Annotated in this window: 80 protein-coding genes and 1 pseudogene (1 of these 81 cut by a window edge); 46 read left to right on the forward strand and 35 right to left on the reverse strand. The window is 60.4% G+C overall.

What is annotated here, in order from left to right; genetic code table 11:
- Nucleotides 1–19, reverse strand: partial view of a threonine synthase gene (thrC, locus tag NW807_RS07170; RefSeq protein WP_414425670.1) — the start only. The gene continues 1,322 nt to the left of window position 1, outside the view; 19 of the gene's 1,341 nt are visible here — the first part of the coding sequence; its start codon is at nt 17–19; its stop codon lies beyond the left edge, outside the window.
- 299 nt (nt 20–318) lie between these two features.
- Between thrC and mnmG the strand changes: the two genes are divergently transcribed.
- Nucleotides 319–2,253 carry a tRNA uridine-5-carboxymethylaminomethyl(34) synthesis enzyme MnmG gene (gene mnmG, locus NW807_RS07175; protein WP_414409872.1) on the forward strand — a complete coding sequence of 645 codons (1,935 nt, stop codon included), beginning with the start codon at nt 319–321 and terminating at the stop codon, nt 2,251–2,253.
- On the opposite strand, the gene tsaD is transcribed toward mnmG, so the two are convergent.
- Nucleotides 2,214–3,311, reverse strand: a complete 1,098-nt coding sequence (gene tsaD / locus NW807_RS07180) for a tRNA (adenosine(37)-N6)-threonylcarbamoyltransferase complex transferase subunit TsaD (protein ID WP_099812538.1) — start codon at nt 3,309–3,311, stop codon at nt 2,214–2,216. The two genes, mnmG and tsaD, sit on opposite strands and share 40 nt — an antisense overlap.
- Nucleotides 3,312–3,477: 166 nt before the next feature.
- Between tsaD and NW807_RS07185 the strand changes: the two genes are divergently transcribed.
- The 9 genes from NW807_RS07185 to thiD all read left to right on the forward strand — a co-directional run bounded on the left by NW807_RS07185 (nt 3,478) and on the right by thiD (nt 8,105).
- Nucleotides 3,478–4,023 (forward strand): Photosystem I reaction center subunit III, encoded by a 546-nt coding sequence (locus tag NW807_RS07185; protein WP_414394691.1) that lies wholly within the window; start codon nt 3,478–3,480, stop codon nt 4,021–4,023.
- A gap of 40 nt (nt 4,024–4,063) precedes the next feature.
- Nucleotides 4,064–4,183 carry a Photosystem I reaction center subunit IX gene (locus NW807_RS07190; RefSeq protein WP_099812540.1) on the forward strand — a complete coding sequence of 40 codons (120 nt, stop codon included), beginning with the start codon at nt 4,064–4,066 and terminating at the stop codon, nt 4,181–4,183.
- A 71-nt stretch (nt 4,184–4,254) separates the two neighbouring features.
- Entirely contained in the window at nt 4,255–4,725 is a 471-nt protein-coding gene (locus tag NW807_RS07195) for a photosystem I reaction center subunit XI (protein WP_414425671.1), read from the forward strand.
- Between the two features lie 263 nt (nt 4,726–4,988).
- On the forward strand, nt 4,989–5,423 hold the full coding sequence (locus tag NW807_RS07200) for a ribonuclease III domain-containing protein (protein ID WP_414425672.1): 435 nt from the start codon (nt 4,989–4,991) through the stop codon (nt 5,421–5,423).
- 11 nt (nt 5,424–5,434) lie between these two features.
- Nucleotides 5,435–6,295 carry a 23S rRNA (guanosine(2251)-2'-O)-methyltransferase RlmB gene (gene rlmB / locus NW807_RS07205; RefSeq protein ID WP_414409867.1) on the forward strand — a complete coding sequence of 287 codons (861 nt, stop codon included), beginning with the start codon at nt 5,435–5,437 and terminating at the stop codon, nt 6,293–6,295.
- 45 nt (nt 6,296–6,340) lie between these two features.
- Complete coding sequence (locus NW807_RS07210) at nt 6,341–6,598, forward strand: DUF1816 domain-containing protein (protein ID WP_414394699.1); 258 nt, start codon at nt 6,341–6,343, stop codon at nt 6,596–6,598.
- 8 nt (nt 6,599–6,606) lie between these two features.
- Complete coding sequence (locus NW807_RS07215; RefSeq protein WP_414425673.1) at nt 6,607–6,912, forward strand: 2Fe-2S iron-sulfur cluster-binding protein; 306 nt, start codon at nt 6,607–6,609, stop codon at nt 6,910–6,912.
- A 42-nt stretch (nt 6,913–6,954) separates the two neighbouring features.
- Nucleotides 6,955–7,149, forward strand: a complete 195-nt coding sequence (locus tag NW807_RS07220; RefSeq protein ID WP_414421009.1) for a hypothetical protein — start codon at nt 6,955–6,957, stop codon at nt 7,147–7,149.
- Between the two features lie 98 nt (nt 7,150–7,247).
- The gene (gene thiD, locus NW807_RS07225) at nt 7,248–8,105 is read left to right on the forward strand and encodes a bifunctional hydroxymethylpyrimidine kinase/phosphomethylpyrimidine kinase (RefSeq protein WP_414412111.1); all 858 of its coding nucleotides are present in this window, start codon (nt 7,248–7,250) and stop codon (nt 8,103–8,105) included.
- Here the strand turns inward: thiD and leuC are convergent.
- Both leuC and ispE read right to left on the reverse strand, forming a co-directional pair.
- Nucleotides 8,102–9,505 (reverse strand): 3-isopropylmalate dehydratase large subunit, encoded by a 1,404-nt coding sequence (gene leuC, locus NW807_RS07230; protein WP_414410784.1) that lies wholly within the window; start codon nt 9,503–9,505, stop codon nt 8,102–8,104. The two genes, thiD and leuC, sit on opposite strands and share 4 nt — an antisense overlap.
- A 92-nt stretch (nt 9,506–9,597) precedes the next feature.
- Nucleotides 9,598–10,539: a 4-(cytidine 5'-diphospho)-2-C-methyl-D-erythritol kinase gene (ispE, locus tag NW807_RS07235; protein WP_414425674.1), complete on the reverse strand. Its 942-nt coding sequence runs from the start codon at nt 10,537–10,539 to the stop codon at nt 9,598–9,600.
- A 175-nt stretch (nt 10,540–10,714) separates the two neighbouring features.
- Between ispE and NW807_RS07240 the strand changes: the two genes are divergently transcribed.
- Complete coding sequence (locus tag NW807_RS07240; protein WP_414394708.1) at nt 10,715–11,638, forward strand: NAD(+) kinase; 924 nt, start codon at nt 10,715–10,717, stop codon at nt 11,636–11,638.
- A 17-nt stretch (nt 11,639–11,655) separates the two neighbouring features.
- On the opposite strand, the gene NW807_RS07245 is transcribed toward NW807_RS07240, so the two are convergent.
- The 3 genes from NW807_RS07245 to NW807_RS07255 all read right to left on the reverse strand — a co-directional run bounded on the left by NW807_RS07245 (nt 11,656) and on the right by NW807_RS07255 (nt 14,336).
- Nucleotides 11,656–12,306 carry a class I SAM-dependent methyltransferase gene (locus NW807_RS07245; RefSeq protein WP_414425675.1) on the reverse strand — a complete coding sequence of 217 codons (651 nt, stop codon included), beginning with the start codon at nt 12,304–12,306 and terminating at the stop codon, nt 11,656–11,658.
- A gap of 127 nt (nt 12,307–12,433) precedes the next feature.
- Complete coding sequence (locus tag NW807_RS07250; RefSeq protein ID WP_414425676.1) at nt 12,434–13,273, reverse strand: ABC transporter permease; 840 nt, start codon at nt 13,271–13,273, stop codon at nt 12,434–12,436.
- A gap of 46 nt (nt 13,274–13,319) precedes the next feature.
- On the reverse strand, nt 13,320–14,336 hold the full coding sequence (locus NW807_RS07255; protein ID WP_414425677.1) for an ATP-binding cassette domain-containing protein: 1,017 nt from the start codon (nt 14,334–14,336) through the stop codon (nt 13,320–13,322).
- A 423-nt stretch (nt 14,337–14,759) separates the two neighbouring features.
- Here NW807_RS07255 and NW807_RS07260 point away from each other — a divergent pair, with 423 nt between their 5' ends.
- The 5 genes from NW807_RS07260 to NW807_RS07280 all read left to right on the forward strand — a co-directional run bounded on the left by NW807_RS07260 (nt 14,760) and on the right by NW807_RS07280 (nt 25,377).
- A complete protein-coding gene (locus NW807_RS07260; RefSeq protein ID WP_414425678.1) occupies nt 14,760–15,899 on the forward strand; it encodes a hypothetical protein in 1,140 nt (379 codons plus the stop codon).
- A gap of 211 nt (nt 15,900–16,110) precedes the next feature.
- A complete protein-coding gene (locus tag NW807_RS07265) occupies nt 16,111–20,700 on the forward strand; it encodes a glutamate synthase-related protein (protein ID WP_414425679.1) in 4,590 nt (1,529 codons plus the stop codon).
- A gap of 100 nt (nt 20,701–20,800) precedes the next feature.
- Entirely contained in the window at nt 20,801–21,892 is a 1,092-nt protein-coding gene (gene acsF, locus NW807_RS07270) for a magnesium-protoporphyrin IX monomethyl ester (oxidative) cyclase (RefSeq protein WP_414405629.1), read from the forward strand.
- Nucleotides 21,893–21,939: 47 nt separating this feature from the next.
- Nucleotides 21,940–23,421 (forward strand): site-2 protease family protein, encoded by a 1,482-nt coding sequence (locus tag NW807_RS07275; protein ID WP_414425680.1) that lies wholly within the window; start codon nt 21,940–21,942, stop codon nt 23,419–23,421.
- A 21-nt stretch (nt 23,422–23,442) separates the two neighbouring features.
- Complete coding sequence (locus NW807_RS07280; protein ID WP_414425681.1) at nt 23,443–25,377, forward strand: tetratricopeptide repeat protein; 1,935 nt, start codon at nt 23,443–23,445, stop codon at nt 25,375–25,377.
- Between the two features lie 8 nt (nt 25,378–25,385).
- Here the strand turns inward: NW807_RS07280 and lgt are convergent, their stop codons facing one another.
- From lgt to NW807_RS07295, 3 genes are all read right to left on the reverse strand, one after another.
- Nucleotides 25,386–26,522: a prolipoprotein diacylglyceryl transferase gene (gene lgt / locus NW807_RS07285; protein WP_414425682.1), complete on the reverse strand. Its 1,137-nt coding sequence runs from the start codon at nt 26,520–26,522 to the stop codon at nt 25,386–25,388.
- Nucleotides 26,523–26,596: 74 nt separating this feature from the next.
- A complete protein-coding gene (locus NW807_RS07290) occupies nt 26,597–27,289 on the reverse strand; it encodes a response regulator transcription factor (RefSeq protein ID WP_414425683.1) in 693 nt (230 codons plus the stop codon).
- Nucleotides 27,290–27,482: 193 nt separating this feature from the next.
- On the reverse strand, nt 27,483–28,697 hold the full coding sequence (locus NW807_RS07295) for a glycosyltransferase family 2 protein (RefSeq protein WP_414425684.1): 1,215 nt from the start codon (nt 28,695–28,697) through the stop codon (nt 27,483–27,485).
- Nucleotides 28,698–28,803: 106 nt separating this feature from the next.
- On the opposite strand from NW807_RS07295, the gene NW807_RS07300 reads away from it, so the two are divergent.
- Nucleotides 28,804–29,163, forward strand: coding sequence for an STAS domain-containing protein (locus NW807_RS07300; RefSeq protein WP_414425685.1), 360 nt, complete (start codon nt 28,804–28,806; stop codon nt 29,161–29,163).
- 54 nt (nt 29,164–29,217) lie between these two features.
- Here the strand turns inward: NW807_RS07300 and NW807_RS07305 are convergent, their stop codons facing one another.
- From NW807_RS07305 to larC, 4 genes are all read right to left on the reverse strand, one after another.
- Nucleotides 29,218–30,009 carry a tetratricopeptide repeat protein gene (locus NW807_RS07305; protein ID WP_414425686.1) on the reverse strand — a complete coding sequence of 264 codons (792 nt, stop codon included), beginning with the start codon at nt 30,007–30,009 and terminating at the stop codon, nt 29,218–29,220.
- Nucleotides 30,010–30,121: 112 nt separating this feature from the next.
- Entirely contained in the window at nt 30,122–31,903 is a 1,782-nt protein-coding gene (locus NW807_RS07310) for an NADPH-dependent assimilatory sulfite reductase hemoprotein subunit (protein WP_414394732.1), read from the reverse strand.
- 117 nt (nt 31,904–32,020) lie between these two features.
- On the reverse strand, nt 32,021–34,015 hold the full coding sequence (locus NW807_RS07315) for an ABC transporter ATP-binding protein/permease (RefSeq protein ID WP_414425687.1): 1,995 nt from the start codon (nt 34,013–34,015) through the stop codon (nt 32,021–32,023).
- Between the two features lie 115 nt (nt 34,016–34,130).
- Nucleotides 34,131–35,324 (reverse strand): nickel pincer cofactor biosynthesis protein LarC, encoded by a 1,194-nt coding sequence (gene larC / locus NW807_RS07320; protein WP_414425688.1) that lies wholly within the window; start codon nt 35,322–35,324, stop codon nt 34,131–34,133.
- Between the two features lie 29 nt (nt 35,325–35,353).
- Here larC and NW807_RS07325 point away from each other — a divergent pair, with 29 nt between their 5' ends.
- Together NW807_RS07325 and gndA are read left to right on the forward strand one after the other, a co-directional pair.
- Nucleotides 35,354–35,890 (forward strand): pentapeptide repeat-containing protein, encoded by a 537-nt coding sequence (locus tag NW807_RS07325; RefSeq protein WP_414425689.1) that lies wholly within the window; start codon nt 35,354–35,356, stop codon nt 35,888–35,890.
- 90 nt (nt 35,891–35,980) lie between these two features.
- On the forward strand, nt 35,981–37,390 hold the full coding sequence (gene gndA / locus NW807_RS07330) for an NADP-dependent phosphogluconate dehydrogenase (protein ID WP_414425690.1): 1,410 nt from the start codon (nt 35,981–35,983) through the stop codon (nt 37,388–37,390).
- Here gndA and NW807_RS07335 read toward each other — a convergent pair.
- From NW807_RS07335 to nadC, 3 genes are all read right to left on the reverse strand, one after another.
- The gene (locus tag NW807_RS07335) at nt 37,387–38,895 is read right to left on the reverse strand and encodes an L-aspartate oxidase (RefSeq protein WP_414425691.1); all 1,509 of its coding nucleotides are present in this window, start codon (nt 38,893–38,895) and stop codon (nt 37,387–37,389) included. The genes gndA and NW807_RS07335 overlap by 4 nt on opposite strands.
- Before the next feature lie 39 nt (nt 38,896–38,934).
- Nucleotides 38,935–39,867 (reverse strand): quinolinate synthase NadA, encoded by a 933-nt coding sequence (gene nadA, locus NW807_RS07340; RefSeq protein WP_414394741.1) that lies wholly within the window; start codon nt 39,865–39,867, stop codon nt 38,935–38,937.
- A 137-nt stretch (nt 39,868–40,004) separates the two neighbouring features.
- Nucleotides 40,005–40,847, reverse strand: a complete 843-nt coding sequence (nadC, locus tag NW807_RS07345) for a carboxylating nicotinate-nucleotide diphosphorylase (protein WP_414425692.1) — start codon at nt 40,845–40,847, stop codon at nt 40,005–40,007.
- A 30-nt stretch (nt 40,848–40,877) separates the two neighbouring features.
- On the opposite strand from nadC, the gene NW807_RS07350 reads away from it, so the two are divergent.
- A complete protein-coding gene (locus NW807_RS07350; protein ID WP_414425693.1) occupies nt 40,878–41,957 on the forward strand; it encodes an ABC transporter substrate-binding protein in 1,080 nt (359 codons plus the stop codon).
- Between the two features lie 484 nt (nt 41,958–42,441).
- A pseudogene (locus tag NW807_RS07355) lies at nt 42,442–42,825 on the forward strand (SaoD/DsrE family protein); the annotation flags it as partial.
- A gap of 18 nt (nt 42,826–42,843) precedes the next feature.
- Here NW807_RS07355 and clpB read toward each other — a convergent pair.
- From clpB to phoU, 3 genes are all read right to left on the reverse strand, one after another.
- Complete coding sequence (gene clpB / locus NW807_RS07360) at nt 42,844–45,486, reverse strand: ATP-dependent chaperone ClpB (RefSeq protein ID WP_414425694.1); 2,643 nt, start codon at nt 45,484–45,486, stop codon at nt 42,844–42,846.
- Between the two features lie 94 nt (nt 45,487–45,580).
- Nucleotides 45,581–47,797 carry a ribonuclease R family protein gene (locus NW807_RS07365; protein WP_414425695.1) on the reverse strand — a complete coding sequence of 739 codons (2,217 nt, stop codon included), beginning with the start codon at nt 47,795–47,797 and terminating at the stop codon, nt 45,581–45,583.
- Between the two features lie 129 nt (nt 47,798–47,926).
- The gene (gene phoU / locus NW807_RS07370) at nt 47,927–48,568 is read right to left on the reverse strand and encodes a phosphate signaling complex protein PhoU (protein WP_414394749.1); all 642 of its coding nucleotides are present in this window, start codon (nt 48,566–48,568) and stop codon (nt 47,927–47,929) included.
- Between the two features lie 143 nt (nt 48,569–48,711).
- Here phoU and NW807_RS07375 point away from each other — a divergent pair, with 143 nt between their 5' ends.
- A complete protein-coding gene (locus NW807_RS07375) occupies nt 48,712–50,040 on the forward strand; it encodes a four-carbon acid sugar kinase family protein (RefSeq protein WP_414425696.1) in 1,329 nt (442 codons plus the stop codon).
- 16 nt (nt 50,041–50,056) lie between these two features.
- Entirely contained in the window at nt 50,057–51,592 is a 1,536-nt protein-coding gene (locus NW807_RS07380) for an FAD-binding oxidoreductase (protein ID WP_414425697.1), read from the forward strand.
- Here NW807_RS07380 and treZ read toward each other — a convergent pair.
- Entirely contained in the window at nt 51,559–53,406 is a 1,848-nt protein-coding gene (treZ, locus tag NW807_RS07385; protein ID WP_414425698.1) for a malto-oligosyltrehalose trehalohydrolase, read from the reverse strand. The genes NW807_RS07380 and treZ overlap by 34 nt on opposite strands.
- Before the next feature lie 86 nt (nt 53,407–53,492).
- Here treZ and NW807_RS07390 point away from each other — a divergent pair, with 86 nt between their 5' ends.
- The gene (locus NW807_RS07390) at nt 53,493–55,559 is read left to right on the forward strand and encodes a prolyl oligopeptidase family serine peptidase (protein ID WP_414425699.1); all 2,067 of its coding nucleotides are present in this window, start codon (nt 53,493–53,495) and stop codon (nt 55,557–55,559) included.
- Here the strand turns inward: NW807_RS07390 and eno are convergent.
- Nucleotides 55,556–56,854 (reverse strand): phosphopyruvate hydratase, encoded by a 1,299-nt coding sequence (gene eno / locus NW807_RS07395; protein ID WP_414425700.1) that lies wholly within the window; start codon nt 56,852–56,854, stop codon nt 55,556–55,558. The genes NW807_RS07390 and eno overlap by 4 nt on opposite strands.
- Before the next feature lie 182 nt (nt 56,855–57,036).
- Between eno and NW807_RS07400 the strand changes: the two genes are divergently transcribed.
- From NW807_RS07400 to NW807_RS07425, 6 genes are all read left to right on the forward strand, one after another.
- On the forward strand, nt 57,037–57,441 hold the full coding sequence (locus tag NW807_RS07400; protein ID WP_414394759.1) for a universal stress protein: 405 nt from the start codon (nt 57,037–57,039) through the stop codon (nt 57,439–57,441).
- Between the two features lie 156 nt (nt 57,442–57,597).
- Nucleotides 57,598–57,960: a ferredoxin-thioredoxin reductase catalytic domain-containing protein gene (locus NW807_RS07405; protein ID WP_414394761.1), complete on the forward strand. Its 363-nt coding sequence runs from the start codon at nt 57,598–57,600 to the stop codon at nt 57,958–57,960.
- Between the two features lie 100 nt (nt 57,961–58,060).
- Complete coding sequence (locus NW807_RS07410; protein ID WP_414361544.1) at nt 58,061–58,177, forward strand: photosystem II reaction center X protein; 117 nt, start codon at nt 58,061–58,063, stop codon at nt 58,175–58,177.
- A 61-nt stretch (nt 58,178–58,238) separates the two neighbouring features.
- Complete coding sequence (locus NW807_RS07415) at nt 58,239–59,687, forward strand: glycosyltransferase (protein WP_414425701.1); 1,449 nt, start codon at nt 58,239–58,241, stop codon at nt 59,685–59,687.
- 94 nt (nt 59,688–59,781) lie between these two features.
- Nucleotides 59,782–61,143: a proton extrusion protein PcxA gene (pxcA, locus tag NW807_RS07420; protein WP_414425702.1), complete on the forward strand. Its 1,362-nt coding sequence runs from the start codon at nt 59,782–59,784 to the stop codon at nt 61,141–61,143.
- 52 nt (nt 61,144–61,195) lie between these two features.
- Nucleotides 61,196–62,152: an NAD-dependent epimerase/dehydratase family protein gene (locus NW807_RS07425; protein WP_414394766.1), complete on the forward strand. Its 957-nt coding sequence runs from the start codon at nt 61,196–61,198 to the stop codon at nt 62,150–62,152.
- 24 nt (nt 62,153–62,176) lie between these two features.
- Here NW807_RS07425 and cobW read toward each other — a convergent pair whose 3' ends face one another.
- The 3 genes from cobW to psbD form a co-directional block, all read right to left on the reverse strand.
- Complete coding sequence (gene cobW, locus NW807_RS07430) at nt 62,177–63,211, reverse strand: cobalamin biosynthesis protein CobW (protein WP_414425703.1); 1,035 nt, start codon at nt 63,209–63,211, stop codon at nt 62,177–62,179.
- Nucleotides 63,212–63,347: 136 nt separating this feature from the next.
- Nucleotides 63,348–64,727 carry a photosystem II reaction center protein CP43 gene (gene psbC, locus NW807_RS07435; protein ID WP_414394769.1) on the reverse strand — a complete coding sequence of 460 codons (1,380 nt, stop codon included), beginning with the start codon at nt 64,725–64,727 and terminating at the stop codon, nt 63,348–63,350.
- A 135-nt stretch (nt 64,728–64,862) separates the two neighbouring features.
- Nucleotides 64,863–65,921, reverse strand: a complete 1,059-nt coding sequence (gene psbD / locus NW807_RS07440) for a photosystem II D2 protein (photosystem q(a) protein) (protein ID WP_414394770.1) — start codon at nt 65,919–65,921, stop codon at nt 64,863–64,865.
- Between the two features lie 391 nt (nt 65,922–66,312).
- Here psbD and NW807_RS07445 point away from each other — a divergent pair, with 391 nt between their 5' ends.
- The 4 genes from NW807_RS07445 (at nt 66,313) to NW807_RS07460 (ending at nt 69,007) form a co-directional block, all read left to right on the forward strand.
- Nucleotides 66,313–66,420, forward strand: coding sequence for a PetM family cytochrome b6-f complex subunit 7 (locus tag NW807_RS07445; RefSeq protein ID WP_414394772.1), 108 nt, complete (start codon nt 66,313–66,315; stop codon nt 66,418–66,420).
- An 86-nt stretch (nt 66,421–66,506) separates the two neighbouring features.
- The gene (locus tag NW807_RS07450) at nt 66,507–67,271 is read left to right on the forward strand and encodes an SDR family oxidoreductase (protein ID WP_414425704.1); all 765 of its coding nucleotides are present in this window, start codon (nt 66,507–66,509) and stop codon (nt 67,269–67,271) included.
- A 69-nt stretch (nt 67,272–67,340) separates the two neighbouring features.
- A complete protein-coding gene (locus NW807_RS07455) occupies nt 67,341–68,600 on the forward strand; it encodes a sensor histidine kinase (protein ID WP_414425705.1) in 1,260 nt (419 codons plus the stop codon).
- Between the two features lie 143 nt (nt 68,601–68,743).
- Nucleotides 68,744–69,007, forward strand: coding sequence for a helix-turn-helix domain-containing protein (locus NW807_RS07460; protein WP_414394776.1), 264 nt, complete (start codon nt 68,744–68,746; stop codon nt 69,005–69,007).
- 85 nt (nt 69,008–69,092) lie between these two features.
- Here NW807_RS07460 and recJ read toward each other — a convergent pair whose 3' ends face one another.
- Together recJ and NW807_RS07470 are read right to left on the reverse strand one after the other, a co-directional pair.
- Entirely contained in the window at nt 69,093–71,339 is a 2,247-nt protein-coding gene (gene recJ, locus NW807_RS07465) for a single-stranded-DNA-specific exonuclease RecJ (protein ID WP_414425706.1), read from the reverse strand.
- A 72-nt stretch (nt 71,340–71,411) separates the two neighbouring features.
- On the reverse strand, nt 71,412–71,576 hold the full coding sequence (locus tag NW807_RS07470) for a conjugal transfer protein TrbI (protein WP_414394779.1): 165 nt from the start codon (nt 71,574–71,576) through the stop codon (nt 71,412–71,414).
- Between the two features lie 224 nt (nt 71,577–71,800).
- On the opposite strand from NW807_RS07470, the gene NW807_RS07475 reads away from it, so the two are divergent.
- From NW807_RS07475 to NW807_RS07500, 6 genes are all read left to right on the forward strand, one after another.
- Nucleotides 71,801–72,730, forward strand: coding sequence for a metallophosphoesterase family protein (locus tag NW807_RS07475; RefSeq protein WP_414394781.1), 930 nt, complete (start codon nt 71,801–71,803; stop codon nt 72,728–72,730).
- Between the two features lie 69 nt (nt 72,731–72,799).
- Nucleotides 72,800–73,546, forward strand: coding sequence for a phosphoadenylyl-sulfate reductase (locus NW807_RS07480; protein WP_414405598.1), 747 nt, complete (start codon nt 72,800–72,802; stop codon nt 73,544–73,546).
- Nucleotides 73,547–73,549: 3 nt separating this feature from the next.
- Nucleotides 73,550–73,678, forward strand: coding sequence for a hypothetical protein (locus NW807_RS07485; protein ID WP_414410741.1), 129 nt, complete (start codon nt 73,550–73,552; stop codon nt 73,676–73,678).
- Nucleotides 73,679–74,084: 406 nt separating this feature from the next.
- Nucleotides 74,085–74,627, forward strand: a complete 543-nt coding sequence (locus tag NW807_RS07490) for a DUF3110 domain-containing protein (protein WP_414405597.1) — start codon at nt 74,085–74,087, stop codon at nt 74,625–74,627.
- 33 nt (nt 74,628–74,660) lie between these two features.
- Complete coding sequence (locus NW807_RS07495; RefSeq protein ID WP_414405596.1) at nt 74,661–75,386, forward strand: hypothetical protein; 726 nt, start codon at nt 74,661–74,663, stop codon at nt 75,384–75,386.
- 3 nt (nt 75,387–75,389) lie between these two features.
- Complete coding sequence (locus NW807_RS07500) at nt 75,390–75,773, forward strand: hypothetical protein (protein WP_414412391.1); 384 nt, start codon at nt 75,390–75,392, stop codon at nt 75,771–75,773.
- Between the two features lie 23 nt (nt 75,774–75,796).
- Here the strand turns inward: NW807_RS07500 and NW807_RS07505 are convergent, their stop codons facing one another.
- The 3 genes from NW807_RS07505 to larE all read right to left on the reverse strand — a co-directional run bounded on the left by NW807_RS07505 (nt 75,797) and on the right by larE (nt 79,054).
- A complete protein-coding gene (locus tag NW807_RS07505) occupies nt 75,797–76,078 on the reverse strand; it encodes a DUF1830 domain-containing protein (protein ID WP_414421048.1) in 282 nt (93 codons plus the stop codon).
- A 253-nt stretch (nt 76,079–76,331) separates the two neighbouring features.
- The gene (locus NW807_RS07510; RefSeq protein WP_414405594.1) at nt 76,332–78,155 is read right to left on the reverse strand and encodes a DUF3769 domain-containing protein; all 1,824 of its coding nucleotides are present in this window, start codon (nt 78,153–78,155) and stop codon (nt 76,332–76,334) included.
- A 23-nt stretch (nt 78,156–78,178) separates the two neighbouring features.
- On the reverse strand, nt 78,179–79,054 hold the full coding sequence (larE, locus tag NW807_RS07515) for an ATP-dependent sacrificial sulfur transferase LarE (protein WP_414425707.1): 876 nt from the start codon (nt 79,052–79,054) through the stop codon (nt 78,179–78,181).
- Nucleotides 79,055–79,253: 199 nt separating this feature from the next.
- Between larE and ebsA the strand changes: the two genes are divergently transcribed.
- From ebsA to NW807_RS07545, 6 genes are all read left to right on the forward strand, one after another.
- Nucleotides 79,254–79,625 (forward strand): type IV pilus biogenesis protein EbsA, encoded by a 372-nt coding sequence (gene ebsA, locus NW807_RS07520; protein WP_414425708.1) that lies wholly within the window; start codon nt 79,254–79,256, stop codon nt 79,623–79,625.
- The gene (gene cimA, locus NW807_RS07525; protein ID WP_414425709.1) at nt 79,615–81,282 is read left to right on the forward strand and encodes a citramalate synthase; all 1,668 of its coding nucleotides are present in this window, start codon (nt 79,615–79,617) and stop codon (nt 81,280–81,282) included. Before ebsA ends, cimA begins: the two co-directional genes overlap by 11 nt.
- Before the next feature lie 19 nt (nt 81,283–81,301).
- Nucleotides 81,302–81,958, forward strand: coding sequence for a dephospho-CoA kinase (coaE, locus tag NW807_RS07530; RefSeq protein WP_414425710.1), 657 nt, complete (start codon nt 81,302–81,304; stop codon nt 81,956–81,958).
- A 36-nt stretch (nt 81,959–81,994) separates the two neighbouring features.
- Nucleotides 81,995–82,492, forward strand: a complete 498-nt coding sequence (locus NW807_RS07535; protein WP_414425711.1) for a hypothetical protein — start codon at nt 81,995–81,997, stop codon at nt 82,490–82,492.
- Between the two features lie 86 nt (nt 82,493–82,578).
- Complete coding sequence (locus NW807_RS07540; RefSeq protein WP_414405588.1) at nt 82,579–84,615, forward strand: DNA polymerase III subunit gamma/tau; 2,037 nt, start codon at nt 82,579–82,581, stop codon at nt 84,613–84,615.
- 299 nt (nt 84,616–84,914) lie between these two features.
- Nucleotides 84,915–85,409 carry a hypothetical protein gene (locus NW807_RS07545; RefSeq protein ID WP_414425712.1) on the forward strand — a complete coding sequence of 165 codons (495 nt, stop codon included), beginning with the start codon at nt 84,915–84,917 and terminating at the stop codon, nt 85,407–85,409.
- Nucleotides 85,410–85,538: 129 nt separating this feature from the next.
- On the opposite strand, the gene NW807_RS07550 is transcribed toward NW807_RS07545, so the two are convergent.
- From NW807_RS07550 to NW807_RS07570, 5 genes are all read right to left on the reverse strand, one after another.
- Complete coding sequence (locus NW807_RS07550) at nt 85,539–87,152, reverse strand: cation:proton antiporter (protein WP_414425713.1); 1,614 nt, start codon at nt 87,150–87,152, stop codon at nt 85,539–85,541.
- Between the two features lie 294 nt (nt 87,153–87,446).
- A complete protein-coding gene (gmk, locus tag NW807_RS07555; RefSeq protein WP_414394806.1) occupies nt 87,447–88,100 on the reverse strand; it encodes a guanylate kinase in 654 nt (217 codons plus the stop codon).
- An 84-nt stretch (nt 88,101–88,184) separates the two neighbouring features.
- Nucleotides 88,185–88,454 carry an extracellular matrix/biofilm regulator RemA gene (gene remA, locus NW807_RS07560; protein ID WP_414425714.1) on the reverse strand — a complete coding sequence of 90 codons (270 nt, stop codon included), beginning with the start codon at nt 88,452–88,454 and terminating at the stop codon, nt 88,185–88,187.
- 324 nt (nt 88,455–88,778) lie between these two features.
- A complete protein-coding gene (locus NW807_RS07565) occupies nt 88,779–89,246 on the reverse strand; it encodes a hypothetical protein (protein WP_414425715.1) in 468 nt (155 codons plus the stop codon).
- Between the two features lie 59 nt (nt 89,247–89,305).
- Entirely contained in the window at nt 89,306–90,517 is a 1,212-nt protein-coding gene (locus tag NW807_RS07570) for an acetate kinase (protein WP_414425716.1), read from the reverse strand.
- Nucleotides 90,518–90,586 lie beyond the last annotated feature (69 nt).

A 90,586-nucleotide genomic window follows, 5' to 3' on the forward strand; every position in this document is an offset into this window, starting at 1 on the left:
GGGAAAGGGTTGGCGTCATAGGAAGCCTTCAGCGGGAGAAAGGGATGGATCTGGCTTACCCAGCCCGAGGTCAATCCTATCACCCGCGATCTAGCCCGTCAACCAAACCCGACTAAAATAGTCTGGATTTGGCTCTGGCCAAGAGGCAGGAAGGTTCCTACCCTGGAGTGTCAAGTGACGAGCAAGGGACTGGCTGGCGCTGCTGGGGTCAAGGGCCCCCACAATCTCAGGCGTTGCCCCTCTCGCTAAACTGGAAAAACAAGCTGAAACAATCTGATGCCCTTTGGGATCCCGGTACTCACCAGCAGAAGCCAGCGTATGCTCAAAGTCGGACGGGACAACGTGGACTTTCTTGACCACTACGACGTGATCGTCGTGGGTGGGGGGCACGCCGGCTGTGAAGCGGCCCTAGCGTCAGCGCGACTGGGCTGTAGGACCTTGATGCTGACGTTGAACTTGGACAAGATTGCCTGGCAGCCTTGTAACCCCGCCGTGGGTGGCCCGGCCAAGTCGCAACTGGTGCATGAGATTGACGCCCTCGGCGGTGAGATGGGCAAAGTTACCGACCGCACCTATTTGCAAAAGCGGGTGCTCAATCGCTCGCGGGGCCCAGCAGTATGGGCCTTGCGGGCGCAAACCGACAAGCGGGAGTACGCGCGGGTGATGCGCTCGGTGGTAGAAAACCAGCCCAACCTGACTCTTCGAGAGGGCACCGTCACCGACCTGGTGCTGGGGCTCAACGAGGAAGTGGTGGGCGTGGTTACCCATTTCGGCAGCGTCTTCGGCTGTCGGGCGGTGATCCTGACCACGGGCACCTTTCTGGGAGGGCGCATCTGGATTGGCCGCCACTGGCAACCTGCTGGACGTGCGGGGGAATTTGCCGTCGAAGGCCTGACTGACACCCTGCGCCAACTGGGCTTTGAGACAGGCCGGCTGAAGACGGGCACCCCTGCCCGCGTGGATCGCCGCAGCGTTGATTTCTCCGTGATGGAGCGGCAGCCAGGGGATCCAGACCTACGCTGGTTTAGCTTTGACCCAGAAGTGTGGGTGCCGCGGGAGCAGATGGACTGCTACCTCACCTACACCACGCCGGAGACGCACCGCATCATCCGGGAGAACCTCCACGAGACTCCTGTCTACGGCGGATGGGTGGAGGCCAAAGGGCCGCGCTACTGCCCCAGCATTGAAGACAAGATCGTGCGCTTTGCCGACAAGGAGAGACACCCCGTCTTTATCGAACCCGAGGGGCGGGATCTGCCGGAGCTCTACATCCAAGGGTTCTCGACGGGGATGCCCGAGAAGATCCAGATCCAAATGTTGCGCTCCTTGCCCGGCCTAGAGCGGTGCGTGATGCTGCGGCCTGCCTACGCGGTGGAATACGACTATCTGCCGGCCACCCAGCTCTATCCCACCCTGATGACCAAGAAGGTGCAGGGGCTCTTCTGTGCCGGCCAGATCAACGGCACCACCGGCTACGAAGAAGCAGCAGCCCAGGGGCTCATTGCCGGGATCAACGCCGCCCGGTTGGTGCAAGGCAAACCCTTAGTCACGCTGCCGCGCGAGTCCAGCTACATCGGCACCCTTATCGACGACCTCTGCACCAAAGAGCTGCGGGAGCCCTACCGCATGCTCACCAGCCGCTCCGAATACCGCCTTATCCTGCGCGCCGACAACGCTGACCAGCGCCTCACTCCTTTAGGGCGAGAGTTGGGCCTCATCGACGACCGCCGCTGGGCTCTCTTCCAGGCCAAGCAGGCTCGTATTGCCGCCGAGATTGAGCGCCTGGAAACCCAGCGGGTTAAGGCCCACGACCCCGCCGGGATCCACCTCAGCCAACTGACTGGCCAGGGGATCAAAGGATCCGCCACCTTAGCTGAGCTCCTGCGCCGCAACCAGATCCACTACGCCAACCTGCTGGAGCTGGGGTTGGGAAATGAGGAGCTGGATCCCTTTGAGCAGGAGGCAGCGGAAATTGCCGTCAAATACAGCGGCTACATCCAGCGGCAACAAGCCCAGATCGAGCAGGTGAGCAAGCAGTACCACCGCCCCCTGCCTCCCGATCTGGACTACCACTCCATCCCCACCCTCTCCAAAGAGTCGCGGGAGAAACTGGCAGCAGTCCGGCCTCTGACCGTAGGCCAGGCCGCTCGCATTGGCGGCGTCAACCCTGCCGACATCAACGCCTTGCTCATCTACCTCGAGGTGAGACAGCGTCAGAGAGCGACGGCAGAACCTGTTGGCAGCTCGCGGTAATCTTTGCGCCCAGCCGTGTAGAGAGCAGGGATCTCCTCCAGCGCCATGCGCGAAGCCACGCCCAAATCCAAGGGGGAGACCTCCCCGCGCAGCCAGTGACAGAGGCCGGCTGCCCCAATCATGGCGGCGTTGTCGGTACAGAGGGCAACAGGCGGGATCACCACCCGCAGGCCCTTTTGCTGGCCCGCTTCCAGAAGGCGAGCGCGCAGCTCCCGGTTGGCAGCTACCCCGCCAGTCAGCAGCAGGGTTGAGAGGCCAAGAGCTTCGGCGCAGGCCACTGCTTTTTCCGTGAGGACGCGCGTTAGGCAGGCCTGAAAGCTGGCGGCAATGTCGGCAATGGGCAGCTCCTGGCCTTCCTGCTGCAAGTGCTGGACGAGGCGCAGCACAGCCGTCTTCAGGCCACTGAAGCTGGTGTCGTAGGGGTGGTCCAGCTTGCCTTCCGGCAGGGGAAAGCGATGGGGATCCCCTTGTTGCGCCCAGCGGTCGATCTGGGGCCCCCCCGGGTAGCCCAGCCCCAACAGCCGCGCCACCTTATCAAAGGCTTCGCCGGCAGCATCGTCGCGGGTGCGGCCCATTGTCTGGTACTCTCCGTAATCCTTCATCCAGATCAAGCTGGTGTGGCCTCCCGAAACCAAAAGGCACAGGCAGGGAGGTTGCAAGTCGGCTGTGGCCAAAAAGCCGCTGAAGAGATGGCCCTCCAGGTGATGTACCCCAATCAAGGGCTTATCGTAGAGCAGCGCCAAGGTCTTGGCCGCCATCAGCCCCACCAGCAGGGATCCCACCAGGCCCGGCGCACAAGTTACGGCAATGGCATCCACCTCGGCTACGCCTAGCCCGGCCTGCTGCAGCGCTGACTCCAGTACAAATGGCAAAGTTTCCACATGGCGGCGGGAGGCCACCTCCGGCACCACACCTCCGTAGGCTGCATGGAGGTCGATCTGGCTAGCCACCACCGAGCTGAGCTGCCGCGGGGCAAAGGTTGGCCAGGTTGGCTCCGCCTCCACCACCGCCACAGCCGTTTCGTCGCAACTGGTTTCAATGGCAAGGACACAGGCCATGGGAAAAAGGGGTGGGAATGCCTCAGGATCCTTAAGAATTGTGTGAGCTAAAACCCGAGATCCCTCCGGATAAGGCGCTCAGGAGTATGATACTAACCGTTTGGTGCTCGTTTCTTCACTGAGCATTCCTCCCCATTGAGTCCCTAGCTCAAGGACACATCCTGCCATGCGAACCCTTTTGAGTCTCCTTTTGGCCCTTTGCCTAGCGCTTGGTTTTACCCAGGCAGTGCAGGCAGAGCCTTTGATTGGCTTGAAGCCTTGTAGCGAAGTTCCTGCTTTCCAGGCTCTACGAGATCAGCGCCTGAGCAGCCTTGAAGAGAAAATCCGCAACGCTAGCCCTGAGTTGGCTCCCCTTTACCAGCAAAAGTTGGTCCAAACCGAAAAGCGTTTTGAGCGCTACAGCAAGCTGCTCTGTGGCGAAGAAGGCTTGCCTCACCTGGTTACCGATGGCCGCTGGAGCCATGCAGGTGAGTTTCTCATCCCTGGCTTACTTTTCCTCTACCTTGCCGGCTGGTTGGGCTGGGCAGGCCGCTCCTACCTAATTGCCGTTCGCGATAGCGAGGAGCCGGAGATGAAAGAAAGCATCATCGACGTCCCCTTGGCGCTGCGCTGTTTCCTCACGGCTTTGGCCTGGCCTGCCGCTGCTTTCAAGGAAATTGCCAGCGGTGAAATTCAAGCCCCAGAGGAGGCTGTCCCCGTCTCTCCTCGCTGAGGAAGGAACTGAGTCAACCCATTCCCTGTGAGAGGTCGATATGGCTGACTTCACCAAATTTCTCACCACCGCTCCAGTAGCCCTCATTTTGTTTTCCAGCTTCTTCCTTGCCCTGTTTATTGAGATCAATCGCTTCTTCCCTGACATTTTGACGTTCTAAATAAAGGGGTAGGGATCCCCACAGAGCCTCGGGGATCCCTGCTTCTCTTGGCCTGGACACAAGATTGCCTCATGCCTGAGTCCCCTGTCGACACTGCTCCCTCTGGTAAGGAACACATCACGGCCCCAGAAGGGGATCCGCAAATTGGCAACCTCCAGACACCCATTAACCACGCGCCTGCCGTTCGTCTCTTCCTAAGTTGGCTGCCGATCAACCGGCCGGGAGCCAGTCCTATCTGGCGGGGTCTGGAAATTGGTATGGCCCACGGCTATTGGCTGGTGGGGCCCTTTGCCAAACTCGGGCCTTTGCGCAACGAGCCTATTGGCCTGCTGAGTGGCTTCCTGGGAGCTTGTGGTCTCATTTTGATCCTGACGGCGGCCCTCTCTCTCTACGGCACCGTCTCCTCGCCGCGCCATGGCGGGCCAGTCCAGGGATCCCAGGCCTGGAGCGAATTGGCTGCCGGCTTTTTAATAGGGGGAATGGGAGGAGCCATCGTTGCCTACCTGCTGTTGCTCAATGGCGATCTCCTGTTTCCGCTCTGAAAGAAAAAGCTGACGGTAGCTGCTCCCTGCCCTTAGAGGGCGCACAAGCTACAGACGGAGCTAACTTGAGCCTAGGCAAAATGCCTACCAGAAGAGATGTACCTGCCAACCTACTAGCCTAGCTAATCCACGTTAAGTCAGAAGGTTCGTTGGCAAGGTTGCCGATTATGCCACAAAGTAGCGAATAAGGTGCTCCGCACCGCTGTCGCCAACGAGGACTAGAGTGAAGCCCCCCTTTCGCTAAACAGTCGGGAGCAGTTTCCATGTCAGCAGCCGTGAGCGATCCACTCCTTGGACTTGATCCCAGTTCCGAAAGATTGCCGTCGACCGAGATCCGTCGCCTGTCGCCGGCTGCCTTAGCTTACTTGGGGGATGCCATTTACGAACTCCACGTGCGGCGGCAACAGTTGTTTCCCCCAGATCGCTTAGAGCGCTACCATCAGCGGGTGGTGAGGCGGGTGTGCGGCTCGGCTCAGGCCAAGCTGCTGTTAGCGCTGCTACCATATCTCAGCCCTGAAGAGCAGGCTATTGTCTGCTGGGGCCGCAATGGTTGCGGTCGCCCACCTCGGCATCTGCCCCTAGCCGACTATCAAAATGCCAGTGGCCTGGAAACCATCCTGGGCTACCTCTACCTCACCAATCCCGACCGCTTGCGCTCCATTCTTGCCCTCACCGATGTTTTGGCTGAGATGATTTAGGTCTTCCTCTCATGCCTAAGCCTTCTCGCCTACGCAAGTTGCGGCGACCCATGGAGCCCAAGCCCGAAGCGGAACAAGAGATCATCTACGGTCGCCAGACTTTACTTGCGGCCCTGCGGAGCGGTGCTACCCTCAACCGGGTTTGGGTGGTGCCGAGGCTACGGTATAGCCCCCAGTTTTTGTCGCTCTTGGAGGAGGCCAAAGCGCGCGGCACGGTTATTGATGAGGTCTCTCCCCAGCGACTAAACCTCCTTACGGGTGGAGCTAACCATCAGGGGATCGCCGCCCAGGCTACCCCTTATCGATACGTGGATCTAGAAGAGCTGGTGGAACGCAGCCGCCAGGCTAGCCCCCAGCCGGTGCTGGTGGTGCTAGACGGGATTCAGGATCCCCACAACCTAGGAGCTATTGCCCGTAGCGTGGAGGCGTTTGGCATGCAGGGGATGGTGATCCCGCAGCGGCGGGCGGCAGGGGTGACCGCGACAGTGATGAAGGTGGCAGCTGGCGCCCTCTCCACCCTGCCCGTGGCGCGGGTGGTGAACTTAAATCGCGCTCTAGAGTACCTTAAAGAGCAAGGGTTTTGGATCTATGGCACCACCAGCCAGGGAGCTGCCCCCGTCTATAGCGCCGACTTTCGCCGACCCGTCGCCTTGGTGATTGGATCGGAAGGGGAAGGCATTAGCCTGCTTACCCAGCGCCACTGCGACCAACTGCTGTCGATTCCCTTATCGGGCCGCACGGAAAGCTTGAATGCTTCGGTAGCAGCGGGCATCGTCCTCTACGAGATCCACCGGCAGCGCTCCCCTCACCAGCTCAAGCGCACTGAAACATTTCTCAACAAATTCTCAACAAACGCAGTAGAATCTAAGTGACTGCAGGCCACTTCTTAGCGAGGGATCGATCCTGTGAGCAACCCTTTGACTAGTCTTCTGAAGAGGTTGATCAGCCTCTTGGATAGGCTGCGCGGCTTAGCGGTTTGGATTGAGATTGCCACCGACGACTGCACCTACTATTACGGCCCCTTTACTAGCCTGGAGGAAGCAGAAGCGCACAAAGGCAACTACATCGCCGACCTGAAGGCGGAAGGGGTTCAGAAGATTGAGGTTCAGATAAAGAAAATGCGCCAGCCGCAGACGCTAACAGTGGCTCGCACCTCTTCGCAGGCGGGTTCTTGAGGGCCGTCATGGTTTACCAGATAACTGTCCATCACCGGGGCCAAACCTACCGCTTTCCTGCGGCGGCGGAGCAGACGGTTTTACAGGCGGCTCTTGAACACGGCATAGAGCTGCCCTCTTCTTGCCAAGCAGGTGTCTGTACCACCTGTGCAGGGCGACTGAAGTCGGGATCCGTGGCCCAGCCTAACGCCGTGATCGGGCCCGAGCTCAAGGCTCAGGGGTTTGTCCTGCTGTGCGTGGCCTATCCTACCTCCGATCTGGAGGTGGAAACAGATCAGGAGGAAGAGGTCTATCGTTTGCAGTTTGGCCGCTAGCTCTGTCCTCCTTGCTTGGCGCGAGTTCAGCGTGAGGAACCTGTGAAGCTACATTTTCTGCGTCTAGCTTTGCCCCTGAGTTTGCCACTTTCTGCTGCTCAACTGGAGGGATCCCTTCTCCACCAAGTCGCCCGAGAGCTGGGGCAAACGGCCCGCCTCCTGCGCTGGAGTCTGACGGCGGTGGAGGGGGATAGGGTTTGGGTAGAGGTGGTGGCTACTACCGACAATGGCTACTAGATTCACGCTTAGCCAGCTTCTAGCCCCCTCTAGGGGGTTGGGAGCCAGCAAGCTGATAGCTACCAGCAGTGCCCTCGTTAGCTTTTCTCGTTTAGCCAATGTCTGTATCTGAACCAGCTTCACCAGCTCCAACTTTGGCCGAGCAGCGCCCCCCTGTCGCCCTCACCATTGCCGGATCCGATAGCGGCGGCGGAGCCGGCATTCAAGCGGATCTGCGCACTTTTGCCTTCCAGCGGGTTCATGGCACTTCCGCCCTCACCTGCGTAACTGCCCAGAATACCCTGGGGGTCAACCGCGTGGATGCGCTGCCGCCAGAGGCAGTGGCTGCTCAAATTGAAGCGGTGGTGCAGGACATTGGGGTGCAAGGGATCAAAACCGGCATGTTGCTCAATGCCGAGATCGTGCGCGAGGTGGCCCGCCAAGTGGAGCGCTGGGCGCTGCAGCCACTGGTGGTAGATCCGGTAATGGTCTCCCGCACGGGGGCCAAGCTGCTGGCGGAGGACGCCATCCAGGCCATCCGCGAGCGGCTAATTCCCCTGGCTCAGGTTGTTACCCCCAACCGCTACGAAGCCCAGATTTTGGCGGGGATGGAACTGCAGTCGCTGGCGGATATGGAGACGGCGGCCCGCCGCATCCACGCCCTAGGCTGTAAGGCTGTACTGGTCAAGGGGGGAGGCATGCCGGGAGAACTGCAGGGGGTGGACGTGTGGTTTGACGGCGAGCGGCTCGAGGTGCTCAAAAGCAAGCGGATCCCCACCCGCCACACCCACGGCACCGGCTGCACCCTCTCGGCAGCCATTGCGGCGCAACTGGCTTGGGGGAAGGATCCCCTGACGGCAACGCTGCTGGCCAAGGCCTATGTTACCGAAGCCCTGCGGCATCCTTTGGCCATTGGGGCCGGTCAGGGACCGGTGGGTCACTTCTACCCCCTTCTGGCCTCCTCTAGCTCCGACTAAAGCAGCGTCCGCACGTCCACCACTTTGCCGCTCACTGCTGCTGCCGCCACCATGGCCGGGCTCATGAGCAGAGTGCGCCCTGTGGGGGATCCCTGGCGGCCCTTAAAGTTGCGGTTGGAGGAAGAGGCGCTAATCTGCCGCCCTACCAAGCGGTCTGGGTTCATAGCCAAGCACATGGAGCAGCCGGGATCCCGCCACTCAAACCCTGCTGCCTCAAAGATTTCCCGCAAGCCTTCCTGTTCGGCCTCCTGCTTGACCCGCTCGGAGCCAGGCACCACAAACGCTTTCACTCCAGGCGCTACCCGCCGGCCTTTGGCAACCTTGGCTGCCTCCCGCAAATCGCTCAAGCGACCATTGGTGCAGCTGCCAATAAAGCAGACATCTACCGGCGTGCCTACAATGGGATCCCCTGGCCGCAAGCCCATGTAGGCGTAGGCTTCCCTAGCCAGCTCCCGCTCACTTTCTGGCAGCTCCTCGGGAGCCGGGATCCGCTCGTCCACCCCAATGTTTTGGCCGGGGGTAATCCCCCAGGTAACCGTGGGAGCGATCTCGGAGGCCTGAAACACCACCACGTCGTCATAGACAGCGTCGGGGTCACTGGCTAGGCTTTGCCACCAGGCCACAGCCTCTTCCCAATCGGATCCCTGAGGAGCAAACTCCCGCCCCCGCAAATACTCAAAGGTCACGGCGTCGGGATTGACATAGCCGCAGCGGGCTCCTCCTTCGATGGACATGTTGCAGAGGGTCATGCGTTCTTCCATGCTCATCGCCTCGACAGTGCTGCCGCCGTACTCGTAGGCGTAGCCCACCCCGCCTTTGACCCCCAGCTTGCGGATGATGTGCAGGATCACATCCTTGGCGTAAACCCCCGGCCCCAACGTGCCCTGCACCTCGATGCGACGCACCTTGAGCTTGGACAAGGCCAGAGTTTGGGTGGCCAGCACGTCCCGCACCTGGCTGGTGCCGATGCCAAAGGCAATGGCTCCAAAGGCGCCGTGGGTAGAAGTGTGGCTATCGCCGCAGGCAATGGTCATCCCCGGCTGCGTCAGCCCCAGCTCCGGCGCAATCACATGCACGATCCCCTGCCGGCCGGAGCCGCTGTTGTAGAAGCGGATGCCGTATTGGCGACAGTTGCGCTCTAGCTCCTGGATCATCTCCTCCGCCAAGGGATCCGCAAAAGGTCGCGTCCGGTTGTCGGTGGGGATAATGTGATCTACCGTCGCCACCGTCCGCTCTGGAAAAAGAACTGGCAGATTGCGCTCCCGCAGCATGGCAAAAGCCTGGGGGCTGGTGACCTCGTGGATGAGGTGTAGCCCAATGAACAACTGCGTCTGCCCTGAGGGCAAGATCCGCACCGTATGGGCGTCCCAGACTTTGTCAAACAACGTCCTCTCGCTCATCTTCTTCTTGGGCCCGCAGCCAAGCTAATTTTTAGTCTGAACTACAGAGCTTTAATGTTCCACCGGTTATCAGGGCCTGTTTCCTGGCTAGGCTAGCTAGCAATTCTAGGGGGATCGAGAGGGTGGGGATCCGGCTCCAGCAGAATCCCAGTGGGAGCAAACTGGGTTACCCAGAAGTCCACCTCCGGAAAGCGGCGGCGCAGGCTCTCGCAGGCTTGAGCAGCCCCCTCCAGGCTGGCCATAAGCCCAAACACTGTCGGCCCCGAGCCCGACATCAGGGATCCCAACGCCCCTACCTCCAGCAGGGCCTGGCGCAATTTTCCCACGATAGCGTACTCGGCCAAAACTGGCTGCTCCAGGTCGTTGCGCAAACTGCGGGCCAAGGCCAGCAGATCCCGACGCCCCAGAGCAGCGAGGACTTGGGGCAAGGTCGGCAGAGAGGATCCCGCAGAAGGCAAGGAAGCGGCACGGTGAGCGCGAAAGGCTTGATAGGCCCAGGCAGTGGAGATCCCAAGGCGCTTGGGCTTGGCCAACAGCAGGGGGATCCCTTCCCAGTCGGCCAGCGGCTGTAAAACTTCTCCCCGTCCTGTGGCTAGCTGGGTGCCCCCCTGCACGCAAAAGGGAATGTCGGATCCCAAGCGGGCCGCCAAGTGCTGCAGTTCTCTGACCGTCAGGCCCAAGCCCCAGAGCTGGTTCAGCCCCACCAGAACTGCCGCTGCATTGGCCGAGCCGCCTGCCAAGCCCGCCGCCACGGGGATCTGCTTCTCGATGTGGATCTCCACCCCCAGATTGGTCTGGCACTCCTTTTGCAGCAGCTCAGCCGCGCGGTAGGCCAGGTTGCGGGCATCTGCCGGCACTTCCGGGTGGTTACAGATTAGGTGGATCCCGTGGGGGCGGCGCTGGAGACGCACGCGATCCGCCAAAGCGATGCTCTGCAGGATCATGGCCACCTCGGAATAGCCGTCGGGGCGGGATCCGAGGATCTCTAGGTAAAGATTGATCTTGGCGCGGGCGACCAGGGTACAGGCTTGCATGGGAAAAAGCGAACAACATTTTCAACTCCCCTCAGCCCGTCCAGAGACTCACTGGGGAGCTCTTCCAGCTTATCCCTGGCGGTGACCCGAGCTAGGGCCAGGGGGCCAGCTCTTTTTTGCGGCAGCTATCTAGAACTGATAGAGTTTTGGCACCGCTCTGCCTCTTCCCCCTCCCATGAGCAAGCCCAAGGTCGGTATCCTCTACAACGACGCCAAGCCTGCCGCTAAACGCAGCAGCGAAACCCTTTCCCGCTGGTTTCAGGAGCAGGGGTGGGAAGTCTGTGTGGCCCCCAATTGGGGCGGCGTCCTCGGCTACGCCAAGCTTGACAGTCCCGTCTGCTTGACCAAGGTGGACAGCCTGGCCCCCGCCGGCTTTGACGAGAACATGAAGTTTGCCGTAGTGCTGGGGGGAGACGGCACCGTTTTGGCAGCAGCCCGGCAATTGGCTCCCAAAGGGATCCCCTTGCTGGCCGTGAACACTGGCCACTTGGGCTTTCTGACGGAGACCTACCTAACCCACCTAGAAGAGGCGGCCAAGGCAGCCATTGCCGGCGAGTACATTCTGGATCGCCGTAGCATGTTGCTGGTGCAGGCCTACCGCGACAACGAATTGCGCTGGGAAGTGCTTAGCCTCAACGAGATGGTGCTCCACCGCGAGCCTTTGACCAGCATGTGCCACTTTGAAGTCACCATTGGGGAGCACTCCCCTCTAGATGTGGCCGCCGACGGCATCATTTTAGCCACCCCCACAGGTTCCACCGCCTATGCCCTTTCTGCAGGAGGACCGGTCATCACTCCCAGCCTGCCCGTGCTGCAGTTGATCCCTATCTGCCCCCACTCGATGGCCTCACGGGCTCTGGTCTTTCCCGATTCGGAAGAGGTGTGGATCAGCCCCGCCAGCCCTCAGCCGCTGGTTTTGGTAGCGGACGGCAATGCTGGCTGCTACATCCTGCCAGAAGACCAAATTCGCGTCGTCCGCGCCCCCTACTGCACAGACCTGATTCGCCTACGCCGACCGGAGTTCTTCCGGGTCATGCGTGAGAAATTGGGCTGGGGCCTGACCTATGCTTCTAAGCCTACCTCGGTAGAGCTGCCCTAGCTTTCGCTTACTGCCTCTTAAGCTGCAGCTCGCCGCCCAACCACGGCGTAGAAAGGATCCCCACCCCCTCCGGCCAGAAAGGCAAGCCAACTCAGGGGAGCAGGCCGCTGGATGACTTCGACGATCTCAAACCCTGGCACCGCCTCGAAATAGCGCTTGACCAGCTCCACCCGCTCTGCCTCCGAGCTGTCCCGCCAGGCCTGGATTGCCTTCTGGAAAAACATGCGGTTGGAGAAGCTGACAATAAACAGGCCCTGGGGCTTGAGGATGCGATGCACCTCGGCAAACACTCGCTCCGGCTGCTGCAGGTATTGCACCGAAACCGCGTTCAGCACGGCATCAAAAGTGCAGTCCGGGAAAGGCAGGAGTGGGTTTTGGTTGAGGTTCTGGACGAAGAAATGGTTAAGCCGAGGGTTAGCCGCCAGTTCTTCGGCATTCATCCCGTGCCCTTCCACATGGGCAAAATCCATCTCCGGCGGCAGATGGGAAACCCAACTGCTCATTAGGTCGAGAATGTGAGTTTGGGGCCGCAAGTAATGGCGGTAGAGATCCGTGAGCTGGCCGATGAAGCCAGCATCTACATGGGTTACAAAGCGGGGGTAGCTGTAAAAGAGGGCATCGTCGCTGGGATCTAGCTTGGAGCGCTGCCAATCTTCAAGAACTGCCATGGCCAAAATCTCCAACGTCCTCCGAAAAGGAGCCAGGTAGCAGGACAAAAGGAGAAGTCTGCTTCTTGCCATTGACTTTGAAAGGCACAAGACCAACTCGGCTTCCCCGAGCCAGTCCCAAAGCCCCTCAGGCCAAGCCCTTGCGCAGCACCCCCTGCACCAGCAGCACTGACACCACCACAAACCCCGTCAAGAGCCCCAGGGATCCCGCTAGGGTGAGATTGCCCCAGGGAGCCTGTAGCACCACATCGGCAAAGCTCCAGGTGCTGGTGCGGTAGACGTGGCGAATTGGCTCGATGGCAAAGGTGAGCGGGTTAAGGCTGGCCACCCAGCGCAGCCAGGTGGGCATGAAGCCGAGGGGAGCCAAAGCCGTGCTGGAGAAGATCAAAGGCAAGTTGACCAGAAAGATAAAAGCCAGCAACTGCTGGTGCCCCGGCATGGCAAAGGCTAGGCCCAAGCTCAGGGCAGTGAAGCCCAAGACCAACAGGCCCACGATCAAGGCCACCACCGCCAAGCCCCGCACGTCTGGGATCCCGCCGCCGAGGACGTAGTCTGCCCCCACGATTGCCGCCGTCTGCAGCAGCGCCACGCTGACGATGAACAGGCTGGAGGCCAGCACAATGGAAAAGCGAGAGGTGAGGGGAGCCACCAGCAGTCGGTTTAAAAATCCGAACTCCCGGTCGAAAATCACCGGCACCCCCGCATTCAAAGCCCCGCCAAAGGCCGTAAACACGATCACGCCTGCTCCCAAAAACTGGGTGTAGTTTTGCCCGGCCCCAAAAATGCCAGTAGGGGCATTCTGAAACAAGGCTCCAAACAAAATCAACCAGAGCAGCGGCTGGATGATTCCAACCAGCAGGGTTACAGGGCGACGCTGCAGTTGGATAAACAAGCGGCGGGTGAGGGCAAAAGTTTCCTGCCAAAATTCTGCTGTCAAAAGGGGAATTGGGGAAGCAGCAGAGGTCATACGAAGGCTCCTGCAAACTTGGTAAGGATTGGGAATCAGGGAAAAACTACTTTTTCTTGCCTAAGTTGGACTCGGCAGCTGCCAGCTCTGCATCCAGGAGGGTTTGCCCGGTTGCCGCCAAATACACGTCGTCCAGGCTGGGGCGAGATTGGGTACTGCTGAAGACCTCCAGCCCGTGGGCCTCAAGGTGGGCGCGGATCTGGCTGAGGGGATCCTCCCCATTCCGCTGCACCACCAAGTTGAGGGCATTGCCCTGGGCGCTGTTGATCACCACCTTTTGGACAAAGGGCAGAGAGGCCAGCAGTTCGGCACCCCGCTGGGCCAGTTCTGGTGGGGCAAACTCCTGCAGCTTGACGGTGATGCGCTCGCCGCCGACACGGGCTTTCAGCTCTTCTGGGGTTCCTTCGGCGATCACCTTGCCGCGGTCGATGATGGCCACCCGGTCAGCCAATAGATCGATCTCTTCCAGGTAATGGCTGCTGAGCACCACCGTGACGCCGGTGTTTCTAAGCTGGCGCAGAAAGTCCCAGATGGCCTGCCGGCTGGGGATATCCAGGCCCACCGTGGGCTCGTCCAAAACCAGCACCTGGGGCTGGTGGAGCAGCCCTGCCGCCAGATCTAGGCGTTTGCGCAGACCGCTGGAGTAGGTGCCAATGCGTTGGTCGGCACGGTCGGCCAGCCCCAGCAATTCAAGGACGGTGGCAATCCGCTCTCGGGCCAAGGGCCGCGGCAGGTGGTAGAGGTCGGCCTGCAACTGCAGCAATTCTCGCCCCGTCAGCACCTTATCTAAAGCCACCTCTTGGGCAACAAAGCCCAGCTTTTCGCGTACTGCCCTGGGGTTTTCGTTGACCGGGATCCCGCACACCTCGATCCGGCCCGCGTCAGGGCGCAGCAGGGTGCACAGGCAGTGCAGAGTGGTGGTTTTGCCGGCGCCGTTGGGGCCAAGAATGCCGTAGATCTGGCCGGGCTCTACTTGGAAGGAGACATCCGCCACAGCCACCGTGGAGCCGTAGCGCTTCTGGAGGTGTTGAACCAAGACCGCAGGAGTATTTGACATGGGCATCCACCTTTCGCTCCCTCTAGGCTAGCAAGCTGCATAAGAAACCGAGCCTAGGGCTCTCCTCTAGTCCTTGATTCACTGGACAATGAGGACTCGGTCCCGCTGACGCGAGCGCCGCTGCGTGGCGTAACGAACTTTCTGCCTTGACGTGGATTAGCTGCGCTAGTAGACTTGCAGGTGCATCTTTGTCTGGCAGGCACTTTGCCTAGGCTAAAGTAGGCTCCGTCTTTAGCCTGTGTGCTCTCTAAGAGCAAGGAGCAACTACCTGCAGCTCGCGGGGAAGTCACGCCTGCGGAGATCCCTCTGGCGGGGTAGTAGGTGTTAAGCCTACCACTAGCTACGGGTCGTGGAAGCAGGAAGAAAGCCTCAACCTGGATCAAAAGTCCGCTTTTGTCCGGGGTTGTATAAGTCTTTCAGAGCGGTATAGTGGTACAGGCCATTGGGCAGGTTGCGGGCGGCAAACCCTTGCCAACTGTTGTGGAGATGAGTGCTGAAGCCAAAGCTTGCCTGCCGGCCTGGAAAGACCGAGCTTTCCCCAGAAAGGGGGGATCTGGTGCAACCTTTGTAGCTTTAGTAGCCTTTGCCCTTGGCCTAGTCGGCTGCGGGGAGGCAACAACTCCGCTTAGCCCGCTAGAAAACGCCTTTTTGCGGGCCGATGACTTTGAAATTACAGGGGGATCCCCAACAGCAGGTGCGGTGGGGCCTTACCTCCAGTTCAACGTGCGGCGGCGGCGGGACAACCAGATCTTAAATCGCCCTTTTAACGTCTATGTGGAGAACGCAGGGCTGGCGGAAGGGCGACCTCCTCTAGTCGATAACCAAAACCGCCCCATCCTGCTCCAGCGCTCAGTGGCCTTTTTGGGCAATGGCCTGGATCTAAACAGGGATGGCCAGCCGGATCCACCTCCCCAGGATCCCCCCAGCCTTGACAGCGGCCCCTTGCTGCCCTACGCGCCCCCCAACACCTGGCAAAGCCGGGCCGTCCTCGCCTACGTCCCTGGCCAGGCCAACATCCCTGGACGTGGCCCCAGTGACCGCTTCGGCTTCTACTTTTCTTCCATCCTGCCCTACAGGGGGCAGCTTCGCTTTCGCATCCGCGACGAGCTGGGCAATGCCCCTGCCCGCCTCTTTGAGATTACTTATCCCCCAGCACCCAGCCGGGCCAACGTCACTGTCGCCTTGACCAACGTCAGCGCCAGCGCCCAGGAACCCGTGCTCATTGCCATCTGCAACCAGTTGGGAGCTGCTGCCGTGGTGGGCTTGCGGAGCGGCACCTTTACCGAGCTAGTGGATCTTTTGCCAGCCCCCGGCTTGCCAGTGGAGCCCAGCTTGAGTGAGCCCATCCGCTACGTGGCCGAGGCCTATCAGTTCAACCGAGAGCGAGCTGTTATCCGCGTCTCCCAGAATCCTGAGGATCCCAGCCGGATGAGCGTTCCTCTCTTGGGATCCGAGGGCGCGACCGGGCGGGCCGACCTAACGATGGTGAGCGCTAGTGGGGATCGCCTCACCTGCTTTAACGAGCAGCTCTCTAATCTGCGAAATGTATTTCCCGACTTCTTTAGGTAAAAAAATTGCCACTTGGCAACCCGGCGAACCAAGGCAAGCTGGGGCATTTGCCCTGGTTTTGTTCATAGCAAACCTTTTGGCCTTTCTTTCCCCATCGGCAAAGTCCAGCCTGTCTTGGGTCTGCCCCCTTTTCCTGTAGGATTGATTGCGATATGCTAGTCTTCCATATCTCAAAAGGCGTGGACTGCTCCAAGACTGTTTCTTCAACCCTATGAATCCGGCTCCCATCCTGAACGCAAGCTGGCACTTTCAAGAGCGGGATAGCTGTGGCGTCGGGTTTTTGGTAGATCGCCAGGGAAGAGCCAGCCACGAGCTGCTGCAAAAAACCCTCGCTGCCCTTGCCTGCATGGAGCACCGCGGCGGCTGCGGCGGGGACAGCCAAAGTGGGGATGGAGCCGGTATTGCTACAGCTATTCCCTGGAAGCTGCTGCAGGCAGAGCTTGAGGCCATTCGAGCTTGGGATCCCAGCCGCAGCGCAGTGGGCATGCTGTTTTTGCCTCAGGATCCCGCTGAGTGCCAGGCAGTGCGCCAGCTCATCGAGGACTACTTGGTGACCACGGAGTGGGGGCAGCCCATCTGGCGCCAGGTGCCAGTCAATCCAGACTGCCTGGGGCCGATGGCACGGCAGACCCTGCCCTCCATCTGGCAGATGCTGCTTACTCACCCCACGCTGGAGGGAGACGAGCTGGAGCGGCAGCTTTACCTCTTGCGGCGGCGCCTGCGGCGACAGGTGGAGAGCCGGTTTGGCGTTCATTCCCTCTACTTTGCCTCCCTCTCCTGCCGGCTGATTGTCTATAAAGGCATGGTGCAGTCAGCCGCGCTGGGCCAGTTTTACCGCGATCTGCAAGACCCCCTCTACACCACTGCCTACGCCACCTACCACCGCCGCTTCAGCACCAACACCCTGCCCCGGTGGTCCCTGGCCCAACCCTTCCGCTACCTCTGCCACAACGGCGAGATCAATACCTACCTGGGCAATGTCAACTGGATGGCTGCCCGCGAGTCCTCTTTGGCCCATCCCTTTTGGGGCGAGGCTATTGAGGAGCTCAAACCCGTCATTGACCCCGGCACCAGCGACTCAGCAGGCCTGGACGCGGTCTTCGAGCTCTTGATTGCCTCGGGCTACTCCAGCCAGCAGGCAATGATGGTGCTGATCCCGGAGGCCTACCGCCACCAGCCGGAGTTAGCCAATCATCCCGAAGTGGCCGACTTCTACGAGTTTTTTGCCGGCCTGCAGGAAGCATGGGATGGGCCGGCCATGGTGGTTTTCTGCGATGGCAAAACTATTGGAGCCACGCTGGATCGCAATGGCCTACGCCCGGCCCGCTACGCCCTTAGCCGCGATGGATTGCTGGTGGTCGCCTCGGAAGCGGGGGTGGTTTCCCTGCCGGAAGCCGAGATCCTAGAAAAGGGGCGGCTGGGGCCAGGGCAGATGCTCATGGTGGATCTGCAAAGCGGCCAGCTCTACAAAAACTGGGAGATCAAGACCCAGGTGGCAGCTCAGCGCCCCTATGGGGAGTGGTTGAGGGCTTACCGCGTTCAGCTTGCTAGCCAAGACTTTGAGAGCGCCCCGCAGCTTACCGAGGAGCAACTCCTCCAGCTGCAGACGGCCTGCGGCTACTCCTTGGAAGACGTGGAGATGATCATCGAGGAGATGGCGGCCACAGGCAAAGAGCCGGTTTTCAGCATGGGGGATGATGCGCCGCTGGCGGTGCTCTCCACCCAGCCCCACCCCCTTTATGACTACTTCAAGCAGCGCTTTGCCCAGGTGACCAACCCCCCCATCGATCCCCTGCGGGAAAGCTTGGTGATGTCTTTGGACATGTACCTGGGCTCCAAAGGCAACCTGCTGGAGATCCGGCCCGAGCATGCTCGCCTGCTGCACCTACGCAGCCCCGTGCTCAACGAGGCGGAGCTGGCCGCCCTGCAGCGCACGCCCTTTCCTTGTCGCACGCTGCCGACCCTCTACCCAATCGCCGCCGGGCCAGCAGGAATGGCTGCCCAAGTGCGGGCCCTTTGCCAAGAGGCAGCGCAAGCAGTGCGGGAGGGAGCAGAGATCTTAATCCTCTCGGATCGGGGCCTCAGCGCTGAGCAGGCCTTGATCCCCCCTCTGCTAGCCGTGGGAGCCGTCCACCATCACCTCATCCAGGAGGGGCTGCGCCTACGCGCTTCTCTGGTGGTGGAGACGGCCCAGTGCTGGAGCACTCACCACTTTGCTTGCCTAATTGGCTACGGGGCCAGCGCCGTCTGCCCCTACCTGGCCTACGAGGCGGTGCGCCAGTGGTGGCACAAGCCCAAGACCCAGACCCAGATGGCCAGTGGCAAGCTGCCCCAGATTTCTGTGGCCGAAGCCCAATTGCGGTACCGGGCAGCCATTGAGGCGGGGTTGCTCAAGATCCTCTCCAAGATGGGCATTTCCCTCCTCTCCAGCTACCACGGGGCCCAGATCTTCGAGGCCATCGGTCTCAGCCAAGAGGTGATTGACCTGGCCTTCCGCGGCACGGTGTCGCAGGTGGGGGGAATGACGCTGGCGGACTTGGCTCGCGAGGGCATGGTAAATCACCAGCGGGCCTTCCCCCAGCTCACCTCGAAAAAGCTGGAGAACTTTGGCTTTATCCAAGCGCGGCCTAAGGGCGAGTACCACATCAATAGCCCAGAAATGGCCAAGCTGCTGCATAGGGCCATCGCCTCTGGACAGCCCGATCACTACGAGATCTACCGGGCCTATTTGCGCAACCGCCCCCCCACGGCCCTACGGGATCTGCTTGACTTTCGCAGCGACCGGGATCCCATTCCCCTGGAAGAGGTAGAGCCCGTTACAGCCATCTTCAAGCGTTTTACCACGGGGGGGATGTCGCTAGGGGCCCTCAGCCGCGAAGCCCACGAGACCCTAGCCATTGCCATGAACCGCATCGGTGGCAAGTCTAACTCCGGCGAGGGCGGAGAGGACCCAGAGCGCTACCTCCCCATCACCGATGTGACGCCGGAGGGAACCTCGGCGCGGTTCCCTCACCTTAGGGGCTTGCGCATGGGGGACAACGCCAGCTCGGCAGTGAAGCAGGTGGCCTCGGGCCGCTTTGGCGTAACCCCTGAGTACTTGGTCAACGCGCAGCAAATCGAGATTAAGATTGCCCAGGGCGCCAAGCCAGGCGAGGGCGGGCAACTGCCCGGCTCAAAGGTCAGCCCCTACATTGCCAAGCTGCGCCGCTCCAAGCCAGGGGTAACCCTGATCTCGCCGCCGCCCCACCACGACATCTACTCCATCGAGGATCTGGCCCAGTTGATCTTCGACCTCCACCAGGTCAACCCCCAGGCGCAGGTGTCGGTGAAACTGGTGGCGGAGGTGGGCATCGGCACGGTGGCAGCAGGGGTAGCCAAAGCCAATGCCGACATCATCCAGATCTCCGGCCACGAAGGGGGTACAGGGGCCTCTCCCCTTAGCTCCATCAAACACGCAGGCTCACCCTGGGAGCTGGGCTTAGTGGAGGTGCATCACGCCCTCTTGGAAAACGGCCTGCGGCAGCGAGTGATTTTGCGAGTGGATGGCGGCCTGCGCACCGGCTGGGAGGTGGTGATGGCGGCCATGCTGGGAGCGGAGGAGTTTGGCTTTGGAACCGTAGCCATGATTGCCGAGGGGTGCATCATGGCGCGGGTGTGCCACACCAACAACTGCCCGGTGGGGGTGACGAGCCAAAAGGAGGAGCTGCGCAAGCGCTTCCCTGGCACTCCAGATCAGGTAGTAACTTTCTTTACCTTTGTGGCCGAGGAGGTGCGCCAGATCCTAGCCCGCCTAGGCTACCGCTCCCTCAAAGAGGTCATTGGGCGGGTGGATCTGCTCTGCCCCCGCGCCGACGTGGCTTTGGAAAAAACCCAGTCTCTCCAGTTGGACTGTCTGCTGCGAACTCCCCCTGGCTTTGATCCCCACCGTCAGCCCGAGTGGCTAGAGCATGAACCGGTGCACTCCAATGGCCCGGTGCTGGACGAGCAGATCCTGGCCCGGCCTGAGGTGCAAAAGGCTATTGAGACCTGCAGCACGGCCACCTTGGAACTCCCCATCGCGAACACCGACCGCTGTGTGGGCGGGCGCATCGCCGGCACCCTGGCTCGGCGGTATGGGGATGGGGGCTTTGCCCAGCAGGGGGGGCTGTTGGATCTGCGCTTTGTGGGCACAGCCGGCCAGAGCTTTGGGGCCTTTACCCTGGCGGGCATGCGCCTCACCCTGACGGGAGAAGCCAACGACTACGTGGGCAAGAGCATGTGCGGCGGAGAGATCATCGTTCTAGCTCCCCCAGAAGCCCCACGGGATCCGGCGGAAAACGTGATCCTGGGCAACACCTGCCTGTACGGGGCCACGGGCGGATCCCTGTTTGCCAACGGCCAGGCGGGAGAGCGCTTTGCCGTACGCAACTCCGGTGCCCAGGCAGTCGTCGAGGGGGCTGGCGACCACTGCTGCGAATACATGACCGGCGGCGTGGTGGTGGTGCTGGGCCGGGTGGGCCGCAACCTGGGGGCGGGCATGACCGGCGGCCTGGCCTACGTGCTGGATGAGGAGGGCAACTTCCCCGCCAAGGTCAACGGCGAGATCGTGCGCATTCAGCGGGTGCAAACCGCAGCAGCGGAAGCGCAACTCAAGGGCCTGGTCCAGGAGCACTACCGCCGCACCCATTCCCCCAAAGCTGAGCGCATCCTCAAGAACTGGGAGCGCTACCTCCCTCTCTTCTGGCAGGTGGTTCCCCCTTCCGAAGAGGGCAGTGAGCTAACGGATCCCGCCCGATCCCAGCCAGCGGCAGTGCAGTCGTAGGAGTTTCAGGGTCTGTTGGTAACACTTCTTATCCCCACGGCAGCTAAGGGAACTGGTAAACTGCGAGGGTGTAGCTGGTTTTTATCTGCTTTAGCCACCTATGAGTTCCAGCCTGGAAGCCGCCAAGATTCAGGCGCGAGTACCCAAGGAGACTATCCTGACACCGCGCTTCTACACCACCGATTTCGAAGCCATTGGCAAGATGAGCCTAGGGGATCGGGAGGCCGACTTCCGAGCCATTCTGGAGGAGTTTCGCGCCGACTACAACCGCCACCACTTTGTCCGCGGCGAGGAGTTTAACCAAGACTGGGAAAGTCGCCTCGATCCGGAGGCGCGTCGGCTGTTTGTGGAGTTTTTGGAGCGCTCCTGCACGGCAGAGTTCTCCGGCTTCCTCCTCTACAAGGAGTTATCCCGTCGGCTGAAAAAGACCAACCCCATCTTGGCCGAGTGCTTTGCCCTCATGAGCCGGGATGAAGCCCGCCACGCCGGCTTCCTCAACCGGGCCATGGGCGACTTTAACATGGCCTTTGATCTAGGCTTTTTAACCAAGCACAAGTCCTACACCTATTTCGCGCCCCGCTTTATCTTCTACGCCACTTATCTTTCCGAGAAGATTGGCTACTGGCGCTACATCCTCATCTACCGCCACCTAGAGGCCCATCCTGAAAACCGCATCTACCCCATCTTCAATTTCTTCAAGAACTGGTGCCAGGACGAGAACCGGCACGGCGACTTCTTTGCCCTTGTGCTTCTTAGCCAGCCACGGCTGCTCAGGGGATGGGTAGCTGAACTCTGGTGCCGCTTCTTCCTGCTGTCGGTGTTTGCCACCATGTACCTCAACGACGTGGGCGAGCGCCCGGGTTTCTACCGCCTCCTCGGCCTGGATCCCCATGCCTATGACATGGAGGTAATCTACAAAACCAACCGCGAGGCGGCTAAGGTGTTCCCAGTGGTATTGGATGTGGAAAACCCTGAGTTTGTGCGGCGGCTGCAGAAGTGTATAGCCAACAACGCCAAACTGAGGGAGATTGAGCGGGGATCTGGCCCCTTCAAGGGTCTGCGCAAGCTGCCGCTTTACCTCAACAACGCCTACCAGTTCCTGCGGCTGTTCTTACTCAAACCGCGCAAAGCTGGCTTCTACCTGTGGGAGGAGCCAGAGCCTCGTTTTGAAGGAGCAGTCGTTTCCGCCTAAGCCCTCTTGCCCTAGCTGGATACCCGTACAGCCTTGCTAGGTCAGCCATGAACATTGCTGCTGGGATTACACCGCTCTTTTTGCTGGGAACGCTGGCCTTTTTGGGTTGGGGCTTCTGGCGAGCCCGCCGGCGGGGATCCCTAGCCGTCTGGATGTGGCTGCAGGGATCCCTGCTCCTTTTGCCGTGGGTGATCTTCCTGGGGCTGCTGCTGGTGGGGGTTTACCTCAACTTTGCCGGCTTCTTGCTGCTCTTGCTGGTGTTTACGGGGCTCTACATTGCCGTGGGGCGCAAAACCCGCCAGTTGGCCCAGCAGGAGCTGCAAGCGCGGCGGCAGCAGTTGGCTAGTTTAGAGGGGCAACCAGAAGGGGCAGCGGAGGCGTCGACCCAGGCTGCGGCGGAGCCAGCAGGGTTTCTGCGCAAGATCTCCGCCGAGGATTTGCAAGCTATCCAATCCATCTTCAGCCTGGACACCTTTTTTGTTACTGAAACCATCCCCTATGGGGAGGGGGCCATCTTTAAGGGCAACCTCCGCGGGGACGCCGAGGTGGTCGTACCCCTACTGGTGGAAAAGCTCAAAGAGCGCGTGGGCAGCCGCTACCAACTGTTTTTGGTCGAGGATGCCTCGGAAAAGCCGGCGGTGGTGGTTCTGCCGGACGAGATAGTTAACTACCGCGCCTCGAGGGGAGCCCAGATTCTGGCCGCAGGCCTAATGCTAGCTAGCTTTCTGGCCACCCTAGAGGTGGGGGCCAACTTGCTGGGCTTCCGGCTGTTGGAGGCGCCAGGGCGCTGGGTGGAAGCTCTGCCCGTGGCAGCTGGGATCTTTGCCATTTTGCTGGTGCACGAGACCGGACACCGCTGGATGGCCGGCAAGTATGGGGTGCGCCTCAGCCCCGCTTTTGTTATCCCCAGCCTAGGGATTGGCACGCTGGGATCCCTAAACCGCATCCAATCGCCGGTGCCCAACCGCAAGGCCCTCTTCGACATCGCCTTTGCCGGCCCGGCGGCGGGCGGTCTCCTTTCCTTGGTAGTGCTGCTGGTTGGCCTGAAGCTCTCGGGCACCGGGGGCGTGTACGTGCCTACGGAGATCTTTCGCAGCTCCATCCTGGTGGGCACCCTGGCGCGGCTGGTGCTGGGATCCCAGCTACAGGCGGAGCTGGTGCCCATTCACCCCTTCGTGGCCGTGGGCTGGATTGGGCTGGCCATCACCGCCTTGAGCCTGCTGCCTGCTGGCCAGTTGGACGGGGGTCGCATTGTGCAGGCCGTGTATGGGCGTAAGACAGCAGCCCGCGCCACGGTGATTACCCTCATTGCGTTGGCCGTGGCAGCCATCAGCAACGTCTTGGCCCTCTACTGGGCGCTGCTCATTCTCTTTATTGCTCGTGAGCCGGAGCGTCCCCCGCAAGATGAGATTACGGAAACCGACGGCCAGCGGGATGCCTTGGCGCTGCTAGCCCTCTTTTTGATGGTGATGACCCTGCTGCCAATTGCCCCCGCCTTGGCGGGCTTCCTCAACCTCCCCAACGGCTAAATGTCGCTGCCAGGAAAAGGCTTGGGCCCCAGCCGAGAGGACCAAGAAAAGCACCTGCAGGCCCTGCTGGTTCAGGCTGTCCACCATCACCAGCGGGGGCAACTGGAAGAGGCCATCTCCCTCTACCAACAGGTGTTGCAGGCCCGGCCCGCCCACCCGGAAGCGCTGCACCTTTTGGGGGTCTGCCGACAGCAGCAGGGAGTCCTGGAGGAAGCCATTGCCCTGATGCAGCAGGCCTTGGCGCAGCAGCCGTGGTTTCCCGACGCCCACTACAATCTGGCAATTGCCCTCAAGCAGGTAGGTTACCTGGAGGAGGCAAAAGCTCACCTCCAGCAGGCGTTGGAGCAGGGGGGGCCGGATCCAGAGGTCCTGTACCAGCTAGGCCTGGTGCTACGGCAGCAGGGGGAGTGGGAGGCGGCGCTGGTGCCGCTGCTGCAGGCTCTGGAGTTGCAGCCGGGCTTTACCGATGCTGCCCATATCCTGGCCATCTTGTTGCGCGATTGCGGGCAAGAGGAGGAAGCGGCCAAGCTGTTCTACCAACTCTGGCAAGCGGATCCAGCCGACTTGGCCGCCGCCCTGGGCTGGTGTGTCAGCCAGTTGCCCCTGCTCTACGACGCCCCGGAACAGATAGCAAGCGCTCGCCAGCGCTACCGCCAGGCCCTAGAAGAGGTCAAGGCCCGCTGGGAGCAACTGCCGCGGGATCCAGAAACCCTGGAGCAAGCGGCTGCCGGCGTCGGCTCTGTCCAGCCTTTCTTTTTGCCCTACCAGGGCCAGAACGACCGCGAGCTGCAGCAACTGTACGGATCCCTAGTGGGGGAGGTCATGGCGGCTCGCTACCCCCAGCCTTCCCTTCCCCGGCAGCGACGTCCTGGGCGGCTTCGGGTAGGCATCGTCTCCGGCCTGTTCCGGGATCACTCGGTTTGGAAGATCCTAACTCGCGGCTGGGTAGAAGCTTTGGATCGCTCCCAAGTGGCCCTCTACGGCTTCCACACCTCGGCCATCCAAGACGAGATCACGCGCTCCCTGCCCTCTCGCTTTGAGCAGTTTGTGGCCGGATCCCGCAGCTTAATGGAGTGGCAGGCAGTCATTCGAGAGGCGCAACTGGACGTGCTCCTCTACCCAGAAGTGGGCATCGACCCGGTCTGCGCTCAACTGGCTGCCCTGCGTTTGGCGCCGGTACAGGCCATGGCCTGGGGCCACCCCCAGACTTCCGGCCTGCCAACAATGGATGTCTTCATCAGCAGCGAGCTGATGGAACCGCCGGACGGGGCCAGCCACTACACTGAGCAGCTCCTGCTCCTGCCCGGCCTCGGCACCTACTACATCCCCTCGGAGGTTGCACCTGCCTCTGTGGACTGGCAGGCCTGGGGGGTGGATCCCGACAGGGTGCTCTACCTTTGTGCCCAATCCTTGTTCAAATACCTGCCCCAATACGACGAGGTGTTCCCCCGCATTGCCCGGGAGGTGGGGCGGTGTCAATTCCTATTCCTCCAGGGCCGCCTTTCCCAAGGGATCCGCCAGCGCTTTTGGCAACGGCTGCAGCGAGCCTTCCGCGCCTACGGCCTGGCCGCCGAAGACTACGTGCTGCTGCTGCCAGAGCTCTCGCCCGCCGAATATGCCGCCTACAACGCCCTGGGGGATGTTTACCTAGACAGCATCGGCTGGTCTGGCGGCAACACCACCCTGGAAGCCTTGCCCCACGGCCTGCCCATTGTGACCTTGCCGGGATCCCTGATGCGGGGCCGCCATACCTACGCCATCCTGCAGCAAATGGAGCTCCACGAAACCATTGCTTCTAGCCTGGATGAGTACGTTCAGATTGCCGTGCGGCTGGGCTTGGACGACCGCTGGCGTGAGAAAGTGGGCCGGCAGGTAAAAGCCCGCCAGGAGCGGGTCTACCGGGATCCCGCCCCCATCCGCGCCCTGGAAGCGTGGCTGCAAACTCTGAAGAGCTGAGGGGGAGTTTACTGGCCGGAGTCCCGACCTTCCAAACGGCAGAGCAGTTGCCGCATCAATAGCTCCCGCTGGCCTAGAGAGAGGTGGGGAGCAACCGCGCTGGAAAAATGGGGCATGGCTAGGGTGACGCGATCCAGCAAGTCAGCACGGCGATGTTGTTGCTGGATGGCCCAGGCCCGCTGCACAAGGTCTGCGGCTGTTTCCAGCTCCAGCCCCGCTTGTTCGGCTAGCCAAGCGGCTAATTGTTCCAGGTCGGGATCAAAGCGCAGCCGGTACATGTAGATTAGCATCCCGATCCCGAGCACTAGGCCTACGGCGCTGGCCACATAGGCAGCCTTAACGGAAGTTCCCGGCAGATAGGCCACCGCCGACACGCGTAAGATTTCATAGGGGATGCGAATCAGGCTGTAGCCGACGACATAGGTCCAGACCCAAGTGCCATCCTTAAGCTTGGGAAAGCGCCAGAACATCCCCATCAAGAGGGCAAACAGAACCAGGTTAAGGAGGCTTTCGTAAAAGAAGATGGGGTGAAAAAACTCAAACTGGCTGTGTTCCGGCTCGCGGGCCTCGGGAGGGATATATATCCGCAAAGGCCAACTGCTGTCAGGAGGAATGGGGGCACCGTAGGCCTCGGAGTTGAAAAAATTGCCCCAGCGCCCAATGGCTTGGCCCAAGATCAAGCCGGGGGTAATCACATCGGCGTACTTCCACCCGTTGATCCCGGTGGCGCGGCAATAGAGGTAAAGGGCAAGCGCCCCTGCCAAGATCCCACCGTGGATGATGATGCCTCCCCGCCAGATGGCAAAGGCCAAGAGGGGATTGTCTTGGAACTCTGACCAATGGGTGAGGACGTAGTAGAGGCGGGCGCCCAGAAACCCCGACACCACTAGCCACAGGGCCAGGGCCTCGACCCGCTCGCTGGCCTTGCCCGGCTCTTTCTCAAGGTGACGGGCCTCCGCTAGGGCTTTGGTCAGGATTAGGCCAACCAACACGGCAATGCCCATCAGCAGGCCGTACCAGCGCAAACCTAGCCCGCCCACCAGGGGAGTGCTGGGGGGAAAGCGGAAGACAAATTCTCCGGGCGAGCTAAAAGTAAGGCCTAGCAGCTCAGTACCCCGTAGATTCATCCCCAGCACGCTCTGCACCCCCAATCCCCCAACTTAGTTCCAGCAGTTAGCTTCCACGCCGCGCCAGTAGGACGAATTTTCCGGTTGCGCTCCTAGTCTCGCAACACGTAGCCTACCCCGCGCACCGTCTGGATGAGGCGCTTCTCTCCTGGAGCTTCGATCTTAAGACGCAAGTAGCGAATGTAAACCTCGATGATGTTAGAGTCGCCTGCAAAGTTATGTCCCCACACATGCTCCAGAATCTGCTGGCGGGTGAGCACCTGGCGGGGATGTTCCATGAGGTAGCGCAACAGCTCGTATTCTTTAGCGGTCAGCTCCACCTGGCGCTCTCCCCGCCTCACCTCCCGCGTCACGGGATCCAGGGTTAGATCCATGAACACCAACTGGCCATGGGGGGATCCCTTGGGGTGCTGCAAATAGATCCGTATCCGCGCCAGTAACTCCTGAAGGCTAAAGGGTTTCACGACGTAATCATCCGCCCCGGCCTCCAGCCCTGCCGCCCGAGCTGCCACCTCATCGCTAGCCGTCATTAGCACCACCGGCACGCGGTTGCCCGTCAAGCGCAACTGGCGACAAACTTCCAACCCCGAGATCCCGGGCAACATCCAGTCCAAGAGCACCAGGTCGGGGTTTTGGGTGCGGGCTGCCGCTAGCCCCGCCGTGCCATCGCCGACCACACTGACTCGGTACCCTTCATAGGTCAGCCCAGTTTCCAGAAAACGGGCCAACTTGGCCTCATCTTCGATCACCAGAATGTGGGCAGAGGAGGATTCCGGCTCGGGCATATTCTCTCCAGAAGAGGCGGGAAATCGGCTCCCTGCCCACCAGCATACCTTAGCCGTAGGGATTGACAGGCGGGGTAACGTGAAGCCTGCGCCAGCTACGTGTCCCACAAGCGGCTGCTGCCTGAAGGAGAGATTTGCTGCAGCTACAGGATCTCCCAGCTATCCCCGAAACCGAGGGTGGCGAACACTTAGATTAACCCCCACTCCTCCTACGCTCGGCTGATGACGAGTAGGTGCGCCCGCGCCAAGAGCGGGGCCGGCTGAGGGCCGACAGGATCACTCGCAGGACGGCCAAGGGATCCGCCAGCGGCGAAGCCCAAAACGTCCAGGGGGGATCTTGGTAGGAGCCGCGAATGCCCACAAGGACTCCCAGTCGCAAGGCAACTAGGCCCAGGTTGAGACCCAGCAGCACCTGCTCCGTTAGGGAAAAGGGGAACCCCAGCCCGGCCTTGAGCCCCAGACCCCCAACCGCTAAGACTGGGATCCCTTGGGTAAGCACAAGTAGGGCGATGTCCCCCCACAGTTGGGCTGCAGGAGTGGCATCTTTCAAGTCCAGGGATCGGCCCCACTCCCGCCAAGTTTCGGCCAAAGAAGTGTACATGCGCACCTTGAGCAGGTGCCGACCGTTGCAGAAAGCGACCTTAAAGCCGGCTGCCGCTATCTGCCGCACCAGGGTGACATCGTCGCAGAAGGAGGCCCGCGCCAGCGTGTAGCCGTTCATGGCTTCTAGCACCGAGCGGCGCACCAACATGCACTGCCCATTGGCCATCGTCCGCTCTGGCAGGGTAGCAGTGTCCCCTGGCGCTCCATAGCGGTAAATTAGGGTTGCCAAAAGAGCTGGTTGGAGCCAGCCTTCCCCCCAGTGCTGCAGGATAAACTGCGGCGCCAGGGTGAGGAGATCCAGCCCTTTGGCCTGGGCAGTTTCCAGCAAGCGCTCCACCAAGCCCGGCTGGGGGCGGGTATCGGCATCAATGCCCAAGATCCACTCAGAAGCGGGATCCGCCTGGAGAAAGCCGTAGTGTAAAGCCCAGGGACGACCCACCCAGCCGCTGGGCAGGGGATCGTCGGTCAAGAGGCGAAAGCGGGGATCCCGCTTGGCCATCTGCAGCACTTTTTCGCGGGTGCCATCCTGGGAGCAGCTATCCACCACCAGTACCTCGCGCACGACCGATCCCTGTTGGTGCAGCCCTTCCAGACAGGGATCCAGGCGCTCGGCTTCGTTGAGGGTAGGCAGCAAGACGCTGACCAAGCCCGGCGGAAAAGGGATCCCCGGTTGACCAGGAGGAAGAGGAGAAGGACGCCACAGAGAGGGCAGCAGCCGGGCCAGCAACACCGCCGCCATCGGCAGCTGTAGGGCCAACAAACCCAAGGCAGCCGCATCCTCCATCGGGATCGCGTGCGTATCCATTAGAGCTACCTTCCTACCTCCAAGTTGCCCAGCAAGGCCCAAGCCGGTGGCTTTGGTTCAGAATCAAGGTGACCCTTGCCCTCGGCTTTTTCTTTCTTAGCCCTTTGTGGACGTTTCCACTCAGCTTAGCCCCGGGGGATCCCTTGTCGCCCTTGTCAAGCTTCCTGCAGGACAGCTGGAGCGTGCTTTGGTGCAGAAAGAGCTGAGTCAGATTCTCGCCAAGAAACCCAAGCACCTCTTACTGGATCTAAGCCAGGTCACGCGGATCGACAGCAGGGGGGTTTCGGCTTTGGTGTGGGCAAGACGCGCCTGCGCCGTCGCCGACTGTCATCTCAAGCTCTGCGGCCTAGGAGAACAAGCCAAGCTGGTTCTCAAGGTTACCCGTCTGGACTCTCTCTTCGAGACTTATCCGTCGGTGGAAGTGGCTCTCAAGAATCTCTCCGACGCCTATAAGGGGGACGGCTAGTTGCAAGTTCTGCTACCTACATCCTCAGGCAGCAGTCCCCTGACTCTCTACAGCCTAAGGCTGGTTTCTTTGGGCATAGAGCTTGGCCTGTTGCCGGATTTCCTCCCGCACCTTGGGCGGGGCCAGGCGGGCTGCTTGCTCAAATAGCTCAGGGGCTTTTGCCCGTAGGTTTTCGTCAGTGGCGGAGCTAAGGGCCATCGCCTTGCCTAGGATTGGGGCATAGGCACTGGGATCCTCCGCAATTAACTGGTCGTAAAGAGCTATGGCTTTTTCGGTCTGATTGTTGCGGGCATAGACAAAGGCCAAGCGCAGGCGGACGTCGCTATCTTCCGGGACTTCCTTCAGATAGTTCTCCAGCAGGCCAACAGCTTCAGAAGTGCGGCCCAAAGCTAGTTGAACCTCAGCCAGCTCCTGGAGGACTTGGCTATCTTTGGGATCCTTTTTGTAGAGAACTTGAAGTTGCTCCAGCGCCCCTTCCAGATCTCCTGTATCCCGCTGAATTTGAGCCAAAAAGGCTCGCAGTTGCCGATTTTCCGGCTCCAGTTCCACCAGCTTCTTCAGCGGCTCGATTGCCCCTTGCGGCTCGTTGAGCTGCAGTTGCGTGTCGACCAGTCCCCGCAGAGCAATGGGGTTGTCCGGCTCCCGTTCCAGCACGGCGCGATAGCCATCCGCCTGGGCCCGCAGTTGTTCGGTAACCAAGCTAGCGGTGTCCTGCGAGTCCGAAGGCCCTAGTGCCTGGAGGATAGGACCAAAGGAGAAGCCCAAGAATATCGCTAGGCCAACCACCGCCACCAGGGCTTCTAGGAATTTGCGGAGGGGCGATTTGTCAGGTTTGGACTGAGGCATGAAAGGGGTCGCACAGAATCTCTCTGTACTCTATCATTCGCTCCCTTGGAAGCCCAGCAGCCTCTCGGTTAGACTTAGGAACTCATTTTGACCTCCATGAAGGGCAGCTCCCTCAACTTTGAACCTGCTGGAGCTGCTGCACCTGGGCCTGCAGGTAGGGGATCCCCACCCGGTGGCAGTAGTCGCCAAAGCGCTCTTGGGGCTGGCGCTCCTGCTTGTAGATCTGCAGGAGAATCCGCATCAGGGGCACAATTTGGCTAACATGCACCCGATCCTGAAACGGCTGGGCCAAGCGATCCCCTCGCGGGCTAGCCCCCAGCCAGATTTGGTAGTAGCCATCGGGGGCGGATCCCACCAATCCCAGCTCCGCCAAGTAAGGGCGGGCACAGCCGTTGGGGCAGCCGGTCATGCGCACCAAAAAGGGCGAGTCCTGTAGCCCCAGCTCCTGCACCACCTGATCCAACTGGCGAATCAAGCTGGGCAGGGCCCGCTCCGACTCGGTGATGGCTAGGCCACAGGTGGGGAGCGCCGGACAGGCCATGGACAGCCTCACCAGCTCCGGGATCTCCTCCTTGGAGGGGACTCCGTGGGACTTGAGGATCTGGTTAATGGCCTCTCGCTGGTGCTCCTCGATGTCGATGAGGATCACGTCCTGCGTGGGGGTAAGCCGCAGGTGGAGAGCAAATTCCTCCACAATCTTGCGCAGTGCCGTTTTGAGCTGCCGCTCCGGCGTATCTTGGATGCGGCCATTTTCAATAGAGATGCCCAAAAACCAACGGCCATCCCCCTGCTCGTGCCAGCCCAGGTAGTCGTCGCTGTTGGGGACAAACTTAGGCATGCGCCGGAAGGGCAATAGCTTCTCCCCCAGGTACTGCTCGACCACGCGGCGAAACTTGTGGATCCCCCAGTCGCGCACCAGATACTTCAGCCGCGCCTGCTTGCGGTCGTAGCGGTTGCCGTGATCCCGCTGCACGGCCAAGACCGCTTGGCAAACCCGATACACCGTCTCCGGCGGGGCAAAGCAGAGTTTCTGGGCCAAAAGGGGCTCCGTCTCTTCCTTGCCATGGGTGCGCCCCATCCCTCCGCCCACCACGATGTTGAAGCCCTTGAGGTTGCCCTTGCGGTCGGTGAGCACAATTAGGCCCAGATCCTGGGCGTAGATGTCGACCGTGTTCTCTCCAGCCACGGTGATGGCGGTCTTGAACTTGCGGGGCAAGTAGACTGGGCCATACAGAGGCTCCGGCCCTTCCAGCCTTACCCCATTGCCGACAAACTGCTCGGCTTCCCGGACTTCCGGATCCACCGGCGGGATGGGAACTGGCTCCCCATCTACCCAGATCTCATAGTAGGCAGAGGTCTTCGGCGCCAGGAGATCTGCCAGTTTGCGCGCATACTCCTGGGCATAGCGGTAGGCAGGCCGGTTCTTGTAGGGGGCAGCCGGCGCCGTGATGTTGCGGTTGACATCTCCACAGGCAGCCAGGGTGGATCCCATCTGCCGAATAATGCTGGCCACTGTGGCCTTGAGATTTTTCTTCAGGATCCCGTGTAATTGCAAGGTTTGTCGGGTGGTGGCGCGCAAGGTGCCGTTGCCGTACTCATCGGCCAGCCGATCCAGGGTCAAATAGAGCTGTGGCGGCACATGCCCCCCCGGAATGCGGGTGCGCAGCATCATCTGGTAGGCCCGCTCCAGTCCCTCCTGCTTTCGCTGCTGCCGCAGATCCCGGTCGTCCTGCTGGTAGACACCGTGGAACTTGAGCACCTGCACCGCCGCTTCGCTGAAGTGGGTGGTGTCTTGGGCCAACTCCTGCTGCAAGGGATCCCGCAGAAAGTTGCTTTCAGCCTTGATGTGCTCTACTTTGGAGCGCTTGGCTTCGGAGGTGGCAGAGGAGGTCATCTAATTCCCCAGTAATCCGGTCGGAATACCTGTGAAACAGGGTATCACCTCTTGCCAGCAACGTCCAGTTTGGCTTCTTTACAGCCTGCTGTAGCGCTTACAGCCGGCCTCAAAGCTCTAGCCGGCCAGCCCTAAGCGGGCGCTGTAGTCTGCCGCCGACCAGAGTTTCCACGTAGAGTTGCCCTGCAGCTCCAAGACAAGGTCGTGGTAGGCCAGGAGGGTGGGGCGGTGGCCGACACTGACGTAGGTGGTGTTGAGGCGTTGCAGTTGCAGGTAGAGCAGTTTTTCGTTGGCCACATCCAGGGCGCTGGTGGCCTCGTCCAAAATGGCGTAGCGGGGCCGTGTAATTAAGATGCGGGCAAAGGCCAGGCGCTGCTGTTCGCCCAAAGAGAGGGTGCTGGCCCAATCTTTCTCCACGTCGAAGCCGCCCACCCGCTCCGGCAAGTCAGCGAGGTTAACTTGGGCCAAGATCTGCAGGAGCTCCTCGTCGGTCAGATCCCGGCGACGGCCTGGATAGAGGAGTTGATCCCGCAGGGATCCCAGGAGCATGTAGGGCTTCTGGGGCAGGAAGAGCATTTCGCTGGTGTCGGGACGGGCGATGGATCCCTGGCCGTTGCTCCACAGGCCAGCAATGGCTCGCAGCAGGGAGCTCTTGCCGCTGCCGCTGACCCCCACAATCAACAGCCGTTGGCCTGCCTCTAGACTTAGGGACAGGTCCCGAACCAAGGTTCGTTCCGAATTGGGCGTAAGCAAAGTAACATGCTGCAGCGCCAGGTGGGGGGCAATGCGGGTTTGGATGGCGCTTTCTCGAGGACGCAGCTGGCGCAGGGCCGGATCCTCCAAAGCTTCGTAAAAGGATCCCAGGCGGTTGATCCCGGCGGCAAAGCTGGAGATGCTTTGGATCTGGTTGGCCACAATCGAAAGGGCGCTCAGCACCTGGCTAAAGGCAATGGTGGCCTGGGTGATGGTGCCAAAATCCCGCACGCCGCTAAAGTAAAGGGGAGCCACAATCACATAGGGAACGATGCGGGTAAAGTAGTTATAGGCGTACTGAAAGATATCGATAATTGCTTGCCAAATGATCAACAAATTAAAGTTGCGCAAGGCAGCAGCGAAGCGATTCAGGATCTGTCTTAGCTCTAGGTTTTCGCCCTGGTAAAAGGCAATGGACTCGGCGTTGTCTCGCACGTGTACTAGGCTGTAGCGAAAGTCGGCCTCGTAGCGCAGTTGATCGAAGTTAATTTTAATCAGCCTGCGACCGGCCAAAACGGCAATGCCAGTGCCGATGGTAGCATAGATAACCAATCCTATCGCCAGCACGCGGGAAATGCTATAGAGAATGCCAGTGAAGGCGTAGAGAGTGAGGATTGAGTCGAGAATATCCAACAAAAAAGAAAGGGTGGTGCCAGTAAAGGAGCGAACGTCTTCTGAAATGCGCTGGTCAGGGTTGTCGATTTCGGTGTTGGCAGCGTTGGAATCCAGCTCGTAGTAGGCCCGCCGGTCAAAGTAGCGATCCAGGAAGTAGTCGGTTAGCCATTCCCGCCAAAACAGGCCCAGCTTTAGCCGCGTATAGCGGTAGATCACCAAGATGGGAATGGCTGAGATAATCAACACCCCGTAGATGATCAAAAACTGCCAGAAGGTGCTCTCTTCCTTTTGCTGCAGGGCAGTGTCGATAAAACGAAAGATAAAGCTAATCATTACATTGAGCCGGTTTACCGTTAGAGATAGAAACAGCAAAAAGGTAAGGAGCACCCACTGCAGCCAGCGCCGATGGATCTGCCTCCATACCACCCCAAACGCCAGGCTGCTTAGGGCCAAGCTGGCTGCTGCCACCCACAGCACTGGCGAGGCTAGGTTTCTCTCTGTTTGCTCGACCAAGCCTGCTGCTAGGGTTCGGAAGAACTCTGGAAAAAGGGCCTTTCCAACCAGGGTTACCCCAATCTCGACAAAGAACATGAGGGCAACCACAAACACCATGGATGCTGCTAGCAGGCCAAAGAAAATCCAGCCTCCATAGCGCACCCTCGGGTAAAAATATGGCTGGGCTACGGTGATAAAGCGGTCCCAAAGTTTGCGGTCGAAGTTAAACTGATAGGTTTGGGAGTCCATGTTGGCAGCCGTCGGCAAGAGCGTGGGAGCCTTACAACATCTTCCAGGCTAGCAGGCCAGGGATCCCCATCTCTGTTCAGCAGGAGCAACTTCTCTAGCTGGCAAGTCCGACTGGCTAGGCGGGATCCCCTTGCAGCCGCTTTTGCCATGCCGCGTGAGCCGCTAGCCACACCGTCTGCACCGGCACGCGGAACTCTTGGGCGCGGGCCACACAGTCGCGAAACTCCGGCTGGGCGTTGACGATGCGGCCGTGGTGGCAGGCCACCTTGACGTCCACCAGGCCGTAGGGAGTTTCCACCCGCTCGATCCGCCGCTCCAGGACGGTGCGCTGCTGCAGGGAGTGGCGAATGCCCAGGGTGGTGGTTTCCCGGAAGAGGAGATCCTGGAACTCCGGCACGCGATCCGGCGGGCAGATTACCGTCAGTAATACCCCTGGTCGTCCCTGCTTCATGGTGATGGGCTGGGTAAACACGTCCCAGGCACCGAGGGCCAGCAACTGCTCACAGGTGTAGGCAATCACTTGAGGGTTGAGATCGTCAATCTGGGTTTGTAAGACCGAGACAATCTCGGTCGGCTCATGCCCCTGCGATTGACCAATCCAAAGGCGAAAGATGTTGGGAATGGGCAGCTCACGGCTGCCAGCCCCCCGCCCCACTTTTTCCAGCCGCAGCGGTGGACAAGGCCCAAACTCTTCTGCCAGCGCCACTGCCAAGGCTGCCCCGGTGGGGGTAACCAGCTCGGCTTCCACGCCGTTGCTGAACACTGGCACACGCCCCATTTCCCACAGCTCAATCACCGCCGGCACGGGCACCGCTAGCTGGCCGTGTTCGGTGCTGACCCAGCCGCCGCCAATGGGGTGGGGAGAAGAGATCACCCGCTCCACCTGCAGCCAGTCGAGGCCAACACAGGTGCCGACGATATCCACCAGGGCATCGACAGCCCCCACCTCGTGGAAATGCACTTTTTCCAGGGGAACCTGATGAACTTTTGCCTCTGCCTGGGCCAGCTTCTCGAAAACCTTGAGGCTGCGGACCTTGACCGCAGGAGCCAAGCGGGATCCGGCAATCAAAGCCTGGATCTCCAACCAGGAACGGGGGGGCGGGGATCCGTCCAGCACCTCCACCACCGCCTGCAGGGCAGGCTGCCCACAGCGCTGCACGCGACTCACCTGCAGGTTGTATTCCCCCCCGATGCCCAAGGCCTGGAGCTGCTGGTTGAGATACTCCAGGGGCACCCCGCAATCCAGCAGCGCCCCCAGGCACATGTCGCCGGCAATGCCCGCTGCGCAGTCAAAGTAAGCTACTTTCATACCAGCATGATAAGAACTCGCGGAAGAAGTTGAGCGCTTTGAAGCGTCCTGAGGCAGCAAAAGCCAAGAGGGGATCCCAGCTGCGGATCCCCCTGGGGATCCTGCTGGCGGCGACGCTGCTGCTGGGGGGTCTGTGGGGATTGGCGGCGAACGGCCAGACTCGCCTCAACTTCAACAACGCCGATCTGCGAGGGCAGGATCTGTCGCGTCAGGATTGGCGAGGCAGCAGCTTTGTCAGCGCCAACCTGCAGGGTGCCGACCTGCACGGGGCTAACCTCACCGGCGTGGTCTTCACCAAGGCCAATCTGGCGGGGGCCAACCTGGCTGGGGCGGATCTGAGCAACAGCCTGCTGGATCTGGCCAACCTAGCGGGTGCGGACCTCCGAGGGGCCAACCTTAGGGGAGCGATCGCCGCGCGGGCCGTTTGGGAAGGGGCCCAGATTGCCGGCGCCGACTTCAGCGAGGCCTATGTGGATCGGGCGGCCCTGCGCCAGTTGTGCCAGCGAGCGGAGGGATCCCATCCCGTAACCGGAGTTTCCACTCGCGCAAGTCTCGGCTGTCCTTGAAAGCTGGCAAAGGTGAAGAAAACAGGATCCCTAGAACCGGCCGCTCGGATCGACCTCTAGATTGGGTGAGGTGTTGATGGTGCCCCAACCATGAGCAAGCCCAGCTTTGCGGTGATCGGCCTGGCGGTGATGGGGGAAAACCTGGCCCTCAACGTCGAACGCAACGGCTTTCCAGTTGTTGTCTACAACCGCACCCGCTCCAAAACCGAGCAGTTCATCCAAGGGCGAGCCCAGGGCAAACAGATTACCCCCGCCTACAGCCTGCCGGAGTTGGTGCAACAAATGGAGCGGCCCCGTAAAATCTTGATCATGGTCAAGGCAGGCCCAGCGGTGGATGCTCTCATCGACGAGCTCAAACCGCTGCTGGAGCCGGGCGACATCCTCATCGATGGGGGCAACTCTCTCTACAGCGACACCGACCGGCGCGCCGCGGCCCTGGAGCCTACTGGGATCCACTTTGTCGGCATGGGGGTGAGCGGCGGGGAAGAAGGCGCCCTCAACGGCCCCAGCCTCATGCCTGGCGGCAGTCTGGAAGCCTACCACTTACTGGAGCCCATCCTCACCAAAATTGCCGCCCAAGGGCCAGACGGGCCCTGTGTCACCTACCTGGGGCCCAAAGGGGGCGGGCACTACGTGAAGATGGTGCACAACGGCATCGAATACGGCGACATGCAACTCATTGCCGAGGTCTACGACCTCATGCGCAGGGGGCTGAAGCTTTCGGCACCCCAGATGCAGGAGATCTTCCAAGCCTGGAACGAGACGGAGCTGGAGTCGTTTCTGATTGAGATTACCGCCAAGATCTTGGGGACGCTGGATGCGGAGACGGGCAGGCCGCTGGTGGATCTCATTTTGGACAAGGCAGGCCAGAAGGGCACGGGCCTGTGGACGGTCAAGGACGCCCTGGATTTGGGGGTGCCAGTGCCCACCATCGAGGCGGCAGTGCAGGCCCGCATTCTCTCGTCGATGAAGGAAGAGCGGGTGTCTGCCTCCCAGCAGTTGCAAGGGCCAGGAACCACCTTTGAAGGGGATCCCGAGCGCTTCCTTCAGGATCTGCGCGCCGCTCTCTATTGTTCCAAGATCTGCTCCTATGCCCAGGGGATGGCGCTGCTCCGGCAAGCCACTGTTGCCCACGGCTACATCTACACCTTGAGCGAGATCCCTCGCATCTGGAAGGGGGGCTGCATCATCCGCGCCCGCCTCCTGGGCAAAATCCAGGCAGCCTACCAGCGGGATCCGGAGCTGGTCAACCTGCTTCTGGATGAGGAGTTTAAGCAGGCCATCCAGGAAAGGCAGGGATCCTGGCGGCGGGTGGTGGCCACCGCGGCAGCTTTGGGGATCCCGATCCCGGCCATCAGCGCCTCCCTGGCCTACTACGACAGCTACCGCACTGCCGAGCTGCCCCAAAACCTCACCCAGGCCCAGCGGGATTTCTTCGGCGCCCATACCTTTGAACGCATCGACAGGCCCGGGGTTTTCCACCACACCTGGAGCGCCTAGAGGGAAGCCCCACCCAGACCCAGGGGCGTCTGCTTAACCGTAAAGCCCCACACTTCGGTATGGAAAGGATCTCCTTCTTGGGGGAAATCCTTGCGGAAGTGGGCTCCGCGGCTTTCCTCTCGCAACAGAGCCCCTTGCGCCACCAGGCGGGCAAGCAGCAACAAACTCCCGGCCTCGACCTCTTCCCGGCTGGCCCAGGGCTTCTCCTCCAGGGGTAGGGCCTCTGCAAAAGCCAGAAAAGTCCGCAACTGCTCTCCCTCCCGCACCACGCCCAGGGCTTCTCCCACCTGCTGCCTGAGCTTGGGAAGCAGAGAGGGCGGCGCCGTCAGCACTGGTAGAGCCTGCACCTGCCGCGGTGGATCCTGGAGGTCCCGTAGGGCGACTAGGGCAGCCCGCTTGCCCATGACCAGCCCCTCCAAGAGGCTGTTGGAAGCCAAACGGTTTGCCCCGTGCAGGCCTGTAGAAGCCACTTCCCCCGCCGCGTAGAGGCCCGGCAGGCCCGTGCAGCCAAAGGCATCCGTTCGCACGCCGCCCATGACGTAGTGGGCAGCGGGAGCAACCGGCAGGGGCTCCCTTCTGGGATCCAGCCCCAAAGCGCGGGCAGAGGCAACAACGGTAGGAAAGCGCTCTTCCAGATGGGGCACAGCTTGGAGGTCCAGGTAAACTCCCCCCGTCCGCTGCTGCTCCCAGAACACTGCCTGGGCCACCACATCCCGCGGCGCTAGCTCCCCCAGCTCCGCATAGCGAGGCATAAAGCGCTCCCTCCAGGCGTTGAGCAGCACGGCCCCTGCCCCTCGGGCGGCTTCACTGACCAGGGCTCCATTGGGCAAAACGGTGGGGTGAAACTGCACAAACTCGAGATCCCTGAGAATGGCCCCTGCTCGCCAGGCCAGGGCCATGCCATCGCCAGTAGCTCCCGGCGGAGCTGTGGAGAGGGGGAAGAGGCTGCCAAACCCGCCTGTAGCCAGGAGAACCGCCCCCGCCCTCACCTGAAGGAAGCCCTCTGGACCAAGGAGCAGGGCTCCCCCCACTCTCTCCCCTGCCATCAAAAGGCTGAGGGCTGTGTAGCCCTCTAAAGGCGGCTTGCTCAGGCAAGCCAGCAGGCCTCTGAGAAGCCATAGCCCACTCCGATCCCCTCCCAGATGGCGTACCCGCGCCCGCGAATGGCCCCCTTCCCGCACTGGCTCAGGGTGGAAGGGGAGCCCCCAGGACAAAAGCTTCTCTAGGTGAAAGGGCGCTTCCTCCAGAATGGAGCGGGCCACTTCGGCCTCCACCAGGCCCCGGCCTGCCTGCAGGGTGTCCTGGAGGTGGGCCTCCACATCTGCCGCATCCAGCGGAAAAGCCACCCCCCCCTGCGCCCAAGGAGTGGATCCCGAGGGGAGGGGATCCTTGCTCACCACCAGGGCTCTGGCCCCCTCCGCTTCCGCCCACAGGGCTGCATAGACCCCTGCCACCCCTGCTCCCAGGATCAGGAGGTCTGTTTCCGCCGGGAAAGCCGTGGACACCACTGGACAAAACCGCCTCTCGACCGGGGCGCCCCCCTTCTAGGCTCCCGCCGGCACCGACAGCATGGCCAGGAGGGACTTGCGGGCTTTTTCGGCCACCGCCTCTGGCACTTGGATTACGTGGCGCATCTCCAGCAGGGAGCGATAGATCTTTTCCAGAGTAATTTTTTTCATGTACTCGCAGACGGCGTCTGCTTTGACAGGGATAAACCTCTTGTTGGGGGCCTCTTTTTGCAGCCGGTGGAGAATGCCCACCTCGGTGGCGACCACAAACTCGCGGCTGGCCGAAGTTTTGGCATAACGCACCATCCCCTCGGTAGAAAGGAGCTTGGCGTCCGGCTTGAGAAATAGACAACTGGAGCCGCAACTGCACTCGGGGTGGATGAGGAACTCCGCCTCCGGGTGCCTCTCTGCCATCGCCTTGAGGTGCTCCTCCCGGATGCCGACATGGACGTGGCACTCGCCGGGGAATAGATCCAGCTCCCTCCCCGTTGCCTGGGCTACATAGGCCCCCAGGAACATATCCGGCACAAAAAAGATGGGGCGATCCGGCGGCAGGCTAGCCACCACTTGAACCGCGTTGGCGCTGGTTACGCAGACATCGGCCAAGGCTTTAATCTCGGCGGCCGTGTTGACGTAGGCAACCACCAGGCCCTCTGGGTTGGCTTCTTTCCAGCGCTGCACATCCTCCGGGCGGATGCTGTCGGCTAGGGAGCAGCCAGCCTCCAGATCCGGCAGCAGCACCGTCTTTTCCGGGTTGAGGATGGCTGCCGTTTCGGCCATGAAGTGGACGCCCGCAAAGACGATGACCTGGGCGTTCGTTTTCTGCGCCTCACGGGCCAGGCCCAGCGAGTCTCCCACAAAGTCCGCCACCTCTTGCACCTCGGGGAGTTGGTAGGAGTGGGCTAGGATAACCGCCTGCCTTTCTCGCTTGAGCCGAGCTATTTCCTGCACGAGGGTTGCTTCTGTCATCCTATCTAGGCCGGCCATCGGGTACAGATCCTGACTTGCCGGGCTGCCTGCCAAAAAATCCTAGACAAAGCGTTGCCCAGCAGCCGGGCTTGGGCTATTTACCTAGCCTAGCATTAGAAACAGCCCCCGCTCAGACCTCAAGGCCGCACCACCAGCAAGGAGAGATCCAAGGCCTTGGCTGAGTGAGTCAGGGCCCCCACACTGATGTAATCCACGCCTGCCTCAGCCGCTTGCCGGGCGCGCTCTAGGTTCATGTTGCCGCTGACCTCTAGGGGAACTTTCCCCCCCACTCGTTGAACGGCAGCCCGGATCTGCTCCAAGGGGAAGTTATCGAGGAGGATCAGATCGGCGCCTGCTGCCAAAGCCTCCTCCAGCTCTTGGAGGTTGCGCACCTCAACCTCGACCTTGAGGTGGTGGGGGGCACCTGCTTTGGCCCGCTGGATGGCTGCCGAGATGCCGCCTGCGCCGCGGATGTGGTTTTCCTTGATCAAGATGCCGTCGAAGAGGCCAAAGCGGTGGTTTTTGCCGCCCCCGACTCGAACGGCGTATTTCTCCAGGGCGCGCAAGCCAGGGGTGGTCTTGCGGGTGTCCAAAAGCTGGGCTGAGGTTCCCCGCAGCGCCTCTACGTAGGTGCGGGTGAGGGTGGCAATGCCGGAAAGCCTTTGGAGAAGGTTCAGCGCCAGCCTTTCTGCTGCCAGAATGCCCCGCAGGGATCCCTTGAGCTGGACTACCTCCTGGCCAGCAGCCACAGAGGCCCCTTCCTCTACCTTGGGGGCGAACTGCACCTGCGGATCCACTAGCCGGAAAACCCGCTGGGCAATCTCCAAACCCGCTAGGATCCCTGGCTCCTTTGCCAGGATCACTGCCTCGCCCTCCACGCCAGGGGGCAGGGTCAGCTCACTGGTGAGATCGCCGTGGCCGAGATCTTCCCATAGCCAGGCGCACAGGGTCTCCTCTGGGATGTAGAATGCTTGCATCATCTTCTGCAGAGGTGAGTTGCTTATTTGCTTATGGCCTCGGCTGGATCCCCTAAGTCCAATAGTGGCACTTTCAGCCGTCGTCAGTTGCTCAAAGCAGGAGCTGCCGCGCTGGGAGGCAGTTTGCTGGCCGCAGCAGGTGCTCAAGCGCAGCGGCGAACTTCCCCCACCCTCATCGTGGCGCAGAGATCCAAGCTCGACCGAGTTTCCTATGCTACCAACTGGTATGCCCAAGCGGAGCATGGCGGCTTCTATCAGGCGGTGGCCACAGGCATTTACCGCGAGTACGGGCTAGACGTCACCATCAAGATGGGCAGCCCCCAGGTCAACATCACCCAGATTTTGGCCGGTGGAGCTGCTGACTTTGCCATGGGGGGAAGCGCGGGAGTCATCAACGCTGTGCGGGAAGGGATCCCGCTCATCTGCGTGGCGGCTATTTTCCAAAAAGACCCGCAGGTTCTCCTGGCCCATCCCGGCACCAAGCGCCTGGAGGAGCTCAAGGGCCGACCCATTTTCGTATCCAAGGGGGCCTTTACCACCTACTGGCCCTTCCTGAAAGCCAAGTACGGCTTTACTGACGACCAAACCCGCCCCTACAACTTCAACCCTGGCCCCTTCTTGGCCGATCCCAGCTCTGCCCAGCAGGGGTACCTCACCTCTGAGCCTTTTGCCATCGAAAAACAAGGAGGGTTTAAGCCAGTCATTTTTCTCCTGGCCGACTACGGCTACAACCCCTATGCCACCACCATCGAGACGCGGCGCCAATTGGTGGAAACCAAGCCTGACTTGGTGCAGCGATTTGTCGATGCCTCCATCAAGGGCTGGTACAGCTTTCTCGAGGATCCTCGCCCCGCCTATCGCCTCATCAAGCGGGATAACCCAGAGATGACCGATGAGCAGTTGGCCTACAGCTTTGAGAAGTTGAAAGAGTACGGCATCATTTTGTCTGGCGACGCCCTGGAAAAGGGCATTGGCGCCATGACCCACGAACGTTGGCAAAGCTTCTTTGAGACCATGACTGTAGCAGGCGTCTTTGAGCCAACTATCAACTACCGAGCTGCCTACACCCTGGACTTTGTCAACAAAGGTCCTGATTACTACAAGAAGAGCTAGGTCTATGCCCTGCAGCGGCCCGGTAACCTCCCTAGGGGCAGATAGCGATTGTTGGCTTGTCTAAGTCAAGATTGACACCCTTGCTAGCTTTCCCTTAGCTCAGCCTTACATCCCTCTGGTTTGGCTAAAATCCGCAGGAACCCTCGTGCCCAGTTTTGGCTTGTCGAGCACCTTGGCTTAGCGAGCACGTAGAGGGAGGGAACAATCTTGCTTGCGCCAGTCGAGGGTCGTAAGCGATTTGAGTGGACGATGGGCAGCTCCCCGAGCGGAGGGTGAGCGGGTTTGGGAAAGCGGCAAGACGGCTTCCACGACCTCTTGGTCGGTCTGGAACTGGTGCCAGTAAGGCTTTGGGAGGCAGAGCTCTAGAAAAAAGCTAGAGTGAGGGGCTTGAACCTGCCCTCTCTGCATCGCCGTGGGCGCAAGTGGCTTGCCTAAGTGATAATCAGTGATAATCATAGCTGGTGACGATTGGAGCAAATTAGCCGTGAAAGTTGCTTACGTATTCATTACCCCCCGCGGCGGCACCTACAAGCTAGGCCAGATGATCCTGCCGCAGCTTGAGGCGGGAGTCCACGGCGCAGAAGTGGTGGGCATGTTCTTTTTCGACGACAACTGCTTTGTCTTGCGGCAGGGGGATCCCATCGGCGAGCGCCTAGCCAAGATTGCCGAAGCGCAAAACATTTTGCTGATGATGTGCGACATGTGCGCCCTGGAGCGCAACCTGGCGGAAGGGGAACCCAAGTGGTGCGACGCCCAGGGACGTGGGCGCAAGGAGCCGGGCTACTGCGTTCCTAAAAACGTGGTCAAAGGCGTGCAGGTGGGCTGCTTCCCCGACCTCTACGCGGCCTTGAAAGACAACCCACCTGACCATCAGCTTGTAACAGGTCTAGCTGACGGCTACGGCCGCAGGCGGCTCCTGGCGGGGCTGAGAGCCAATCTTGCGGAAGACCAGCCGCTCGTTGGCCACATCCACCAAGATGCGGTCGCCAGGCAGGAACTCGTTTTCCAGCAGCTTGGTGGCGATGGGGTTTTCGATCTCCCGCTGAATCACCCGCTTCAGCGGGCGGGCCCCAAACATGGGGTCGTAGCCCAGCTCGGCCAAGTAGCTCTTGGCCTCTTCGGTAAGCAGGAGCTCGATTTGCTGATCCGCCAGCAACTGCTCCACCCGCCGCATCTGCAGGCTGACGATCTGGCGGATTTGCTCTCGGGTGAGGGCGTGGAAGATGATGATCTCGTCCACGCGGTTGAGGAACTCCGGCCGGAAGTGCTGCCGCAACAGAGTCAGCACCTGGCTTTTCATCTCCTCATAGCGGCTTTCGTCGCCCCCGATTTCTAGGATGAGCTCGCTGCCAATGTTACTGGTCATGATGATGATGGTGTTTTTGAAGTCCACCGTCCTGCCCTGGGAGTCGGTGATGCGGCCATCATCAAGCACCTGCAGCAGGATGTTGAAAACATCGGGATGGGCTTTTTCCACCTCGTCAAAGAGCACCACCGAGTAGGGGCGGCGCCGCACCGCTTCGGAAAGCTGCCCGCCTTCTTCGTAGCCCACATAGCCCGGCGGAGCACCGATGAGGCGGGAGACCGAGTGTTTCTCCATATACTCCGACATGTCGAGGCGCACCATTGCCTCGGAGCTGTCGAAGAGGAACTCCGCCAAGGCGCGGGCCAGCTCGGTTTTGCCGACGCCAGTGGGGCCCATGAACAGGAACGAGCCAATGGGCCGATTGGGATCCTTGAGGCCGGCTCGGGCCCGCCGGATGGCTGCCGCTACTGCTGCTACCGCCTCGTCTTGGCCCACCACCCGCTGGTGCAAATGGGCTTCTAGGCGCAGCAGCTTTTGCTTTTCCGACTCCATTAGGCTAGTGACCGGGATCCCGGTCCAGCGGGAAACAATCTCGGCAATGTCTTCGGGCGTCACCTGTTCCCGCAGCAAGGGCTCGCCGTTGGCCTGCAGCTTGGCCAGGTAGGCCTCCTGTTCTTGGATTTGGCGCTCCAGCTCCATCAGCTTGCCGTATTTGAGCTCGGCAGCCCGATTGAGGTCGTACTTCTGCTCGGCTTGCTCAATCTGCAGCTTGACAGCGTCCCGTTCGGCCTTGAGGTTTTGCAGGCGCTCGATGGCCTCTTTTTCCATTTGCCAACGGGCGCTCAGCTCCCGCTGCCGCTCCATCAAGTTGGCTAGCTCCTGCTCAATTTTGCCCAAGCGCTCCTTGGAGGCGGGGTCATCTTCTTTCTTGAGGGAGAGCTCCTCCATCTGCAGTTGCATGATGCGCCGGTCAATCTCGTCTAGCTCGACGGGCTTGGAGGTAATCTCCATCTTGAGCTTGGCCGCTGCCTCATCCACTAGGTCAATGGCCTTGTCAGGCAAAAAGCGCTCGGAAATGTAGCGGTTGGAGAGAACCGCCGCTGCCACCAGGGCCGAATCGCTGATTTTTACTCCGTGGTGCAGCTCGTAGCGCTCCTTGAGGCCGCGCAGGATGGAGATGGTGTCTTCCACGGAGGGCTGATCCACATACACCGGCTGGAAGCGGCGCTCCAGGGCAGCGTCTTTTTCAATGTACTTGCGGTACTCATCCAGGGTGGTGGCGCCAATGCAGCGCAACTCACCGCGGGCCAGCATGGGCTTGAGCAGGTTGCCAGCATCCATGGCTCCCTCGGCGGCCCCTGCCCCTACCACCGTGTGCAGCTCGTCAATGAAGAGGATGATCTGGCCCTCCGATTCGGTAACCTCCTTCAGCACGGCCTTGAGGCGATCTTCAAATTCGCCGCGGTACTTGGCCCCAGCAATCAGGGATCCCATGTCCAAGGCAATGACCCGCCGGTTTTTCAACGACTCCGGCACATCTCCCCGGTTGATGCGCTGGGCCAGGCCCTCGACAATGGCGGTTTTGCCCACGCCCGGCTCGCCGATGAGCACGGGGTTGTTTTTGGTGCGGCGGGAGAGCACCTGAATGACCCGGCGGATCTCCTCGTCCCGCCCAATGACCGGATCCAGCTTCCCTTCGCGAGCAGCCTTGGTAAGGTCGCGGCCATAGCGCTCCAGGGCTTCGTAGCGGGCCTCCGGGTTTTTGTCGGTAACCCGCTGCTTGCCTCGCACTTGCTGAATGACAGGTTTAAGGCGCTCGACCGTCAAGCCCAGGGGTGCTAGAACCCGCTTGCCCACCCGCTCGTCGTCTAGGGCTCCTAGGAGCAGGTGCTCCACCGAGATGAAATCATCGCCATACTCTTTGCGAAACTCCTCGGCCCGATCCAGGGTGGTCTCCAGGCCGCGGCCCAGGTAGAGCTGATCCACCCGCGCCAATTTTGGCTGCTGGTTGATGAAAGCCTCGACGCGATCCCGCACCCGCCTTGGCTCAATGCCAGCCCGCTGTAGAATGGTCGGCGCAAGGCCGCCCTCTTGGTCCAAAAGCGAGATAAGCAGGTGCTCAGTTTCCAACTGCTGCTGTTGGTGGCGTCGGGCTACATCCTGGGATTGAACCAGGGCGCTCCAGGCTTTCTCGGTAAATTGGTTGGGATTGGTGGGCTGCATAGGAGTTCGCAAGGTGTTCTCTCAATCCAGATATCGCCCATTGGGCCAAAGTTGGAGTTCGTAACAACCGTCCCTCGGGGGAGGGATCCCCGCCTCATTCCTCCTCTTCGCAGGGCCGTCCCTCGCCAATCACCGCCAGGTCAATCTGTTGGCGGTAGTAATCCACGTTCTTGACCTGCACCTCCACCCGGTCCCCAAGGCGGAACTGGCGCCGGGTTTTTCGCCCCACCAGGGCTTGTTTGCGGTATTCGTACCAATCGTTTTTCAAGGTGCTCACCCGCACCAGCCCTTCTGCCAAAATGGGGTCTACTAGCACGAAAAAGCCGTAGCTCTGGACGCCGACGATCAGGCCGGGGAACGTCTCCCCGAGGTGTTTTTGCATAAACTCGCACCGCTTCAAGCCCATCAGCTCCCGCTCTGCCTGTTGGTGGAGCTGATACCCCGCCTGGATTTTGGGCAGTTGCGCTTGGAGAAAGGCCTGCCACTCCTCCTGCACTTTTGGCGGCAGCACCTGCCAATCAAGTTGGTCGTAGCCGCTGGGGCTGTGCAGATCCACCACGGTTTTGGAGCGAGGGCTACGCCGATTGCGCCCTTTGCTTAGAGCCAGACCCAGAGCCCGCAAGTTGAGCAAATCGGCATAGCGGCGCAAAGGGGCAGTAAAAGAGGCATAGGGCTCTTTGAGACCCAGGCCAAAATGTCCAAGCGGCTCCTGCAGAGGCTGCAGGCAATACTCGACGGGGGGCAGAGTAGCCACCAACTGGGCCACCAAGGCTGGGCTAGTCCCCGCGGCCAACACATCGGGGGCAGTGATGCGGGCACAGATCCGCTGCCAATCGGCCAGCGTTACCGTCTCCGGCTCCTGCAAGTTCAGATCCAGCTTCATGGCGTTGGCCAGGCGCAGGAAGTTCTGCAGGGCCTCGGCGGTGGGGGGCTTCTGCACGCGGGCCAAAGAGGGGATCCCCAGCCGGCGCAGGTGGTGGCCCAGAACTTGGTTGGCCAGCAGAAGAATTTCGGTCATCAGGGCGTGGGCGCCAAGGCGATCGCTAATCAGGAGGGGCCCGTAGCCGCTCTCGTCGGCAGAGTAGGGGGTGAGCAGGTCCAAAAGCGGCAGGTCGAACCCGCCGGCTTGGTGGCGCTTGACCCGCAGGATTTGGCTAAGACGGAGCAGGTTTTGCAGCAGGGCCATCAATTCTGGCACCTCCTCCTCGGGGCCAAGATCCGCAGCAGTGGCCAAAAGCGCCTGCACCTGGCCGTAGGAGAGGTGGGCCCGTGACCGCACCAGGCTGGGGTGGATCTCGAAGTTCCGCACCACCCCCTCGGCGTCAATGGTGATTAGCAGCGAATAGGCCAGGCGCTCCTGCTGCGGCAAGAGAGCCAGGCGGCTATGCACTTCCGGCGGGAAAAGGGGCAGCACCACGCTATCCAGGTAAACCGTGGCGGTGCGCCGCTGCGCCTCCTGCTCCAGCGGGTGATCCGGATCCAGCCAGTGGGCCACGTCGGCAATGTGCACCCCTAGCAGCCAGTGGCCCTCTTCTTGCCGCTGGAGGGAGACGGCCACATTGGGCTCGAGGCCGTGGGGGTGCTGCAAGTCCAGCGGTTCTAGGGTGATGCAAAACCAATCCCGTAGATCCAGACGGCCCTTTTGGTCAGGGCGGCTTAGCTTTTTGGGCAAGGCTGCTGCCGCTTCCAACACCGCCGGGGGAAACTCCTGGGGCAGGTCGTACTTACAGCAGACCAGATCCACGTCGATAGAAGCCTCGGGACCATGGCCCAAAATCTTGCGGATGCTGCCCACCGGCGGCAGGTTGCCAAGGGGGTAGCGCTTCACCTCTACATAGGCCAGCCGACCCTCAGCCAGCTCAGAAACAGGCGCTGGGGAGGAGGGATCCGGCTCGCTCAAGACGAGCTCAAACGGCAGCCGGTCATCCAGGGGCACTACCCGAAAGCCTTCCTCCGTCTGCTTGAGACGGCCCACCAGCGTAGGGTTGGCTCGCTCCACTACAGCCACCACCTCTCCCTCGGGGCTGCGGCGGCGATTGCCTTCTTTGGTAATCCGGGCTATCACTTGGTCGCCATTCCAAGCGCCATTGAGGTTGCTGCCGTGGATGTACACATCCTCTGCCCCCGGTTCATCCCGAACGGCAAAGCAAAAGCCCTTGTTGGAGCAGCGCAACCGCCCCACGACCAAGGATTCATCCGGCTTACGCCGGTAGCGAGGCGGATCCCCCGCTCGTTCAAGAAACCCCGCCCGCACTAGTCCATCGAGGGCAATGTCCAGCATTGCCACTGCTTCGGGATCAGAAGTTGGCACAAGGGCTAGCAGCGTCTCTCTATCGCTCCATTGCTCGGCAGGTTGGGAGAGAAAATGATGAAAAATCCGAGAGAAGTCCATTGCAGGGAAGCAGAGAGGAGCAGAACCTGCAAACTCAACGCCTTGAAGCTAGTCGCGGTGGCCCGTGACGATGAACGCCACCCGCTGGCCAATGTTGGTGCTGTGGTCAGCTAGCCGCTCCAGGTAGCGAATAGCCAGCAACATCAATAGGATAGGCTCGATGGATCCCTTGACGTCAGACTGCTGCGCCAACGTATTGTAAAGGTTGGTGTAATCTTCATCAACGGCGTCGTCCTCCCGCTTGAGTTGTCGGCCCAGCTCGGCATCCAATTCCGTCAGGGCCGCAAGACTATGGCTGAGCATTTTCTGGCAGCGCCGCATCATCACGCGAATGCGCCCCAGCTGGGGCGGCGGGGGGTAGAGAGCCAGGCGCAAAGCCACCTCAGCCAAGTCTTTGGCGTAGTCGCCAATTCGCTCCAGATCCCGAACCAGCTGCATCAAGGTGCTGATCCAGCGCAGATCCCGCGCCACTGGCGAGCGCAAGGCGATGAGGTCAATACAGTCTTTCTCGATTTGACGATAGAAGCGGTCGATTTGCTTGTCTTGGTCGATGGCCTGTTCGGCGGCAGCTAAGTTCTGTTCAAAGAGAGCTTGCTGAGCCAAGACTAGCGATTTTTCCGCCAGCGCCCCCATGCGCAGCACATCCTGCTGAATCCGCTTGATCTGAAGTTGCAGCTCAGCTTGCTCCATGGCTTTCTCCCTGGGAATAGCTGCTGTCGTTTGCAGCTTCCAGAGCCTGTAAATTTCATTTCCTGTAAATTTCATTTTAATCATGGCAAACTTTTCTTGAGCAGTGGAAAACTGGCTCCCACTCTCCGCGCTGGAGGACAGGGATGAGCCGTCTCCCCATTGTCGTTTTGGACGATGACCCTACCGGATCCCAGACTGTCCATAGCTGCCTGCTGCTGACCCGCTGGGATCTGGAAACGCTCAAGTTGGGGTTGCAGGATAGCTCGCCAATTCGCTTTATCCTCACCAACACGCGATCCCTGCCAGCGGCGGAGGCTGCCGAGGTGACGCGGTCGGTCTGCCGGGCCCTGAAGCAGGCCATGGGAGAGCTGGGGTGGGAGCGGGCCCTTTTTATCAGCCGCTCCGACTCGACGCTGCGCGGGCACTATCCCTTGGAGACGGATGTGATGGCGGCGGAGCTGGGGCCTTTTGATGCCCACTTCCTGGTGCCAGCCTTTTTTGAAGGAGGACGCATCACCCGCAACAGTGTCCATTATCTACGGGTGGAGGGCCGCTGGGTGCCAGTCCATGAGACGGAGTTTGCCCGCGATGCGGTGTTTGGCTACCACCACAGCTATTTGCCCGAGTATGTGCAGGAAAAGACCCAGGGGCGGATCCGGGCCGAGCAGGTGGTGCGATTGACTCTAGAGCAGATTCGCGCTGGCTGTCTGGAGCAGCTTTTAGGCCTAGGGGGGAATGTCTGCTGTGTGGTGGATGGAGAAACCCAGGCAGATCTGGATCGTTTTGCCCAGGATGTCTGGGCGGCCATAGAGCAGGGGAAGCGCTTTTTGTTTCGCAGCGCCGCCAGCCTCTTGACGGCTTTGGCCCAGTTGCCGCCGCAGCCGGTTCCGCCAGAAGAGATGGGGCAGTTTGTCCGCTCTGACCGGTCAGGGGTGGTGATCGTGGGATCCCATGTCCAAAAGACCAGCCAGCAGTTGGCCCGCCTGCTCCAGGAGCCAGGGATCCAGGGCATCGAGGTGGAGGTAAGGCGGCTCTTGGAGCCGGGGAAGGAAGCCGAGCTGCTGCCGGCAATCCTGGAGCAAGTCCACCGCGCCTACGGGCAGGGCCTGACGCCGGTGGTCTACACCAGCCGGGAAGAAGTGGGGTTTGACGGCGCCAACCCGGAGGCACGGCTGGCCTTTGGGCAGAGAGTTTCCCGCCTGTTGATGGCCATTGTGCAGGGGCTGCCGGAAGGGATCGGCTATCTCATCAGCAAGGGCGGCATTACCTCCAACAACATCCTCAGCGTTGGCCTCAACCTGCCAGCGGTGCGGCTGCTGGGGCAGATCTACCCAGGGATCTCCATGGTGCTCACGCCAGCAGACCATCCCCGCTTTCCCAACTTGCCGGTAGTGCTGTTTCCGGGCAACGTGGGCGAGGCGGATACGCTGGTTTTGATCTACCGTCGCCTCCGCAGCCGCGGCTTGGTCTAGCCTAGTCCTTCCCGCCATGGCTGAACTCGTCTCCCCACCTGAAACTCTGCCTGCCTTGGAGGCCTGGTGGGGATCCCTGCGGCAGAAACCAACGGTGCTGCCCCCGGCGGTGGTTCACTGCTGTTCTGAGGGTCTGGGCAGCCCCGATGCCGATGTGGTAATTGCCGGCGGCACCCTGGGGCTTCTCTTGGGAGCGGCCTTGGCCAAGCGGGGCTGGCGGGTGATCCTAATTGAGCGCGGCATCCTGCGGGGGCGGGAGCAGGAGTGGAACACCTCCCGGCGGGAGCTACAAGTGCTGTTGGAGCTGGAGCTGCTCACCCCAACCGAATGGGAGGCGGTGCAGGTGACCCACTACCCCCGAGGGCGCATTGGCTTTGGGGAGGGCCCTACCTGGTGGGTGGAAGGGGTGCTCAATGTAGGCGTGGATCCAGTCAGCTTGCTGGAGTTCCTCAAGCAGCACTTCCTAGACTGGGGAGGGCAGTTGCAGGAGCAAACTGGCTTTCTTGGCGCCACAATCCACCCCGACGGGATCCGCATCCAGACCACCACCGGCCAGCTCAGCGCCCAGCTCCTGGTGGATGCCATGGGGCACCGCTCCCCCATCGTGGCCCAGGCTCGCCAAGGGCAGCCGCCGGACAGCGTCTGTCTGGTGGTGGGATCCTGTGCCCAGGGTCTGCCGGAGCAACCCACGGGGGATCTGTTCTACAGCTTTACCCCAGCCCAGAACGGCTACCAGCCCTTCTGGGAGGCCTTCCCTGCCCGCGAGGGCCGCACCACCTATCTGTTTACCTACTGCGACCGGGATCCCCGCCGACCGAGTCTAAAGAGGCTCTGGGAAGACTACTGCCGGCTACTGCCTGCCTACCAGGGGGTTGAGCTGGAGCAAATCCGCTGGGTGCGCAAGCTGTGTGGCGTTTTCCCCGCCTACCGGCGCAGCCCCCTGCAACTGCCCTGGGATCGCCTCCTGGCAGTAGGAGACAGTAGCGGCAGCCAGTCGCCTTTGAGCTTTGGCGGCTTTGGGGCAATGTTGCGCCATCTGGATCGTCTGCAACAGGGGATCCACGAGGCTCTAGCCCAGCGGCAGTTGGATCGGCCGGCCTTGGCCCTGCTGCAGCCCTACCAGCCCAATTTGGCGGTAACTTGGCTGTTTCAAAAAGCAATGATCCCTCCTTTGGGAGAGGAAAACTGGGATCCCCATAGCATTAACCGCCTGTTGAGCAGGGTATTTGAAGCCATGGTTGCCGCCGGACCCCAGGTGGTGCAGCCCTTTTTGCAGGATGTGGTGCAGCTTGGCGGCTTGGCCCAGGCCCTGTGGGGGGTGATGAGCCGAGATCCGGCACTGGTGGCCGCGCTCCTGCCTCGGCTGGGGCTGCCGGAGCTGCTGGACTGGGTGGGGCACTTTGCCGCCCTTGGCCTCTACGAGCTCTTGCAAAGGCTAGCCGACCGCCTGGAAGTGGATCCAAAGGACTACTTCTGGAAACGGCGGCGAGAGGCCTGGCGCTACGGCTGCGGTCGGGATTACCTATTCTGGCTGTACACCACCACCCCATAGGGTGGCACTTCAACGGGATCCCCTTGGCTTTTTGCCGGCAGGGAGGATCCAGGGCCCAGCCACTGCGCCTCGTGGCTGTCCAAAAGCTTCTCCCAACTGCCGCGCCAATCGGTGTAGGTGGCCGGCTGATCGGGGCTGAAATTGAAAAGGGCAAGCAAAGACTGGGATCCCTGGCGGCGGTGCAGGGCCAGGCCAGAGCCGGAAAACAGCTCCACTTCCACCCCCTCCCGCTCTAGGTGCTGGAGGGCCGGTTGGGTTTTGCGCAGCCGGATCAGGGTCTGGTACCACTTCCAGAGAACCTGGTGGTGACCGGCCTCCTTCAACTCCCAGTTCAGCTTGGAGCGCAAGAAGGTCTCCTCTGCCTGGGGATCCGGGGGCTCGCCCTGCCAGGCAAAGGCGCTGAACTCGCGGCGGCGTCCCTGGCGCACCGCTTTCACCAGGTTGGGATCCCCGTGGCTGATGAAGTAGAGAAAGGGGGCCACCTCCCCATACTCTTCCCCCATAAACAGCAGCGGCAACATGGGAGCTAGCAGCAGGGCAGCGGCGGCCAACTTCAGGCCCGCAAAGGAGGTGAGCTGGCTGAGGCGCTCCCCCAACATGCGGTTGCCCACCTGGTCGTGGTTTTGAATGCAGATGACAAACTGGGATCCTGGCCTGCTGACGGCGGAATTGCCGTGGCGGCGGAGTCGGTAGCGGGAGTACTGGCCGGAGTAGACGTAGCTCTCCCGGTAGGCCTTGGCCAGGTGCTCCAATTGGCCGAAGTCTTGGTAGTAGCCTGTCTTTTCCCCAGTAAGCAGGGTGTGAACCGAGTGATGAAAGTCGTCGCACCACTGGGCGTCTAGCCCGTAGCCCCCTTGCTTGCGGGGGGTGATGAGGCGGACGTCGTTGAGGTCGCTTTCAGCTACAAGCACCCTGGGCCAGCCCGTGCGCGCTTCTAGGGCATCCACCCGCTCCGCCAATTCCTGCAAAAAAGGGTAGGCGCTGAAGTCGTAGATGGCATGCACCGCGTCCAGCCGCAGGCCATCCAGGTGAAACTCCTCCAGCCAGTACTCGGCGTTTTGCAGGAAAAACTCCCGCACCCCGTCCGAATAGGGGCCGTCGAAGTTCATGGCCTTCCCCCACGGCGTACGGTACTTGTCGGCAAAGTAGGGGCCGAAATCCCCCAAGTAGTTCCCCTCCGGACCCAGGTGGTTGTAGACCACATCCAAGACGACAGCCAGGCCCTGCTGATGGCAGGCGTTCACCAACGCTTTCAGGCCCGCTGCTCCCCCATAGCTAGTCTGCACGGCATAGGGATAGACGCCGTCATAGCCCCAGTTGCGCTCCCCTGGAAACTGGGCTACCGGCATCAGCTCCAATACGTTGACCCCCAGCTCCACAAGTTGCGGCAGGCGAGGAATGATGGCGGCAAAAGTGCCCTCCGGGGTAAAGGTGCCCACGTGCAGCTCGTAGAGGATCCACTGGGAGAGAGGGATCCCCTTCCACCCCTGATCCTGCCAGTCAAAGTGGGGATCCACCACCCGCGAGGGGCCATGGACGCCGTAGGGCTGGCAGCGGGAAGCAGGATCTGGCCGCTCCACCACCCCCGCTGCGGTGTGCAGGCGGTAGAGGTAGTCCACCGGCCCAGGCGGGATCCCCTCCACCTCCCCCTGCCAGTAGCCCTGCTCATCTTGGGTCAGAGGGATGAGCCGTCGGACGGGGCTAGTCAGCTTTAGCTCGACTCGCTCAACCAAAGGCGCCCAAACCGAGAAGCGATAGCGGCCCTCGCCCAAGGGATAGGCGCCAATCCGTCCAACCGGGGAACGCGGAAGCACAAAACCTGTCTGCACAACTCGGCTTCTACTATAGCGAGGCTTGCCCCCCGGCGGTTTTAGGCTTCTGCCATAGTGGAATTGGCCTCTTGCTCTCCGTCTCTATGCTCAACTACCCTCCTAGCCATCCGGATCCCACCGTTGTCGACATCTACCATGGCCAGCCAGTGCCGGATCCCTATCGCTGGCTGGAGGATCTGGACTCTGAGCGGACGCGGGCCTGGATCGAGGCGCAAAACCAGCTTACCTTTGACTACTTGCAGCGGATCCCGGCGCGGCAGCGGCTCCTGGAGCGCCTAACCCAGCTCTGGAACTACGAAAAATACAGCCAGCCTTTCAAAGAAGGGGGCCGCTACTTCTACTTCAAAAACGACGGCCTGCAAAACCAGAGCGTTCTCTATACCCAAGAGAGCCTGGAGGCCGAGGCCCGGGTTTTGCTAGATCCCAACACCCTTTCCGAAGATGGCACCGTGGCCCTTTCGGGCATTGCCATCAGCCGCGATGGGCGCTACTTGGCCTATGGCCTCTCCCGCTCCGGCTCCGACTGGCAAGAGTGGAAGGTGCGCGATATTGAAACGGGAGAAGACCTGCCGGATCACTTGCGCTGGATTAAGTTCTCTGGGGCCAGCTGGACGCCGGACGGACAGGGGTTTTTCTACAGCCGCTACGACGAGCCGCCCCCTGGCAGGGAATACGAAAGCGCCAACTACTTCCAAAAGCTCTACTACCACCGCCTGGGCACTCCCCAGTCGGAAGATCTCTTAATCTACCACCGCCCTGACCAAAAAGAGTGGGGCTTTGCCGGCGGGGTTACCGAAGATGGCAACTACCTCATCATCTCCGTCTGGCGGGGCACGGATCCCAAAAACCTCCTCTTCTACAAAGACCTGCGGGATCCCAACTTGCCGGTGGTGGAGCTTATCCGCGAGTTCGAGGCCGAGTACAGCTTTGTCGGCAACGACGGCTCCCGCTTTTGGCTGCTCACCGACCTCGACGCCCCCCGGCGGCGACTGGTGGCCATTGATCTTGACAACCCAGGGCAGGTGCAAGAGGTGATCCCTGAAGCCGAGGAGACCCTGCAAGGGGTTAGCCTCATCAACAACCAGTTTGTTGCCTTCTACCTCAAAGACGCCCACACCCAGATCAAGACCTTTGCTCTAGACGGCACCTACCTGGGGGAAATTCCCTTGCCAGGGCTGGGATCCGCCAGCGGCTTTGGCGGCAAACGCTATGACACCGAAACCTTCTATACCTTCACCAGCTTCACCACCCCGCCCACCATCTACCGCTACGACTTCACCACTGGCAGGAGCACCCTATTCCGTCAACCGCAGGTGGACTTCGATCCCCAAGCCTATGAGGTGCAGCAGGTGTTCTACCCTAGCAAAGACGGCACCCGCATCCCCATGTTCCTCGTCCACCGCCGTGGCCTGGCTCGGACAGGGGATCACCCGACCCTGCTGTACGGCTACGGCGGCTTTGGCATCTCCCTGACTCCCAGCTTTTCGGTGGGCCTGGTGGCCTGGCTGGAGATGGGAGGGGTTTACGCCCAGCCCAATTTGCGCGGCGGCGGCGAATACGGGGAAGCCTGGCACCAGGCGGGCACCAAGCTCAACAAGCAAAAGGTGTTCGACGACTTCATCGCCGCGGCTGAGTGGCTAATAGCCCATGGCTACACCAACCCCTCCAAATTGGCCATCTCTGGTGGCAGCAACGGCGGCCTCTTGGTAGGGGCTTGCCTGACCCAAAGGCCGGATCTCTTTGCGGCAGCCCTGCCCGCCGTGGGGGTGTTCGACATGCTGCGCTTTCACAAGTTCACCATCGGCTGGGCCTGGATCTCGGAGTATGGATCCCCGGAGGACCCAGAGGAGTTCAAGGCCCTCTACGCCTATTCCCCCCTGCACAACCTCAAGCCCGGCACTGCCTATCCCGCCACCCTAATTACCACCGCCGATCACGACGACCGCGTGGTGCCGGCCCACAGCTTTAAGTTTGCCGCTGCCCTGCAAGCAGCCCAGGGGGGATCCCAGCCCATCCTCATTCGCATCGACACCAAAGCCGGCCACGGAGCCGGCAAGCCCACCACCAAGCTTATCGAAGAGACCGCCGACCGCTGGGCCTTTTTGGTGGAGGTGCTGGGGATCCAGACCGACTAGCGACTTCGCGCCGGCAAGGCCCGAGGGCCCAGGCCCACCCGACCAGCATAGACGGCTGCTTCCCCCAGCTCGTCTTCGATGCGCAGCAGTTGGTTGTACTTGGCAATGCGCTCGCTGCGACAAAGGGATCCGGTTTTGATCTGGCCGGCGCGGGCGGCCACCGCCAGGTCGGCAATGGTGGTGTCTTCCGTCTCGCCGGAGCGGTGGCTGATGATGGTGCGAAAGCCCGCCTGAGCGGCCAGTTGAAGGGTCGAGACCGTTTCTGTCAGCGTGCCAATCTGGTTGAGCTTGATCAAAATGGCGTTGGCCACACCGCTGTCGATGCCTTTCTGCAGCCGAGCTGGGTTGGTAACAAACAGGTCGTCCCCTACCAGTTGCACGCGAGATCCCAGTTGAGCAGTCATGGCCTGCCAGCCAGCCCAATCTTCTTCGGCCAGACCATCTTCAATGGAAAGGATGGGATAGTTGGCTAGCAGTTGCTCGTAGTAATTGACCATCTGCTCGGCGCTGCGGGCTTTGCCCTCAAAGTGGTACTGCCCATCCTCCAGCAGTTCATTGGCCGCTACATCCAGGGCCAAGGCGACCTCTTCCCCTGGCTTGTAGCCCGCTCGTTCAATAGCGGTTATCAACAGATCCAAAGCGGCAGCGTTGGAGTCGAGGTTGGGGGCAAATCCCCCCTCATCTCCTACCCCCGTGGACAGCCCCTTCTGTTGCAGCACTTGCTTTAGCGCCGCAAACACCTCCGCCCCATAGCGCAGCGCCTCGCGAAAGCTGGGTGCCCCAATGGGCACGAGCATGAACTCTTGAATATCGAGGTTGTTGTCGGCGTGGGCGCCGCCGTTGAGCACATTCATGAGCGGCACTGGCAGCAGGTTGGCAAAGGGTCCGCCCAGGTACCTGTACAAAGGCAGGCCCACCGCATTGGCAGCCGCCTTAGCCGTGGCCAAAGAGACCGCCAAGATGGCATTGGCTCCCAGTTGCGACTTGTTGGGGGTGCCATCCAGATCGATCATCAACTGGTCGATGCGGGCTTGGTTGAGGGCATCTTCTCCCCGCAGCTCCGACTGGATGGGGCCAAGAATGTTTTCCACCGCCCTCAACACGCCCTTGCCGCTGTAGCGCCTGGGATCCCCATCCCGCAGCTCGTGAGCCTCAAAAGTGCCAGTCGAAGCGCCACTGGGCACCTGGGCCAAGCCGGTTGCTCCATTGGCCAGGCCCACCAGAGCTTCTAAGGTCGGTTGTCCCCGCGAGTCGAGGATCTCATGGGCGGTAATCCACTCGATGGCCGTTTCCACAGTTGCACCTCAGCAATTGGCTAGACAGTTCTGGCCAAAGCCCAATTGCCAATAGACTAGTGGATTTTCGCCCCTAGATCCCTTTGCTTCCGGAAAACTTTAACGGCTTGCCCCTGTTTCAAGAGAAGCGGAAGTAGAATAGGCAGAGTAGTCCGGGTGGGGTGGAGGGGGAATCTGCGACTATGTTCGAAAGACTGCTCTTTCCCATCGACAACTCGCGGGAAACCAGCCATGCCCTGCCGCTGGTGGCGGACATAGCGCAGCGTTACAAGAGTCAGGTATATCTGCTCTCCGTCCTAGACAGTACAGAGCTAGACCCAGAGCAGGTGGAGCAAGCCCGCCAAACTATCCACAACCTGCTCAAACACGCTGAGGCTGGCCTGCAGCAGATTGGGATCCAAAACGTCAAGAGCGAGTATCGCGAGGGAAAAGTTCCCTTCGTCATCTGCGACGTGGCCGACGAGCTGGAGATTAGCCTAATCGTGATGGGATCCCGCGGCATCAGCCTAGCCGAAGGCCGGAAAAACGAATCCGTCAGCCACCGGGTCATCGACCTCTCCCCTTGCCCAGTGTTGGTAGTACCCTGAAGAGCAGGCCTTCTCTTTCCGGGGAGTGTGTTGAAGTTGTCTCAAAATGTTGCCTTGTGTAACAGCAAGGCCGTTTTTGTTCGTGTTGAGCAGGAGTCTGCTGTACAACGAAGAGCGAGGTAGCCCGGATTACTGGTTACACCCCTGGGAATCGGTATGGAAAATCAAAGTCGTGGTTACAACAAGGCCTCGCAGAGAACCTTCGAGGTGATGCGGCATTTTGCAGAAACCTACGCCAAACGCACCGGCACTTTTTTCTGCTCCGACCCCGCAATTACGACAGCGGTGATTGAGGGTCTAGCTCTGCACAAAGAGCAACTGGGCGCCCCGCTCTGTCCTTGCCGCTTCTACGAAGACAAAGAGGCGGAGGTGAAAGCTGGCTATTGGAACTGTCCCTGCGTACCCATGCGGGAGCGAAAAGAATGCCACTGTCTGCTCTTCTTAACTCCGGACAACCCCCTTGCCGGCACCAGGCAAACGCTAGAGGAGGTACACCTGGAATACCAAGCTAGCCCGTAGGGTCTCCCCGCTAGGAGACGGAGGCAAACCAGGGTCACGAAGCTGGGTATAATTGAAGGGCAGGTGGAAATGGCTATTTGCCTGAGGAGGAAACCTTTCTATGACTCCCTCATTGGCTAGCTTCCTCTGGAGCCTGGTGTACGGCGCTGTAGTGCTGGGTCTTCTCTTTGGCGCCATCGTGATTGTTAGCTATAGGGACAGGGTGCGTCGCCGCTAAAGCCTTGGCAAAGGGCTTGACCGCGGGCAAACCTTTGAGCAGCGGCGGCAAAGGTTAGGCCTTGAGCTTTGCAAAAAATCAGCTTTCCCAAAGTCTATTGCCAGCCTCTAGATGCCCTCTTCACTACTGGCAGCAGAAGAACCGTTACTACTACGAGGATCTGGAGCGGCTGCTCCGCTTCTTTCTGCCTCCAGGTCTGCGCATTCTGGAGATTGGCTGCGGTACAGGGGCTCTGCTCAACGCTTTGCGGCCCAGTGTTGGAGTGGGGATCGACCAAGATGCCGAGGTCATTGCCCAGGCCCAGCAGCAATTTCCCCACCTCCACTTTCGCCTACAGGATCTCCAGAGGTTGGACAAGCGGGATCCGGTCTTGGCCCAGCCTTTTGACGCCATTTTGCTCGTCAATACTCTCAGCTACCTGAGGGATATTCAGCAGGTTCTTGAGCAGTTGCGCTGTTTCTGCACCCGCCGCACTCGCCTTATTCTTTCCCATCACAACCCCCTTTGGGAGCCGCTTCTGAACTTGGCAACCCTTCTAAGGCAGCGCAGGCCCCTGCCAGCAGCCAACTGGCTCTCGGCAGCTGATGTGGCCAATTTGCTCCATCTGGCGGGGTATGAGGTTATCCAGCAGGGCAAGCGGTTGTTGTTGCCGCGGCGAATTCCCCTGCTTTCAACTCTGGTGAACCGCGTGATTGCCCCCTTGCCAGGGATCAACGCCCTCTGCCTGACGGAATACACGATTGCCCGCCTCCAACCGGATCCCAACTGGGATCCCCCCCCTGAGAAACAGCCCTCTTGCACCGTGATCATTCCAGCTCGCAACGAAGCTGGCAACATTCGCCGCTGCGTGGAGCAGCTGCCCGAGATGGGATCCCGCACCGAGATCCTTTTCGTAGAGGGGCATTCCAGCGACGACACTTGGGCCGAGATTCAGCGGGTTCAGGCCGAATACCAAGGGATCCGTCCCATCCAGGCTCTCCGGCAAGAGGGCAAGGGCAAAGGGGATGCGGTGCGCCAGGGGTTTGCCGCAGCCAGGGGCGACGTGGTGATCATTCTCGACGCCGACCTAACTGTTCAGGCGGAAGACCTCCCCAAGTTCTTCCGGGCCGTGGCTTCCGGGCGCTGTGATTTTGCCAACGGTTGCCGACTCATTTATCCGCTAAAGCCGGAGGCGATGCCGCGCCTGAACCAGTGGGCCAACCGCTTTTTTGCTGCTCTTCTTTCCTACATCCTTGGCATTCGCGTCAAAGATACCCTCTGCGGCACCAAGGCCCTCTGGCGGGAGGACTACTGGCAAATTGCCAAGCTGCGGCAAGAATGGGGGAATTTTGATCCCTTTGGCGATTTCGACCTGTTGCTAGGGGCGGCCAAGCGCACCCTCAAGATCCTCGACATTCCAGTGCGCTATTTCCCCAGAACCTATGGCCGCTCCAATATCCACCATCTGCGCGACGGCTTGCGGCTGCTGCAGATCTGTGGCTTTGCCCTCAAGCACTTCAAGGGATCCTAAACCCTAACTCCTGCAGGGCAGTTCCCTGCCTGGCCTCTTGGGAGTTGTTACAATAGCTAGCCATTGAAAAGTCAGGCCTGAGAAAAACCGCCCTATGGGGAAATCCGTACTGACCAGGCTCGGCCAGTGGATCTCAAGTACTCCCCTCCGCTCCCTTGATCGGGCCTATCAAGCTGCCCTTCGCATCAAAGCCATTGAAGACCGCTACTTCCAGGGAGGAGTCATCGGCAGCAACGGAAGCCACGGCCAAAACACCAGCCACTACTTTCAAATCCAACTGCGCCAGCACCTGCGGCAGATTAGCCTTAGTCTAGCAGAATTTAGAGCCAGCAGTCTCTTTTCCCGCCCGCCCGATCCTGAGCTAGATGGCAGTGGCCCTCGCGTTGCTGCAGAAGTCAACGACGCCGAGGATCTCAGTGCCAAGAGCAGCCCCTCCACAACCAAGGGCAAGGGGGCTGAGAGGGATCCTTCCATTTTGGAGAAGCTAGAGTTTATCGATCAGGTTATCTCCCGCTACAAGCGCCCTGCCCCTCCACTCAAGGTCAGCGCCACGCGGCTCCAGCCTCAAGAGCAAGACGAGTCAACTCAGGCAGAGCCTGCTGCTCAACCCATCAAGGCTGACAAGACCCCTCTTGAGGATGGCAGTGCCCCCGTTGCTTCTAAAACAGCCGTCCTGCCTCGCTCCCTTTTGCGCACAGCTAGGCAGATTCGCCGAGAGTTAAGTTCACAGGCAGAAGAAGAGTTGCTCCAGGAGTACCGCAGCCAACGCACGCGCACACTGGTGGCAGTTCGGTTTTTGTTGCTGCTGGCCATTTTGCCGCTAATTGTCCAGATTTTCTCGAAGCACTTTCTGTTTGGGCCGTTGGTGGATCGGCTGCAGCCTCAGGAGCCTACCCTTGTGGCTTTAAGCCACGAACTTCAAGAAAGAGCTGTTGCGGAATTTGAGCTTTTCAAGGAAAAAATGGAGTTTGAGCGGGCTTTACGTCACCAACCTCGAGAAGAGCTGGACTCAGAGTTGGAGGATCAACTTTCCCTGAAAGCAGAGGAGCTGCTGCAAAAATACAGCCGTAAGAACTTGGAAGGCCCAAAAAACATCCTTGCCGACTTGCTATCCCTGGCGGCATTTGGCTGGCTAGTCTTTGTCGGGCGTGAAGAAATTGAAGTTCTTAAGTCCTTTCTAGATCGCCTAATCTATGGCCTGAGCGATAGCGCCAAGGCTTTCATCATCATTCTCTTCACCGATGTGTTTGTTGGCTATCACTCTCCCCATGGCTGGGAAGTCTTGCTAAGTAGTCTAGCTGAGCACCTGGGTTTGCCCGAAAACCGCAATTTCATCTACGGCTTTATTGCCACTTTTCCAGTTTTTCTAGATACGCTCTTTAAGTACTGGATCTTCCGCTACTTAAACCGTGTATCGCCGTCAGCGGTGGCCACCTATCATGCTATGAATGACTAAAGCGGTACACTAGTCAGAAGCTTTTTTCACCGAGTCTTGTTGGGAAGAGCTCTTGCGAAACCTGTTTCTTACTGGCGCTAGCGGCTGCTTAGGGCACTATGTGTTGGAACGCCTAGCCCAGCAAAGAGATCCCGAGTTTCCGGAGCGGCCCGCTTACCACCTGTACGTCCTTGTCCGCAATCCCAGCCGCCTGCGGCTGCCCCTGGAGCGGCTGCCTGCTCCCATTACCTTGGTGCATGGCGATCTCCTGCACATTAGAGAACACGCCGCCTTGCTGCGGCAGATGCATGGGTTAATCCACATGGCAGCGGCTTGGGGGGATCCCTCGCTGGCTTGGGCGGTGAATGTTACCCACACCTTGGAGCTCTTTCAGCTGCTGGATCCCCAGCGCTGTCAGCAGGTGATCTACTTTTCCACAGCCAGCCTTTTGAACCAGGCTCTCGAGCCCTTGGCCATTGCTGGCCAGGCCGGAACCGACTACATCCGCAGCAAGTACGAGATGCTACTGCGGCGGCAGGAAAGCTGCTTCTGGCCGGATCGCCTGCTCACGCTCTATCCCACCCTGCTGTTTGGCGGTAGCCCCTACCACCCCTACTCCCACATCACTGCCGGCCTCAAGGATGTGCTCCGCTGGCTGGATCTCATCCGCTTTTTGCGGGTGGATGCCAGCTTCCACTTCATCCACGCTGCCGATGTGGCCGAGATGGTGGCTTACTGGGTGGCCCATCCGCCCGGTGGCGGCGATTGGGTGTTGGGCAATCCTCCCCTCTCCCTAGACGAGTGCGTGGAACAGGTGTGCGCCTATCTCAAAAAGCGGATCTACTTCCGCCTGCCTCTGCCCATCGGCTTCCTCCGCCGCCTGGCTTTTCTGTTTGGGGTGCGGCTTTCAGAGTGGGATGAGTATTGTCTGCGCCACCGCCACTTTGTCTATCCCGCCCTTTCGCCAGCAGCCCTGGGTTTGCCCTGCCGCTTCCCCACTGTAGCCTCCCTCCTGGAGGCCTACCTCTAGGCCGCTCTTGAGGGATCCCAGGGATCAGCGGGTGGCAGCTAGGGCCTGAAGCTCTGCGGCAATGCGCGCCCGGTTAAGTCTCTGTCCAATGAACACCAGGCGGGTTAAACGCGGCTCTTGGGGGCGCCAAGGGCGATCGTAGTAGGTTTCAAATCGCCCTCCCACCCCCTGCAGCACCAGGCGCATTGGCTTGTGGGGCACGGCTACGAAGCCCTTCACCCGGTAGAGGCATTCCTCTTGCGCCAGTTGACGCAACTGGGCAACTAGGGATCCCGGCTCATAGCCTCCCTCCAGGCTTAGGCAGAAAGACTCAAAGGCCTCGTGCTCGTGCTCCTCCCCGTGGTCGTGGTGGCTGGGGCGGCGCTCGAGTTGATCTTCCACGGCTGCGTTGAAGCCCAGGAGCACTTCTGGGGCAACCTGGCCCCGCTCGCAAGGGAGGACTTGAACCTCAGGGCGCAATTTTTGGCGCAGCCAGCTTTCCACTTGCGCTCGCTCCGCCGGCGCAATCTGATCCACCTTGGTGAGCAACACCAGATCGGCACAGCTTAGCTGATCCTCGAACAGCTCCTCAATGGGCGTCTCGTGATCTAGGCTCTCGTCTGCCTGCCGCTGGGCCTCCAGGGCCGCCAGATCCCCCACAAGCTGCCCCGCAGCCAGCGCCTGGCCGTCTACCACCGCAATCACCGCATCCACAGTGGCACCGGTGCGAATCGTTGGCCAGCGGAAAGCCTGCACCAGCGGCTTGGGCAAAGCCAACCCTGATGTCTCAATAACAATGTTGTCCAGCTCCGCCCGCCGTTGCAGCAGCGCCTCCAGGGTCGGCAAAAACTCCTCCTGCACTGTGCAGCAGAGGCAGCCGTTGACCAGCTCCAGAATGGAGACCTCTCCCTCGCAGAGTTGGCAGTCTCGCAGCAACTCGCCATCGATGCCCACTTCGCCAAACTCGTTGACCACAACAGCGATGCGGCGACCCCGGCTGTTGAGCAGGAGGTGACGGATCAGCGTCGTCTTGCCGGATCCCAAAAATCCCGTGATGACGGTCACTGGGACTTTGTGCATCTTCTTCGAAGATTCAGCTCTTCAGCTCTCCCAGTCTCTACCCTCGCCGCCTTCCCCGCCAATCCCAACCAGGGGGATCCCAAAAAAAGGCCCCCCACTGGGGGCCAAAGGTGCTAGTTAGAAAGACCTGCACTTTTTATCGGATTGGCTTCATCCGATAGACAGGCTCGTCCTCGCGGCTAATTCCTTTCTCAAAGCCGGCAGCAGCAGCACGGGCGCGACCGGCGTGCCACAGGTGGCCGACGAAGAACAGGAAGCCCAGAATGAAGTTATGGGCCGCCAGCCAAGTGCGCGGGCTGGTGAAGTTCACGGTGTTGATCTCAGTAGCCACACCTCCCACCGAGTTCAGGGATCCCAACGGGGCGTGGGTCATGTACTCCACCGCCCGGCGAGCTTGCCAGGGCTGAATGTCGTTTTTCAGCTTGTCCAGATCCAAGCCGTTGGGCCCCAGCAGCGGCTCTTTCCAGGGCGCCCGCACATCCCAGAAGCGCATTGTCTCGCCCCCAAAGATGATCTCGCCCGTGGGAGAGCGCATTAGGTACTTACCCAGACCTGTGGGCCCTTGGGCTTGGCCGATGTTTGCCCCCAAGCGCTGGTCGCGCACGATAAAGGTGAGGGCTTGCGCCTGAGAGGCTTCCGGTCCCGTGGGTCCGTAGAACTCACTGGGGTAGACAGTATTGTTAAACCAGATGTAGCAGGTGGCAATGAAGCTCATGAGCGAAACCGCCGCCAAGCTGTAGGAGAGATAGGCCTCTCCCGACCAGATAAGGGCGCGGCGAGCCCAGCCAAAGGGCTTGGTGAGGATGTGCCAGATCCCACCGGCAATGCAAATGATGCCGATGTAGATGTGGCCTCCAATCACATCCTCCATGTTGTCGACGCTAATAATCCAGCCCTCGCCTCCAAAAGGAGACTTAAACAGATAGCCGAAGATTACTGCCGGGTTGAGGGTGGGGTTGGTAATGACCCGCACATCTCCACCGCCGGGAGCCCAGGTGTCATAGACACCGCCAAACCACATAGCCTTGGCCACCAACAGGAAAGCCCCCAGCCCCAGGAGGATGAGGTGAATTCCCAGGATGGTGGTCATCTTGTTCTTGTCTTTCCAGTCGTAGCCAAAGAAGGGGAAAGACTGCTCCAGGGTTTCCGGGCCGCGAATGGCGTGATAAACACCCCCAAACCCCAGCACGGCACTGGAAATGAGGTGCAGCACACCAATCACAAAGTAGGGGTAGGTGTCCACCACCTCGCCGCCAGGGCCAACTCCCCAGCCCAAGGTAGCCACATGGGGCATCAGGATTAGGCCCTGTTCGTACATGGGCCGATCGGGCGTGAAGTGAGCCACCTCGAAGAGCAGCATCGCTCCCGCCCAGAAGACCATCAGGCCAGCATGGGCTACATGGGCACCCAAAAGCCGACCGGAGAGATTGATCAAGCGGGCATTCCCAGCCCACCAGGCAAACCCGCCCTGGGTGCGATCTTGCACCACTACAGAACCAATTGTTGTTGAGGTCACAGAGACCAACCTCCAATCGTCAGGACAATTGATTGATTGGCTAAGTGGAAGCACCTGCCGTTGGGATCCCTAGCCGCTGGGATCCGCAGGAGGGGATCCCTTGGGCAGGCGCTCAATTACAGCTAACTGGGTAGATTAGAGGGCGTTGCCGCGGGGGAGGACTTCCTCAGGGAACTCAAAGTGCTCATGCGGCTGGTCCTGAGGCGCCATCCAGGCCCGGATCCCCTCGTTGAGCAGGATGTTCTTCGTGTAGAACGTCTCAAACTCGGGGTCTTCCGCCGCCCGCGTCTCCTGACTGATAAACTCATACGCCCGCAGGTTCAGCGCCAACCCCACTACCCCAATGCTCGACATCCACAATCCGGTTACCGGCACAAACAACATGAAGAAGTGCAGCCACCGCTTGTTGGAGAACGCGATCCCAAAAATCTGGCTCCAGTAGCGGTTTGCCGTCACCATGGAGTAGGTCTCTTCCGCCTGCGTCGGCTCAAAAGCCCGGAACGTGCTTGCTGCCTCCCCATCCTTGTAGAGGGTATTCTCCACCGTTGCCCCGTGGATAGCACACAGCAGCGCTCCACCCAGAACGCCAGCTACTCCCATCATGTGGAAGGGGTTCAGCGTCCAGTTGTGGAACCCTTGGAAAAACAGCAAGAAGCGGAAGATGGCGGCTACCCCAAAGCTGGGAGCGAAAAACCAACTGCTCTGTCCCAGGGGGTAAATCAAAAACACGCTCACAAACACGGCAATTGGCGCGCTGAAGGCAATGGCGTTGTAGGGCCGCACCCCCACCAAACGGGCAATTTCAAACTGCCGCAGCATGAAGCCAACCAAGCCCAGGGCGCCGTGGAAGGCCACAAAGGTCCACAGGCCGCCAATTTGACACCAGCGGGTGAAGTTCCCCTGGGCTTCTGGACCCCAGAGCAGGAGCAAGCTGTGCCCCATGCTATCGGCTGGGGTGGAAACGGCCACCGTCAAAAAGTTGCACCCCTCCAGGTAGGAGCTGGCCAGGCCGTGGGTGTACCAGGAAGTTACGAAGGTAGTGCCGGTCAGCCAGCCGCCCAGGGCCAGGTAGGCGCAGGGGAACATGAGCAGCCCTGACCAACCGATGAAGACAAATCTGTCGCGCTTGAGCCAGTCGTCGACGACGTCAAACCATCCTCGCTCCTGGCGTACGCGTCCCACTGCTATGGTCATAGGACGATCTTCTCCTTAGTTAAAGATGAGAACGCTAGTGAAGCTACAAACTTTGCCTCCTAAAGGCAAGACCGCGGCCTAGGTATAAAAACTCAAACCCTGGAACTTCTCGAGAAGCCACAGGGCTCGTGGCAAGCCACCTCAGAGCCAGCGGACAAGTTTCACCGTCCTTGGCCTTACTTAGCCCAGGCCAGTAAAGACTTGTAAATTGCTTCTCATTATAGAGGCAGGGAACCCGCTCTTAGCAAGTCTGAGGTAACCGTGAACTTTACAAAGCGCAACCTTGGTAGCTCTCTTGCGCTCGAGAGAGACTACCTCGCTGCTGGTAAGGTTCAAGAGCAAAATCCGATATCCTAAGACAAGGACACTGCACTTCATCCAAAGCAAATCCATGGCTAGCGAGATCTTGACCATTGCGGGAATTTCTCTGGTTTTGACGTTGGCGGGCGTGGCGCTTGGGTATGGGATCCTGCGCATCACCCAAGGGGGGGCTGAGTAGAGGATAGGCAGCCAATCGGAGAAGGGAAGGGGTTAAACCAAGGCGTTGGGCAGGGATCCCAGCACCCCTCTTTGGGCAAGCCGACTATGCTGGAAAACGCGATTGTGCTCATCACCGGCGCCAGCAGCGGAATCGGCGCAGCCTGTGCCAAGCTTTTTGCCCGTTCTGGAGCCAAGCTAATCCTAGTAGCCCGCCGTCAGGAGCGGCTGCAGGCGCTGGCCACAGAATTGCAGCAGGCCTACGGCACTTCCTCCTACCTGCTGACTTTGGATGTGCGGGATAGGGCAGCCGTGCAGCAGGGGCTGCAGTCTTTGCCGCCGGCCTGGGCCGAGATCGACATTTTGATCAACAACGCCGGCCTTAGCCGCGGCTTGGACAAGCTCTACAGCGGCGCTGTGCAAGATTGGGAGGAGATGATCGATACCAACATTAAGGGCTTGCTGTATGTTACCCGCGCCGTCTTGCCCGGGATGGTGGAGCGGGGCCGGGGCCACGTGGTCAACATTGGCTCGATTGCTGGTCGGCAGACCTACCCTGGCGGCGCCGTCTACTGTGCCTCCAAAGCGGCCGTGCGGGCCATCTCCGAGGGGCTGAAGCTGGATCTGCTCGGCACCCCCATTCGCGTTACCGAGATCCAGCCCGGCTTGGTGGAAACCGAGTTTAGCCAGGTGCGCTTCCGCGGCGACTGCGAGCGGGCGGCGGCGGTCTATCGGGGCCTCACCCCCTTGACAGCGATGGATGTGGCCGAGGTGGTGCTATTTGCCGTTACTCGTCCCCCCCACGTCAACCTAAGCGAAGTCTTGCTCGTGCCCACCGACCAGGCCACCACGACGATGGTGCACCGCCGCTAGGGAGGCAGGACTCCGTATCCGTTCACTCCCCCATCCCTGGGCGACAATGGCGGCAAAGGGGGTGGGCTCATGGGAGTGGAAGGCGGGATCCTCATTGGGTTAAGCATTGGCCTTGTCGGCATGCTGATCTTGTGCTGGCAGAGTCGACGCCGCTTCAGCCGCCAACTGCAAGAGTTGGGATCCCTGATGCACCTGGCCCTGCCGCTGCAGCCGCCTGAACAGATGCTCAGCCGGCTTAGCCGCCACCTTCGCCAACAAGAACTGGAGCAGGCTAGCCAAAGACAGTATCTCCTGGACTGGCAGTATCTCAGCCAGCGTCTGCCCTGGGGATATTTGCGGGTGGACGAGAACAACGTGGTGCTAGAGTGCAATCCTGCCGCCCAGCGCCTGCTGCGCATTAGCCACTGGCAGCCGGGCATCAAGCTTTTGCTGGAGTGGGTGCGCTCCTACGAGTTGGATCAGCTCATCGAAGCCACCCGCTGCCAGGAAGCTGGCGCTTCCGTCCAGAGCCGCGAATGGGTCTTCTACCCTCCCGGTGGCGAGGACAAACCGGTTCCGCTGCGGGCTTGGGGGCTGCCCCTGCCCCAGGCCCATGTGGCCATCTTTTTGGAAGACCGCCTAGAGGCCACGCTGCTGGCGCAACAACGGGATCGCTGGGCCTCGGACGTGGCCCACGAGCTGAAGACTCCCCTCACCTCGATTCGTCTCCTGGCGGAAACTCTGCAAAGCCGAGTCGATGCCGCGCAAGCGGTTTGGGTGGAACGACTGCTAAATGAGACGCTGCGCCTCAGCCAGCTGGTGCAAGACTTGCTGGAACTGAGCGCTCTCAACTTGGGGGCCGGATCCCGCTCCCAATGGCGCTGGGTAGATCTAGCCGCCTTGGTGCGAGAAGCCTGGCAGAGTCTAGAACCGCTAGCCAAGCCCCGCCACCAGGAACTGCACCTAAGCAGCTCCTCCCCCCTCTATCTCTGGGGAGATGAGCAACGCCTCTATCGCCTCATCCTCAACCTCTTGGATAATGCCGTCAAATATGGCGGGCCTGGTTCTCCTATCCACGTGAGCCTCTCCGGGGAGGGATCCCAAGTGCGGCTGGAGGTGTACGACCACGGCCCCGGCCTGCCGGAGGATCAATTTGAGCTGGTCTTTCAACCCTTCTACCGCACCGACGCGGCGCGGGCCCGCAGCAAAGGCGGCACTGGCCTTGGCTTGGCCATTGTGCGTCAGATTGTGGAACTCCATGGGGGTACGATCCGCTTGCGCAATCATCCGCAAACCGGTGGGCTGTGGGTTCTGGTGGAATTGCCCCGCCAGCACCCCGATGCCTTGTAAAGCTTGTAAAGCAAAAGACGGCTGGCCCCTTTCCCTTTCGTCGACAGGGTCCAAAAAGCTCAACTCACGGATTATCCATTGGGGAGGCGATCCCCTAGAATGACTCTAGGTAATCCTTACAGTTCGTACCTCAGGCGTTGGGCATGGGCGCAGACTACCATTGCGCGGATCTGCTGTCGGAACGGGAACTGCAGGTCCTGGAGTTGGTTGCGGCTGGCATGACCAATCAGGACATTGCAAAGCGCTTGGAAATCAGCAAGCGCACGGTCGATAACCACATCAGCAACATTTTGAGCAAGACGCGAACGTCAAACCGGGTTGCTTTGGTGCGATGGGCGCTGCAGTGGGGAAAGGTGTGCCTGGATCAGGTCAACTGCTGCGTCTTGAACAACGACAAAATTGCCTAATCCTCCTCGGCGAGCACCCCAGGGACAGGGAACAAGGGTAGGGCAGCGCATGCCCTGCTGAGGTGTTCTCAAAGGGTACCTTAGCTCAGGCGGGGGAAAAAGCCAGCGGCACGGGATCCGGTTGCAGCAGCCGTTGACACAGTTGGGCAATCTGGGCTGGGCTAGCCTCGTCTAGCCAGCGGTGGAAGGCCTGGGATTCGCGGATCCGGCTGAGCAGCCCAGTGGAGATCTGTTCCGGTCCCTCCAGGGCTTCTAGCCACTGCTGGGGCAGGCCAGTAGCTGCTGCCAGAGTAGCAGGATCCCAGGGTTTTGCCTGCCCTAGTTCCCGCAGTTGGGCAAGTTGCTGAGGGAGGCGATCCCAGGAGTGGGCAGAAGCAGCCAGGATCAGGGTTTGCGGCTGCACCTGCTGCAGTAGTTGGGCCAAATCTGCCGGCAACCAGGGCCAGCAGGCCAGTACAAGAGTTGTTTTAGCTGAGGGGGGCAACGGCTGCCTAAGAGGAAGAGGTTGCCCAGTGTAGTAGAGGGCTTTCTCCAAAGAATCCGGCAGGGGGCGTTGCCGGTAGTCTTGGATTTGGAGGCGAGGGGCGGAAACAGCAGGGGCCTGCCAGTTGCCAGAGGGACGCACCGCCAGCACTGTACCTCGCCAGGGCTCTTTGCTGTCGGCTTCCAACCGCAGGGCAATGTCCACAGCTGGGCAGTTTTGCCACTGTTCCAGCTCTTCGCCAGCTCCCCAAAACCAGAGGGTACGGGATCCCGCCCTACCTTTGAGCTCAAACCTGAGATGGCGGCCATCCCCAGAGGCTCTTAGAGTGGATTTAGTGGGGCGGAAGTTCATCAGGGCTACGATGGGGTTGGGGTTGCCGTGCCCAAAGGGCTGCAGAAGCTGCAACTGCCGATACACCTCGTCTAGCTCCGCCACCCCATCCCGGCCCTGAGAGGCCAGCAGAGTCCAGTCGAGGAGAATCTCCACCGCCAGGGCGCGAGCTTGCTGATCCGGGCTAACCCGCGCCGCTAGCTCTCTCCGCAATGTCAGCTGCACAGCGGCCAGGCAAGCCAGATCGAGTTGGATCCCCGCGGCCATGGGGTGTCCCCCTCCTCGTCGCAGGAGAGGACGCACCGCCTCAAGGGCCTCTAGCAGGTTTACCCCTGGAATCGAGCGGCCTGATCCATAGCCCAGCCCTGTGCTCTCGTCTGTGGCAATCAACACCGTTGGGCAACGGTATTCCTCCGCCAAGCGGGCCGCCGCAACTCCCAAAACCCCTGGGTTCCAGCCACTGCTGGCCAAGACGATGGCTCGCTCTCGTGCCAGATCGAGGCTTTCCACCTGCTGCCTGGCTTCCTGTAGCACCTGTTGGGTGAGCTGCCGACACTCTTCGCTGAGGGCGACAAAATGCTTCACCAGCGTCTGAGCCCGCTGCGGATCCGAGGTGGTCAGCAGCTCCACTGCTAGCCTAGCGTCTTCCAAGCGGCCAATGGCGTTCAGCCTGGGAGCAAGGCGAAAGGCAATGTCCTGAGCTGTTAGCGCTCCTGGGGATGAGCCGTTGCTCACCCAATCCAAAAGAGCCCGCAGCCCTGGACGCTGCGTCTTGGCCAGCACGGGCAACCCCCGCTGTACCAGGTAGCGACACTCCCGCTGTAACACGGCAACATCGGCCACGATCCCCACCGCCACTAGATCCAGGTATTCCTCGACGCCAGGAATTCCCAGCGCTTGATAGAGGGCCTCCGCCAGCTTGTAGGCCACCCCCACTCCCGGAAGAAAGCGCAGGGGGTGTTCCTCGGGCAGGCGCAAAGGGTTGACTACCGCATAGGCAGGGGGCAAGGGATCTGGCAGGGCGTGGTGATCCATCACGATCACGTCCACCCCTCGGGCTTGGGCCAGGGCAATCTCGGCAGCATTGCCGATGCCGCAGTCCACCGTTAGAAGTACTTGGCAACCCTGAGCCAGCACCTGCTGGAGCCGCTGGGCATTGAGCCCATGTCCCTCGCGGCTGCGCAGCGGTAGGGTGAACTGGACTTGGAAGCCCAAGGGTTGTAACGCCGAGAGCAAAAGACTGGTGCTGGTGACGCCATCGCAGTCAAAGTCCCCCCAAATGCAGAGGGCTTCTCCTTTTTCCCTGGCCTCCAGTAGCCGCCGCACTGCCCGCTCCAGATCCGGCAGGGATTCCGGCGGGGTGGGGGAATAGGAGCTGGGATCCACGAAAGCCCGCACCTGTTCCCGGCTGTGCAGCCCGCGCAAGGCTAGCACCTTGGCCGCGTACTTGCCGTATTCCCGGCTCAGCTCTGGGTCAAACTGAGGCGGAGTGGGCAGCAGATCCCAGCGGTACTCCATGCAAGCTGGCTAGGGATAGAGCTCCTTAGGAGCGTATCAAAAAGGGTCTAGGTTCGGATCCCTGTCGAGTGGCTATTGACAGCAGTGGGCGGCTATGCAGCAAGGGGAGGGGTGGTCATGGTCGTGAGTAGCACAAGCTTGGCTGCAGTAGAGCTGGCCTTCGTAGCGATAGCCTTGGCTGCTCTCGAAGCTGCAGTTGCAGTGCTCACAGGCGCAGCGAACAAGGGTGCTAGACATGGGTTTTTCTCCTTCTTTTCGAAGATCCGCGTCTCTATACCCTAGCGGTTGTTGGACAACGAGGCTGAAACGAGAATCAAACTCACGCCTGGCTGTCCAAGTGGCGGCAACCTGCCCATTGCCACCTTCCCTCTCCTGCTGAAGGAGGTTAAGGAAAGTCAATAGCTCCTGGGCAGGTTACTAACTTATGATGCGGGCGTGAGGTGTGAATAAGTACCTAGGCAATGGCCACGGAACGGATTCGTTTTGCGCAGGTCTCAGACATTCATCTGATGCCGGAGACGGCATGCCGCTGGTGGTGGATGTCCGATTCCCCTCGCCGCCAGTTGGAAGCAGCCGTTGCCCATCTCAACCAGGTGCCGGATCTGGACTTTGTCGTGTTTACCGGCGACTTGGTGGATCAGGCGGATCCAGAAAGCTTTGAGCTATTCCGGGAGATTCTTGCCCAGCTGCGGATGCCCTACTACCTCAGTCTTGGCAACCACGATGTCGACACCCTGCAAAGAAAGGGGCGCTTCGACCGAGAACAATTTATCCGCTGGTGCCAAAGCCAATTTCCCCTCTTTCCGGCTCCCACGGGCTATGTCGATTACAGCCTTTCTCCTCTGCCCGGGATTCGCCTCATTGCCCTTGACGCCAGCCTGGGACCTTTTCCCCTGCCCCAGGGGGTGCTGCGCCCCTCGCAACTGCATTGGCTGGGCGAACATCTGCAAGCAGTTTCAGAAGAATGGCTAATCTTGTTAATCCACCAGCCGCCTTTCATCTCCCCCACCCAAATGGATGCAGTTGTGTTCCGCAACTACCAGCTCCAGAAGCAGGCAGCTGCCGCCCTCCATGCTCTCTTGGCTGACCATGGACGGGTGGTGGCGGTGTTGAGTGGGCATCTACATGTGCCGAAAGTCCATGTACGAGATGGGATCCCCTACCTGACAGCCCCTCCCCTGGTGGGGCCAGTCTCGGCACTGCGGCTGTTCGAGGTGGATTTGAACCCCCGGCGAGGGATCCTGCGCTACCACTGGGTTCACCTACCGGAGCCAGGACCCAGACCGCTCTGGCATGGTTTCCTGATGGGGAGACGTCGGGATCGCTGGGGAGAGATCCCCCTGCGCGCCAGAGGAGCTCGATCTACCCTGCTACCTGTTGCAGCTCGATAAAAGTCCTAAAGCTCGACCGAATTAGTGTAGATTAAGAAGGCAAAGCAGCTGGACTCGGCGTCTCTCCCTATGAGTGCAACCCTTTCTTCCTCTACCCACTGGGAACAGGCAGCCCAGGAGGTGCAAAAGCGGTATCAGCCCCAGGTAGCTGCCCTGAGCGAACGCTTTGAGCCCCTTTCCGCAAGCGACTTGCTGGCCTGGGCTGTATCTGAGTTCGGGGATGGGCTGGTACTTGCCTGCAGCTTTGGCCCAGAAGACCTGGTGTTGATTGATTTGCTCACTGCTATTCGCCCGCAGGTGCGCGCCTTTTTCCTGGATACCGATTTTCACTTCCCCGAAACCCTACAACTGCAACAACAGGTGCTGGCTCGCTATCCCCATTTGCAACTGGAGGTCTTTAAGCCTCTGCTGACACCGGAAGAGCAGGCGGCGCAATACGGGCCAGAACTGTACCGCACCAACCCCGACCTTTGCTGCCACCTCCGCAAGGTGGAGCCCCTGCACCGCGCTCTGGCCAACTGCACCACCTGGATTACCGGAATGCGTCGGGAACAGGCTCCTACCCGCGCCAACATTGGCAAGGTGCAGTGGGATAGCAAGCGCAACCGCCTCAAGCTCAACCCCCTCGCCGACTGGACAAGCGGCCAGGTGTGGAAGTACATCCTCGAGCACGGGATCCCCTACAACCCTCTCCACGACCGCAACTACCCCAGCATTGGCTGTATGCCCTGTACAGCCCCAGTGGAGCCAGGCGCGGATCCCCGCTCTGGTCGGTGGAAGGGTATGGCCAAAACCGAGTGTGGCCTGCACACGTAGCCTATGAACACTGCTCCTGTTCTGGAGGTGGCTCAGCTTGAGGTCACTCCAGACTTGGAAGCTGCTTTTGAAGCCGCCATCGGCCAAGCTTTTGTCTATTTGCAACAAACCGACTGGCAGCACCAACTGTAGCGCTGTCTGGAGCACCCCCAGCAATATCTACTATCCCTGGAGGCTCATCTGGTTACCTTCCGGCAATCGGAAAACTTTATTCGGTGGCGTGGGCTTATTGAGCCCTACTTTGCTCGGCCACCCCAGGTGTTGCAATACTAGCTAGTTCCCGGATCCCTTGGGGTCGGCAGATAGCGGAGTCTCTCTCTGGCGGTGCCATGGCTTCTGCTAGCCTGGTCTATGCTTTGGGCTCAGCAGGGATGCCACCGAAAAACGTGGCGTGGCCTCAAAGCCGCTGTTCTTCGGCAAAAACCCTTGGCTGCCGAGATTTGCCCCCTGCGCTTTGTCGACGCCCAAGTTACCCTCCCGAGATCCCCAGAGCGGCTAGTCTAGACGACGAGAGGGGACACTCTAGCGGAGCAGATCAATGGATACTACTGAGGCTTTCCAAGTGCTCAATCTACCGCCAGATGCCAGCGAACAGGAAATCCGGAGGAAATGGTTTCGGGAATACCAAGCTCTCAGCGCCGCTCTTCTTGAGCTGGACGACGAGCGACAAAGACCCTTGCTGGAGGCTCGGCTGGCGCGGCTCAACGAGGCGCGGGATGTGTTGTTGGGCAACGGATCCCAGGCAGAGACGGAACCGTTTGGGGTGAGCTCGGAAGAGCTGCCCCCCCAAGTGATCGTGCTGCTGTACCAAGCCAACGGTCAAGAAGGGATCTGCACCCGCCAAATTGGGGGCCAGGACATTGTCATTGCCTTTGAGAGCCTCTTTGGGGCGAAAAAGTATGCCCAGAGGCTGGCTCAGCAGGGGCTGCCCAAGCCCGTAGCCGAGCGCTTCGACACGCAGGAGATCGTCGATTTTTGTCGCGAGGGGGGCTATGGGTTGATGGTGGTTCCCGCCAGCGAGGTGCTAGAGCCGCTGCCAGAGAGTACGGAAGCGGCGCGCAATTGGCAAGGCAAATCCTGAGGAGCTGGTCACCCCGGTCAGGAGGGTCTTCTAATGATCACTGCCGAGCTAATCTCTGCAGAGGAGTTTCGCCAGATCATGGAGGCGGATCTGGAGGCCTGCTGTGAGGCTTTTGGCCTGAGGGCAGAGTACCTGCGTCTTGAACAGCAACAACTGCGGCTTTGGGTCATGCTGGCCCTCTGCCTGCTGGTGATTGCTTTGGTGATCCTCCTGGGAGTTCGAGATCCCGGTTATTGGCTGCTCTATGCAGTGGCCGTCCTGTTGCTGGGAGTGGTCTTCCTGGGGTTGCTCTGGGCTCTCCTGAAGTTGCGGCAAAACCTGCGTCGCATTCGTCAGCGCTGGCAAGAGGCCCATCTCCTGAATAGCCCTGCCGAGATCATGGAGTTCGCCAGCGATCTCGCCTGCAGGGTTAAAGAATACAACCGCTGGGTGCAAGAGCTGCAACAATCGCTGGAGGGGGGCCACTATTGGCAAGATTTTCGCCAACTCAGTGAGGCCGAACAGAAGTATATCCAGTCGCTCTTTTTGCAGGTGCGGGCCCAACTGGTGATGGCTCTGCAGGTGTGCAGAGCTTTAATCGAGAATCCGCAAACCTCCGTAGCTCAGTACCTCAACCAAATGGTTGCCCGGGATCAGCAACTGGTGGAGCAGTTTGTCGCCAAAAACTTGACGGCTAACCGCTACGTAACCATGGCCCGCCACCTCTCGGCGCTGGAAGCAGGTCTGCAAGCTCGGATCGGCGCTCTGGCATCTTGCTAGCTCATGCTCAAGCCCTTGCTAAACGGAAACACGGCACGGCTGGCTCTCCTCCTGCTGGCTGGTGGGCTAGGCTTGTTGGGGTGCGGGGATCCGAATGTACCCCTGACGCAGCCGCCTCCCAACGCTTTTCGCGTCAGCACCCCCCGCCCGCCGCGCTTAGATCTTTACCCCACCCCACCACCAATGCCTACCCCTACGCCAACGCCGCTCCCTAGCCTGTCGGAGATCACAGCTCGCTGGCTGGGACTCTCGTGGCCGCCACAACGGCGCGAGATCAGCCCGGTGCGGTTAAGCGCGCGTTTCCTGGATATCTCGTTGCCGCCCAGGCCTCGCCCTTCCCCTACCCCCACAGGAGAAGAGGAGAAGCGGCAAAGCCAAAAGCCCTAGGTTCTGCTCTGCGGCTTGGAGACCTACGCAACCACTGTCACCGGCTCCGTTTCTCGTACGCGCAGCTTTTCGCAGGGGAGGATATCTGTCAAGGTAGAGCTGGCCATCATGCCCGTGTGGATCTCCAGCTTGGCTCCTGGTAGCGCCTCAAACAGCAACCGCTGCCCAGGAAATACCACCCGCTCAAAGTACCAGTTTTCGATATTTGTGATGCGAACCACTTGAATGGAGCTGGTTGCATTGATGTAGCTGCAGGTTATTCGCTCTGCTTGTTTTTTTGCCGGGATCGCATCGAGGGTTTGCATAATTAGCTCACTAGCCTGCCTTGCTCAGCCTGTCATCCAGGCTAGCACCGTTTGGGGATCGCTGCAGTAGTCTGCGATACGGCGATCCCGATTGACAAAAATAAGTCCTAGAAGACTTCTGTATTTTATCTTACCGTTTGATTCCAAAACTCCCTTCGGAGGCGGGGTGGATTTGGGCAGGGATCCCTTCTCGAAGCGGCGCAATTGCCATAGAAAACCCTTAGGTATTAGTAGTCGAGATTACACTTTGGAATCAGGGCCCATTGAGGCTCGAGCCGGTCGCTGAGCTTGGCTGAGGTGGGCTGGGATCCCAGTTCAGGCCTTCTACCCGTAGCTCCAGAGCCCCTGACTGGCGCACCGGGTTGTAGTGCAAGCTAAGGCCGTAGGTGCGGCGGTCGTAACCCAGGCGATAGGTAAGGTCCACCTGCTGGCCTGACTGTAAATCCAGGGTGGTTTCAGCCCCCACCCGCAGCGGGCCATACAGCTGTTGCAGGAAGCCCAAGACCAGCTGCTCCCGCGTGGTGATGCGGTCAAACAAAAAGGGCGAGGCTCCCGCCAAAAAACCGTTGGAGTAGGTTACCCTCAGGCTGGTGTAGTCGAAGGTATCGGCCACAAAAGCCCCGAGCACAGCGTCGAGGCCGATACTGCCAGCAGTGTAGCTTTGGGCGCGGCCATTGGAGTAAAACGACTGGCTGCTGCTGACGCCGGTGTTGAGCCAGATCCCCTGTTCAATGGGCAAAGCGGAAAAGCGGGGCGGCGGATCTGAGGTTGTCTTGGAGGGCCGCCAGAGGGGAAAAGAGCGAGTTAGGGTTGCTCCTAGTTGCAGCCGAGCAAGCTGGATGCGCTCGGTGGTTCTGGCCAGGGCCAGAGCGGGATCGGTGTCGATATTGCCAAGTTGTCCCAGGGCGTCGAGGTAGTCGGCGGCTATGCGGTAGCTGAAATCCAAGCTGGTGTTGCCAAGGCGAAGGGTGGGCGAGCTGTAGCTGGCGCCAAAGCGATTCTCCACAATCTGGAAGCCCAGGCGCCCGCTGAAAAAACGCTCCCGATAGGCATAGGTGTAGGTGACTTGGCCGCCGTTGCCGGTGGTAACGCGGTGTTCGACCTGCGCCCGCAAGCGCCGGGCAAATTCCTCAAAGACGATCCCGCGGAGCTCGGCAAACAGCAAGGTTTGGGCACGCGGCTGCCGCCAGCGCAACTCCGCTCGCAGCCCGACTCCATCGCGGATTCCTTGGAGGCTCCCCCAGAGGCGTTGGGGATAGAGCTGCGGGGAAAACACCAAGCTGAGATGGGGCTCCTGCAGCAGCTCAATGTTGGCCTGCAGGATTAGGCCCCGCCGCAGTTCCTTCCGGTCGAAATCGTCGTAGAACAGGCTGACCGGAGGCTGGCGGTTCAAGGAGTCAAAGCGCAGCCGCAGGGGCAGGGGCAGAAAAAAGACTTGGTCGAAAGCCAATTGGCCAGCTTCGGCAATCAACAGGCTGGAACCATCCGCCTGCAAGGTAGAGGTCACTCGCGGGCTGCGGATCTCCAGCTCCGGCGGATCGAGGGGGTCATTGGTCAGCCGCACCTCTTCTCCTTCCCAGTTGTTGGCATCGAAGCGAATGCGGGTAGCGCGAAAGCGTACCAGCCGCTGAGGCGAGAGGGGCAGCGGAGAGCCGCTGGCCTGCAACTGGCCAATATCCACCTGCCCAAAAGCCTCTTCCAAAAAGCCCTGCTCCCGTTCAAAGTCGTACTCCAGCCGGGATCCCTGGATGCGCTGCTGATCCAACTCAATGGAAACGTTGCCCTCGGCCACGGCTCGTCGCTGCTGCAGCTCAATGCGCAGGCGGTCTGCCCGCAGCACCGAGCGGCCCAGCCGCATCTCCACATTGCCCTCAGCCAGGAAAACCTGCGCCCGCTGGTCGAAGGTTTGACGGTCGGAGCGCAGCCGTAACGTGCGATCCGCAAGGGCGTCGAGGGCAGTCGTATCCCCCGCCTGGGCGGCCGCCACCTGGCCTTTCTCCCCCTGGGCTGAGGTAGGAGCAGCCGTTGCCAGACCAAACACCCCCAAGCAAAGCCAGAGCCACCAAAACCCTTTCATGCTCCCCAAACCTGTGCAACGCTTCAGCCTAAGCTACCAGCTTGGGGAGGGTTGAGGGCGCGGTTGAGCTTGCCGCTACGGTAGCCCTCCAGATCGAGGCTGACGTAGAGATAGCCAAACGATTGCAGGGTTTTAACCAGCGCTGCCAGGTCAGTTTTTTGCACGAACTCCAGGATCTGGTGGGGGGGCAGTTCAATGCGGGCAGTATCTTTTTCCGAGCGCACTCGCACCTCTCGCCAGCCCAAGCTGCGCAGATAGCGCTCAGCCAATCCCACCCGCCGCAGCTTCTCGGCAGTGATGACCTCGCCGTAGGGAAAGCGGGAACTGAGGCAGGGTTGGGCCGGCTTATCCCACCAGGGCAGACCCAAGTGGCGAGACAACTGCCGCACCTCCAGCTTGCTCATCCCCACCTCCGCCAAAGGGGATCGCACACCACGCTCCCGAGCTGCTTGCACCCCTGGCCGGTAGTCAGCCAGATCGTCGGCGTTGAGGCCATCGACCACGTGGTCGTATCCCTGAGTTTTAGCCAGCTGGAGCAGCGTGTCGTGCAAGTAACTTTTGCAGAAGTAACAGCGGTTAGGGGGATTGGCAGCATAGCGGGGATCCTGCAGCTCCTGGGTCTGAATGACCTGGTGGCGAATGCCGATGTATTCGGCTTGCCAGATGGCCTCCTCCAGGTCTTCGGGCAAAAGCGCCGGGGAAGCGGCGGTAACGGCCAGAGCCCCCTCCCCCAAGTGATCCCAGGCCAGCTTGGCCACCAGGCTGCTATCGATCCCTCCCGAGTAGGCCACCACAACCCGCCCCATTTCGGCGAAGATCTGGACAAGCTGCTGAAACTTGTACTGTAGGACGGGGTCTAGCTCCAGCAAGGGGGTGGCAGAGCCAAGAGGTACGTCCATGAGGCTAGGGAGTCCGTAGGGTCTGGGCTAGAGCGGGGCAGATATTCCTCTTCCATTGTTTCCTAGAATTTTCTGACTTTCCAACGCTTCTGCCTCAAAGGCAAGGCAGTAAGCGGGCAATCTCTCTAGGCCAGTGGGCCACTGAGGCGGTAGGCTGGATGGCAGAGAGACCCCTGCCTCTCCTCTGGATCTGCTGCCCATGACTCTTCAGCTTGAACCTGCCAGCCCCCCAGAGGTGGCCCTCTATCAGCCCTATTACGCCGTCGCCCGCCGGCAGTACCTGCCGCTGGCGGTGGGTCTCTACAAAAAGGGCAGCCTAGAAGGGCAGCGGCCCATCGAAGGAGACAGGCCCGTCTCTTTCTTGGCCAGTTGGCCTGTATCGCCTCTGCCCTCTGATCTAACAGCGGTGCAGGTCATTTTCGATCAAGACCCGGAGCTAACCTATCAGGTCTCCCTAGCCAACTATGAGTTTGTGGACTACCTCATCGATGTGGTAGCGGCGGTGCAGCGGGGTCAGCCGCCGAATTTCACCACCGCCTTTTACAAAAAGCTGATGCGGTATGAAGACTGACGCCAATTCTCCGGTTGCCGTCACCCTCTACGACACGACGCTGCGGGACGGGGCGCAGCGGGAGGGCTTGTCCCTGTCGGTGCAAGATAAGGTGCAAATTGCCAAGCTGCTGGATCGCCTGGGCATCCCTTTCATCGAAGGCGGTTGGCCGGGGGCCAATCCCAAAGACGTGCAATTTTTCTGGCAGATGCGGGAAGAGCCCCTGGAGCAGGCGGAGCTGGTGGCCTTTTGTTCCACTCGCAAGCCGGGGCGGCGGGCAGCCGAGGATCCCCTGCTGCAGGCCATCTTGGCAGCGGGCACCCGTTACGTGACGGTCTTTGGCAAGTCCTGGGATCTCCATGTTACGGAGGGGCTGGGCACCACCTTGGCCGAGAACCTGGCCATGATCCGCGACACCATCACCTACCTGCGCTCCCAGGGGCGGCGGGTGATCTACGATGCCGAGCACTGGTTTGACGCCTACCGCCACAACCCCGACTACGCCCTGCAAACCCTGGTGGCAGCAGCAGAGGCCGGGGCGGAGTGGCTGGTTCTCTGCGATACCAACGGCGGATCCCTGCCCCACGAGATTGCCGCCATCACGGCAGCCGTCTTGGCGGAATCTCACCACCTGGGGCATTTGCCTTTGGGGATCCACACCCACAACGACTCCGGCACGGCCGTGGCCAATGCTCTAGCGGCAGTCCAGGCGGGGGCGCGCATGGTGCAGGGCACCATCAACGGCTATGGGGAGCGCTGTGGCAACGCCGACCTGTGCAGCGTTATCCCCAACTTACAACTCAAGCTAGGCTACCGCTGTCTGCCCGAGGGAAAGCTGCAACACCTAACAGAGATCTCCCGCGCCATCAGTGAGGTGGTCAACCTGGCCCCGGACGACCATGCTCCTTTCGTGGGCCGATCCGCCTTTGCCCACAAGGGTGGGATCCATGTCAGCGCTGTTCAGAAAAACCCTCTTACCTACGAGCACATTGCCCCGGAGCAGGTGGGCAACTGCCGGCGCATCGTCGTTTCGGATCAGGCGGGGTTGAGCAATATCCTCAGCAAGGTGGCTAGCTTTGGGATCCGGCTGGACAAGTCGGATCCCCGGGCGCGCTTGATTTTGGAGCGGCTGAAAACTCTGGAGCTGCAGGGCTACCAGTTTGAGGCGGCCGAGGCCAGCTTTGAGCTGTTGGTGCGGGGCCTGTTGGGGCAGCGCTCCCACCCCTTTGAGGTGCTTAGCTTCCATGTCAGCGCCACCACTCGCTCGGACTGGAGCAGCAGAGACTGGGATCCCAGCGGCGAGGCAACGGAGGTGCAGTCCCTAGCAGCGGTGAAGATTGCCGTGCAGGGGCAGACGCGGGTGACAGCAGCCGAAGGCAATGGGCCGGTGGCGGCCTTGGATGGGGCGCTGCGCAAGGCCTTGCTGGAGTTTTACCCGCAACTGGAAGCCATTCACCTCACCGACTACAAGGTGCGGATTCTGGACGGCCAGGCGGGCACTTCCGCCAAAACGCGGGTGCTGGTGGAGTTTAGCGACGGCCACCGCCGCTGGGCCACGGTAGGAGTTTCCACCAACATCATCGAAGCCTCCTGCCGGGCCTTGGTGGAAGGCTTTGAGTACAGCCTCCTGGCAAAACCTTGCTTTTCCTCACCCTCTGCCCAACTAGCCTCGCCTTGAAGGGGGTTCTTCAACTTCCATGAGAATTATTGGCCTAACAGGCGGCATTGCTACCGGCAAATCCACGGTGGCCCGCATCTTGGAACGGCAGGGGATCCCAGTGGCCGATGCAGATCAAATAGCCCGCCAGGCCTTGGCGCTGGGATCCCCCATCCGCGAGCGGGTCCTGCAGCGCTACGGCCAGGCCATTCAGGATCACTCGGGAGAGCTGGATCGCCGAAAGTTGGGGCGGATTGTCTTTGCCGATGCCGCCGAGCGGGCCTGGCTAGAGGCGCAGATCCACCCGTTTGTCAAAGCGCGGCTGCGGGAGTTTCTCGAGTTCCACGGGGCGGCTGAGGCTCAGCCCAGTTGCCAACGGTCTCTAGGGAATGTCCCTCCAGCCCTCTGCCTCATGATCCCTCTCCTCTTTGAAGCGGGCATGGAAAACTGGGCCAGCGAGATCTGGGTGGTGATCTGTACCCCTGAGCAGCAGCGGCAGCGCCTGGCCTTGCGGGATCCCCTCCTGACACCGGCAGAAATCGAAGCTCGCCTGGCCAGCCAGTGGCCTTTGGCGGAGAAAGTCCGTCGGGCTGACGTGGTGCTGGACAATTCTGGATCCCTGGCGGAGCTGGAAGCTCAGGTGCACCAAGCGTTGGCTTCCCAGCAACCCCTGGCCTTGCCCCAGCAGGCCGGCTAGAGTAGCGGATGGGGATGGTGGGTTGAGGGAGAGTCAATGCAAGCAACGACTGGCGGCAACAAGCCGGATAGCAGGGCAGAGTCCTGGTGGGCGCAAGCTTTGGCAGCCCGGGAGCAGGAAATCCAGGCGCTGAAGGAGCGTAACCGCCTGTTGCAGAGCCAGATTGACCTTTTGGAGTTGCGCCAAGAAAAGCAACGCCGACAGATTCGCAGCTACGAGGCCGAGATTGAGCAACTCTACCAAGAAAAGCAAGTGTTGGAGCAGATCCTCCAAGAGCTGCCGCAACTCTATCGGCGCAAGTTGCAGGCCCGCCTGCAGCCCATCCGCGAGCGCATCGCCGCCATTCAGGCAGAAAACCGCCGGCTTAGGCGGGAACTGTACCAGCTCAGCTACCGCCTGCAGGGCATGGATCAATTGGATAAGCCAAGCTGGAAGTTGCCCCTGCCCCCTCTCCTTGGCCGGGGTCGCCGGGATCCCAAAGAGCCGCCAAAAGCTCTGCCGGTTCAGGGAGCCCTCTCTCCGCCTTGCTCTTGAGAGTTCAGCAGCCAGAATAGGAAAGCATCTCGGCCGCACAAGCCCCAAGACGCAGCCGAGGCGCTGCCTACTTGGAGATTTGGAAAATGGCCGCCGCTGGCAGCTATGAGCCCCTGCACCTGAAATACCGCCCGCAGCGCTTTGCCGAGGTGGTGGGCCAAGGGGCAGTCGTGCAGACTTTGGCCAATGCCATTCGGCTGGGGCGGGTGGCGCCGGCTTATTTGTTCTGTGGGCCGCGGGGCACCGGAAAAACCTCCAGCGCCCGCATTCTGGCCAAGTCCTTAAATTGTGAGCAGGGGCCAACGCCGGATCCCTGTCAGGTGTGCAGCCAGTGCCGCGCCATCACCGCCGGCTCTTCTCTGGATGTGGTGGAGATCGACGCGGCCAGCAACACCGGTGTGGACAACATCCGCGAGCTGATCGAGCGGGCCCAGTTTGCGCCAGTAAATAGCCGCTACAAGGTCTATGTGGTTGACGAATGCCACATGCTCAGCAATGCGGCCTTCAATGCGTTGCTGAAGACTCTGGAGGAGCCGCCTCCCCGCGTGGTGTTTGTCCTAGCCACCACCGACCCCCAGCGGGTTCTGCCCACCATCGTTTCCCGCTGTCAGCGGTTTGACTTCCACCGCATTCCTCTAGAGGAGATGGTGGCCCACCTGGGCAAAATCGCCGCCCAGGAAGGGATCCCCATTACACCAGAAGCCTTGCACCTAGTGGCCCAACTTGCCCAGGGCGGGCTGAGGGATGCTGAACGGCTATTGGATCAGCTCAGTTTGCTAGAGGGATCCATCACTCCAGAAGCGGTGTGGGACTTGGTGGGGGGGATCCCGGAACAGCAGCTTTTGGATTTGACCGATGCTCTGCTGGCTCAGAACGTAGAGGGGGTGCTGGCCCAAACGCGGCAATTGCTGGAGCGAGGCAAAGAGCCCCTGGTGGTGCTGCAGAGCCTGGCGGCTTTCTACCGGGATCTGCTCCTGGCCAAGACGGCCCCACAGCAACGGCAGCTGGCGGCTGTAACGGATCCTACCTGGGCAGCCTTGCAACAGCGGGCTCCTTGCTACTCGCTGGAGATGCTGCTAGCGGCCCAGAGCCACCTGCGCCACTGCGAACCCCAAATTCGCCAGAGCGGACAACCCCAGCTTTGGCTAGAAATTGCCCTTCTGGATCTGCTGGGCCAGCTGCGCCAGGGCGCCGTCCCGCTGCCGCCAATAGAGAGCAAGGGTGGCGAGCCGCTCTCCCCTGCCGATCCATTCCCTCCTCTCTCGCCTGGGGCTGTTGTCGGCCCCTCTGCTGCTGAGAGGAACCTCGATGGGAAAGTTGCCCAAGCTGCCCCAGCCCTCGAAGAGCCACTCGCGTCAGCAGGACAGAGCCCTCAGCCTGCCGCAACAGCCTTCCAGAACCCCCTTTCCCCTTCTGAGGGTTCCCCGCCGCCAACGCCAGAGCCCAAAGTTCGCGATCCGGAGCCTGTCGCTTCCCCTGCCAAGCTGCTGCAGCCTCGCTGGGAGGAGTTCCTCAAGGGCCTCTCTCCCACTACCAGAGCCTTGCTGGGATCTGGTCAGTTGCAGCAAGAGACCCTCGTCCGCCTCAACGGGACAGAGACCTTGGAGATCACTCTTGCTTTCCCCAGCAAGGGCCTGGTGGACAAGGTGCGCAGCAAAGAAGCCGAGGTGTGCTCCGCCCTTTACAACCTGCTGCAGCACCCGGTGCGGCTAAAGCTAGTGGTGCAGCGCCCGCCTCGACCGCGTGAGGGGCATGCTGGCCAAGCCTCGGCCCAGGATAAAGCTCCACAACCTCCGCTCTCTCCCTCAAAGCTGGGGAACAGCTCTCCTTCCTCAGATCCCCGTCAGGCGGAGCCCTCAAGCCCATCTCCCCCTCTCAAAAACACTGCTCCAGCCCCGCAAACAGCAAGGCCACCCTTCTACGACCTGACCCACGAGCTGGTGGAGGTGGCCCACCGCTTTGCCGAGCATTTCAGCGGCAGGCTGGTGGATTTGGAAGGGATCCTAGCCACACCCGAAGAGGTAGCGGCAGATCTGTCTGCCCTGGAGGGATCCTCCGACCTGCCCACTGCTGAGAGCTACGGCCTACCGACAGCCCAGGCCCCTCCGGAAGAGGATTTTTGAGGTAGGGGAGTGTGAGGGGCAGTAATCGCTCTGTTGGATTTTGGGGTATTGTCAGGTATCTCCCGTGAAGGGGAGGACCATGACCGAATCTCGCGGAAAAGAAGCTGCCTCGAGCACCCCGCAAATTGACTCCCGGATCCTCAGTCTTTTGGGTAGGACGGCGTTGAAGCTCTTGGCTTGTCTGGTTTGAATTAGGAGTAGGGGTAGCCTATCCCAATGCCTATCTAGGTTGGAGGAGCAAGGAAATGGCCCGCAAAAGGACAATTTTCAAGTTGGTTTGCTGTCTTCTGGGTGGCTGTTTGATCTTAGTGGCCATTGCGTTAGTAAGGTCAAAGATAGACAGACAAGCAGCCTTAAACGCTGAGTATCTTGTAGCTATTTCAGAGGAGATGGAGCAGGTTCGCTTTCAAGACGGCAAATATCGGCGGGGTTCCAGCCCTTTTCAGGAAGGTTTTCTTGTAGCAAAGATTCTAAACATAAAACGTGCTGACCTTAACAGTGACGGCTTCCGGGATACCATTGTAATTGCAGCAACAAATCAAGGAGGATCTGGATCCTGGATAAGCTTGTCAGGGTCGCTGGGCGGTAAAGAAAAACCTACGCTTATAGAGCCTGAGTCTCTTGGCGATAGGGTTGACGTTAGAAACATTTCAATTGAGCGCGGCTCTAAAGGAAAAGCCGCAGTTTGCTTGGACATGCTTGTTCATGGCCCTAACGATGCCAGGTGTTGCCCTACTCAGAAACAGAGGGCGTGCTTTACACTTGCCGGGAAGAGATGGATTCTTATTTCCTAATCCCTTTGGAGTTTCTGCCGACTGCCATCTCACAACTTTCTGGAGAGGATATCGGTAGGAATTCTCTTTCTCGGGAGCTTGCTCTAGCTTTTGCTCAGAAATTGGCCCTCAGGAGGTGCTGCCAGCCAACTAGGAACTTCGAGTAAGCTCTACCAGAATGACTGGAATCGGACTGGTTTCCAACACGGCTTGGGAAGTGGATCCCACCAGCACTTGCTCCCAGCCGCGATGGCCCCGCTTGCCTATGACTATGTCGGTTACCTGCCGCTCTTGAGCTAGGGCTACGATGGTTTCTGCCAGGGGCCCCGAAGCCAAGCAAAACTGGTGGCGAATATCTGCCAACAAGCGCTGGGTAAGCTGCTGCAGCTCCTCTACTCCTTTCCCCTGCGGCTCGTCCGTTACATGGAGCACGATCACTTCCCCATCCACCCGCCGCGCCAAGTCGGCCACTTTGCGCAGCACCGCCTCGGCTAAAGGTGAGGTGTCCACTGCTGCCAAAAAGCTAACCCTGCCCTGGCTGCCCACCTTGGTGGGATCCACTTCTCCCTTTTCCAACAGCCGAGGGGCACAAACCTGAGTTAGCCAAGCCCCCAGGGGTGCCGTGGTCAAAATCGACAAGGCCGCCAGAGCAAGGATCGTCTCCCCGCCAGGGATCCCCTGGGCCAAGGGAATGCCGCCGATGGCTGCCTGCACCGTTGCCTTGGCCATGTTACCCGGCAGCAAAAAGAGCCGCTCCCGCCAGTTCCAGTTACTTCCCAGGGTAGAAAGCCACCAACCCAGGCCCCGACCCAACAGCAGGCTCAGGGTCAGCAGCAACAAACCCGGCAGGATCAGGGATCCCAACACCTGCAGATCTAGGGAAGCTCCCAGGAGCACAAACAGCACGACCTCCGCCACTGTCCAGAGGGCGTCGAAGCCGACCCGCAGCCGCCGCGCCAGCGGCCCATCCAGCTCGATGAGGAAAAACCCCATGGCCATCACCGCCAGGTAGCCAGAAAAATAGGGCCACACCTGCGGCGCCAGCACCAAGCCCAGCGCCAGGCAGGCTGCCAGCAACACCTCCTGCGTGCTATTGCGGGTCCAGTTCTGCTGCACCAAAAGCGCCACCAAAACCCGCGCCGCCAGGTAGCCGATGGCCACGCCCAGCAGGATCTCCATCCCCACCTGGAACGGCAGCCACTGCAGCGGCGACAGCTCCAAGCCCAACAGGCGAACGTTTTCTGTAGATCCCTGGCCCAAGAGGCTCAGCAACAAGCTAAAGCCCAGCAGCATCAGTACATCGGAAAGAGCACTGCCGGTGAGAATGGCATCCGGGATCCCTTTGGCCACGCCCCAGCCCAGGCTTTTGAGGCGCAACATCCCCGGCACAATCACCGCTGGCGACTCTGCCCCAATCACACACCCCAAAAGCAGCCCCGTCTCCCAGTCCAGCCCTAGGATCCAGCGGCTTAAGAGCGCCACCGCCACCGCCTCACAGGCTGCCGGCAAAAACCCTAGCCGCAGCGCCACGGATCCCTGCTGGGCCAGCTTTTCCCGATCCAGCCCTAGGCCGGCTTTCATGAGGATGATCGCTACAGCCACCAGGCGCAGATCCCCGGCTGCTGCCAGCACCTCCGGAGACAAGACCTCCCTCAACAGGATCCCGACCAAAATCATCCCCAGCAGCGGCGGCGTCCCCAATCGGCCCACGATCTGGCCGACAAAAAAGCCCATCGCCAAAATCCACAACCAACTGCCCAGCATCAACAGAACCTCTCTCTGCCGTCTGGCACCAAGGCAGGCTTTGCCAAGCCAAACGTCCTACTGGCGCACCGCCTGATAGCAACTCCCGGCAAGGCAGGAATACAGCTCTCCTGCCGCCCCTGTCAAAGCCGAGCGCCACCGCTGTACCTCCTGCCAAGTTTGGGTTTTCGTCGAGGTTCTGTTTGAGGACAGCAGGACGTTGCGAGGGGATGGGTAAAGATTTGGCGGCTTCACTCCTAGGGCTGAGGCCTGCTTGCGCTTTTCGAATGTAGACCTTGGCTTGCGGCGGCTTAACTACGTCTGGTTCTTCCCCAGAGACGGAGGATAAAGTAAAGCTTCTAGCTCCTGCAAAGCTCGCTCTAGGTTGTCGTTAACAATCACGTAGTCGAATTCGTCTTTGGCCTCCAATTCCTTGCGGGCCTGCTGCAGGCGACGTTCAATGCTGTCTTCGGAATCTTGGCCACGCTGGCGAATGCGGCGTTCAAGCTCTTCCAGAGAAGGAGGGGACAAGAAAATGCGAATGGCCTCTGGACACAGTTTTCTCACTTGGCGGGCTCCAGCCAGCTCAATTTCTAGCAGCACATCCTGTCCCTGGCTGAGTTTTTCAAAGACAATCTGGCGAGGAGTGCCGTAAAAGTTGCCTGCATACTGCGCCCATTCCAGCAACTCGCCGGCTTCGACAAGCCTGAGAAACTCCTCGCGAGTGCGAAAGTAGTAGTTGACACCTTCCTGTTCACCGGGACGAGGGGGACGGGTAGTGACCGAGACAGAAAGATACAGCTCAGGGTGGCGCTGGCGCAGGTGGCTGACCAAAGTTCCTTTGCCCACTCCACTGGGCCCCGTCAAAACCACTAGGCGACCGCGAGGAGTGAGAGATTGGGGTGCTCCTTGAGTCTGCCCAACCTCAGGGGAACCTGGCAAGGGGAGGACGGTAGGAGAGGCGGCCATAGCCATCGACAGAGGAAGGCTGGACGGTTGTTTGTTTGCTTTAGGATATCTTACTCCTCTCCTTGCAAGCTGCCTGTGAGGCTTTTACTCAAGTTCCTCCGGCTCCCCGACTTTGGCAGTAAGGAAGCGGTTGGCAACGGTTTCCGGCTGAATGGCCGAGAGGATGACGTGTCCCGAGTCAGTGATGATGACAGCGCGGGTGCGGCGACCGTAGGTTGCGTCGATCAACTGGCCTCTTTCGCGGGCATCGCTGATGATGCGTTTGATGGGAGCTGACTCGGGACTAAGAATGGCAATCACACGCCCAGCGGCGACGATGTTGCCAAAGCCAATGTTGATTAGGCGAGTATCCATGGGTGGTGAGCCAATCTAGCGCCTGTCCGGCCAGCAGCCTTCATTCAGGCTAGCAAGTCAAACTGCCGCCTAGCATTGACCAGCAAGGCCTTGCCCTGCAAAGGTTTCTGCTGGGACGGCAAGTTCTCTCGAGCTTGAGTGGGCTGTCGGTTGGTGGAGCTTGGCCAGGACTAGTTCCCTGCTTTGCGGCCCTCAGCCTTCTTCAAGCCGTTCTATGGCTCCTGGAAATTGTCCTCAGAGTAGTAAAGCCTCGTCAATGTCCGCAGCGGTGAGGCACGGCGTTTTGCCTGGCAACCGCTAGAGGCTGGATTTCGCTTTTGAGCTTTAGAGCAGGCCGTTAAAGGTAGAGCTGCCGCTGCCCAGCCGCTCCTGGCGATCGAAAACGCTGATGGTAAGCTGATGGGATCCCGTCTGGGTGACGGTAAAGCGGTTTTGGGTTAGGGTAAGCCCTGTTACCGTACAGGCGGTGGCTCCGACGAAGCAGCCGGGCAATTGGGAAGCGTCGAAAGCCCCCAAGGGGATGAAGTTGCCTAGCGGGGTGGTGACGGCAGCCAAAAAAGCGTTGGATCCGCGGATCCCGGCGGGAGCCTCGACGCGGAAGGAGATGACAAAGGTGGGGGTCTGCCCTACGGGGACAGCACGCGGGGAAAGATCGGTAATGGTGAGGGAGGGAGGGGGTAGGGGAGGCGGTGGGGGCAGGGGGCTACTGCCAGTCGTCTCCCCGCACCCTGCCAAAACAGCACCCAGGAGCAGCAGGGGGATCTGTCTGTCCATGCGTTGCGCAGGCTGCATAAGTTCTCCTTACCTTGAAGTTCAGGTTTAGGGCATCAGAAAACCTGGCTGGAAGCAGCTTATTCCCCTTGCAGGAGCCTTTGGCAGGCACTGGCAATGGCCCAGTCTTCCTGAGCTGAGATGACTAGGACCCGCACTGGCGCGTCGTGGGTGCTGATGTCGCAGTTGCGCGGGGATCCAGCGTTGAGAACTGGGTCGATCTGGATCCCCAAAAAACCCAGGTTGGCGCAGGCCGCTGCCCGTACTGGCGCCGCGTTTTCCCCGATGCCGCCGGAGAAGACCAATGCATCCAGCCGATCCAGGCTCATGAGCATGGCCCCAATCTGGCTGCGCAGGCGGTGGATAAAGAGGTTAAAGGCCAGCTCGGCACGGGCATGGCCTGCCTGCATGGCTTCCAGGATAACTCGCATGTCGCCGCTCAGGCCAGACACGCCCTTCAGGCCCGATTCCCGGTTCAAGATCCGGTCTAGCTCCTCCACACTCATCCCCCGACGCAACTGATGGATCAAAATCCCCGGATCCACCGAGCCGGAGCGGGATCCCATCATCAAGCCCTCTAGGGGGGTATAGCCCATGGTGGTGTCGACGCTTCGGCCCCCGCGAATGGCTGCCAGGGAACAGCCATTGCCTAGGTGGCAGGTAATGAGCTGCAGCTCTTCCAGGGGGCGGCCCAGGATCTCAGCGGCGCGGCGGGCACAGTACTCGTGGTTGATGCCGTGGAAGCCGTAGCGGCGGATCCCTTGCTCGGCCCAGGCGTAGGGAAGAGGATAAAGGGCGGCTGGCGGGGGCATCTGCTGATGGAAGGCAGTGTCGAAGACCGCCACCTGCGGGATCCCGGGCAATAGCTGGCGCATGAGGCGAATGCCCTCAAGAGCAGGGGGGTTGTGAGCTGGGGCCAGGGGGCTTAGCTGTTCGATGGCCTGTTCCACCTCGGGTGTGATCAAGGTGGGCTGGTGGTAGAGGGATCCCCCATGCACCACCCGGTGGCCAATGGCCTTGATCGCAGTCGGCCCTGCCAGCAGGGATCCCCCCCCCTGCCAGAGGCTTTGAAAGAGAGGAGCCAAACCGCTAATGCCGGAGGGAGAGGAAAGGGCGGGAAAAGGCTCCCAGGGACCGCCCTGCCGTCGGACTTGAATCAGGGCCTGGCCAGGCTGGTAGGCAAAGTCCACCTGCGCCTGCCAAAGGGGGGTGGTCTCCACCGTACTCTCAACGGTTGCAAAGAGAGAGGATTTGAGGCTGCTGGAGCCGGCGTTGAGGACCAGGATGGGCACGGGATCCCTCCTTCTACCAAAAAGCGCCGTAAGGCCCCGCCTTTGAAGGTGGGGATGTAAGGCGCAGCA

Source organism: Synechococcus sp. R70.1, assembly GCF_047461675.1.
In the GTDB taxonomy this organism is placed as follows: domain Bacteria; phylum Cyanobacteriota; class Cyanobacteriia; order Thermostichales; family Thermostichaceae; genus Thermostichus.

Excerpts from the sequence above, each read along its gene's own strand:
- mnmG (WP_414409872.1), top strand. The coding sequence starts at position 319 with ATGCTCAAAGTCGGACGGGACAACGTGGACTTTCTTGACCACTACGAC.
- tsaD (WP_099812538.1), bottom strand. The coding sequence starts at position 3,311 with ATGGCCTGTGTCCTTGCCATTGAAACCAGTTGCGACGAAACGGCTGTG.
- NW807_RS07185 (WP_414394691.1), top strand. The coding sequence starts at position 3,478 with ATGCGAACCCTTTTGAGTCTCCTTTTGGCCCTTTGCCTAGCGCTTGGT.
- NW807_RS07190 (WP_099812540.1), top strand. The coding sequence starts at position 4,064 with ATGGCTGACTTCACCAAATTTCTCACCACCGCTCCAGTAGCCCTCATT.
- NW807_RS07195 (WP_414425671.1), top strand. The coding sequence starts at position 4,255 with ATGCCTGAGTCCCCTGTCGACACTGCTCCCTCTGGTAAGGAACACATC.
- NW807_RS07200 (WP_414425672.1), top strand. The coding sequence starts at position 4,989 with ATGTCAGCAGCCGTGAGCGATCCACTCCTTGGACTTGATCCCAGTTCC.
- rlmB (WP_414409867.1), top strand. The coding sequence starts at position 5,435 with ATGCCTAAGCCTTCTCGCCTACGCAAGTTGCGGCGACCCATGGAGCCC.
- NW807_RS07215 (WP_414425673.1), top strand. The coding sequence starts at position 6,607 with ATGGTTTACCAGATAACTGTCCATCACCGGGGCCAAACCTACCGCTTT.
- thiD (WP_414412111.1), top strand. The coding sequence starts at position 7,248 with ATGTCTGTATCTGAACCAGCTTCACCAGCTCCAACTTTGGCCGAGCAG.
- leuC (WP_414410784.1), bottom strand. The coding sequence starts at position 9,505 with ATGAGCGAGAGGACGTTGTTTGACAAAGTCTGGGACGCCCATACGGTG.
- ispE (WP_414425674.1), bottom strand. The coding sequence starts at position 10,539 with ATGCAAGCCTGTACCCTGGTCGCCCGCGCCAAGATCAATCTTTACCTA.
- NW807_RS07240 (WP_414394708.1), top strand. The coding sequence starts at position 10,715 with ATGAGCAAGCCCAAGGTCGGTATCCTCTACAACGACGCCAAGCCTGCC.
- NW807_RS07245 (WP_414425675.1), bottom strand. The coding sequence starts at position 12,306 with ATGGCAGTTCTTGAAGATTGGCAGCGCTCCAAGCTAGATCCCAGCGAC.
- NW807_RS07250 (WP_414425676.1), bottom strand. The coding sequence starts at position 13,273 with ATGACCTCTGCTGCTTCCCCAATTCCCCTTTTGACAGCAGAATTTTGG.
- NW807_RS07255 (WP_414425677.1), bottom strand. The coding sequence starts at position 14,336 with ATGCCCATGTCAAATACTCCTGCGGTCTTGGTTCAACACCTCCAGAAG.
- NW807_RS07265 (WP_414425679.1), top strand. The coding sequence starts at position 16,111 with ATGAATCCGGCTCCCATCCTGAACGCAAGCTGGCACTTTCAAGAGCGG.
- acsF (WP_414405629.1), top strand. The coding sequence starts at position 20,801 with ATGAGTTCCAGCCTGGAAGCCGCCAAGATTCAGGCGCGAGTACCCAAG.
- NW807_RS07275 (WP_414425680.1), top strand. The coding sequence starts at position 21,940 with ATGAACATTGCTGCTGGGATTACACCGCTCTTTTTGCTGGGAACGCTG.
- NW807_RS07290 (WP_414425683.1), bottom strand. The coding sequence starts at position 27,289 with ATGCCCGAGCCGGAATCCTCCTCTGCCCACATTCTGGTGATCGAAGAT.
- NW807_RS07295 (WP_414425684.1), bottom strand. The coding sequence starts at position 28,697 with ATGGATACGCACGCGATCCCGATGGAGGATGCGGCTGCCTTGGGTTTG.
- NW807_RS07305 (WP_414425686.1), bottom strand. The coding sequence starts at position 30,009 with ATGCCTCAGTCCAAACCTGACAAATCGCCCCTCCGCAAATTCCTAGAA.
- NW807_RS07310 (WP_414394732.1), bottom strand. The coding sequence starts at position 31,903 with ATGACCTCCTCTGCCACCTCCGAAGCCAAGCGCTCCAAAGTAGAGCAC.
- NW807_RS07315 (WP_414425687.1), bottom strand. The coding sequence starts at position 34,015 with ATGGACTCCCAAACCTATCAGTTTAACTTCGACCGCAAACTTTGGGAC.
- larC (WP_414425688.1), bottom strand. The coding sequence starts at position 35,324 with ATGAAAGTAGCTTACTTTGACTGCGCAGCGGGCATTGCCGGCGACATG.
- gndA (WP_414425690.1), top strand. The coding sequence starts at position 35,981 with ATGAGCAAGCCCAGCTTTGCGGTGATCGGCCTGGCGGTGATGGGGGAA.
- nadA (WP_414394741.1), bottom strand. The coding sequence starts at position 39,867 with ATGACAGAAGCAACCCTCGTGCAGGAAATAGCTCGGCTCAAGCGAGAA.
- nadC (WP_414425692.1), bottom strand. The coding sequence starts at position 40,847 with ATGATGCAAGCATTCTACATCCCAGAGGAGACCCTGTGCGCCTGGCTA.
- NW807_RS07350 (WP_414425693.1), top strand. The coding sequence starts at position 40,878 with ATGGCCTCGGCTGGATCCCCTAAGTCCAATAGTGGCACTTTCAGCCGT.
- clpB (WP_414425694.1), bottom strand. The coding sequence starts at position 45,486 with ATGCAGCCCACCAATCCCAACCAATTTACCGAGAAAGCCTGGAGCGCC.
- phoU (WP_414394749.1), bottom strand. The coding sequence starts at position 48,568 with ATGGAGCAAGCTGAGCTGCAACTTCAGATCAAGCGGATTCAGCAGGAT.
- NW807_RS07375 (WP_414425696.1), top strand. The coding sequence starts at position 48,712 with ATGAGCCGTCTCCCCATTGTCGTTTTGGACGATGACCCTACCGGATCC.
- NW807_RS07380 (WP_414425697.1), top strand. The coding sequence starts at position 50,057 with ATGGCTGAACTCGTCTCCCCACCTGAAACTCTGCCTGCCTTGGAGGCC.
- NW807_RS07400 (WP_414394759.1), top strand. The coding sequence starts at position 57,037 with ATGTTCGAAAGACTGCTCTTTCCCATCGACAACTCGCGGGAAACCAGC.
- NW807_RS07405 (WP_414394761.1), top strand. The coding sequence starts at position 57,598 with ATGGAAAATCAAAGTCGTGGTTACAACAAGGCCTCGCAGAGAACCTTC.
- NW807_RS07410 (WP_414361544.1), top strand. The coding sequence starts at position 58,061 with ATGACTCCCTCATTGGCTAGCTTCCTCTGGAGCCTGGTGTACGGCGCT.
- pxcA (WP_414425702.1), top strand. The coding sequence starts at position 59,782 with ATGGGGAAATCCGTACTGACCAGGCTCGGCCAGTGGATCTCAAGTACT.
- cobW (WP_414425703.1), bottom strand. The coding sequence starts at position 63,211 with ATGCACAAAGTCCCAGTGACCGTCATCACGGGATTTTTGGGATCCGGC.
- psbD (WP_414394770.1), bottom strand. The coding sequence starts at position 65,921 with ATGACCATAGCAGTGGGACGCGTACGCCAGGAGCGAGGATGGTTTGAC.
- NW807_RS07445 (WP_414394772.1), top strand. The coding sequence starts at position 66,313 with ATGGCTAGCGAGATCTTGACCATTGCGGGAATTTCTCTGGTTTTGACG.
- NW807_RS07450 (WP_414425704.1), top strand. The coding sequence starts at position 66,507 with ATGCTGGAAAACGCGATTGTGCTCATCACCGGCGCCAGCAGCGGAATC.
- NW807_RS07455 (WP_414425705.1), top strand. The coding sequence starts at position 67,341 with ATGGGAGTGGAAGGCGGGATCCTCATTGGGTTAAGCATTGGCCTTGTC.
- NW807_RS07460 (WP_414394776.1), top strand. The coding sequence starts at position 68,744 with ATGGGCGCAGACTACCATTGCGCGGATCTGCTGTCGGAACGGGAACTG.
- recJ (WP_414425706.1), bottom strand. The coding sequence starts at position 71,339 with ATGGAGTACCGCTGGGATCTGCTGCCCACTCCGCCTCAGTTTGACCCA.
- NW807_RS07470 (WP_414394779.1), bottom strand. The coding sequence starts at position 71,576 with ATGTCTAGCACCCTTGTTCGCTGCGCCTGTGAGCACTGCAACTGCAGC.
- NW807_RS07475 (WP_414394781.1), top strand. The coding sequence starts at position 71,801 with ATGGCCACGGAACGGATTCGTTTTGCGCAGGTCTCAGACATTCATCTG.
- NW807_RS07480 (WP_414405598.1), top strand. The coding sequence starts at position 72,800 with ATGAGTGCAACCCTTTCTTCCTCTACCCACTGGGAACAGGCAGCCCAG.
- NW807_RS07485 (WP_414410741.1), top strand. The coding sequence starts at position 73,550 with ATGAACACTGCTCCTGTTCTGGAGGTGGCTCAGCTTGAGGTCACTCCA.
- NW807_RS07490 (WP_414405597.1), top strand. The coding sequence starts at position 74,085 with ATGGATACTACTGAGGCTTTCCAAGTGCTCAATCTACCGCCAGATGCC.
- NW807_RS07495 (WP_414405596.1), top strand. The coding sequence starts at position 74,661 with ATGATCACTGCCGAGCTAATCTCTGCAGAGGAGTTTCGCCAGATCATG.
- NW807_RS07500 (WP_414412391.1), top strand. The coding sequence starts at position 75,390 with ATGCTCAAGCCCTTGCTAAACGGAAACACGGCACGGCTGGCTCTCCTC.
- NW807_RS07505 (WP_414421048.1), bottom strand. The coding sequence starts at position 76,078 with ATGCAAACCCTCGATGCGATCCCGGCAAAAAAACAAGCAGAGCGAATA.
- NW807_RS07510 (WP_414405594.1), bottom strand. The coding sequence starts at position 78,155 with ATGAAAGGGTTTTGGTGGCTCTGGCTTTGCTTGGGGGTGTTTGGTCTG.
- larE (WP_414425707.1), bottom strand. The coding sequence starts at position 79,054 with ATGGACGTACCTCTTGGCTCTGCCACCCCCTTGCTGGAGCTAGACCCC.
- ebsA (WP_414425708.1), top strand. The coding sequence starts at position 79,254 with ATGACTCTTCAGCTTGAACCTGCCAGCCCCCCAGAGGTGGCCCTCTAT.
- cimA (WP_414425709.1), top strand. The coding sequence starts at position 79,615 with ATGAAGACTGACGCCAATTCTCCGGTTGCCGTCACCCTCTACGACACG.
- coaE (WP_414425710.1), top strand. The coding sequence starts at position 81,302 with ATGAGAATTATTGGCCTAACAGGCGGCATTGCTACCGGCAAATCCACG.
- NW807_RS07535 (WP_414425711.1), top strand. The coding sequence starts at position 81,995 with ATGCAAGCAACGACTGGCGGCAACAAGCCGGATAGCAGGGCAGAGTCC.
- NW807_RS07540 (WP_414405588.1), top strand. The coding sequence starts at position 82,579 with ATGGCCGCCGCTGGCAGCTATGAGCCCCTGCACCTGAAATACCGCCCG.
- NW807_RS07550 (WP_414425713.1), bottom strand. The coding sequence starts at position 87,152 with ATGCTGGGCAGTTGGTTGTGGATTTTGGCGATGGGCTTTTTTGTCGGC.
- gmk (WP_414394806.1), bottom strand. The coding sequence starts at position 88,100 with ATGGCCGCCTCTCCTACCGTCCTCCCCTTGCCAGGTTCCCCTGAGGTT.
- remA (WP_414425714.1), bottom strand. The coding sequence starts at position 88,454 with ATGGATACTCGCCTAATCAACATTGGCTTTGGCAACATCGTCGCCGCT.
- NW807_RS07565 (WP_414425715.1), bottom strand. The coding sequence starts at position 89,246 with ATGCAGCCTGCGCAACGCATGGACAGACAGATCCCCCTGCTGCTCCTG.